89 protein-coding genes and 2 tRNA genes (2 of these 91 cut by a window edge) are annotated in these 115,343 nt (G+C 32.5%); 38 read left to right on the forward strand and 53 right to left on the reverse strand.

Annotated features, from left to right (window positions below; all coding sequences use genetic code 11):
- The 4 genes from D1816_RS06925 to D1816_RS25595 form a co-directional block, all read right to left on the reverse strand.
- Positions 1–10,004: the 5' portion of a choice-of-anchor L domain-containing protein gene (locus tag D1816_RS06925; protein WP_118501807.1), read on the reverse strand. Its footprint begins 2,197 nt before the window's first position; 10,004 of the gene's 12,201 nt are visible here — the first part of the coding sequence; its start codon is at positions 10,002–10,004; the stop codon falls past the left edge of the window.
- 1,260 nt (positions 10,005–11,264) lie between these two features.
- Complete coding sequence (locus D1816_RS06930; RefSeq protein ID WP_066318935.1) at positions 11,265–11,933, reverse strand: response regulator transcription factor; 669 nt, start codon at positions 11,931–11,933, stop codon at positions 11,265–11,267.
- Positions 11,934–11,949: 16 nt separating this feature from the next.
- Complete coding sequence (locus D1816_RS06935) at positions 11,950–13,905, reverse strand: tetratricopeptide repeat-containing sensor histidine kinase (RefSeq protein WP_066317856.1); 1,956 nt, start codon at positions 13,903–13,905, stop codon at positions 11,950–11,952.
- Between the two features lie 90 nt (positions 13,906–13,995).
- On the reverse strand, positions 13,996–14,157 hold the full coding sequence (locus D1816_RS25595) for a hypothetical protein (protein WP_157766188.1): 162 nt from the start codon (positions 14,155–14,157) through the stop codon (positions 13,996–13,998).
- A 344-nt stretch (positions 14,158–14,501) separates the two neighbouring features.
- On the opposite strand from D1816_RS25595, the gene D1816_RS06940 reads away from it, so the two are divergent.
- Positions 14,502–15,047 carry a hypothetical protein gene (locus D1816_RS06940; RefSeq protein WP_147405054.1) on the forward strand — a complete coding sequence of 182 codons (546 nt, stop codon included), beginning with the start codon at positions 14,502–14,504 and terminating at the stop codon, positions 15,045–15,047.
- A 335-nt stretch (positions 15,048–15,382) separates the two neighbouring features.
- Here D1816_RS06940 and ccsA read toward each other — a convergent pair whose 3' ends face one another.
- Positions 15,383–18,544, reverse strand: a complete 3,162-nt coding sequence (gene ccsA, locus D1816_RS06945) for a cytochrome c biogenesis protein (protein ID WP_118501809.1) — start codon at positions 18,542–18,544, stop codon at positions 15,383–15,385.
- A 311-nt stretch (positions 18,545–18,855) separates the two neighbouring features.
- Between ccsA and D1816_RS06950 the strand changes: the two genes are divergently transcribed.
- The 3 genes from D1816_RS06950 to D1816_RS06960 are packed head-to-tail and all read left to right on the forward strand — an operon-like array spanning position 18,856 to position 20,747.
- Entirely contained in the window at positions 18,856–19,620 is a 765-nt protein-coding gene (locus tag D1816_RS06950) for a Rossmann-like and DUF2520 domain-containing protein (protein WP_118501811.1), read from the forward strand.
- A complete protein-coding gene (locus D1816_RS06955; protein WP_118501813.1) occupies positions 19,604–20,128 on the forward strand; it encodes an HAD family hydrolase in 525 nt (174 codons plus the stop codon). The genes D1816_RS06950 and D1816_RS06955 overlap by 17 nt, the downstream gene beginning before the upstream one ends.
- 46 nt (positions 20,129–20,174) lie before the next feature.
- On the forward strand, positions 20,175–20,747 hold the full coding sequence (locus D1816_RS06960) for a non-canonical purine NTP diphosphatase (RefSeq protein ID WP_118501815.1): 573 nt from the start codon (positions 20,175–20,177) through the stop codon (positions 20,745–20,747).
- Here the strand turns inward: D1816_RS06960 and D1816_RS06965 are convergent.
- Entirely contained in the window at positions 20,744–21,376 is a 633-nt protein-coding gene (locus tag D1816_RS06965; RefSeq protein WP_118501817.1) for a CPBP family intramembrane glutamic endopeptidase, read from the reverse strand. The two genes, D1816_RS06960 and D1816_RS06965, sit on opposite strands and share 4 nt — an antisense overlap.
- A gap of 774 nt (positions 21,377–22,150) precedes the next feature.
- On the opposite strand from D1816_RS06965, the gene nhaC reads away from it, so the two are divergent.
- Positions 22,151–23,635, forward strand: coding sequence for a Na+/H+ antiporter NhaC (gene nhaC, locus D1816_RS06970; protein ID WP_066317872.1), 1,485 nt, complete (start codon positions 22,151–22,153; stop codon positions 23,633–23,635).
- 81 nt (positions 23,636–23,716) lie between these two features.
- On the opposite strand, the gene D1816_RS06975 is transcribed toward nhaC, so the two are convergent.
- Positions 23,717–24,112, reverse strand: coding sequence for an acyl-CoA thioesterase (locus D1816_RS06975; protein WP_066317874.1), 396 nt, complete (start codon positions 24,110–24,112; stop codon positions 23,717–23,719).
- 88 nt (positions 24,113–24,200) lie between these two features.
- On the opposite strand from D1816_RS06975, the gene D1816_RS06980 reads away from it, so the two are divergent.
- Both D1816_RS06980 and D1816_RS06985 read left to right on the forward strand, forming a co-directional pair.
- A complete protein-coding gene (locus tag D1816_RS06980) occupies positions 24,201–24,830 on the forward strand; it encodes an NAD(P)H-dependent oxidoreductase (RefSeq protein ID WP_066317875.1) in 630 nt (209 codons plus the stop codon).
- A 128-nt stretch (positions 24,831–24,958) separates the two neighbouring features.
- A complete protein-coding gene (locus D1816_RS06985; protein WP_118501820.1) occupies positions 24,959–26,149 on the forward strand; it encodes a DegT/DnrJ/EryC1/StrS aminotransferase family protein in 1,191 nt (396 codons plus the stop codon).
- A gap of 17 nt (positions 26,150–26,166) precedes the next feature.
- On the opposite strand, the gene ribB is transcribed toward D1816_RS06985, so the two are convergent.
- The 9 genes from ribB to D1816_RS07030 all read right to left on the reverse strand — a co-directional run bounded on the left by ribB (position 26,167) and on the right by D1816_RS07030 (position 34,428).
- A complete protein-coding gene (ribB, locus tag D1816_RS06990; RefSeq protein ID WP_066317882.1) occupies positions 26,167–27,318 on the reverse strand; it encodes a 3,4-dihydroxy-2-butanone-4-phosphate synthase in 1,152 nt (383 codons plus the stop codon).
- A gap of 48 nt (positions 27,319–27,366) precedes the next feature.
- The gene (locus D1816_RS06995; RefSeq protein WP_232517427.1) at positions 27,367–28,743 is read right to left on the reverse strand and encodes an LptF/LptG family permease; all 1,377 of its coding nucleotides are present in this window, start codon (positions 28,741–28,743) and stop codon (positions 27,367–27,369) included.
- Positions 28,744–28,905: 162 nt separating this feature from the next.
- Complete coding sequence (locus tag D1816_RS07000; protein WP_066317886.1) at positions 28,906–29,541, reverse strand: outer membrane lipoprotein carrier protein LolA; 636 nt, start codon at positions 29,539–29,541, stop codon at positions 28,906–28,908.
- A gap of 54 nt (positions 29,542–29,595) precedes the next feature.
- On the reverse strand, positions 29,596–32,109 hold the full coding sequence (locus tag D1816_RS07005; RefSeq protein ID WP_118501822.1) for a DNA translocase FtsK: 2,514 nt from the start codon (positions 32,107–32,109) through the stop codon (positions 29,596–29,598).
- A gap of 67 nt (positions 32,110–32,176) precedes the next feature.
- Entirely contained in the window at positions 32,177–32,545 is a 369-nt protein-coding gene (locus D1816_RS07010; protein ID WP_066317891.1) for a diacylglycerol kinase, read from the reverse strand.
- A gap of 6 nt (positions 32,546–32,551) precedes the next feature.
- Positions 32,552–33,052: a thiol peroxidase gene (tpx, locus tag D1816_RS07015; protein WP_118501824.1), complete on the reverse strand. Its 501-nt coding sequence runs from the start codon at positions 33,050–33,052 to the stop codon at positions 32,552–32,554.
- A 113-nt stretch (positions 33,053–33,165) separates the two neighbouring features.
- Entirely contained in the window at positions 33,166–33,423 is a 258-nt protein-coding gene (locus D1816_RS07020) for a hypothetical protein (RefSeq protein ID WP_066317901.1), read from the reverse strand.
- Positions 33,404–33,718 (reverse strand): co-chaperone YbbN, encoded by a 315-nt coding sequence (locus D1816_RS07025; protein ID WP_066317903.1) that lies wholly within the window; start codon positions 33,716–33,718, stop codon positions 33,404–33,406. Before D1816_RS07025 ends, D1816_RS07020 begins: the two co-directional genes overlap by 20 nt.
- Positions 33,719–33,789: 71 nt before the next feature.
- The gene (locus D1816_RS07030; RefSeq protein ID WP_066317906.1) at positions 33,790–34,428 is read right to left on the reverse strand and encodes a peroxiredoxin; all 639 of its coding nucleotides are present in this window, start codon (positions 34,426–34,428) and stop codon (positions 33,790–33,792) included.
- A 352-nt stretch (positions 34,429–34,780) separates the two neighbouring features.
- Here D1816_RS07030 and D1816_RS07035 point away from each other — a divergent pair, with 352 nt between their 5' ends.
- The 4 genes from D1816_RS07035 (at position 34,781) to D1816_RS07050 (ending at position 39,087) form a co-directional block, all read left to right on the forward strand.
- Positions 34,781–36,940 carry a response regulator gene (locus D1816_RS07035; RefSeq protein ID WP_082832546.1) on the forward strand — a complete coding sequence of 720 codons (2,160 nt, stop codon included), beginning with the start codon at positions 34,781–34,783 and terminating at the stop codon, positions 36,938–36,940.
- 118 nt (positions 36,941–37,058) lie between these two features.
- Positions 37,059–38,234: a PLP-dependent aspartate aminotransferase family protein gene (locus D1816_RS07040; RefSeq protein WP_118501826.1), complete on the forward strand. Its 1,176-nt coding sequence runs from the start codon at positions 37,059–37,061 to the stop codon at positions 38,232–38,234.
- Positions 38,231–38,953, forward strand: a complete 723-nt coding sequence (gene bshB1, locus D1816_RS07045) for a bacillithiol biosynthesis deacetylase BshB1 (protein ID WP_118501828.1) — start codon at positions 38,231–38,233, stop codon at positions 38,951–38,953. The genes D1816_RS07040 and bshB1 overlap by 4 nt, the downstream gene beginning before the upstream one ends.
- Before the next feature lie 58 nt (positions 38,954–39,011).
- Positions 39,012–39,087: transfer RNA gene (locus tag D1816_RS07050), tRNA-His, on the forward strand.
- 309 nt (positions 39,088–39,396) lie between these two features.
- Here D1816_RS07050 and D1816_RS07055 read toward each other — a convergent pair.
- Complete coding sequence (locus D1816_RS07055; RefSeq protein WP_118501830.1) at positions 39,397–40,440, reverse strand: M28 family metallopeptidase; 1,044 nt, start codon at positions 40,438–40,440, stop codon at positions 39,397–39,399.
- Between the two features lie 172 nt (positions 40,441–40,612).
- On the opposite strand from D1816_RS07055, the gene D1816_RS07060 reads away from it, so the two are divergent.
- The 5 genes from D1816_RS07060 to D1816_RS07080 all read left to right on the forward strand — a co-directional run bounded on the left by D1816_RS07060 (position 40,613) and on the right by D1816_RS07080 (position 44,373).
- A tRNA-Ser gene (locus D1816_RS07060) sits at positions 40,613–40,697 on the forward strand.
- A 274-nt stretch (positions 40,698–40,971) separates the two neighbouring features.
- Positions 40,972–41,739 carry an AraC family transcriptional regulator gene (locus D1816_RS07065; RefSeq protein WP_066317913.1) on the forward strand — a complete coding sequence of 256 codons (768 nt, stop codon included), beginning with the start codon at positions 40,972–40,974 and terminating at the stop codon, positions 41,737–41,739.
- A gap of 19 nt (positions 41,740–41,758) precedes the next feature.
- Positions 41,759–43,060, forward strand: a complete 1,302-nt coding sequence (locus D1816_RS07070; protein WP_118501832.1) for a ferric reductase-like transmembrane domain-containing protein — start codon at positions 41,759–41,761, stop codon at positions 43,058–43,060.
- An 18-nt stretch (positions 43,061–43,078) separates the two neighbouring features.
- Entirely contained in the window at positions 43,079–43,813 is a 735-nt protein-coding gene (locus D1816_RS07075; RefSeq protein WP_118501834.1) for a hypothetical protein, read from the forward strand.
- A gap of 23 nt (positions 43,814–43,836) precedes the next feature.
- Positions 43,837–44,373, forward strand: a complete 537-nt coding sequence (locus D1816_RS07080; protein WP_147405053.1) for a hypothetical protein — start codon at positions 43,837–43,839, stop codon at positions 44,371–44,373.
- A gap of 92 nt (positions 44,374–44,465) precedes the next feature.
- Here the strand turns inward: D1816_RS07080 and D1816_RS07085 are convergent, their stop codons facing one another.
- The gene (locus tag D1816_RS07085; protein WP_118501839.1) at positions 44,466–47,108 is read right to left on the reverse strand and encodes a TonB-dependent siderophore receptor; all 2,643 of its coding nucleotides are present in this window, start codon (positions 47,106–47,108) and stop codon (positions 44,466–44,468) included.
- A gap of 216 nt (positions 47,109–47,324) precedes the next feature.
- Positions 47,325–48,200: an AraC family transcriptional regulator gene (locus tag D1816_RS07090; protein WP_066317926.1), complete on the reverse strand. Its 876-nt coding sequence runs from the start codon at positions 48,198–48,200 to the stop codon at positions 47,325–47,327.
- A gap of 243 nt (positions 48,201–48,443) precedes the next feature.
- On the opposite strand from D1816_RS07090, the gene D1816_RS07095 reads away from it, so the two are divergent.
- Positions 48,444–48,836, forward strand: coding sequence for a DUF983 domain-containing protein (locus D1816_RS07095; protein ID WP_118501841.1), 393 nt, complete (start codon positions 48,444–48,446; stop codon positions 48,834–48,836).
- Positions 48,833–49,669, forward strand: coding sequence for an AraC family transcriptional regulator (locus tag D1816_RS07100; protein ID WP_118501843.1), 837 nt, complete (start codon positions 48,833–48,835; stop codon positions 49,667–49,669). The genes D1816_RS07095 and D1816_RS07100 overlap by 4 nt, the downstream gene beginning before the upstream one ends.
- Positions 49,670–49,709: 40 nt before the next feature.
- Here the strand turns inward: D1816_RS07100 and trxA are convergent, their stop codons facing one another.
- From trxA to D1816_RS07215, 23 genes are all read right to left on the reverse strand, one after another.
- Positions 49,710–50,027 carry a thioredoxin gene (trxA, locus tag D1816_RS07105; protein ID WP_118501845.1) on the reverse strand — a complete coding sequence of 106 codons (318 nt, stop codon included), beginning with the start codon at positions 50,025–50,027 and terminating at the stop codon, positions 49,710–49,712.
- A gap of 20 nt (positions 50,028–50,047) precedes the next feature.
- Positions 50,048–50,467 (reverse strand): OsmC family protein, encoded by a 420-nt coding sequence (locus D1816_RS07110; protein ID WP_118506223.1) that lies wholly within the window; start codon positions 50,465–50,467, stop codon positions 50,048–50,050.
- A 4-nt stretch (positions 50,468–50,471) separates the two neighbouring features.
- Positions 50,472–51,200: an isochorismatase family protein gene (locus D1816_RS07115; protein WP_118501847.1), complete on the reverse strand. Its 729-nt coding sequence runs from the start codon at positions 51,198–51,200 to the stop codon at positions 50,472–50,474.
- Between the two features lie 156 nt (positions 51,201–51,356).
- Entirely contained in the window at positions 51,357–51,989 is a 633-nt protein-coding gene (locus D1816_RS07120; RefSeq protein WP_233565253.1) for a copper homeostasis protein CutC, read from the reverse strand.
- 9 nt (positions 51,990–51,998) lie between these two features.
- Entirely contained in the window at positions 51,999–52,898 is a 900-nt protein-coding gene (locus D1816_RS07125; protein ID WP_118501851.1) for an ROK family protein, read from the reverse strand.
- Positions 52,899–52,923: 25 nt separating this feature from the next.
- Positions 52,924–54,330 (reverse strand): sugar MFS transporter, encoded by a 1,407-nt coding sequence (locus D1816_RS07130; RefSeq protein ID WP_118501853.1) that lies wholly within the window; start codon positions 54,328–54,330, stop codon positions 52,924–52,926.
- A gap of 19 nt (positions 54,331–54,349) precedes the next feature.
- Positions 54,350–57,688 (reverse strand): VCBS repeat-containing protein, encoded by a 3,339-nt coding sequence (locus tag D1816_RS07135; RefSeq protein WP_118501855.1) that lies wholly within the window; start codon positions 57,686–57,688, stop codon positions 54,350–54,352.
- A gap of 79 nt (positions 57,689–57,767) precedes the next feature.
- Positions 57,768–59,318, reverse strand: a complete 1,551-nt coding sequence (locus D1816_RS07140; protein ID WP_066317955.1) for a SusD/RagB family nutrient-binding outer membrane lipoprotein — start codon at positions 59,316–59,318, stop codon at positions 57,768–57,770.
- Between the two features lie 26 nt (positions 59,319–59,344).
- A complete protein-coding gene (locus D1816_RS07145) occupies positions 59,345–62,497 on the reverse strand; it encodes a SusC/RagA family TonB-linked outer membrane protein (protein ID WP_118501857.1) in 3,153 nt (1,050 codons plus the stop codon).
- Between the two features lie 250 nt (positions 62,498–62,747).
- The gene (locus tag D1816_RS07150) at positions 62,748–65,057 is read right to left on the reverse strand and encodes a GH92 family glycosyl hydrolase (protein ID WP_118501859.1); all 2,310 of its coding nucleotides are present in this window, start codon (positions 65,055–65,057) and stop codon (positions 62,748–62,750) included.
- A gap of 55 nt (positions 65,058–65,112) precedes the next feature.
- A complete protein-coding gene (locus D1816_RS07155; protein ID WP_118501861.1) occupies positions 65,113–67,449 on the reverse strand; it encodes a GH92 family glycosyl hydrolase in 2,337 nt (778 codons plus the stop codon).
- A 13-nt stretch (positions 67,450–67,462) separates the two neighbouring features.
- Entirely contained in the window at positions 67,463–69,574 is a 2,112-nt protein-coding gene (locus D1816_RS07160; RefSeq protein WP_118501863.1) for a c-type cytochrome domain-containing protein, read from the reverse strand.
- 2 nt (positions 69,575–69,576) lie between these two features.
- Positions 69,577–70,404 (reverse strand): chitobiase/beta-hexosaminidase C-terminal domain-containing protein, encoded by an 828-nt coding sequence (locus tag D1816_RS07165; RefSeq protein WP_158597736.1) that lies wholly within the window; start codon positions 70,402–70,404, stop codon positions 69,577–69,579.
- Complete coding sequence (locus tag D1816_RS07170) at positions 70,401–71,444, reverse strand: peptidylglycine monooxygenase (RefSeq protein ID WP_066317964.1); 1,044 nt, start codon at positions 71,442–71,444, stop codon at positions 70,401–70,403. Before D1816_RS07170 ends, D1816_RS07165 begins: the two co-directional genes overlap by 4 nt.
- Before the next feature lie 11 nt (positions 71,445–71,455).
- On the reverse strand, positions 71,456–72,928 hold the full coding sequence (locus D1816_RS07175) for a DUF1501 domain-containing protein (RefSeq protein ID WP_118501867.1): 1,473 nt from the start codon (positions 72,926–72,928) through the stop codon (positions 71,456–71,458).
- Between the two features lie 5 nt (positions 72,929–72,933).
- The gene (locus tag D1816_RS07180; protein WP_118501869.1) at positions 72,934–75,312 is read right to left on the reverse strand and encodes a PSD1 and planctomycete cytochrome C domain-containing protein; all 2,379 of its coding nucleotides are present in this window, start codon (positions 75,310–75,312) and stop codon (positions 72,934–72,936) included.
- Between the two features lie 33 nt (positions 75,313–75,345).
- Complete coding sequence (locus D1816_RS07185; protein WP_118501871.1) at positions 75,346–76,341, reverse strand: isoaspartyl peptidase/L-asparaginase family protein; 996 nt, start codon at positions 76,339–76,341, stop codon at positions 75,346–75,348.
- Positions 76,342–76,343: 2 nt separating this feature from the next.
- Positions 76,344–78,593: a GH92 family glycosyl hydrolase gene (locus tag D1816_RS07190; protein ID WP_118501873.1), complete on the reverse strand. Its 2,250-nt coding sequence runs from the start codon at positions 78,591–78,593 to the stop codon at positions 76,344–76,346.
- A 46-nt stretch (positions 78,594–78,639) separates the two neighbouring features.
- On the reverse strand, positions 78,640–79,752 hold the full coding sequence (locus D1816_RS07195; protein WP_118506224.1) for a family 10 glycosylhydrolase: 1,113 nt from the start codon (positions 79,750–79,752) through the stop codon (positions 78,640–78,642).
- Position 79,753: 1 nt separating this feature from the next.
- On the reverse strand, positions 79,754–80,866 hold the full coding sequence (locus tag D1816_RS07200; protein WP_118506225.1) for a carbohydrate-binding family 9-like protein: 1,113 nt from the start codon (positions 80,864–80,866) through the stop codon (positions 79,754–79,756).
- Between the two features lies 1 nt (position 80,867).
- Positions 80,868–81,836 (reverse strand): glycoside hydrolase family 130 protein, encoded by a 969-nt coding sequence (locus D1816_RS07205; protein WP_118501875.1) that lies wholly within the window; start codon positions 81,834–81,836, stop codon positions 80,868–80,870.
- 14 nt (positions 81,837–81,850) lie between these two features.
- On the reverse strand, positions 81,851–83,680 hold the full coding sequence (locus D1816_RS07210) for a sodium:solute symporter family protein (protein WP_118501877.1): 1,830 nt from the start codon (positions 83,678–83,680) through the stop codon (positions 81,851–81,853).
- 12 nt (positions 83,681–83,692) lie between these two features.
- Positions 83,693–85,963 (reverse strand): GH92 family glycosyl hydrolase, encoded by a 2,271-nt coding sequence (locus tag D1816_RS07215; RefSeq protein WP_118501879.1) that lies wholly within the window; start codon positions 85,961–85,963, stop codon positions 83,693–83,695.
- 457 nt (positions 85,964–86,420) lie between these two features.
- Between D1816_RS07215 and D1816_RS07220 the strand changes: the two genes are divergently transcribed.
- The 4 genes from D1816_RS07220 to D1816_RS07235 all read left to right on the forward strand — a co-directional run bounded on the left by D1816_RS07220 (position 86,421) and on the right by D1816_RS07235 (position 90,731).
- Positions 86,421–87,185: a sensor histidine kinase gene (locus D1816_RS07220; RefSeq protein ID WP_369887289.1), complete on the forward strand. Its 765-nt coding sequence runs from the start codon at positions 86,421–86,423 to the stop codon at positions 87,183–87,185.
- On the forward strand, positions 87,185–87,919 hold the full coding sequence (locus tag D1816_RS07225; RefSeq protein WP_066317985.1) for a LytTR family DNA-binding domain-containing protein: 735 nt from the start codon (positions 87,185–87,187) through the stop codon (positions 87,917–87,919). The genes D1816_RS07220 and D1816_RS07225 overlap by 1 nt, the downstream gene beginning before the upstream one ends.
- A gap of 236 nt (positions 87,920–88,155) precedes the next feature.
- Positions 88,156–90,360 (forward strand): PAS domain S-box protein, encoded by a 2,205-nt coding sequence (locus tag D1816_RS07230; RefSeq protein WP_066317993.1) that lies wholly within the window; start codon positions 88,156–88,158, stop codon positions 90,358–90,360.
- A complete protein-coding gene (locus D1816_RS07235; RefSeq protein WP_066317994.1) occupies positions 90,357–90,731 on the forward strand; it encodes a response regulator in 375 nt (124 codons plus the stop codon). Before D1816_RS07230 ends, D1816_RS07235 begins: the two co-directional genes overlap by 4 nt.
- Positions 90,732–90,773: 42 nt before the next feature.
- Here D1816_RS07235 and D1816_RS07240 read toward each other — a convergent pair whose 3' ends face one another.
- The 3 genes from D1816_RS07240 to D1816_RS07250 form a co-directional block, all read right to left on the reverse strand.
- Positions 90,774–91,883: a DEAD/DEAH box helicase gene (locus tag D1816_RS07240; RefSeq protein WP_066317996.1), complete on the reverse strand. Its 1,110-nt coding sequence runs from the start codon at positions 91,881–91,883 to the stop codon at positions 90,774–90,776.
- 78 nt (positions 91,884–91,961) lie between these two features.
- Positions 91,962–92,354 (reverse strand): hypothetical protein, encoded by a 393-nt coding sequence (locus D1816_RS07245; RefSeq protein WP_147405052.1) that lies wholly within the window; start codon positions 92,352–92,354, stop codon positions 91,962–91,964.
- 216 nt (positions 92,355–92,570) lie between these two features.
- Positions 92,571–93,461, reverse strand: a complete 891-nt coding sequence (locus D1816_RS07250; protein ID WP_118501883.1) for a DUF72 domain-containing protein — start codon at positions 93,459–93,461, stop codon at positions 92,571–92,573.
- Between the two features lie 272 nt (positions 93,462–93,733).
- On the opposite strand from D1816_RS07250, the gene D1816_RS07255 reads away from it, so the two are divergent.
- Positions 93,734–94,138 carry a glyoxalase gene (locus tag D1816_RS07255; RefSeq protein ID WP_066318008.1) on the forward strand — a complete coding sequence of 135 codons (405 nt, stop codon included), beginning with the start codon at positions 93,734–93,736 and terminating at the stop codon, positions 94,136–94,138.
- A gap of 62 nt (positions 94,139–94,200) precedes the next feature.
- On the opposite strand, the gene D1816_RS07260 is transcribed toward D1816_RS07255, so the two are convergent.
- Complete coding sequence (locus tag D1816_RS07260; RefSeq protein ID WP_118501885.1) at positions 94,201–95,151, reverse strand: phosphoribosylaminoimidazolesuccinocarboxamide synthase; 951 nt, start codon at positions 95,149–95,151, stop codon at positions 94,201–94,203.
- Between the two features lie 55 nt (positions 95,152–95,206).
- Positions 95,207–96,163: a PhoH family protein gene (locus D1816_RS07265; RefSeq protein ID WP_066318013.1), complete on the reverse strand. Its 957-nt coding sequence runs from the start codon at positions 96,161–96,163 to the stop codon at positions 95,207–95,209.
- Between the two features lie 267 nt (positions 96,164–96,430).
- On the opposite strand from D1816_RS07265, the gene D1816_RS07270 reads away from it, so the two are divergent.
- The 11 genes from D1816_RS07270 (at position 96,431) to D1816_RS07320 (ending at position 106,110) form a co-directional block, all read left to right on the forward strand.
- The gene (locus D1816_RS07270) at positions 96,431–97,261 is read left to right on the forward strand and encodes an S-adenosyl-l-methionine hydroxide adenosyltransferase family protein (RefSeq protein WP_066318016.1); all 831 of its coding nucleotides are present in this window, start codon (positions 96,431–96,433) and stop codon (positions 97,259–97,261) included.
- A gap of 68 nt (positions 97,262–97,329) precedes the next feature.
- Positions 97,330–97,614 carry a putative quinol monooxygenase gene (locus tag D1816_RS07275; protein WP_118501887.1) on the forward strand — a complete coding sequence of 95 codons (285 nt, stop codon included), beginning with the start codon at positions 97,330–97,332 and terminating at the stop codon, positions 97,612–97,614.
- Positions 97,615–97,694: 80 nt separating this feature from the next.
- The gene (gene gldG / locus D1816_RS07280) at positions 97,695–100,091 is read left to right on the forward strand and encodes a gliding motility-associated ABC transporter substrate-binding protein GldG (protein ID WP_066318021.1); all 2,397 of its coding nucleotides are present in this window, start codon (positions 97,695–97,697) and stop codon (positions 100,089–100,091) included.
- 183 nt (positions 100,092–100,274) lie between these two features.
- Entirely contained in the window at positions 100,275–100,937 is a 663-nt protein-coding gene (locus tag D1816_RS07285) for an ABC transporter ATP-binding protein (protein WP_369887290.1), read from the forward strand.
- A gap of 57 nt (positions 100,938–100,994) precedes the next feature.
- Positions 100,995–101,744, forward strand: coding sequence for a DUF2927 domain-containing protein (locus tag D1816_RS07290; RefSeq protein WP_118501891.1), 750 nt, complete (start codon positions 100,995–100,997; stop codon positions 101,742–101,744).
- A gap of 67 nt (positions 101,745–101,811) precedes the next feature.
- Complete coding sequence (gene rmuC / locus D1816_RS07295) at positions 101,812–103,215, forward strand: DNA recombination protein RmuC (RefSeq protein ID WP_118501893.1); 1,404 nt, start codon at positions 101,812–101,814, stop codon at positions 103,213–103,215.
- Between the two features lie 10 nt (positions 103,216–103,225).
- The gene (locus D1816_RS07300) at positions 103,226–103,564 is read left to right on the forward strand and encodes a hypothetical protein (RefSeq protein WP_118501895.1); all 339 of its coding nucleotides are present in this window, start codon (positions 103,226–103,228) and stop codon (positions 103,562–103,564) included.
- Between the two features lies 1 nt (position 103,565).
- On the forward strand, positions 103,566–104,711 hold the full coding sequence (locus tag D1816_RS07305; protein ID WP_118501897.1) for a serine hydrolase: 1,146 nt from the start codon (positions 103,566–103,568) through the stop codon (positions 104,709–104,711).
- A gap of 7 nt (positions 104,712–104,718) precedes the next feature.
- Positions 104,719–105,087, forward strand: a complete 369-nt coding sequence (locus D1816_RS07310) for a 6-phosphogluconate dehydrogenase (protein ID WP_118501899.1) — start codon at positions 104,719–104,721, stop codon at positions 105,085–105,087.
- Positions 105,088–105,630 carry an acyl-CoA thioesterase gene (locus tag D1816_RS07315; RefSeq protein WP_066318043.1) on the forward strand — a complete coding sequence of 181 codons (543 nt, stop codon included), beginning with the start codon at positions 105,088–105,090 and terminating at the stop codon, positions 105,628–105,630.
- 93 nt (positions 105,631–105,723) lie between these two features.
- Positions 105,724–106,110 carry a hypothetical protein gene (locus D1816_RS07320; RefSeq protein ID WP_066318046.1) on the forward strand — a complete coding sequence of 129 codons (387 nt, stop codon included), beginning with the start codon at positions 105,724–105,726 and terminating at the stop codon, positions 106,108–106,110.
- 66 nt (positions 106,111–106,176) lie between these two features.
- Here the strand turns inward: D1816_RS07320 and carB are convergent, their stop codons facing one another.
- Both carB and rpmH read right to left on the reverse strand, forming a co-directional pair.
- The gene (gene carB / locus D1816_RS07325) at positions 106,177–109,029 is read right to left on the reverse strand and encodes a carbamoyl-phosphate synthase large subunit (RefSeq protein ID WP_118501901.1); all 2,853 of its coding nucleotides are present in this window, start codon (positions 109,027–109,029) and stop codon (positions 106,177–106,179) included.
- Between the two features lie 101 nt (positions 109,030–109,130).
- Positions 109,131–109,289: a 50S ribosomal protein L34 gene (rpmH, locus tag D1816_RS07330; protein WP_066318051.1), complete on the reverse strand. Its 159-nt coding sequence runs from the start codon at positions 109,287–109,289 to the stop codon at positions 109,131–109,133.
- A 171-nt stretch (positions 109,290–109,460) separates the two neighbouring features.
- Between rpmH and D1816_RS07335 the strand changes: the two genes are divergently transcribed.
- Both D1816_RS07335 and D1816_RS07340 read left to right on the forward strand, forming a co-directional pair.
- Positions 109,461–109,976, forward strand: coding sequence for a hypothetical protein (locus D1816_RS07335; RefSeq protein ID WP_066318063.1), 516 nt, complete (start codon positions 109,461–109,463; stop codon positions 109,974–109,976).
- 148 nt (positions 109,977–110,124) lie between these two features.
- Entirely contained in the window at positions 110,125–110,997 is an 873-nt protein-coding gene (locus tag D1816_RS07340) for a redoxin domain-containing protein (RefSeq protein ID WP_118501903.1), read from the forward strand.
- A 24-nt stretch (positions 110,998–111,021) separates the two neighbouring features.
- On the opposite strand, the gene D1816_RS07345 is transcribed toward D1816_RS07340, so the two are convergent.
- From D1816_RS07345 to D1816_RS07355, 3 genes are all read right to left on the reverse strand, one after another.
- A complete protein-coding gene (locus D1816_RS07345; RefSeq protein ID WP_066318067.1) occupies positions 111,022–111,390 on the reverse strand; it encodes a sulfite exporter TauE/SafE family protein in 369 nt (122 codons plus the stop codon).
- Between the two features lie 61 nt (positions 111,391–111,451).
- Complete coding sequence (locus tag D1816_RS07350) at positions 111,452–112,399, reverse strand: lytic transglycosylase domain-containing protein (RefSeq protein ID WP_118501905.1); 948 nt, start codon at positions 112,397–112,399, stop codon at positions 111,452–111,454.
- Positions 112,400–112,463: 64 nt separating this feature from the next.
- Positions 112,464–113,135, reverse strand: a complete 672-nt coding sequence (locus tag D1816_RS07355; protein ID WP_118501907.1) for an alpha/beta fold hydrolase — start codon at positions 113,133–113,135, stop codon at positions 112,464–112,466.
- A 286-nt stretch (positions 113,136–113,421) separates the two neighbouring features.
- On the opposite strand from D1816_RS07355, the gene D1816_RS07360 reads away from it, so the two are divergent.
- Positions 113,422–113,724: a GNAT family N-acetyltransferase gene (locus D1816_RS07360; protein ID WP_066318073.1), complete on the forward strand. Its 303-nt coding sequence runs from the start codon at positions 113,422–113,424 to the stop codon at positions 113,722–113,724.
- A 56-nt stretch (positions 113,725–113,780) separates the two neighbouring features.
- Here D1816_RS07360 and mtaB read toward each other — a convergent pair whose 3' ends face one another.
- Positions 113,781–115,109, reverse strand: coding sequence for a tRNA (N(6)-L-threonylcarbamoyladenosine(37)-C(2))-methylthiotransferase MtaB (gene mtaB, locus D1816_RS07365; protein ID WP_118501910.1), 1,329 nt, complete (start codon positions 115,107–115,109; stop codon positions 113,781–113,783).
- 115 nt (positions 115,110–115,224) lie between these two features.
- Here mtaB and D1816_RS07370 point away from each other — a divergent pair, with 115 nt between their 5' ends.
- On the forward strand, positions 115,225–115,343 hold the 5' end (the start) of the coding sequence (locus D1816_RS07370) for an ABC transporter substrate-binding protein (RefSeq protein WP_233565252.1). Its footprint extends 1,513 nt past the window's final position; only the first 119 of its 1,632 coding nucleotides appear in the window; its start codon is at positions 115,225–115,227; its stop codon lies beyond the right edge, outside the window.

Here is a 115,343-nt window from a genome sequence, read left to right on the forward strand (position 1 = left end):
GTATCTGTAGTATCATTTGCAAGGTCAAACCCTGCTTCAATAGTATCATTTACACCATCTTGATCACTATCTAAATCAATATAATCTGGTGTATCAACTCCATCCGTATTTTCTGGAATTATTCCTACATCACCGCTTCCTTCATAAGCATCATTAAGACCATCATTATCTGCATCTGCTTCATTAATAAATGTTGAAGGGTCATCTACTAATGGTTGTATATACCCTGCTGTAGATTGTGCTTCTACATTGTCAGGTATTCCATCATTATCTGAATCAATATCTTGGAAGTTCGGAATACCGTCATTATCGCTATCATTTTCTCCTGGTGTTCCTTCTGTATATGGATTATTATCACCATCCAAATTCGGATCTTCGGCAGTATCTAATATTCCATCATTATCATCATCTAAATCTACGCTATCAGGAATACCATCATTATCTAGGTCATCAGCATCTCTATAATCTACATCTCCACCTGTTAATGCATCACCATCTGCATCAGGTGTGTCTAGTGACCCATTATCTAGGTCATCATTAGCATCATTATCGTTTATCGTTCCTCCTTCAAAACCATCATCTAATCCATCACCATCTGTATCTGTTCCTATTAAAGTTCCTTGATTGGCTTCTATTACATCTAAAACACCATCACCATCGGCATCAGTATCTATATAATCACCACCACCGGTACCATCGATATCAACAGCATCAGGATCTAATGCAGTACCGTTAGTATCATAAGCATCATTTACTCCATTACCATCAGTATCTGATTCATCAATTAATGGTGTGGCTGGATTATCTACAATAGGAGCGATATAACCAACCGTAGGTTGACCCTCAATATTATCAGGAATACCATCATCATCTGAATCAATATCCAAATAATTAGGACCATCATTTACATTACCATCAGTATCAGTAGGTGCACTACTTACTCCTGCTCCATCTACGCCCCCATCTTCTGCAGTATCAGGAATACCATTTGACCCTACACTACCGTTAATCTCTCCATCATTATCTGTGTCTAACGCACCATTACCCGTTTCGACAACATCATATAAACCATCATTATCACTATCTAAATCTAAATGGTTTGGAATACCATCGCCATCAAAATCATAAACATCCGGAACGCCATCACCATTACTATCCGTGTACACTGTAGTACTACCGTCTCCAATAGTATTACCAGGATCATTATCTGTATCATCCTGCCAGTTGGGAACACCATCACCATCTTCATCTCCATTTGGAGCATTACCACCACTCTCTACAATATCTGGAATACCATCATTATCATCATCTAAATCTACATTATCGGCAATATCATCGCCATCAGCATCTAAAGGATCTCGCCAGTCTCTATCACCACCTACATTATCATCATCTGGAAAATCTGTTGCTAACTCCCCTCCATCGGTAGCATTCGTTGCGGGGGTAGTACCTAAATCAATTGTATCATAATTATCATCTAAACCATCTCCATCACTATCAGCATTTGCAGGTAAGGTATCCGGAACATTATCACCATCGGTATCATAAGCCTCGGTAGCATCAGGAATACCATCGCCATCAGCATCGGTATCTATATAATCACCACCACCGGTACCATCGATATCAACAGCATCAGGATCTAATGCAGTACCGTTAGTATCATAAGCATCATTTACTCCATTACCGTCAGTATCTGATTCATCAATTAATGGTGTGGCTGGGTTATCTACAATAGGAGCGATATAACCAACCGTAGGTTGACCCTCAATATTATCAGGAATACCATCATCATCTGAATCAATATCCAAATAATTAGGACCATCATTTACATTACCATCAGTATCAGTAGGTGCACTACTTACTCCTGCTCCATCTACGCCCCCATCTTCTGCAGTATCAGGAATACCATTTGACCCTACACTACCGTTAATCTCTCCATCATTATCTGTGTCTAACGCACCATTACCCGTTTCGACAACATCATATAAACCATCATTATCACTATCTAAATCTAAATGGTTTGGAATACCATCGCCATCAAAATCATAAACATCCGGAACGCCATCACCATTACTATCCGTGTACACTGTAGTACTACCGTCTCCAATAGTATTACCAGGATCATTATCTGTATCATCCTGCCAGTTGGGAACACCATCACCATCTTCATCTCCATTTGGAGCATTACCACCACTCTCTACAATATCTGGAATACCATCATTATCATCATCTAAATCTACATTATCGGCAATATCATCGCCATCAGCATCTAAAGGATCTCGCCAGTCTCTATCACCACCTACATTATCATCATCTGGAAAATCTGTTGCTAACTCCCCTCCATCGGTAGCATTCGTTGCGGGGGTAGTACCTAAATCAATTGTATCATAATTATCATCTAAACCATCTCCATCACTATCAGCATTTGCAGGTAAGGTATCCGGAACATTATCACCATCGGTATCATAAGCCTCGGTAGCATCAGGAATACCATCGCCATCAGCATCGGTATCTATATAATCACCACCACCGGTACCATCGATATCAACAGCATCAGGATCTAATGCAGTACCGTTAGTATCATAAGCATCATTTACTCCATTACCGTCAGTATCTGATTCATCAATTAATGGTGTGGCTGGGTTATCTACAATAGGAGCGATATAACCAACCGTAGGTTGACCCTCAATATTATCAGGAATACCATCATCATCTGAATCAATATCCAAATAATTAGGACCATCATTTACATTACCATCAGTATCAGTAGGTGCACTACTTACTCCTGCTCCATCTACGCCCCCATCTTCTGCAGTATCAGGAATACCATTTGACCCTACACTACCGTTAATCTCTCCATCATTATCTGTGTCTAACGCACCATTACCCGTCTCAACAACATCGTATAAACCGTCATTATCACTATCTAAATCTAAATGGTTTGGAATACCATCGCCATCAAAATCATAAACATCCGGAACGCCATCACCATTACTATCCGTGTACACTGTAGTACTACCGTCTCCAATAGTATTACCAGGATCATTATCTGTATCATCCTGCCAGTTGGGAACACCATCACCATCTTCATCTCCATTTGGAGCATTACCACCACTCTCTACAATATCTGGAATACCATCATTATCATCATCTAAATCTACATTATCGGCAATATCATCGCCATCAGCATCTAAAGGATCTCGCCAGTCTCTATCACCGCCTACATTATCATCATCTGGAAAATCTGTTGCTAACTCCCCTCCATCGGTAGCATTCGTTGCGGGGGTAGTACCTAAATCAATTGTATCATAATTATCATCTAAACCATCTCCATCACTATCAGCATTTGCAGGTAAGGTATCCGGAACATTATCACCATCGGTATCATAAGCCTCGGTAGCATCAGGAATACCATCGCCATCAGCATCGGTATCTATATAATCACCACCACCGGTACCATCGATATCAACAGCATCAGGATCTAATGCAGTACCGTTAGTATCATAAGCATCATTTACTCCATTACCGTCAGTATCTGATTCATCAATTAATGGTGTGGCTGGGTTATCTACAATAGGAGCGATATAACCAACCGTAGGTTGACCCTCAATATTATCAGGAATACCATCATCATCTGAATCAATATCCAAATAATTAGGACCATCATTTACATTACCATCAGTATCAGTAGGTGCACTACTTACTCCTGCTCCATCTACGCCCCCATCTTCTGCAGTATCAGGAATACCATTTGACCCTACACTACCGTTAATCTCTCCATCATTATCTGTGTCTAACGCACCATTACCCGTTTCGACAACATCATATAAACCATCATTATCACTATCTAAATCTAAATGGTTTGGAATACCATCGCCATCAAAATCATAAACATCCGGAACGCCATCACCATTACTATCCGTGTACACTGTAGTACTACCGTCTCCAATAGTATTACCAGGATCATTATCTGTATCATCCTGCCAGTTGGGAACACCATCACCATCTTCATCTCCATTTGGAGCATTACCACCACTCTCTACAATATCTGGAATACCATCATTATCATCATCTAAATCTACATTATCGGCAATATCATCGCCATCAGCATCTAAAGGATCTCGCCAGTCTCTATCACCACCTACATTATCATCATCTGGAAAATCTGTTGCTAACTCCCCTCCATCGGTAGCATTCGTTGCGGGGGTAGTACCTAAATCAATTGTATCATAATTATCATCTAAACCATCTCCATCACTATCAGCATTTGCAGGTAAGGTATCCGGAACATTATCACCATCGGTATCATAAGCCTCGGTAGCATCAGGAATACCATCGCCATCAGCATCGGTATCTATATAATCACCACCACCGGTACCATCGATATCAACAGCATCAGGATCTAATGCAGTACCGTTAGTATCATAAGCATCATTTACTCCATTACCGTCAGTATCTGATTCATCAATTAATGGTGTGGCTGGGTTATCTACAATAGGAGCGATATAACCAACCGTAGGTTGACCCTCAATATTATCAGGAATACCATCATCATCTGAATCAATATCCAAATAATTAGGACCATCATTTACATTACCATCAGTATCAGTAGGTGCACTACTTACTCCTGCTCCATCTACGCCCCCATCTTCTGCAGTATCAGGAATACCATTTGACCCTACACTACCGTTAATCTCTCCATCATTATCTGTGTCTAACGCACCATTACCCGTCTCAACAACATCGTATAAACCGTCATTATCACTATCTAAATCTAAATGGTTTGGAATACCATCGCCATCAAAATCATAAACATCCGGAACGCCATCACCATTACTATCCGTGTACACTGTAGTACTACCGTCTCCAATAGTATTACCAGGATCATTATCTGTATCATCCTGCCAGTTGGGAACACCATCACCATCTTCATCTCCATTTGGAGCATTACCACCACTCTCTACAATATCTGGAATACCATCATTATCATCATCTAAATCTACATTATCGGCAATATCATCGCCATCAGCATCTAAAGGATCTCGCCAGTCTCTATCACCGCCTACATTATCATCATCTGGAAAATCTGTTGCTAACTCCCCTCCATCGGTAGCATTCGTTGCGGGGGTAGTACCTAAATCAATTGTATCATAATTATCATCTAAACCATCTCCATCACTATCAGCATTTGCAGGTAAGGTATCCGGAACATTATCACCATCGGTATCATAAGCCTCGGTAGCATCAGGAATACCATCGCCATCAGCATCGGTATCTATATAATCACCACCACCGGTACCATCGATATCAACAGCATCAGGATCTAATGCAGTACCGTTAGTATCATAAGCATCATTTACTCCATTACCGTCAGTATCTGATTCATCAATTAATGGTGTGGCTGGGTTATCTACAATAGGAGCGATATAACCAACCGTAGGTTGACCCTCAATATTATCAGGAATACCATCATCATCTGAATCAATATCCAAATAATTAGGACCATCATTTACATTACCATCAGTATCAGTAGGTGCACTACTTACTCCTGCTCCATCTACGCCCCCATCTTCTGCAGTATCAGGAATACCATTTGACCCTACACTACCGTTAATCTCTCCATCATTATCTGTGTCTAACGCACCATTACCCGTTTCGACAACATCATATAAACCATCATTATCACTATCTAAATCTAAATGGTTTGGAATACCATCGCCATCAAAATCATAAACATCCGGAACGCCATCACCATTACTATCCGTGTACACTGTAGTACTACCGTCTCCAATAGTATTACCAGGATCATTATCTGTATCATCCTGCCAGTTGGGAACACCATCACCATCTTCATCTCCATTTGGAGCATTACCACCACTCTCTACAATATCTGGAATACCATCATTATCATCATCTAAATCTACATTATCGGCAATATCATCGCCATCAGCATCTAAAGGATCTCGCCAGTCTCTATCACCACCTACATTATCATCATCTGGAAAATCTGTTGCTAACTCCCCTCCATCGGTAGCATTCGTTGCGGGGGTAGTACCTAAATCAATTGTATCATAATTATCATCTAAACCATCTCCATCACTATCAGCATTTGCAGGTAAGGTATCCGGAACATTATCACCATCGGTATCATAAGCCTCGGTAGCATCAGGAATACCATCGCCATCAGCATCGGTATCTATATAATCACCACCACCGGTACCATCGATATCAACAGCATCAGGATCTAATGCAGTACCGTTAGTATCATAAGCATCATTTACTCCATTACCGTCAGTATCTGATTCATCAATTAATGGTGTGGCTGGGTTATCTACAATAGGAGCGATATAACCAACCGTAGGTTGACCCTCAATATTATCAGGAATACCATCATCATCTGAATCAATATCCAAATAATTAGGACCATCATTTACATTACCATCGGTATCAGTAGGGCTGGCCGTAGTTGCTGTAAAAGTATCATCAGATTCTATTGAGTTTGCTAATCCGTTATTTCCAAAATTAACTGGTGTTCCATCAATAACACCATCACCATTAGCGTCTACCGCTCCATTATCGAATTGTCCTGATTCAACTAGATCATAAATACCATCATTATCACTATCTAAATCTAAGTGATTCGGAACTCCATCTCCATCCAAATCATAAACATCCGGAACGCCATCACCATTACTATCGGTATACACTGTAGTACTACTGTCTCCTATAGTATTACCAGGATCATTATCTGTATCATCCTGCCAGTTGGGAACACCATCACCATCCTCATCTCCATTTGGAGCATTACCGCCACTCTCTACTACATCGGTAATACCGTCATTATCATCATCTAAATCAAAAAAATCGACGACATCATCATTATCAGAATCAGTACCCAAAGTACTATCTCGATAATCCACTTCTGTTGATACTGGATCTTGTACATTTGGCAAATCTAAGGATCCTCCATTTTGATCATCGTCATAATCGATTGCTCCTGCAGCATCTGTGGGGCTCGCATCGTATTGATTTAATAGTCCATCCCCATCCGTATCAATCGTATTTGTTGCCGCGGTAAAACCAGCTTCTAATGTATCATTATCACCTTCATCATCGGAATTAAGATCTAGATAATCTGGTCCATCGGCAGTTCCATCTGTATTTTCAGGAGTAAATCCAATTGCCGGAAATCCATTAGGAATACCATTGGCAGCTACGCTAGTACCTACTACACCATTATTTGGTAAAGCTGTATATCCTACTGTTGGTTGTGCTTCTACAACATCAGGAATTCCATCATTATCACTATCTATATCTCTACAATTTGAAATACCATCTCCATCAAAATCTGCAAATAATTTGGCAAATGTGATATCATCCAGACGTATATCATTTCCAAAACAACCCGCTTGTGTATTTGCAATTTCTATGGTTACTGCACCAGATACAGCTACAGAATTCCAATTAAACTCTACTTCTTGCCATGTTCCTATTTGACCAGCCGAACCATCACCTACTGGACTATTAAATATTGTAGCTCCATTGATAATAAAAGCTAACTCCGGATTTTGCTCTACAATGTATATAAAGCACCTAAAAATATAGGTAGAGTTTGCTTCAATATTAGATACTGTTTGTTTCCAATAACTTTCTCCTACTACATCACTAGGATCGATATACAGGGTATTATTTGGATTTGCCAATGTACCCGGTGTACCATCTGTAAAGGGCACATAATTAGCATCGCAACCAGTATTATTTCCTCCTCCAGGGGGTACAGGTCCACCCGTATAATATACGTTTGCTCCTGTTTGATCGGCATCTACAATTAATACACTACCATCGGGTATCCCTGGTAGCGTATTTGGATAAGTATAATATGTATTACAAATACCATTTGTACTGTTGTAAGGAGAAACTGCTACCCAACCTTGATCTGCACAAGTACCTGATGTTCTTGGATAACCTGTACCTCCATCTTCGTTACCTCGTCCACGATTAAAATCTGATGTCCAAAATGCATAACCATCATCAAAATTAGAGTTTAACACTAGATTTGGGCCTTCAACCGATGTACCCGTGACTGCAGGACATTCTACGGTGTCTAAAATACCATCATTATCATCATCAAGATCTGTAGTATCTCCTACTCCATCTAAATCATAATCTCCATCTACTATTATTGTAATTAAAGACGTACTACAAGGCATGGCTGAGCCTGCTTCACAAATTTGATATCCTATGGTATAAATCCCTGCAGCAGTTCCTGGTGTAACATTCACTTCACCATTAGCTGTATTCAAAGTTACATTAGGATCAGATGATGAAACTACTGTAATATCAACTGTTCCTATAGTTGCAGTAGCCCCACCAAATGTATCATTAACCAGAACATTGGCTATAGCTAAACCCCCGGTACTACCAAGAACTTGTATAGAATTTACATCTGTATTCGCATCAATACAAGTACTGGCGTTACTGCTAAATGTTACTGCAGTATTGGTACCTAGAGTATAGTTTATTCCTGTTTCTGTGACTAATCCATCTCCATCTACTGTAGCTGGATCTGTTATTCCGTATTGGCCGCCATCACCTCCATCAGCATCTGGATCACTATATGCCTCATTGGCATCACTACATCCATCATTATCACTATCAAGGTTTAAGTGATCAGGAGTTCCTGCTGTGGTTTCTATTGGTATGAGTCCAGTTCCTGCTGTCGCAGGGATCCCAATAGTTCCTGCAGTATTACCAGGCACTCCATCAGCATCTCCATCATTATCATCATCTGTTCCTCCTGCTTCCACAACGTCATAAATACCATCATTATCACTATCAAGATCAAGATGATCTGAAACATTATCACCATCAAAATCAAAAACTGGATCTAATGTATCACAAATACCATCAAGGTCTGCATCAAGGCAAACTGGAGCTGTAGCTGTTCCATTATCATCAAAATCTTCATAATTTAGGATAAAATCCCCATCTGCATCTCCCGAAGGATCTACATTTAATGTATTTTCAGCAGTATCTAATATACCATCATTATCATCATCAAGATCTGCCTGATCTGAAGTACCATCACCATCGATATCATTTGTTCCTATAATTTGATTAATAAATACTGCAGAATCCAAAGACCTATCACCTGTATCCGCAATGGCAATCTTAAATCTATACGTAACTCCTGCAGTAAGCCCATTTATTGTTCCTGTAAATTGATTCGTAATACCATTATATTCTGTAAAGATGGGAAATGCACCAGAGTTCGTATTACAAGTCGCAGGAGGTCCAGGAGGAGTTGCTGTATCAAAACCATTGTTTATAAATAATGCAGATTGCGATAAATCTGCCGGTGCCGCTATTCCGGCATTAGCATTATTACATCCCAAAAAACCTCCATTAACAGAATTTACTGCTACGGGATTTGATGTACCGGGTACCAATGCTAGATTTTGTGAGCCCGTTATCCCTGGCCCTGAAACAAAAAAACCAAATACATCATTAAAAACAGTACCAACATAGTCAGGGTATTCATCTGAACCAAACTGATATACAATCTGCAATGCTGTTAATCTAGGATCCAATACCACATCAAATGAAAATACAACTACATCAAAATTAGCATTTGGGTCTATCGCAATGATATCTGGATCATTATACGTTGTTGGTTGTACTTGTTCAGTAGCAGCGACACCCGAGTTAGACGGAAACGCAGCTGTACCATTACTGCCAAATGCTTGTGTAGCAGTTCCCGTAGTCATCAATACCCCTGTATCTATCGAAAGACTAGCCCCTGCATTACCGTTAGAAAAAGTTGCTAATTGAAAAAACCTACTTCCATTTTCTAAAGTAGGGTTAGATATGGTTATACCTGTACCTCCAAGTTGTGTGGTCAATGCTACATCTGTGGGATTGGCAGTAAAAGTAGCTTGAGACAATACTTCCTTACCATTAAATAGCAATACTATAAAGAAAGTGATTAGCGTAATTTTTTTCATATACTATAAAATTTTGATGCTGTTTTATATTTTATTGATCTTTTACTACTATAAATAAGTAGTTTACAACCAATTAAATTAATGTGTATTGCACACTATGGTTTTTAATATCGTTGAATCAACCGATAGGAAAGGTGAATTGCCAAAATCTTAAGATAAATCAATATTATCTTCGCGCATTTTTCTTTCAAAAAAAAGTTATCTAAATGTTGTACAGTTTTTTTTATCTTGAAGAATCTATAAGATACCTGCTCAACAGTACTTAGTTTGTAAGTATTAATCATGATGGTTGATTTACAATTTATTGTTATTCAGATTCCCTGCATTCGCTGACTCGCCAAAGGTTACAATTGCAGTTCGTTTTATTTATAATACATTCTAATTCATATCTCTTGTTTAAAAATATAATAGATATGAACTTTATATTTCAAAAATTCAAACAACGGTTAAAAAAGATACGCATGACTTTTACATACTAAAATTCATACACAATCATCCAACTTCTACATGAACTCTTTTAAATAGTATTAATGATAATATATCATTATAAGATAATACATCATTTATACTATTACATTGGACGATAAGGAATAAAGGCAGTTTTTTTAGAAACATCTACAAAAATTATAGTTAAAAAGGGGTAATCATATGTTTTCTAACAACTTATCTTTATGACTAAAAATTGTATTTACTGTTAAAATATTTAACATAATAAATGTAGAGATAATACTTTGATTAGCGCTATTTGTTTTCCGCATTTTTTTTACGGTTTTTGTGTATTTTTACTTACTATAATTTAAAATGAAAACAAATTACCTGCCACATAAAAATTTGCTATTATTGCTTATAATAGTATATTCTATGCTAATTTTTATTGATTTAGAAGTGTAAATCATACAATTTTATTACTTATCATCGATTAATTATGGCTCATAACCAAACAAATTATTTATGGTTTCCCGTAAATAATTAAAAGCTTCTTAGTATATTGTGCAAGATAAAAGGTAAGAAAATTCTATTTAAAAATATTTTTATCTGGTTGTAAGGATAGTGTATTCAACCGTCAAAATGCATAGTATTTTGAATACATTAGTTTTCAAAAAACATCCAGTTAATGATTGGTTTAAATTAAATCGATCGTTATTCAGACCCTGCTTTTGTTGGCTCGCCAAAGTTTTACAATCGCAGGGTTGTTTCTGCGTATAACTGATCTATTAAACAACCATTAACTGGTGTACTTTTAAGTTAAAGTATACTTAGTTATAAAAGACCTAAATCTTTTGTCATAGCCACTAAATGAATTGCATTTTTAGCTTTAAAATTATACTTTAATTTATTTAATCTTTTTTCTATAGAACTAATGCTATTTGGGGATATATGGTTTCTTTTAAAGTACATTCTGATTTCTTCCTGAGTTAATCCATCTGATAAATGTTTTAATAGGAGTAAATCGTAATCTTTGAGTTCGAATACATTATTTTTATTCATCGCATTTGCAAGTAGCGGAGATATAAAAGTATTGTTATGATATACCTCACCTACCGATTGCACTAATTCATTTAGTCCATATCGACCTTTACATACATAACCATTTATACTTTGTTCTTTAAAAAATGATTTTACTTTCGCAGGTCTATCTTCCATAGAATAAATAATCACCTTAATGTCAGGTTGTATTAACCGTATTGCATCTATTAGTTGAAGTCCAGATACGAGTTCTCTTTGCCTATGACTTTCTTTAAAAGAAAGATCTGTTATTAACAAATCAAAAGGCTTATCATCTCTTAATGCACGTCTGAATTTTAGGTAGGCATCATCACAATATTGGGCTTGTTGCACCTCTTTTACTCCTGTTCTTTCATGAAGAATATTTGCTATACCATGATTAATACTACCAAGGTCCTCTGTTACTAAAACTTTCTCGAACATATGCTCAAATATTAAATTAATTCGGAAAACATATATTGGCTTTAAAGCCTTTTCCTTTTTCTGAATCAAAGATAAATGATCCACCAATTATTTTTATACGGTTTTCCGCATTCCTAAGTCCACTACTAAAAATAATTTCATTTTTATCTACTCCAATACCTGTGTCAGCATAAGTAATTTCAACATTTTTAGGAGTTTGTCTAAAACTTACAGCGACTAATGCCGCATGACTATGTTTTTTCATATTCACCATTAATTCCTGAATAATACGGTGAGTAATAATTTTTTTCTCGGGAGTAATCGATTGCCAATTGATAATATCAATATCCTTTATAATAATTTTTGTTTCGTTGGTACTATAACTACTTAGCATATTACCTAATTCTTCAGAATAATGTGTACCTGTATCAAAATTATTATTCTCTCTTGATATGTCTCTTGTACGATTATATATATTTTCTAACTTATCAAGTACATCATGACTATGTTGATTATTCTGTATTTGTGTCATTACATTATACACATCATTAGCTAACTCATCATGTATTCTTTTAGAGATACGAGTTTCTGCGTTAAAAACATCTCGTATTTTTTCTCTTTTATGCCGTTGCCTGAATAAATAAAATACAAGTCCACCAACCAATATAAGTATAAGGGTTCCTAACAGATTAATCACCTTTTGTCTTTCTTTCTTGGCAGTTTCTGCTTTTAGAATTAGGTTTTCGTTCGTGAGTTTGTCGTTTTCATACTTAGTTACTGCATAAATCTCACGGTTACTCTGATTAATATTTTGCAATTTTATATACACTTCATGAAAAACTTTTGCTTCTTCATTACTATCAGACTGTAGTTGAAAAATAAATCCTAATGATTCTAGAATTGATGTTAGACTATTTAATTCTTTTGCATTTTGATACGCAGCTTCGGCATATTGTAAAGCTTTTTCCTTATTTTTTGTCAAATAATACTTAGTAAGATGTATATTACTTGCTATAAGCCCATCAACATCTCTAATACTATCACGTATACTTCTGGCTTGTAACAATAATTTTTCAGAGGTAGTATTCTTGGGGTTCTGAAGCCACTTGACATAACCGAGATTACCAATTACCCTAGCATACTCTCTCATACTTTTTCTAACAACCACATCTGATTCTAATTGGGTAAGAATTGATACAGCCTCTTTATAATTACCTTGACTAGCTAGTATATTTGCTTTAGTATTCTTGAATACTAAGATATATCTTTGTCCAATTTTTTTAATCGATACACTATCTATCCCTAGATTTAAGGCTTTTTCATTATACTTTAACGCTTCTTCATAATTTTTTTGCTCTCTATTAGCTACCGAAATACCGTGATATAAACCTGAAAGACTTCGTAAATCTTTGTCTGTATTTTCTAAATATTTTACACCTTCTATTGCTGTAGTTTTATTTCCTGAGTAATCACCAAGACTTTTTTGAATATTGGTCATATTTAGCAAACTCTTTCCTGCCATAACACTATCTTTCATTGCCTTGTAAATTTTAAAGGCCTCGTTATGGTATTTAAATGCTTCGGTAAGTTGGTTGTTTTTATTATGATACACTCCTAATTTTATTAGTGAAATACCTAAATAAAAGCTATCTTGATTTTTAGCAGCTAAATCATATAATTTATGTGAGTATATAACGGCACTATCATAATTTTTCATCATACCGAGTAACATGGTCTTTTGCATCAATCCATTATAAATCAATGAATCTTGTTGATACAAATATGCAACTTCAAGGAAAGAAGAAACATATGCTAAACGTTTCGACAGAGGAAGTGTTTTTTGTTTACTTAATTCATATTGTTGAGCAATACTATTTAGTGCTTTTTGTCTAGAAATTCTATTAACATCCTGACTAAAGGCACTATTACTATTAAAAACAAACAAAATCCCAAATACAATAGGGATAAAAGAAATGACACGCCAAAGTTTCATTTCATAAAATTACTAAATTAAATTTGGTCTATATAGCAGCTTTTGCACTACATAGACCAAATTTAACACTTCTTTATTTTTTAAGGAATTTTAATTCCCACCTGGATCCTCTGTTTCTACACTTCCATCTTCACCTGTAGTTGCAACTTCATCTGTTGGGGTTTCTAAATTGTCAGCAATACTATCTGATGTACAAGAGGTAAAACTAACTGTCATTACTAAGGCTAATAGGATATAAGATATGGTTTTCATAATTGATTATTTTTTTTTCGATTTAACACAGGGGTTTCTAGCCGGAATTATTCCAGGAAACATGATCTCTAATTACTGTTACAATATTTGGGAGTACTCCTTTTTACTATGGAAAGTTGAAATCCGCTAATGTAGTATTTGGCAACTTTCCGATTGACCACTGACTACATAATTACGGTTTTCCGTAAAAACTAGGCGGATACATTTACTATGTTAGCAGTACGTAACCGGAACTAATTTCTTATGGTAAATTTATAAAGAGTGGTGACCTTTGTAAACGAAGAATTCCAAGGATTCCAAAGATTCCTAAGAAATCCTAAAGATTCCGAAAATCTGAAATAATTATGAAACGAAAAACAAGTGTTACTTACAGGGATGAGATCCTGCAGAAGTACAAAAGGGAAAAAGGTGGTGAAATGAGTTGCTACTTATTAGAGCCAACCCGCAAACAAATCAAAGAAGCGTGCATGTGGCTTCTAAGTCGAAGAAACGAAAAATACGATCAAGGTATTTTAAATCGTTTTTTTAAATTTAAAGAAGGTGAAAATAGATTGTTTGCAATTGAAAGAGTAAAAGGTGATAAGTTTAAACCTATCGTTAATTTTTTAACCGGAGAAACAAAGTCAACAACTCCAGCCAATTTAGAATTAATTGCTTGGCTTATCGATTTTAAACCTAGACCATTATCTATTTATCTAAGGTCTATACCTAAAATTGAAGAGGAAAATGTAATTTTAAATGTAGGAAGTGATTCTTTACGATCTCTTAAAGAAGAGTTTGAAATAGTAGAAACACCAGAGACAAAGGTTATCCAGAGAAATGAAAAAAGTATTACTATTATTTCTCAAATTAACCCGTCTCTAAAAATTACAACAATAGTATCCTTATGATACTATAATGAAAAACAAAAAAACGTGAACTAAACATTTACTACTTGGATACATAAACTAACCAAGAATAAGAAAGTTTTAATTAAGTTGATTTTAGTTTGAAAACAAATTAATTACATAAACATCTTAATTAAGGGGCATTAATTCTTTAACAGAATATACATCGTCGACATTGCTCTCTTCTTTTTTAAATATACACTTTGCTAATTTTTCTAAGTACTTAGTTTTTAGATAAAACATCTATTTGTGAATTGTAATAAGCCATAGCCCCCCTATCAATTACCGTTCACATCACATTAAACCATATTTTTTTAACACAAGATCTCTTGGAACTTTTATTTTTTTACCTTTTGATAGTGTACTTTATTCCTCCAATATGAAAGTGCGCCTAAAATAATAAGCACGGCTACAGAATAATAAATTGAATTTGGAGTGATTACCTTATCTCCACTTGCATAAGAATGTAAACCTTTAAGGTAAAAGTTTACTCCAAAATAAGTCATTAAAACACTGTAAATCGCTAATACTGAAGCTAGATTAAACCACCATCTACTACGTAGGCCAGGTACTAATCGCATATGTATTACAAATGCATACACCATAATACTAACTAAAGCCCATGTCTCCTTAGGATCCCAACCCCAATAGCGCCCCCAACTCTCGTTAGCCCACATACCACCAAGAAAATTTCCTATGGTAAGCATAACAAGTCCAATGGTAAGGGCCATTTCATTAATAACGGTAATTTCCTTAATATTAAGATCCATTCGTTTCTTATTTGACTCTGTAGTTAAAATCATCAACAATAACGAAAGAATTCCTAAAATAGCTCCTACAAAGAATGGTCCGTAACTTCCAACAATAATAGAAACATGAATAAGCACCCAATACGAATCTAGAACTGGTTGCAAATTAGCAATTGCAGGATCTGTCCAATTTTGATGTGCAAAAAATAAGATTATGGCAGCAACAAATGTAGTAGCGGCAATAGTAAGGTTACTGCGTCTACCAAAAGCAAAACCGATTGCTAATGTAGCCCATGCAACATAAATCATAGATTCATAAGCATCACTCCATGGAGCATGTCCAGAGACATACCAGCGAATAATTAATCCTGCCGTATGTAATATAAATAGCAATGTAACTATACCTATAGTACCATTAATTAAAACCTTAACTATTTTAGATTCTTTAAATATTCTAAGAATTACAAAAATCATTAGTAATAAGCCAAACATCCCATAGTACCTGTATAGTGTTCTAAAAATATCATACTTATTAAGTGCTATTTCAGCTTTAACTTTTTTATCTGTTGGCATTACTTCGCTACCAAACTTTTTTTGAAAACTTTTTATACTAGCAACATATTGGTCTGGTTTACTGTAGTCTCCAGTCTTGCGCGCTTCTTGCAAGGATTGTCTATAAATAGGAATAATCTGTCTTGTATACACAGAGTCCATACCAGTAAACTTAAATTCATTTAATTCAGGTACAGAAACCCATTTATTATCTTCATTTCCAGGAACAGGAAAAACTTTTAAAATTCCTCCCCCTAAAGCTTGATTTAATAAATAAAACTTTTCATGTGTTTTTAAGAATTCTTTTTCAAACTGACTAGGTGTATTTGTGCTACTTGCTTTCTCTAAATATGGATCCAACTTATAGGCCCCACTAGGTTCAAAAAGATCAATTAAAGATACTTTTTTAGCAGATTTAGGAACTCCTAAAATTTTACGAATACTATCATTTTTCCAATCAATTTCGATAATTGGAACACTGTACCATACAAGTGGATTTTCAACCATAGATACAAATACCTGATCTGCATTTAGCTTTTCATACGTATCCTTTTTGCTAATTTTACGCAATAATTCTGAAGAAAATGTATTAACAGGTTTCATTCTACCTCGCTCATCCTGAATTACAATACTTCCAAATTTAGCAGCATGTTCTTTAGGTACTATGTTAGCTTTAATAATAGAATCTAACTCTGCCTTACTAGGTAACGTTTGTAGATGATCATTATGACCTGGTAAGTCTTGTGCAAATGAAAATGTAGTTACTAGTAAGGTAATACTTATTGTTAAAGTTTTCTTTTTGGCTTTTATCTTACTTAACATTTTTTCTAAATCTTTAAATCGTGACCCTCTAGTAAAAAGAATCAGCATTAATCCTAAATACAACAACATATATCCTGCATATGTAATTAACGTTCCCCATCTATCATGATTTACAGAAAGTACCGTTCCTTTTTCATCTGGATCAAAAGAAGCTTGAAAAAATCTATAGCCTTTATGATCCAGAATATGATTCATATAAATATCATACGGCCGTGATGTATCGTTATCTATAATATCCACTTTACTCATATATGATTTATATACATTTTGCGTACCTGGATATTTTTCAGCGATAAAATCATTTAATTTTAATGAAAAGGGAAGTTCCATTCGTTTAGAACCATATGTAAAGTACATATCAAGACCTCCTAAAGAAATCTTATCCATATCATTTGAGTATCCTTTTCCTCCGAGTAGTTTTATTTCTTTGGTTTCTCCATTAGTTGAAACATCTAAAATTAACGCATCTTGTTGCCCTTTACCTTTAACCTCAATTGGTACGACATCATAACTACCTTTTATTACAGGATCAGGAATTACAAATTGCATTCCTGCAGTTTGATACAAGGAACGCAACATTAAAGGTTGTACACTATCTTTAAATACAAGCCCTTGTTGTTGATCAGCCATTCTAAGATAAGAACCTTCAAAAGGGGATTCTATAAAATAATCATCATTTTTATATGTAATATTGATTGCACCTTTGGTTGGTTTATTAAATGCGATTAGTACATTATGAATATTTGAAACTTCTCCTTCTTCAATAAAATGATCATGACGATCGCCATCACCAGCTTCAACAATTTTTAGATAATTGTTTCCTTCTTCAGATGGTACTAAGCCCATTTCGGCTCCTTGAATATAATTTTTATAAGCTATAGAAACTGGTTGTTTATTATAATCGGTATCTATAACAAAATCGTTACTAGTTGCCTCTGCCAACTCTACAGCCTCAGAAATAATTCTACGACGTGGTTCTCCATTAATTTCTCCATCTAAAAAAATTGTGATGTATGTTTTTTCTGAAAGAAAGGTCGCTGTAGTTTCACCTTCACGTATGGGCATCACTCCCTCATAACTAATATAACGTGTAATAAAAGCGCCTACAATAATTAAAATAAAGGATAAATGCAATAATAATGTTGCCCATTTCTCTTTTTTATACAATCTATATCTAAAAATATTTCCGCAAAAATTTATTGCAAAAAACACCATAATAGCTTCAAACCACCAAGTATTATATATCCATATTCTTGCTGCCGTAGTACCGTATGCATCTTCTAGAAATGTTCCAACCCCCATCGAAGCAGCAAAAACAATAAATAAAACCGCCATCAAACGTGTAGAGAACAAAAGACTTTTTAGCTTATCTAGCATAATGTTTTTTCTTTTTTTTAGCTCGGCAAATTTAATGTTTTTAACAAGATTATATTATATTATGACACTATGATTTAAAGGTTTTAACAGAAGTTTGCATATCGTATACCTAACCAGCCCCTTTTTATGCTTTTTATATGCTCATTAAAAAAAAGTTTCTGCTTTTTGCAAGAAATTTAATAGGATAAAAAAGATATGATCATATAAACCCTTTTGTCTTTGAATTATTAAAATACTATATCGTATTTTATATAATAAAAACCAATACTTTATTATTCTACTTTTTAAGAGAACTTCCTTACTTTTGTCTAATGATTAGGGTTATTTTACTTGGTGCAGGAAATGTTGCACAACATTTGTATAAGGCTTTTTATAAGCAACCAGCTATAACTATTGTACAATGCTATAATCGTAAAGGAGTTCGATTACATCCTGATCAAAATGAAAATAATGTTAGCAAAAACTTAGCATCCATAAAGGAAGCAGATATTTATATTATGGCTGTAAGTGACGATGCTATAAAAACACTTTCTAGTCAACTCCCTTTTACTAATCGATTAGTAGTACATACATCAGGAAGCGTTCCTATGATTGCTATTAATAATTCTAATAGACCAGGTGTTTTTTACCCCTTGCAAACCTTTACCGCTGATAAAGCTGTAGATTTTGCAAAAATTCCCATTTGCATAGAGGGAGATCAAGAAAAAGACCTTTTCTTGATCGAGAGACTTGCATTACTTTTATCAAAAAAAACGTATCAAATCTCATCTGCACAACGTAATATATTACATGTTTCTGCCGTGTTTGTAAATAACTTTACTAATCATTTATTCTCTATCGGAAATGATATATGTAAAGAAAATAATATCCCTTTTGAAATTTTACATCCTTTACTTCAGGAAACTGCTAAAAAAGCATTAGAAATAAACCCTAATAAAGCACAAACTGGTCCTGCTGTGAGAAATGATACTAAGACGATAGCTCGTCATCTTAAATTATTATCAGACCCTTCACAACAAGAAATATATCAAACTCTTACTAAAGCAATACAATCTAAATATGGAAAAAAGTTATAAAGAATACTTACAACACATTACTACTTTTATTTTTGATGTTGATGGTGTGTTAACCGATGGCACTGTTCTAGTACATACTGATGGCCAGCTATTGCGAACAATGAACATAAAAGATGGTTATGCTCTTAAAGCTGCCGTACAACAGGGATTTAACGTTTGTATCATTTCTGGCGGAAAAAACGAAGGGGTACGACAACGCTTAAAAAATCTTGGAATTAAAGACATATATCTAGGGGCGCATCAAAAGGTTGAACAACTAGAAGAATATCTTAAGCTTCATGATATAAAAACGCAAAATGTATTGTACATGGGCGATGATATACCTGATATTCCTGTAATGAAAATGATAGGTTTACCTAGTTGTCCTCAAGATGCTGTCGCAGAAGTTAAGGAAGTATCGAAATATGTTTCTTATAAAAAAGGAGGAAAAGGCTGTGTTAGAGATGTTATAGAACAAGTACTAAAAGTTCAAGAAAAATGGGTATCTAATTTTGATGCAGAAGCATAACTTTAGAACTGTAAAACAAAAAAACAATCTTACTACCTCTTGATAAATGAAAATTGTATTCGCGACCAATAATCAAAATAAAATAAAAGAAGTGAAGGCCTTAATTCCAAGTTCTATAGAATTATTAAGTCTTGAGGATATTAACTGTGTAGAAGACATTCCTGAAACTTCAGACACAATTGAAGGCAATGCAAAACAAAAAGTTTTATACATAAAAGAGAACTATGGATATGATTGTTTTGCTGATGATACTGGCTTAGAAGTAGAAACTCTAAATGGGGAGCCAGGGGTATATTCTGCTAGATATGCTGGCCCAGCAAAAGATGCTAATGCAAATATGGAAAAACTTTTGAATGCATTAGAAAATAAAGAAAACCGTAATGCCCAGTTTAAAACTGTTATCGCCTTAGAATTAAATGGAACGTTAAAAACATTCACCGGAATTTGTAAAGGTCGTATTATTGATCAAAAAAAAGGAGATAAAGGTTTTGGTTATGACCCCATTTTTTCGCCCGATGGATATACTCAAACTTTTGCAGAACTACCACTATCAGAAAAAAATAATATTGGTCACCGTGGTAAAGCCGTGCAGCAATTAATCAAATTCTTGAATTCTTAATCTGCTCCAGGAAATGCAAGCATCTCTCCCATTCCAACTGTAAACAACCAATTACCGTAAATAGCATGCTCTATAGATACTAAAGTGGTGGATTTTGTTTTTTGAAAAGTGTAGGCGAATAACAATCCCCCAACAAAAGTAAGTAACTGTACCAAAAAACTTCCTAAAAATAGGTGCGCCAAAGAAAAAAGAGTTGCATTAATAAAAATAAACAACCATTTATTTTTCACAAGTTCTTCATAGCGTTTATAAAAAAAAGTTCTGTAGATTATTTCCTGTGGCCAAACAGATAGAAAGGTATACACAAACAAAATCATAATCCATAATTGTGGTTTTTTAATTAAAACCGAAAACAACTTTTCTTGATCAACAAAGAATACATACATTCCTGTTACGATCATTATAATACATAACTTTATTAAAATATTCTTCCAAAAAGGTCGCCAAAACTGTTTATTCGGGAGTTTCAACTTAAGTACACCTTCTCTTTTTGATAAAATCAATATATAAATGAATCCAATAAGAGTTATAATAACCTTAATGATAATAGGGTATTCTATCAAAAAACTAACAGGAAGTAAAATGAAGAGAATGAACAACTCTAAACCTTTGTATAAATTAGTATGCATTGTTAGTCTATTTTTTTGACTAATTTCAATATAAAAAACGAACTAAAACCTATTTCCATAAAAAAAACCTCTTGGGGCAAGAGGTTTTTTTTCAATTAGGGGTAATTTTTGACGTTTTAGTTTAATTCAATCTAGGTAATCAAAATTTTTATATTTTATGCTTTTATTATCTTTCTTATACTCCAAAGATACCTTGCTTTTATTTATTTTTTAATTGGTATTAGCCAAAACACCTTTTTTGTATCGATGAAAAACAATATACTATCGACAAACCAACACTATTCCTATTAAAGTCGAAGATTTTTTTACTTACTTACATAATAAAATCTCTTTGGGGCAAGAGATTTTATTGGATCACTTTTAAAAAATAGGTAACCAGAATAATTAAAATTGTATTGCACTTTATCTCATTCTGACAACAACAATAAAATTGTTAAAAATAAAAGCCTCGAGGGGATGAGGCTTTATAGGTTAAGGGGCAAAAAAAAGTATACACACAATCAATTCCAATTTTTCTCTTACTTGTTTTTCTTTTACACTTCAAAAGTAGTCTATATTACACATCAATTCACAAAATCAGTTATGAAGAAAACACAATAAATCGACAAAATACATAAATCATCGACAAAACAACTTTTCATGTTAAAAAAGAACTAATTGTTTTAAGAAATTGTTTATCCTTTTGATTTCCTAAAAGCAATTAAACTAAATATAGCGTTGCATAAATTTTATTAATATCGTAACATTACATCCATAAAATTCTGAAAACAACAAATGGAAAGCACAAACATCACTCCTAAAGATCCCAAAAACGAAGAAATCATTGAAAACAAAGAACTAAGTATTTGGGAAGCCTTGCTACCTGTTATTATATTAGTAGGAATGTTATTTTATAATGTATCTTTTGCTTTTGGGGATGATGCATTAAGTGGTAGTAACCAGTTTATTTTATTACTAGGTGCTGCTGTAGCTGCAATTGTTGGTTTTTTCAACAAAGTGTCTTATAAACAAATGATGGAAGAGGTAGCTAATAATGTTAAATCAACAACAGGAGCGCTTCTTATTCTTTTAATGGTAGGGTCACTTGCAGGAACATGGTTAATTAGTGGTATTATACCCACTATGATCTATTATGGGCTACAGATTTTAAATCCTACTATTTTTCTGGCTGCTTGTGTCATTATTTGCGCGATTATATCAATTGCTACAGGTAGTTCCTGGACAACCTCTGCTACAGTAGGTATTGCTCTTATTGGAATTGGTGATACCCTTGGAATATCATTAGGTATGACTGCAGGAGCTGTAATATCAGGAGCATATTTTGGTGATAAAATGTCACCATTATCAGATACTACGAATTTGGCACCAGCAATGGCAGGAGGAGAATTATTTTCTCATATAAAGTACATGGCGTACACAACCGTACCTACCATTATTATTACTCTTATAGTTTTTATAATCATTGGTTTTACTATAGATACTTCTGGAACTCCTGAAATAGGCGAACAATTACAAGCAATTAGCAGCGCCTTTACCATTACTCCATGGCTTTTTATTGTTCCTGTGTTAGTAATCGTTTTAATTATTAGAAAAACACCACCCTTGATCGCTCTATTGGCAGGTACTTTACTTGGAGCAATAGCTGCTATCATAGCTCAACCAGGTATCGTAATGGGTATAGCCGGTAGTACTGAACTTACATTTAATTCTGCCTACATTGGTGTAATGAAAGCAATGACCGTGGATACTGCTGTAGAAACAACCAATGCACAATTAAATGACTTATTCTCTGCAGGAGGAATGTCAGGTATGTTAGGTACGATTTGGTTGATTGTATGTGCTATGGTATTTGGTGGCGTTATGGATGCTATTGGCGCCTTAGCCAGAATTAGTAAAGCTTTATTAAACTTATTTGATACTGTTTTTGGGTTGTTTGCCAGTACCGTAGTAAGCTGCTTAGCTTTAAATGTTACAGCTTCAGATCAGTATTTAGCAATTGTTGTACCTGGTAGAATGTATGCTAAGGCTTTTAAAGATAAAGGACTCGCTCCAGAAAATTTGAGTAGAACATTAGAGGATTCAGGAACTGTAACTTCTGTTTTAGTACCATGGAATACCTGTGGAGCTTATCAAAGTGGAGTTCTTGGTGTTCCTGTCGTAGATTATTTCTTTTTCGCCATATTTAATTGGTTAAGTCCGTTTATGACATTGTTATTTGCAGCATTTAGGATAAAAATCAAACAGCTTGCAAAAAGCTAATTGTATATAACAAACCCCACTCTACTTGGTTAGTGGGGTTTATTTTTTTATATTATGTATTACCTAAAACGGAAGCATTACTTATTTCCTATCAATTATAGGTATGGGCTTTTTATGATTATCTATCGCTACAAACTTAAAGTAACCAGAAACTGCAATCTCACGATCATAATTATACATTTCTTCTTTATAAATATCAACTTTTACAGTGCAACTTGTTCTCCCAACTTCAGAAACTTTTGCTACTAACTCTATAATAGTACCTTCAGGAATAGGTTTCTCAAAATCTATTTTATCCGTTGAAATTGTTACCACTTTTTTTCTAGAAAAACGAGTAGCACAAATAAAAGAAACCTCATCCATAAGTTGCAAAGCAGTCCCCCCAAACAAGGTTTCATAATGATTAGTAGTATTAGGAAAAACAGCCTTAAAAATTCTAGTTTCGGATGCTCTAATCAATTCTTCTATAGTTTTCATAAAGTAGGTATATAGTTTTTTCTTATAATTATTGGGATCAAAGGTAAATCATATCGTAGTATCTTTGCATTGGATTAAAAAAAATCTAATGAATATAATAGAACAATTACAGTGGCGTTATGCTACAAAAAAGTTTGATGACGAAAAGATGCTTCCGCAGGAAAAATTAAACACCTTAATAGAAGCTTTCAACCTTACTGCTACATCATATGGTTTACAACCTCTAAAACTAGTTGTAGTAAAAGATAAAAAGTTACAAAAAGAACTTACAAAACATTCTTGGAATCAACAACAAGTTGCAGATGCTTCACATGTGCTAGTGTTTTGTATTGAAAATACTATTGGCGAAGAATACATTAGTAAACATTTTGATAATGTACAAACGATAAGAAATACTTCTGAAGAAATACTAAATCCGTTTAAAAAACAGCTAATAGATTCTTTCAAAAACAAACCGAATGAAGAAATCTCTAGTTGGGCTACCAAACAAGCATATTTGGCTATGGGGAACTTATTAACCGTATGCGCCATTGAAAAAATTGACGCATGTCCTATGGAAGGTTTTATTCCTGAAAAGTATAATGAAATTCTTAATCTTACCGAATTAGGATTATCTTCTGTACTTGTGCTACCTGTTGGATATCGAGCTAAAGATGACATGTTTTCTGATTTCAAAAAAGTAAGACGATCAATAAAAGACACTGTTATTACTATATAACTCACTCCTAATCAGCACAAGAAAGCCATGTAAAATAGCTTGTTCAAAAATTAAAAAAACAGCTATTAAATCAAAACTCTTTTCGGTACTTTTGTCAAAATTAGTATTCAATTTAATAAAGTAAAGGTATGCCAGGATTTGAGATATTTGGTGACGAAGAAAAGAAAGAGGTTCAAGATGTTTTGGACAATGGTGTTTTAATGCGCTATGGTTTTGATCCAATGCGAAATGGTCACCATAAAGCTCTAGAACTTGAAAAAGATTTGGCTGATCGTATGCAAACCAAATATGCTCAAGTTGTGTCTAGTGGTACTGCTGCCTTGACTGTTGCTTTAGCTTGCGCTGAAATAGGTTCTGGAGATGAAGTTATTATGCCAACCTTTACATTTGTTGCTAGTTTTGAAGCTATCTTATCCGTTGGAGCCGTACCAGTTTTATGTGATATCGACGATACACTTACTCTTGACCCTAAGGCTGTAGAAGCTACTATCACTCCTAAAACTAAAGCTATAATGCCAGTTCATATGTGTGGTTCTATGGCAGATCTAAGCGCTCTTAAAGCCATTTGTGAAAAACATAATTTGATATTATTAGAAGATGCCTGTCAAGCAATTGGAGGAACTTATGATAATAAACCCCTTGGAAGTTATGGAGATCTTGGATGTTTTTCTTTTGATTTTGTAAAAACCGTAACCTGTGGAGAAGGTGGCGGTATAGTAACGAACTCGAAGAAATTTGCTGATAGAGCTCATAAATACCAAGATCATGGTCACGATCATGTGGGTAATGATAGAGGTGCCGAATCTCATCCTTTTTTGGGGTATAATTATAGGTTATCAGAATTAAATGCAGCAGTTGGTATTGCACAATTAAGAAAACTTGATCATACAATCTCTGTTCAGGAAAGAAACTATACAATACTTAGAAATGCATTAAAAACTATCCCTGAAGTAACGTTTAGAAGAGTACCAGTTGGTGGTGTTGAAAGTTATGCTTTTTTGACCCTCTTTTTACCCTCTGAAGACCTTGCTAGAAATACACATAAAGCCCTTGGTAATTATGGTGTAGATGCTTGTTTTTATTGGTATGATAATAACTGGCACTACTACAAAAAATGGGAACACCTGTTAGATCAAAAATCTTTAGGAAAATTTTCACAAGAAATACAGACAGGACTTCAAAAAAATAACAAAACCTTTGATGCCAGTGATGCATGGATGGGAAGATCAATATCTTGCCTTATCAAACTAGGTTGGTCAGAGACTGAAGTTAATGAAAGAGCTTCGAAAATGGTTGAAGCAATAAAAAGTGTATTATAATATAAAGTACTATTTATTTAGTAATTAACATATTCTACTATCTCTAGTCCGTAGCCAATCATTCCAACACGTTTTTGTTGTACCGTATTTGACACTAAGCGCAGTTTATGAATATTTAGGTCATGTAATATTTGAGCTCCTATTCCAAAATCTTTACTATCCATTACGATTTTTGGAGCTTTTACTACATCTTCATTATTTTGAATCTCTTTTAATGCTTTTAATCGTCCTAAAAGATTAAGAGACTGACTTTCTTGATTAATAAAAATTATAGCACCTTTACCCTCGCTATTAATACGCTTAAACATCGCATCTAATCGCTTATCGGCATTATTTGTTAATGTTCCTAAAATATCATTGTTAAACAAAGTAGAATTCACTCTAGTTAAAACGGGTTCGTTTTGGTTCCAATTACCTTGCGTCAAAGCTATATGAATCTGGTTATTCGTAGTTTGCTTATACGCTCTTAATCTATATTTTCCAAAACGCGTAACGATATCAAAATCTTCTTTTTTCTCAATAAGAGAATCGTGTTGCATACGATAAGCCACGAGATCTTCGATAGATACTAGTTTTAAATCAAACTTTTTAGCGACTTCTACCAATTGTGGTAATCGTGCCATAGTACCATCTTCATTCATTATCTCAACAATAACCCCTGCTGGTTTTAAACCTGCTAATCTTGCAAAATCTATTGCAGCTTCAGTATGACCTGTTCTTCTCAAAACACCTCCTTCTTTAGCTTTCAGAGGAAAAATATGACCTGGACGAGCCAATTCATAGGATTTAGTAGTATCATCTGTTAAAGCTAATACGGTTTGTGCTCGATCACTTGCCGAAATACCAGTAGTAACTCCTTTTCCTTTAAGATCTACAGAAATTGTAAATGCAGTCTCCATTGGATCGGTATTATTACCAACCATCATATTCAACTTTAAATCTTCACAGCGATTCTCTGTAAGCGGAGCACAAATAAGTCCTCTACCATGAGTTGCCATAAAATTAATCATCTCTGGAGTCACTTTTTCTGCTGCCGCTAGAAAATCCCCTTCATTCTCTCGATCTTCATCATCTACCACAATAATTACTTTACCCTGTCGAATATCTTCGATAGCTTCTTGAATGGTATTCAACTTAATTTTATTGTTGGATTCGGTCATTTGCGACATAGTACTATGATATAAAATAATTACCTGCAAAGATATTCAAAAAGAACTCTATTTTTTAGATTTAGATAGGCGTTTTGCAAAGAAATCTCGTATGGGCTGTATAACGGTATCAAAATTAGAAATCCCCCTATCCGAAGTGGCCCTACGTGTAAGGAATATACTTAACGGAAATATGATAAAAGTAGAAAGCCAAGACCCTACAAAAGGAGGTATACCACCTTCTTCCGCTCCATTTTTAGCAAAAATACCAATAAAATGATACGTTAAAAACAATACTACTCCAATCACTATTGGTAAACCTAAACCTCCTTTTCTAATAATGGCTCCTAATGGTGCACCAACGAAAAAAAGTAAGACACAAGCAACACCCAAAGCATATTTATCATGCAATGACATTTCATATTTATTTAAACCTCGTTTTCGAATAGCCAAACTTCTTTTTGTGGTACTTATTTTTCTGATCATACCATCTGCATTCGAAAAGGCTACACCATAAATTTGTATTTTTTGATTGGTATCAAAATGATCTTTAAAGTCTAATGAATCGTTCTCTTTAACATTTTCATCAACTTCTATTTTTAAATTTTTATTTAAATCTCTTACTCCATTTGATCTATCCACATCGCCCTGAAGAGAATTAATTTCTTTATTTACGGCATCAGATAAGGTATCAATCTCACTTCTTAATTCACTCACATTAAGCATATGATACCCTTTGTTATGCACTTGAGCATCCATATCAACATCGCCTAGAGCTGATAAATCCAAGTTGAGAACATATTTCTTGAAATGCGTTTTTGCAAATGGAAGTTTCTTTCTTCTTTGTGATGATCTTTGTTGAATTTCATCATAATAATTACCATCATTAAGCTCTAAAGTGATCAAATCCGAATCTACACTTCCTTTTAATTCTCCATTCACCGCTTTGATCACCGTAAAATTGCCAGGACGCGCAGCTTTTTTATGAATTATAATATCGTTAAGAAATTGATCATTATCACCAAATTTCTCGGCTACTTTAATATTAATATCTCCTAGATCATTAAATTGATTAGGAGCAATTACCATAGCGGGTTTGACTTTTACTATATTCTTACGCAGGTTTATAAATCGTTTTTCTGACCTAGGAATCACAGTATTAGAAAATAAAAATGCTCCTATACCTACAAAAAAGATAAATACCGATAATGTTCTCATTGCTCTCTGCAAAGAGATCCCTGAAGATTTCATCGCAGCGAACTCATAGTTTTCGGCAAAATTACCAAAAATCATAATAGAGGTAAGTAATATAGTAAGTGGCAAAACCATAGGAATAAGCCTTGGTGTTGCAAAGGTTAGAAACTTTACTATTACTGAAAAATCAAGATCTTTTCCTGCTAACTCTGAAATAAATAACCAGATAGTTTGCAGTAAAAGGATAAACATTATAATAATAAAGAGTGGAAAAAAAGTCTTTAAAAATGTAGTTAATATATATCTATCGAGAATCTTCACCTATTTTATTTTTGCCGAGTATCTGCCTGTAAAAGTAATTTAAAAATTAAAGAACATAAGCATGTTTAACTTATGTTCTTTAATTTTTTTGTTTTAATCTAATCGATTAATATAGTAGTTTGCATACTTTGACTCATTGAACTTAAATAACATTTCAGACAATGGCTGGTTTGTTTTAAAGTTATGAATTGTAATCGTAGCATTAGTACCATTATTTTGCTTTTCAATTACTTTATAAATATGTTTAGTTTCTTTATCAATACCAAGTAATATCTCTTTTAAATCACTTTTAGAATCTATGGGGATCAATTTAACATATTGTATTTTTCTTCCTTGAACATCCTGAACAATATCCATTTTATACGTATAACCTTCTTCATAAAAAGTTAACATTTTTGAGGGTGTGATACTACTATCATCATTTTCGTCTTGAGATGATATATTAATTTCCTCATCTTCAGGAATAATTACATGTAACTTTTTTCCGTCATACAACTGTTGTGTACCCATTAAATTAAGAAGATATTTATTTCCTTGTAAGGTAACATCTCCTCTAGTTTCTTGAGATACATTTTCTGCTGGATTATTTAAAGCATATTTAAAACCTATAACAATATTAGAATAGCTCTTTACCTTTTTAGATACTTCATCTAAAAGTTCTTTTGCGCTTTGTGCTTGTATAGTCGTTATGCTAAATACGAATACTAAAAGTATTATTTTCTTTATCATTTTGTTTGTTTGTTCTTATTATACTATTGTAAATTTGAAATACTGAATAATGATTTACTCATTATCCAATAACTGTTGAAGTGCCACTAAATCATTGACAAGCACTTGTCTAGCCTTACTTCCTTCAAAAGGACCAACAATACCTGCTGATTCTAATTGATCAATTAATCTACCTGCTCTATTGTAACCTAATTTTAATTTTCTCTGTAATAAAGACGCCGAACCTTGTTGTGCTGTGACAATTACTTCTGCCGCTTCTTTAAATAATTTATCCCTATCACTCTTATCTATATCAAGACTTGTGCCACTTTCCTCTCCAGAATACTCTGGTAACAAGTGTGCATCAGGATATGCTTTCTGGCTTCCGATATACTCGGTTATCCTTTCTACTTCGGGAGTATCGACAAAGGCACATTGTATTCTTATAAGCTCATTTCCTTGAGTAAACAACATATCTCCTCTACCGATTAACTGATCCGCTCCTCCAGTATCAAGTATCGTTCTAGAGTCTATCTTAGAGGTTACTCTAAATGCTATTCTAGCAGGGAAATTGGCTTTAATCATACCTGTAATCACATTTACCGAAGGTCGTTGCGTGGCTATGATTAAATGTATTCCGATTGCTCTAGCTAACTGCGCTAATCTGGCAATAGGCGTTTCTACTTCTTTACCTGCAGTCATAATAAGATCCGCAAATTCATCTACCACAAGTACAATATAAGGTAAAAACTTATGTCCGTTTTCTGGATTTAATTTTCTTGCTTTAAATTTGGCATTATACTCTTTTATATTACGTACCATGGCGTTTTTTAACAGGTCATAACGCGCATCCATTTCAATACACAAAGAGTTAAGTGTATTGATCACCTTGGTATTATCAGTAATGATAGCTTCGTCCGTATCTGGTAATTTTGCCAAATAATGACGTTCTATTTTATTAAATAAAGTTAGTTCAACTTTTTTTGGATCAACAAGTACAAATTTTACTTCGGCAGGATGTTTTTTATACAATAATGAAGTTAAAATTGCATTAAGTCCTACAGATTTACCTTGTCCTGTTGCTCCTGCCATTAGCAAGTGAGGCATTTTAGCTAAATCTACTACAAAGGTCTCGTTTGATATAGTTTTACCTAAAGACAGTGGTAGCTCCATTTCTGCATTTTGAAATTTTGAGGATGCTATTGCCGATCGCATAGATACTATGGTTGAGTTTTTATTAGGTACTTCTATTCCTATGGTACCTTTACCTGGTATAGGAGCTATAATACGAATACCTAATGCTGCTAATGATAGCGCAATATCATCTTCTAAGTTTTTTATTTTAGAAATACGAATCCCTGCTTCAGGTACAATCTCATACAATGTCACCGTAGGTCCTACTGTAGCTTTAATTTGGGCTATTTCAATCTTATAATTCTTTAACGTCTCTACAATTCGGTTCTTATTTTCTTCTAATTCGCCCTGATCAATAGTAATACCTCCCGATTGACTTGTATAATCTTTTAACAAGTTAATTGCCGGGAATTTATAATTACCCAATTCTAGTTTTGGATCAAACTCTCCAAAATCTTCTACTAATTTGGCGCTTAAATTTTTAACCTCCTCTTCTTCGATCGTAGTTTCAACTTCCATCGCGATATCTTCAGGATTATCTTCGGACTTAATGATTAATTTCTCAGGCACTTCATTATCCCTATTATTAGGGTTTCCATAAAAATCATTAACCGTTGGATTTAAGCTAATTTCATTTGTATCATCATCCTTAACAATCTCTTTTCCTTTATTGGAAGGCACTTTTTTATCTGTATTGTCACTTTCTTTTTTAGTAACATCTTTAGATTTAGCGATAAGAGCGTCAATTCGTTTTTTAATTGCTGAACTACTACTTGTATCTTCCTTTGATTCTGTAGACAATTGATGCCCATTCTTTACATCAGGAACAGTCTCATAATCCTGAACTATCTCTTTTTGTGTAGTTTTTAAAGATGCTGTGAGTTTTTCTGGTGTATAACGCAGACGAACAACAATATATACTATTGCAAAAAATGCTAATACTAATACAGTCCCTATAAATCCAACATAATCTTGTAAAAAGTCATTCGTTTCATAACCGATTACTCCAGCTAATAAACCACTTTCTTTTTCTACAAAACCTAAAATTACCGAAACCCATATCATTACCAGGGTACCCCAAAACCAGAATCCAGCTAATTTCTTTTTATTTAAATCAAAAAATAAATAAACCCCTGTTAGCGAAGTTAATATTGGCAACGCTAAAGAAGAAACTCCAAATCCTTTAAAAATAAAGAAGTGACTTACTGTTGCCCCAAATTTGCTTAACCAATTCTTTGGAGAAGCTGTTCTATTATAAAATTGAGAAATTTCGCTTTGATCAATTTTCCAATTGAAGAAAAACGAAATAAAAGCAAAAAATAACCCTATCCCTAAAAAGAACAAAAAACTACCCAGAACAACTTTTTGTTGTCTGGATAATTTAAATTTTTCTTTTAATGGTGTTTTAGGTTTTTTTGTTGTTTTCCTTTTTGTATTTACCTTTCTTTTAGCCATTCTTTGGATGTCTTATCGCAAAAATACGAATATCTATATTGGAACGTAAAAATGCCAGAAAAATTTTCTAAATGAAATAAGGGATATAAATTATAAAACCAATAATCATTGCAGTAATTGCAGCAATAAAAACAGCTCCTGCAGCTACATCTTTTATAAACCCTATTTTATCATGAAAATCCGGGTGTATAAAATCAGCTATAGCTTCTGCGGTTGTATTTACACCTTCGATACTCATAACGAGTCCTATTGCAAAAATTTGCAAAATCCACTCGGTAGATGTGATATCGAAATAAAACCCTAATATCGTCATTATAATTGCAATACCAGCTTGAACTTGTATACTAGCCTCTGTTTTTAATAACAACAATGCTCCTTTAAAAGCATAACCACAACCTCTTAGTCTACCTAAAACAAATTTGGAGATGTTACTCATTATATTTTATGACAATGTATTAAGTGCCGCAGTATAATCTGGTTCTTGCACAATTTCAGGTACCTGTTCTGTATATTTAACTACACCCTCTTCATCAAGTACAACAACTGCTCTTGAATGTAAACCTTGCATTGGCCCATTGGTTATTTCAACACCGTAGTCTTTTCCAAATTTACCTGTATTAAAATCAGAAAGGTTAATCACATTTTCTAATCCTTCTGCTCCACAAAAACGTCCTTGAGCAAATGGTAAATCTCTAGAAATACATAAAACTTTAGTATTTGAAAGATCACTCGCTTTTTTATTAAATTCTCTAACCGAAGCGGCACAAATTCCTGTATCTATAGATGGAAATATGTTTAACACGACTCTAGAGCCTTTATAGTTTTCTAAACTTATCGTCGATAAATCTGTATTTATCATTTCAAAATCTGGTGCTTTTTGTCCAACTTCTGGTAAAGCGCCATTAGTGTGTATCGTATTTCCTTTTAATGTAATTGAAGCCATAATAAATGATTGTTGTTTTGGAGCTTTAAAATTAATAAGATTATATCGTAAAATTGTTATAGTTTCCCGAAAATAAAAAAACCTTCTTATTTAGAAGGTTTAGTTTTTCTTTTTCAAGTATCTATTGATCCAAGGACTCGTTGCATAAAGCTATTTAAGGCTTCCTTTTTTGGAGTACCTTGTTTAATCATTTTATCTACTTCTATCGCTCCATATAAATTAGAGATTAATTCTCCCATAACATCTAGTTCTTCATCCTTCAATGAAGGAACCTCGGTTAATGATTCTAATGTTTCGATAGTTTCAACTAAAAAATCCTCATCATTTTCTTCAATAAAATTAACAAGGTGCTTAATTACTGGTAACTTCATCGACTAGTTCTTTAAGAATTTCAAATTTATTGGTCTGCACCTGATTTACAAAGCTTCCTTTAGTAAAAGCAGCAAAAGTAGGTAGGTTATCTACGGTTGCCATTTTTCTTGATTCAGGAAATTTCTCTGCATCAACAACCACAAAAGTAGCATCACTGTTTTCTGTTGCTAGTTTCTTAAATTTTGGTTTCATTATACGACAGTTACCACACCATGATGCCGAATACTGAACAATTACAGTACCATTATCTTCTACCAATTGAGAAAGGTTATCCTCTTTTAATTCTTGAATCATGCTTATTTTTTTAAACTGAAACAAAGTGTTTTCTATCGCAGAACAGAAAACACTTTGTTTCTAATTCTATATTAGTTTGCTGCCAAATAAGAAGCTACTCCTTCTCTATTTGCATTCATTGCTTCTTTTCCTTCTTCCCAGTTTGCAGGACAAACTTCTCCATTTTTTTGAACATGCGCATACGCATCAATTAATCTCAAAAATTCTGCTACGTTTCTTCCTACTGGCATGTGATTTATTCCTTCATGAAAAACTGTACCTTCTTCATCGATTAAATATGTTGCTCTGTAAGTAACATTATCTCCTTCTACAGTAACTACACCTGTTTCTTCATTATACGTTTCATTAGTAATATCAAGAATACCTAATGTGCTAGATAAATTACGATTAGAATCGGCAAGAATAGGATATGTAACTCCTTCGATACCTCCATCATCTTTAGAAGTATTCAACCATGCAAAATGAACCTCTGGTGTATCACAAGAAGCACCAATAACAATAGTGTCTCTTTTTTCAAATTCTTGCATTGCCTCTTGAAAAGCGTGTAACTCTGTTGGGCAAACAAAAGTAAAATCTTTTGGGTACCAAAAAAGTAGTACTTTCTTATTTTTGTTTTTAGCTTCTTCCAAAACATTAAGCTTAAAAGTATCCCCCATATCGTTCATCGCGTCAACGTCTAGATTCGGGAATTTTTTGCCTACAAATGCCATATTTTTCTGTTTAAAATTTATAATTGATTTTTTTGATGGCGCAAATATACATTTACTTAAACAACTATTATAAACAGCCAATTTTAATTCTCTATATCTTAATAGTTTTTACTAATCATACATCTTGTTTCTGATCATTCCTAAAAAATTCTTACAAAAAATAGATAAACCTTACAATAATTACGGATAAATTGTACTTTTTTTACGGTGAATAACACTGTCTTTAATCTATTTTTGTATTTTCGCTTACGGAAATAATTAAATTAATGAACAGAAGTTGAACAACTTTTCAAAACATATAATCCTTTTATTTATAATTGGTTGTACTCAAATAATACAATCACAGAACTCATTGACTTCTGATAGTATCCAAATTTATATAGAAAAAGCTGAAAAACTTCAGAAAGAATACAAGTATGAAAAATCTCTTGAGATAGCGCAAGCTGCTTTGCAGAATGCTAAATACAATAATGATGATAAAAGTCTTGGTCTTATCTATAATATAATAGCTAAGAATTATGAAATTAATGAAGACGATACTAAAGCAAGAGGTAACTATAGAAAAGCACTTACTTATGCTAAAAGCTCGAAGAGTAAAACTTTAGAGACCGATCTTTATAATAACTTAGCCCGAGTATTTACAAAACATAATCTTACAAGAAAGACTGGTGTTGATTATTATAAACAATCTTATCAATACGCAGTAAGCTTAAAAGATACTGCTAGAATGATACGCCCTTTACTAAACCTTGGGGAGTATTATATCTCAAGGAGTGATTTTGATAGTGCTTTCGAATATCTTGATCCTGCAAGAAAATTAATTCAAGATAAATCTTCTAATCTTGATAAAACAAAATTAAATGGACTTTTAGGAAAGTATTTTCTAAATATTAGAGAATATGAAACAGCCGAAGAGCATATTGATCAAGCCATCACCTATTCTTTAGGAGAAACAAAAAATAAAAAAAATGCTGATGAATTAGTTTCTACATATTTTGAATTATTAGCATCTAGCTATGAAACCAAATCAACTTTGTACAAAAAACAAAATGATTATCAAAAGGCATATAATTATCAAAAAAGACAATTTCAAAATATAATAAGAGCTAGAGATTTAAAAAAATTAAAAGAATTAAGAAGAGCCAATATAAAATACGAAGTGGACCTTCTAGAAAAAAGAGCTGAAAAAGCTGAATCTCAAAAAGAAGAAAGTGATGACGAAGTTGCCAAATGGCGAATTATTATCATTCTTGGTATTATATTAATTTTAATTTCTTTAGCATTTTTGATTAGTTCGTATAAAAACAATATTCAAAAGAAAAGATTGAACTCTGATTTAATTGAAAACAATAAAGAACTAATTAGCGCTAAAGAAACAGCAGAACAAGTTTCTACTTTAAAATCACAGTTCATTTCTACGGTAAGTCATGAACTTAGAACACCTCTTTATGGTGTTATAGGTCTTACTTCTCTTTTAATGGAAAATCCCGAAGGAAAGAAAAAGAATGAATACCTAGAATCTTTAAAATTTTCTGGAGATTATCTACTTGCACTTATTAATGATGTTCTTCAGTTAAGTAAAATAGAAACAAATGAAGTACGTCTAGAAAAAGTTTCTTTTGATATTAGAACACTTATAGAAGGTATTGTTAACTCGCTTCACACTAAACAAAAAAGCAATAATAATACAGTTCATATAGATATTGACAAAAAGATAAATACAACCTTGTTAGGTGATTCGGTTCGGTTATCCCAAATATTGATCAATTTAATCGGTAATTCTCTCAAATTCACAAAAGACGGGAACATTTGGGTATCGGTAAAACATCTAGACGGTGATAATGACAATTACCTATTGCGCTTTACAGTTAAAGATGACGGTATTGGGATTCCAAAAAACAAACAACAAACTATTTTTGACAATTTTGCTCAAGTCAAGAATGAGAACCAGGAATATGAAGGAACTGGTTTAGGACTAGCGATTGTTAAAAAACTTATCCATCTTCATAATAGTGAGATAAAAATTAAAAGTCAAGAAGGCAAAGGCTCTGAATTTTATTTTGATCTTTCCTATGAAAAGGCTGTCAAACAAGAAACTATCTCTCTACAAAAAGGAGAAAATATAAGTATTGGTACAAGCAATTTTAATGTTCTTATTGTAGACGATAATAAGATCAATCAGATAGTTACCAAAAACATCTTAAAAAAGAAGGGGTATACTTGTGATATAGCGAGTAATGGTATGGATGCTATTACTATGTTAAAAAACGAGAAATTCGATTTAGTGTTAATGGACATTAATATGCCCGAAATGAATGGTCTTGAAGCCACTAAGGTTATTAGAACATTTAATACGCATATACCTGTGATTGCTTTAACAGCTGTAGAGGAAGGTGAAATCAGAAATCAAGCCTTATCTGTAGGTATGAATGATGTAATCATAAAACCTTACGATACTCAGCAATTCTTCCAAACTATAATGAGAAACATATCTAAAGTCAAAATGGTATAATTCATCATTATAAAATATTAAATTCTTAATATTTAGACCTAATCTGTTAAATCCTATCTAAATTTCTATTGAATATCTTAATTTAGGTGCTTAATTTTTCAAAGTCATCGTTAGCATTATGAATTCAAAGAAACCAGGTTTTAATACCATTTGCACACATCTTGGTGAAATCAAAGATGAGCAGTTCAAAGGTGCTGTGTCACCCATATATCTATCTACGTCTTACGCTTTTGAGGATGTTGATGTAAAACGTTATCCTAGATATTTCAATACTCCAAACCAAGAAGCGCTTTGCAAAAAAATAGCAGCACTTGAAAAAGGAGAATCATCTTTAATTTTTGGAAGCGGAATGGCTGCTATTAGCACAACCTTATTTGCGTTTTTACAAAAAGGAGATCATATTGTATTACAACGAACACTTTACGGTGGTACAGCGAATTTGGTTAATGAAGAATTCGAAAAGTATGGAATAGAGTTTTCTTATGTAGACTCTCAAGGAATTGAAGGTTTTAAAGAAAAAATTAAACCCAACACCAAAGTTATCTATATAGAAACACCGTCTAATCCTTTACTCACTTTAACAGATATTAAGGCAGTTGCAGACATAGCTAAGCAGAATGATATTGTCACAATGATTGACAATACATTTGCTTCTCCTGTAAATCAAAACCCTATAACTTTAGGGATTGATATTGTTTTGCATTCTGCAACAAAATATTTAGGAGGCCACAGTGACATTTTAGCCGGAGCTGTAGTTGCGACTGAAGCTCATATCGATAAAATATTTCAAGTAGCTAAAAACTTTGGCGGTAGTTTAAGTGATTTTACTGTGTGGATGTTAGAACGTAGCATTAAAACTTTAGGAATACGAGTAAAACGTCAAAATAAAACTGCTTTAAAATTAGCAAAGTGGCTTAAAAAACATGATGATATTGCCGCTGTTTATTATCCTGGGCTATCTTCTCATCCAGATCATGAGTTAGCAAAAAAACAAATGAAAGGTTTTGGTGGAATGTTATCTTTTGAACTCAAAAATGGACTAGACGCTAGTACTTTTCAAAAAGAATTAAAATTGATTAAAAGCTCTATGAGTTTGGCTGGAGTAGAAAGTACCATACTATCTCCTCACCTCACCTCACATGCATTACTTTCAGAAGACGAAAGACAGTTACAAGGAATTAATGATGGATTATTAAGGTTTAGTGTTGGAATAGAAGAAAAAGAAGATTTAGTCTATGATATCTCACAAGCTTTAGAAAAAACAAAAATACTAGTATTAGAACATAATATATGAAATTAGATATCCTTGCAATAGGAGCTCACCCAGATGACGTAGAACTAAGTTGTTCTGGCACTATAGCCAAAGAAGTAAGCAGAGGTAAAAAAGTTGGGATTTTAGATTTAACTAGAGGCGAGTTAGGAACTAGAGGAAGCGCCGAAATTAGAGATCAAGAAGCAAAAAGAGCCGCCGAAATTTTAAATGTTCATGTACGAGAAAATTTAGCCTTTAGAGATGGTTTTTTTGTGAATGATGAAAAACATCAATTAGAAATTATTAAGATCATTCGTAAATACAAACCCGAAATAGTGCTTTGCAACGCTATAACCGATCGTCATATCGATCACGGAAAAGGGAGTAAATTAACAAGTGATGCTTGCTTTTTATCTGGATTAAGAAGAATCGAAACAACTTTAGACGGAATGCAGCAAGATGCATGGAGACCGAAACATGTCTACCACTATATCCAATGGAAAAATATAGAACCTGATTTTGTTGTTGACATTTCTGATTATATGGATATAAAAATGGATAGTGTTATGGCCTATAGTTCTCAATTCTATAATGAAAATGACAAAAACTCAGAACCGTCTACTCCTATTTCTAGCAAAAATTTTAAAGATAGTGTTAGGTACAGAGCATACGATTTAGGACGTATTATCGGTGTAGAATATGCAGAAGGGTATACTGTAGAACGCTATGTTGCAGTCGATTCTATTTTTAATTTAATTTAATGCAAAAAAAAGTTTGTAGAAATATAGAAATGCTTTATTTTTGCACCCGAAATTAAATGGTGGTTGTAGCTCAGTTGGTTAGAGCATTGGTTTGTGGTACCAAGGGTCGCGGGTTCGAATCCCGTCTTCCACCCATAATTAAAGGATTGTAAGGAAACTTATGATCCTTTTTTATTTTACTTCTTTATAAAAGGCATATTTACCCTACCAAAAATCAATACTACTTGCAATATATTAAGACACCAAACGCAAAAAGTTTAAAATTAAGTAAACGCTCTTAAACAAAAGAACTGTTATCTTTTTAAACAAGAATGGTGCGGTTGAAAACCCCACCATCTATATTTACGTCATAAATAATCCCCCTTATTTATGAATTTGACGTTCTACAAATTACGGTAAAACCGTAATATCTGCAAATATATTTTTAACAAGTATTAAATACATTATTGATCAACACCATCTACAACTATACGTCTTGCCCTATTAGCTAGTTCCCATGCTGTGTAAAATACTAATTTAGTTCGTGTAGCCATTAAATCATATTCGATTTTATCGGGTGTATCTGTGATTTTGTGATAATCTTCGTGAACTCCATTGAAATAAAATATAATCGGAATATTATGTTTAGCAAAGTTGTAATGGTCGCTTCTAAAATAAAACCTATTAGGGTCATTTCTTTCATTATAAGTGTAGTCTAATTCTAATTGTGTATATTTTTCATTGACCATCTCACTAATAGCATGCAATTCTGTACTAAGCCTATCACTTCCTATCAAATACAGATATTTATTTTTATCTTCTCCTTTATGTTTATCATCAATTCTACCTATCATATCAATATTAAGATCAGCTACTGTATTTTCTAATGGAAAAACTGGATTTTCTGTATAATATCTAGAGCCATATAAGCCTTTCTCTTCTCCTGTAACATGCAAGAACAGGATTGAACGTTTTGGACCTAATCCATCCTTCTTCGCCTTCATAAATGCCTCTGCAATTTCTAACAAAGCAACTGTACCTGACCCATCATCATCTGCGCCGTTAAAAATATTACCGTTCTCATCTTTCCCTACATGATCCAAATGTGCAGAAATCACTATAATTTCACTAGGTTTTTCACTACCCTCTATATATGCTAAAACATTTTCAGATGCTTTTATTCCTCCTCTAAAATAACTTTCAGGAATTTCTTGAAAATAGCTATTATTTTCTATTGGTGAAGGAATTCTCATTCTCTTATATTGTTGCTTTATATATTCTGCAGCTTTTTTTTGACCCGGCTCTCCGGTATCCCTACCTTCAAACTCATCACCCGCAAAAGTATACAAGTATTCTTTAAGTTCTTTTGCCGTGATACGATCGGCATACGCCTTTGCTTTAGGTGAATAATCTACAATGGCCTCAGTCTGAGAGGTACTGGAGTTATTTTTTGATGTTCCGCAACAAGAAACAACAAATAAGCTACAAAGTAATACTATATTTTTCATGCATTAAAGTCCTATATAAAACTACAATATACTGAATTCGTAGCAGATGCGTGTAAGCTTTATTTTATTTCAAAAAAATGCTTTAAAAAAAATTAAAATTATTCTTTTTAGAATTAAAAAAGGTTTTATATTTGCACCCGCATTCAAGGAATACTTGATGAGACTAAACACTGGAGAAATGGCAGAGTGGTCGAATGCACTGGTCTTGAAAACCAGCGAGGGTCACACCTCCGGGGGTTCGAATCCCTCTTTCTCCGCAAAAAGCCTTGTAAACATTTGATTTACAAGGTTTTTTTTTATTTAAACTCCCCCTTGTCCTATAAAAATACTTTTTACTGTCTTAAACTAAGTAAAACCTTTATACTAATTATCTAATATGTTTATTTAATTTGTAACTATACAATTATCATTACAAATGTGTTTTGTAATCCAAATCACAAAAAAGTATCAAACAGAATCAAAAACAATGACCATTTTATACAATCAAAATATATAAACACAACATATGTTTGGAAAAATTATATGTTATAAATGCCATCAAATATTATTAGAGAATATAACGAACTATATCCAAGAAAAGAATTAGAAGATTTTGTAGCTTCTTATTGGGAAAACAAAAATTTAACTGAATTCCCCCAAGAGGTTACTATCTGTCCAGATGGTTACATAAAACTTATAGTTCAATTGAAGGATCATAAAATTGTTGCCTATTTTTTAACCGGTATTTGGGCTAAAGAAATAGACATTATTGTTCCTCCTGGAATTATCACTTACGGAATACGTTTCAAAATAATAGCTCCAGAATATATACTACAACGCGAAGTAAGTTCTCTTTTAAATACTGTAGAACAGTTAAATACCTCTTTTTTTAATATTAGAAATGTAGAGTTCTCTACATTTTCTGAAATCGTAGATCAATTTGAGTATACAATTCTAGATAGATTACCAAATGCCGATGAGATAAAACCAAATAGATTAAGATTGAGTCAATTTTTATACAGTACTTATGGTGACATTCAAGCAAGCGAGGTAGCCATGCAAATATATTGGTCACAACGAACTATTAGTAGGTACTTAAACAAATACATAGGTATTTCACTTAAAAAATATCTTAACATTCAAAAATGTTACAGGGCATATTTTCAAATAAGAGATGGGGCATTTTTTCCAGAAAAAGGATTCTTTGACCAAGCTCATTTTATTCGTGAAGTGAAAAAGCATACTGGTCATACTCCTACACAACTTCATCAACTTCAAAATGACCAATTTATACAATTGAAGAATATGAAGAAGCCATAAGTTTGAAGAAAACTTATTTATGCGAATCTTAAAACAGGAAATCTATTTTCCAATAATAATTGGTATCCATTTTATCTTCTGGGCTATTGATCTATATTTTTACAATGGCAATTTTACAGAAGTATCATCAGACACCTTACTTTTTGGAGAACTCACCAATGAGTCTTGGCAAAATATACATCGTATTCTAGGAGAGGTTTTTTCTTCCTGGGTCGTCACTGTATTTGCTTTTAATTTTCTAATGGCGACTAGAGCACATTGGGTTGAGCATATCTTTGGAGGTTTAGATAAAATGTACTTGATTCACAGACGCTCTGGTGTTATTGCTGTATTTTTATTACTCGCACATTTTATTGTTGTTCCTAGGGATTTAGTAGAATTTAATGCAGGTAAGCCATTAGGGTTTTATGCCTTTATCCTAATCATAATAGGTGTTGTTCTTTCTGCAGCACCTATCTTCAAAAAGAAAATAACTTACCATAAATGGATCAACATTCATAAACTTATGGGCGTGTTTTATGTTATGGGAGTGGCACATGGAATTCTTGTCGATAGTTTAATTAAAGAACTTCCTATAACACGTATATATGTCTTTGGGATGTCATTTATAGGTATTGCAGCTTGGTTTTATAAAGCTTTTCTATTTAATATATTCAACAAACAATTAGAGTATACAATTCAATCAATTAAAGAATTAGGCAATGATACTGTTGAATTGACAATGCATGCTCAATCAAATCCATTACTATATAAAGCAGGACAGTTTGCCTTTTTCAAGTTTCCTTCTATTAGCAAAAGAGAGCAGCATCCATTCACTTTAAGCAGTCATCCTCACGATGAAAATTTGAGAATTACTATAAAAGGTTTAGGAGATTATACATCCGGCTTATCATCAAAATTATCTATTGGAGATATCGTAAAAGTCGAAGGACCATATGGAAAGTTTTCTAGTAGTTACTCAAAAGAAAAAGAGCAAATTTGGATAGCTGGTGGTATCGGAATAACACCATTTCTTTCTTTAATAAAAGATTACTACACTAACAAAGTGACTTTGTATTGGTGTGTAAATGACGAAAGTGAAGCACCTTATAAAAACGAACTAGAAAAACTAAGTAATGATAATCCCCTATTTGAATTTATTTTATGGGATTCTGCATCAAAAGGTCATATCACCGTTGATCATTTAAGCTTAAGAGATCCAGAAAAAAAATCATACCTCATCTGTGGTCCTGATACTTTAAAAGGAAGTATAGTAAAACAGCTCAAAGAAGAAAGAGTAAAACAAAAAAATATTTATGATGAGGAATTTGCCTTCAGATAAAAGCAATTAATAAATAGTATGGAAAAACAAAATTTCAATCCGCTTATAGAAGCAGTAATTTCTATAAGACACTTATCCATAGCATCTTCTAAAAAATGGACAACTATGAAAACAGTTGGTGCTGAAGTACAAAATAATTTAGATCAAATATCAAGTTTGGTAGAAAAACATGCTTCAGAAAGCACTAAAAGTAAATGGAAATCAGAATTGGCTAACTACACCAAAAATCTCGATTGTTTAAAGAAAATTATGGATTTAGCTATTTCTAAGATAAATGAGAAAAAAGCTGAAGGAATTTTTGCAGAATGGAATAATTACCTTCCGTACGCAAATAAATTAAAATCAAACCTTAGAAATCTTCAATCTATCGGAGTGGTTTCGTTACCAGAAAATAAATTTTTAGACTGGAATACTATTTGGTCTAAAATTAATACTGACCATATTAAAATTGAAAATGAAGCTGAGGCCTGTAGTATTCATCTTAAAATGATTGAAGAATATAGTCCAGAAGAAATTGATGATTTAACAGATACTATCCTCAAACATATACCAACAAAATATTCAAAAGACCAAGCCAATCTATATACAGAGGAATATATGAAAGCTTATCAGGATATTAAAAAAGAAGCTAATCAAAAAAAGAATCTGTGGGATAGGTTTTTAGATATTCTTGCAGGAGGGTTACAACAAACACCAGCTCAACGTGTAATGATGCAACGTTGGGTAGATGGTGAAAAAGGAGAATTACACTAAATAACAATTATAAAAACAAAATAATGAACAAAATCTTTTACATAGCTTTTAGTGGCTTAATAATGCTCGCTTCTGGTATATTCTTATTTTTATCAAGTAAAATAGGAGTTGAAATCATTAAGATTCTGGTACCTCTCTTACTTCTGTTATCAGGAATAAGCGCAATTGTTTTCTCTAAATATGAGAAAATACCAAGAATAGCACAACAATATCATATAATACAAGGGGTAGGACTAGTAGCATATGCCATAATATTATTTTTTTTAGCGAATTCACTACCTTCATTTCTTATGATAACTACCTATTTTGTTATTATGTATGGTCTGTTTGAAATAATTTTTATTTTTGGTGTCCTAAACGCAAAACATACAATTAATAAAAGCATTTTAATGAGCCGTGCTATTGCCGGAGGACTTAATTTAGTTGGAGGTTTTTTTCTACTTCTAGCATCTTTAAATGATGAAATACAAGGATTATCAATTGCTGCTCTTTTAATCTCTATCGGTGGGCTTTCTATAGCTATTTTTGCTCATAAATTAAGTGTTAAAGATATTTTATAACTTTCTTATATAATAAAACAATAAGAGTAATACACTTTAGCTACACCTTATATTTATCATTATTAAACGCAAATATTTTAATAGATGTACTACTAAAACGAAATTCTAAATACTAAATCGGCAGTAAAACCTAAGGTACGATTCGAAACTTCTTTGATGGTTCGGTTATTATTATCGTCTTGTACAATTGAATATGTTTGTTGTAAAAGTTGTTTCCTATTATAAAGATTACGTATAGAAAATCCTATTTTGCTATTCCATCGTCCCTCACTTTCAAAGTGATAGAGAGAAGATAAATCTAGTCTGTGATAATCTGGAAGTCTTTTTGAATAAAAAAGGTTATTTGCTTTAATATTATTAATTTCATTTATTGTACCACTGCTCAATTTATTTGATGGTAAACCACTACCATAGGTCCACCCCAACGCAAACTCAAAACGTTTGTATTTATAAGTTTGTGAAATATTAAACCGATGTCTTTGATCGAATACTTCAGGAAAGTATTCTGACTGTAAATCTTCATATTTTACATTATTTTTACCGAAACTATAACTCATCCAAACACGATAATCTAAAATTTGTTTTTTTACAAGAAGATCAATACCAAAACGCTTAGCTTTTCCAGTAGTTAATAGATCACGATTCTCAATAAAATAAATAGACGTTAAAAATGTATCGCTAATTGGGATAGTATTATTAATCCTTTTATAATAACTTTCTAGCTCAAAAGACCAACCATTTTTATCATATAGCGCTCCTAAAGTGAATTGATCACTTTTTTGAATAACCCATGGCGCAAAAAAATCCCCTGCAAAACTTTGATCAGACCAAAACCTATTAACCGTGGATAAAGAATTAAAAAATGATGATCCTTCTCCAGAAATTTCAGGGGTACTGATTTGACTAAAGGATTGATTTTTACGCTCTAATGAGCCTGTAAGCCTTAGATTATTATTTACTTTTACAGTACTATAAATTCTGGGTTCGGTTATCGCTTGCTCAGAAAGGTTGTTGTAATCTGTTCGCACTCCGGCACTAAAAAGAACATGTTCAGAATGAAATCTATACTCCCCATAAGCAATTAAACCTACTTTCGTTCCGAAATTCGATTCTCCAAATAGTGGATTAGAAATGGGTATTTCTTCTACCCCATTACTATCTCTTTGTATATTAGATACAAAATTATCTACTGCAGTAATTACTGTTTGATGCCCTAAAAGAACATGGTGTTTTTTTCCGAAAGGAATATCATAAAATAAATCATAGCCTAACTCTGTGACAATATTTTCGCGTTGAACTTCTTCAGAAGTATTTTCGGAAGTATTAGTATTAGTAATTTTATTATTAAAAGTATAATCAGATAAATAATTGGATAAATATAACTGAAATTGTTTTGTCGTAAATCCTTGCTTTTCTCGTCGCCATGTAAAACTCCCTCCCGGGTTTATTCTTTTTAATCTATCCTCTGCTTCCTCTTCGATCCCATTTTCTGATCTTTTACTTATATTTTTTAACTGATTTTCTACAGAAATAAAACTCCAAGAATAACTATGATCTTCTTTAGGTTTATAACTCAATTTAATATTATAATCAGAAAAAAAATAGTTTAATCCACTTTCTGCTCTACTTGATGAGGCATTTACTCTGGAGTTTTGAAATACTTTAGAAGAAAGACTATTAAAAGTAAACGATTCATAAAGATCTGTTAGAGATCTTCTTCCTGCGACTAGCAATCCTAATTTCTTTGATATTGGAATTTTTAAATACGCATCTCCTCCTAATAAATTAACTCCTAAACCCGCTTTAAAACCATTAAAAAGATCATCATCAGATTGCATATCAATAACCCCTGAAATTCTATCTCCGTAACGTACACTTGTTCCTCCCCTATAGACATTAACTTTTTTTGTGATATAGGGGTTAAAGCTGCTAATTTGATTAAAAAAATGACTATTTTGATACATCTTAATACCATCCCATAAAATAAGGTTTTGATCAGGTGTACCTCCTCTAATATGCAATGCCCCAGGATCTTCTTCTGGACTACTAATACCTGGAATAAGTTGTAAACTCTGAAAAATATCTGGTTCTACAAGTCCTGGAAGTATGGCCAAGGCCTTTGGTGATACCGTAAGGGATGAATTTTTGTTTTTTACTATACCCCTTGTCAAATAATTAGTAAGTACAATTTCGTCTAATTCTTGAACATTATTTTCTAATAAGAATAATTCACAATTTTCTTTTTGGGTTACAATAACATTTTGTGTTGTATAACCCGTATAGGAAAGGGTGATAAGAGCCCCTGGCATGATCTCAAGATTAATCTGTCCAGATATATCTGTAGTGCCTAAATAGTTATCTCCTTGCATAACCAGTACATCGGGGATTTCAAAACTTGTATTCTTATCCCTTAAAATCGCACAGTATGAAATCTCATTACTAGTTTGAATAAGTAAATAGTTATCAGAATCTTCTTCTTCTAAATCAACCTGAATGCTTTTTAAAAGTTCTTTAAAAGAACTGAAGGACAATGTTAACTCAGGAGTTAAAATATAAGATTTTTGCATCCGCTCAACATCATAAGAAAATTGTAAGTTATGCGTAACACTAAAGCTTTGAGCAAGTTCATGTATACTCGTGTATTTATTTGGGGTTGCAACAGTAACCTCTTGTGCACTAGTCACTAAAGAAATACATAGAAGAAGAGTAAAGATGGTTAATTTTAATAATTTCATGTATACTGTAAAAGTACTTTTTTACTTGCAATTTCAAAATCAAAAGTCATACTATTAAAACCAATACTAAGAGGTTTACCCTACCTTATTTTGGCAGTTTATTTAAAAACAACCAATAAACAACTAAAAATCAAAAAATTAACACCGTAATATATATAGAAAAAAACCGAAAAATCATTTTGGTAGAGGTTAATTTTATTTAACAATAGTAATACTTCAAAGATATTCTCTTTTAAACTCTAAAGGCGTTTTAGTAGTTTTTAGCTTAAAAACTTTAGAAAAATAAGCGTAATCCTCATAACCTAATATGTCTGCAATAGCAGATAAAGAATTATCAGAATGCACAATAAGACGTTTTGCTTCTAGCAAAACTCGCTCTGCTATAAGTGCCGATGTTGTTTTGTTTAAAGTATTCTTAGTAATTCTATTTAAATGCTTAGTACTAATATTTAACTGATTTGCATAAAACTTTGCCGATTTTTCAATTTTATAAAATCGCTCAATCTCATTTTCTAAAATCCTTATAGTTTGCAAATATGTAGATGATGAAGTTTGACCTAAGGACACCGAGGAAACATAGCACCGAGCCAAATCTATATATGCTAAATTAACAAGGCTAGCTAGTTTTTGTCTCTTATACGTCAGGTTTTCATGATACTCCAAGTTAATTTCTTCAAAACATCTTTGTAGTAAGGGGATTTCATGCTTGGTTAATAACAGATTAGGAGGGTTTTTATGAGAATAATAAAATGGAAACTGGGTCAGTTTTTTATTTGAAAAATAAAAATCATAAAAATCTTGAGTGTGAAAAAATATAAAACCTTCGGGATCTTCTGTGAATTTCCAATAATGTGTTTGTCCTGGCTTCAAAAAAAACACGCTTCCAGGTTGGATTGTGTAACTATTAAAATCAACTTCATGAATTCCTGACCCTTTAGAAAATATAACGCACAGAAAAAAATCATGCTTATGCGGTTTATGAAAAATTTTATCATTCTGTTTTAAGTGCTTTCTTAAATCATTACTATAAAAATCAGCCAAAAACTCTTCATGCTCAAATTGCTCTATATTTAGAATTGGGATTCCGCTCATAAAACTAGTTTATGTCTTAAAAGTACAAAAAATAGAGAATATTATATAAGTACTTAATTCTAATATATTATTAATTTTGTAATATAATTATTGTATTTACATGATTTTCAAGCTACTTCAGGTACAAAATGACTATACTAAGCTTATCGTTATGAATATAAAAAGGTCTAAAAAATACAAACTCAATACACTTGTCTAAATCATAATACAATACATCATTAATCTATAGTAAAAGATACCCGTATGAAATTCTTAAAAGGCACAAAATTATATAGTATTGTAAGTGGAAAATGTCCTGTTTGTCAAAATGAAAGTATGTATTCAGAAACCAATCCATACAAGTTAACTAAAACATTGAAGATGCAAGAAAGATGTAGTTCTTGTAATACCAAATATAAAATAGAACCCTCTTTTTTTTATGGTGCTATGTATGTGAGTTATCCTGTGGGAATAATGTTTGCAGCAACTGCGTTTATAGTAGCACACCTCATATTTAATCTAAATTTAATTGTTACCTATGGTGTTATTGTAATTGTAATGATTAGTATGTTACCCATTATCATAAGATTATCTCGAAATATTTGGATTAACTTTTTTATGCATTATGGAAAACCCAAAGTAAAGAATACATTATGAAGTTTACTGGGCACACCCAAGAATATATATATCTAAATACCATTACCAGTCAAAATTGTAGTGTTCTTCAAGAAAGTATCGAAAGTAGTTTAACAATTTTATGGTTTCAGTCTAATAAAAATATAATTAGTATCGATGGAAAGGAAGAAGTATTTACACAAAATCAGATAGTATTTCTCACTGAGTTTCATAAAGTAATTCCTAAAAAAATTGGTACGATTAGAGTTCTGCGATTTAACAGGCCTTTTTATTGTGTTTTAGATCATGATAGTGAAGTGGGATGCAAAGGAATTCTATTTTTTGGTGCTGCTCAACTTCCTGTTATACAAATCCCTGAAGCGGAACTTACTAAGTTTAACACTCTTTGGGAAATGTTTATGATTGAAATTCAATCTGATGACAAATTGCAAATAGACATGCTTCAAATAATGTTAAAACGCTACCTTATATTATGCGCCAGGTTATATAAGGCACAAAAAAAGTATCCTGAAAAAGAACAAGAAATTAATATTTTAAGAGAATACAACTTTTTAGTAGAGCAACATTTTAAAGATAAGCATAGTGTTGCCCAATATGCCGAGCTTTTGCATAAATCTCCCAAAACACTGTCTAATATTTTTTCAAGATTTGATTCTAAAACTCCGTTGCAATATATACAAGAACGCATCATGTTAGAAGCTCGAAGGTTGTTACATTACACTGAAAAACCGATAAAGGAGATTTCATACGATTTAGGTTACGATGACATACAGGCATTTAGTAGGTTTTTTAAGAAGCAAGAAGGAATTTCTCCTTCTGAATTTAAAAAATTATTGAATAATAAAGCCGTTTGAAATATATTTCAAACGGCTTTATTAATAGTATTACACCAAATCAATCTAGTAAAGCATCTAACTTTTCTCTTAATTGAAACTCTGGTGCTGCTCCAATTAACTGATCTACTATTTTTGAATCTTTAATAAAGAAAAGCGCAGGAATATTTCTTACTTTAAATCGTGCAGCTAATTCATTATTTTGATCAACATTTACTTTTCTAACCTCAACCTTACCATTATACTCGGTAGATAATTTTTCGACTATAGGTAAAAGTGTTTGACATGGACCACACCAATCTGCATAAAAATCTAATACGATAGGTTTACCTTCACCTAATACTGCTGTAAATTGTTGATTATTTTCTATTGCTTTCATTATATTAACCTTTAAGTGTATTATACAATAGATTCTAAAACATTAGAATCTACAAATTCCCAATCCCCTCGTACCATTCTGGTTACATAACAATTATCTGCTTCTTTTATAAGTAAAGCTCTTTGTTCTTCGGATATATTTCCTTCAATACTTATAGAAGATTCTACTCTTGTTTTTAATGTACCATTATCTTGTCGCGAGACTACTTGTGATAAATTGGCATCAACATTACCAATTTCCCAACCTTTTCTACGAGCCACGTTACGTATTGTAGCCACTTTACACATTGATATTCCCGCTAGTAAAAATTCTACTGGCGAAAATCCTAAATCTGTACCTTTTGCGGATATTGGTTCATCACCAATTACTGCATGTTTACCATTACTTATAACGGATTGATATCCTGTTGGAATATTTTTTATTTTTATCTCTGTTGCCATAATATTATTTTTTAAAATCATTAATTTCTTTTACAATTTCTTTTGTCGTAAAAACATGACTTGCAATCATTTGAAAATTAACTACAGAAGCTTCATAAGCGTTTAATCCTGGTAGAATCGCACCTGCAGTTGCGTCTTTTACAACTGAAACTCGAAAGCCTGACTCAACCAAATCTCTCATATGTGATTCTGTACATAAATTAGACGACATTCCTGCTAAAATTACGTTATCAAATCCGTGCTTACGAAGTTGCAATGCTAAATCATTAGACTCTGGACCATACACTTTATGTGGGTTTGTTACAATTACATTATCCTCCTCGATGTATTTTTTATAGCGATCTAACCAATCCGCTCCTGAACCTTCAAAACCATCGGTTTTTAAGACATGAGTTCGATCGAACATATTTATTTTATGCATTAATGCTTCTAAGGCCCCTTCTATTTTCCAGTTATGATCATGTTTAAAATAATAATGTGGAGAGACAAATACTGTTATATTCTTCTTTTTAGCTATTTTAAAAAGTTCTTCGAGGTTTTCTACTGTATTGTTTGCTGTTACACTTTCTCCTACTACTCCCCATGTTACACCATTAGGGCTTAAAAAATCGTTTTGCGGATCGGTTATTACTATTGCCGTTCGTGAATCTACTGTGAATCCTGGATCTGGTAATTGAGCAAATGTGCTTAGTCCTGATAATACTGCTATTACTACTGTTATTATTTTTTTCATTGTCTTATTTTTTAAAAGTTATACTTAATTTGACAATGCAAAGATGAGATAGAAACAGAGGTATCTGGTAGGTAACTATTCCTGAAGAGTTGGCAATTATTCCTTTAATAAATTGGTGGAGATACGAACTTATATTCGTATTGTTTAAAAATAATCTTAATCATAAAAATCACATACAATCCTTTTACCGTGATATGCTTTCGCATTTACAAATTCATGTAGTCTTGCAATATTAGCCGTAGTTATTGATCCTGCAGGCATTATTTCTAATTTTTCTTGAACCAATTCAATCATGCCTCTCAATGTTTTCTTTCCTTCTTCTGCTGTGGTTTTACCTCCCGAAGTTAATATTGTAGTCACAGAATCTATCATTAAGAGCTGTTCTAGTGCTTGCATTATATTGGGTGTCTTATCGATGGCTTTATGAATCGTTACTTTTATAGGAAATGCAACTTTTGCTAATTCAGAAATAGTTTTTACGTCTAAAGTATTATCTCGTTTTAATACCCCAAATACTACTCCTTCTATACTTTGGGTTTTGCAATATTTTATCTGCATTTTCATCTTTCTTATTTCTTCTTGAGAATATGTAAAATCACCACCTCGCGGACGTATCATTATACGAATGGGAATATTAACTCTTTCCTTTACTTCTCTAATAAGTTCAAATGAAGGTGTAATTCCACCTGCATCTAAATTAGCACACAATTCGATTCTATCTGCTCCAGCTTTTTCTGCCCGTATAGCCTGTTTTAACGTTTCTACACAAGCCTCTTTTATATAATTCATATTCATAAATTATAATCTAGAATAAAAACTATTATCAATTAATCTTGCTGCACCTAATAATGCAGCATTTTCTTGAAGTTTACTTTTAATAATTGGTATCCTAGTATTAGATGTACTCTTAGCTTTCTTTAATTGAGTTTCAAAAAAAGACCATGCATTACAAATATTACCTCCAACAACTACAGCTTCTGCTTTAAAATCGACTATCCATGGAGCTAAAAATAGTATTAAGTTTTCTGCGAATTCATTAAAAATTTGATTTTTAATTTGATCCATATTCTTCAACTTTACAAGATCTTTTACACCTTTAATTTCGTCTCCGGTAAGTTCATAATATCGCCTTTGAAACCATTGTGTTGAAAAATGAGTATCTGCAATATCATCTCCAAATGGCAAATGATATAACTCGCCATGTAACGGAACTCCTTCACCACTCGTTACAGGAATTCCTTTATCTATAAAAGTAGCCCCAAAACCGGTACCTAATGTTATTGCAATTGATTTTTTAAATGTTATTAATTCACCAGTCCATGCTTCTCCTATCCCAAAGCAAGCAGCGTCGTTATAAAAACGTATTGGAAAAGACGGATCTAATTTTAATTGTTCTCGAATTGTATTTTTAAGGTTTATATTGTATAATGTTTCAAACTTATGTTCTCCTTTATCGGGAAAAACACCATTCTTATAATCAAAAGGACCTGGTATTGCAATACCAATGCCTTTAAGTTTTTTTATATCCAGATGATCAATGGCTAAATCCATCGTAGAAATCCAACTCTCTAGTATAAGATTCTGATCATCTTTATGATCTATTTTCATAGTAAAAAGTTGTTGTATTTGATCTTTATGATTTTCCTGTATAATTGCCACTGTAATATGACTTCCTCCTATATCAACTCCTAATACCATTCGAAAACTACATTTAAATTATTTATTAGATTACATTTTTTACTTTATACCCGATCAATCCATAAAAAACCAAGTACGAGTAACAAATCACTGGTATAAAAAATGATAACTGGATACCTATACTATCGGCTATAGCACCTTGTAATAATGGTATTAAAGCGCCACCAACAATCATCATTACCAATAAAGAAGAGGCCTGACTAGTATATTTACCTAAATTTTTAATTGCTAGCGTAAATATATTGGACCATAAAATAGAATTAAATGCTCCTATAGCAATTGCGCTCCAAAAAGCAATTGCTCCATTAGTAATCATCATAATCAATAGAAGGACAATAACGATTCCTGCGAACAATGTTAATACATTTGATGGTTTTGTTCCTCCTACAAGAAATGCTAAATAGTTTATTAATAAGAAAACAATAAACAACCAGATTTTGGCAAAAGGTACTAGTTGCAATGAAAATATACCTTCTTCAATTTTTATAGCTGTTATAAAATATAATACAAAAAAGAAAACTACAGACAGACCAGCCATAATTATATATTTTCTTGTTGCATCTGTTATACTTCCCATTGAAACAGATCCCAAAAATCTACCTATCATAGCGCCACCCCAATAATACGATAAAAACACACCAGCTTCAGCTTCCTCCATCCCCATAATGTTTTCTAATCCAAAAAAGTTGATTAAGAAACTACCCACAGAAACTTCTCCTCCTACATAAAAAAAGATAGCAAACATCCCTAAAACCACATGTCTAAATTTTAATACTCCTAATCCCTTTTCTATTTTTTCGGTATTAACAAAAGAAGGTAATTTTATAAATTTGATAATAATGGCTAATGCAAAAAAAAGACATCCGTAAATAAGGTAAGGCATCTTTAAGGAATCTACCGTAATTTCTCCGTTTGAAAATACCTTATACAATAATACTGCTCCAATAATAGGAGCTAAAGTAGTACCAAAAGAATTAAATCCTTGTGCTAAATTAAGTCTACTAGAAGCTGTTTCTGGTTTACCCAGTATTGCTGCATAGGGATTTGCTGTTATCTGTAAAATTGTAACTCCAGAAGCTAGAATAAACAGAGCTCCTAAGAATATAATATATCGTTGATAACCTGCTGCAGGATAAAATAGGCAGCAACCAATACCACATAATATCAGGCCTATAATAATTCCATTTTTATATCCTATTTTGGCAATAGGATCCCCTTTGCTCACAGAAATAATAAAGTATATTAATGAAATTACGAAAAATGCTCCAAAAAACGCAAATTGTATTAATGCTGCTTGAAAATAGCTAAGTTCAAAGACGGCTTTTAAATGCGGAATCAGAACATCATTCATTACTGTAATAAACCCCCACATAAAGAATAAAAAAGTTATTGTAATAAATGGTTTTTTATAGTTTGTTTTTTCGTTATTCATAATATTACGTTTAAACTTTTTATTCGTTTTTATTTTCTTTTGTTAATGGAACATATTCAAAAAGCTGTACTTCATCATTATTATTAGCGACTAAAACAAGTTTCTTTTTACCATCTATCATTCTTATTTTCTTAGCATCTTTATCAGCAAAAAAACCACTTTCTTCGTTATCAATTGGGATAAAACTACCATTCCCATTTCCATAAAGTAATACTCCGGTACCAGCATCGTTTCGCATGGTTTCTATCTCTGAAGTATATAAATTACCAACTAATAATACATCCAAATGTTTATCATTGTTAAAGTCTTTTACAAGTATATCGTTTGTACTAGAGAATTGTGCGTTATTAGGTAAATTTGATAAAATAAACTTACCATTCCCTATATTTTCGAGATAAGAGGTTGCAAATGTTTGAGCTTCATAATGCAATGCATTATCGAGATTAGTATTTCCGTAAACTTTGTCTATTTCTAAAGATGCAAACAAGTCGTATTTACCTATTTTTTTTGTGAGTTCAGGAACTTGTTGCGCAGAACATGAAAACCCTCTTACTGGATAATGTTTTCCGTAATTATAATATCCCAATACGATATCTTCTTTACCGTTTTGATCAAAATCTTTATAATAAATATCAAAAGGTTTATCTACTGTCGTTTTATACTTATAATTAAGTCCTAAGTTTCCAACTATAAAATCTGTATCGCCATCATGATCAAAATCTCCTTTTTCAATACTAAACCACCATCCCCTAGAATTTTTAATCATAGTATTTTTGGGGTTAGTAAAATTACCTCTATCATTTTCAAAAATGGTAATGGGCATCCATTCTCCTACTATAATTAAATCTTGGTCCCCATCTTTATCAAAATCATCCCAGGAAGCGTCGGTTACCATTCCTAAGTTTTTCAATTTTGGTGCTATCTGCTGCGTTACATCTACTAATGTTCCTTTTTTATTTTCTAAAATAGTACTGGAAGCAGGAAGTGGGTATTCACTGGGCACTAATCGCCCACCTATAAATAAATCAATATCGCCATCATTATCAAAATCTTTGGGCACTACACATGCCCCACTACTTTTAGGTAAATCAGGGTTGTTTTCTTTACTAAAATTTCCTTGACCATCATTTATATACAATCTGTCTTTATACTGTTTTGATTCTAGAGGATATTCATTTCCTCCACTTACAACATATAAATCCTGATCACCATCATTGTCGACATCAAGAAAAACAGCATCTAAATCTTCTGACTCACTATCTTTTATGAATGAATCTTGTACTAATTCTGTAAAGGTTCCTAATGTATTCTGAATATAAAGTTTTCCTCTATCTCCTACAGAAGCACCTATATAAACATCGATAAGACCGTCATTATTAACATCTGCAACTGCTAATCCGGGACCCAACTGTGACAATTTATGCGGTAATAATATTTGGTTTTTATAATCATCAAAATCGTTTTCTTTATGTTTATGTACTAATTTTTGAAGTTGTGTAATCTCATTAAAAACAGATTTAGTTATGGCACTTTCTTGATCATGTTTAGACTGAGCATCATTCATGTAAAGTGAGAGCACTTGATTTACTTTTATATCTTTTATTATAGTTTGTTTATTATTTGGCCAATTCACAACTACTTTATCAATCTTATTTGTTTTTCCCAGACCAAAATGTACTGTTTGTTCACTGGTAGAATAGATACCTCGTACATTAGTAGTCTCTACAAACTGCTTTTTTTCTCCATAATAAATTGTAATCTTCGTCCCTAATGTATTTTTATACGTTTTATCACTAATCTTGAATCTCAAAAAATTATTTTGTAAAGTGCTGGTTGTATTATTTCTATAAATAAGTGCTTCTTCATTAATTGTATTTACTATAATTTCTAAATCTCCATCATTATCAAGATCTGCATAGGCTGCTCCATTTGAAAAGGTTTTTTGGTTTAGCCCCCAATCTTTCATGGTTTTTGTAAACGTATAATCACCGTTATTTTTAAAAGCATAATTGGTTAGTTTTTCTGAAGGAAGAATTTCAATAGTTTTTTCAAGATCTAAAATTTCCCAAATACTAACATCTCCAGCATTTGGATTATTTTTCACAAAAGTATTTGCGACATCAACTACATGATCCGCCATCTTTTTATTGGCATCTGTATTTCGTATATCTCTTAATAAACCATTTGTGACATAAATATCTTTTAATCCATCATTATCAAAATCTGCAATTAAATTTGCCCAACTCCAATCGGTAGAAGATACAGATGCCAACTCAGCAATTTCACTAAAAGTACCGTTTCCATTATTTAATTGAAGTGTGTTAAACATATATTGATAATGTCCGCCATTATTAACAACTGTCCAAAAATCCTTTGGATTCATTCCGCTCATATTTGATTTTAATCGAATATTATCTTCTGCTGCCATGTCTGCTACCATAATATCAAGTAATCCATCATTATCGATATCTGCAGCATCTACTCCCATACTGAAATATGACATGTGTTTTAACGCTTTATTTGCAATATTGGTAAATGTTCCATCACCATTATTGATATAAAAAAAATCTGGTAGATAAAAATCATTGGCGATATACAAATCGGTAAAACCATCATTATTGAAATCTGATGCAGAAACGCTATTTGCATTGCTGGTCCTTAACACTCCTGCTTCTGCACTCACATCAACAAAATGTGTATTGTCAACATTTTTATAAAGTTTTGAAGCATACTTCAAGTCATTCTTAAGATTGATCCCAAAAAATTTAGAGTAACTACCAGGGTTTGGAGGTTGATTAAGTAAAAAAAGATCCAGTAATCCATCATTATTATAATCTAGAAAAGTAGCATGTCTTGTTCGCTCATTATTTGCTATTCCAAACTTCTCTGCTTGTTCTGAAAACGTAAGGTTTCCATTATTTATGTATAATTTATTCTTTCTTAGGTTTTGATCATCATCATAAAGTTCTCTACATACATAAATATCTATATATCCGTCATTATTTACATCTGCTAGTGCTACTCCCGATGACCACCCTCCATTATCCTTAATACCAGCTTTTTGTGTTATATTCTCAAAAGTTAGATTACCTTTATTGATATAAAGTTCATCTCCTACTAAATTTCCACTAAAAAAAACATCTTGTAATCCATCGTTATTAAAATCTGCAACACCTACTCCTCCTCCTCCATAATAATTTGAATACAACAAGATATTTCTGTCTTTCTTATCGATTACATTGTTGGAAAAAGTAATTCCAGTTTGATCAGATGGCAATAGCGTAAATAGTGTATTTTCCTGTGCCTGAGCACTTATCAGAATTAAAATAAAAACTAAACTTATTGGTATTTTATTCATAACTATTACGATAAAAAAGAAGGGAAAATGGGAATCCCTTCTTTTTTGGTTAAATCAAAAACTATTATGAAAATAAAAATTATTCTACATCCCACCATATTCTGGTGGTAAATTGATCTGGCCCTTGTCTTGTTATGGCCTCTTGATAGTTCTGTGGATTCGCAGTTTGTTCTCTTTCGAAATATCGTAATCTTCTTGGTATTTGCCCGTTACTTTCATTTCCTGGAAAATTCACTGGGGTTAATACAGGAAACCCTGTTCTTCTCCAATTGGCATACGATTCAATATCATTTAAGAAAGTGCATACCCAATACTGCGTATTTATTTGTTCTAATCCTATTGCTGGGTTATAAGGGTTTGTTGTAAGATAATCTGCAATATCGCTATCGGGTATTATAGCGTTTTCACCATACAGTGCTAAGAATTTCATTGCTGCAGTGACACCGTTATTATAATGTGTAGCAGGATCTCCCCCGGCTATTCCCCATCTTAACGCTGCTTCTGCTAACATAAATTCTACTTCGGCATAAGTTTGAAAGAAATACGGAGCATCTTCTCCTGTTATAATTAACCGATTTGCTTCTGTATAGGCTTGGTCATTTGTTTCTCCTGTTAATGCTAATAATCCATCTGCATTTAGCCCATTAGGCAACCCTCTTTGCATAGTTGGATCCATTCGTTCTGCTTCTGTTCTTAAAATAGCGTTACCATCTGCATCAGTTTCTCCTGTATCTTCTGGCAATGAGCCATAAATTGTAAGCCTTGGATCACCATTTAATATATTTACAAAAGTATCACTAAGTCTAGAATCACCATCTGCACTAAAAACCTGTCCATTACCGTTTCTGTTTAGTCCATCAACTAACGTATGTTCTATATATGCTATATCATCATTAGATTGCATTACACCACCATCAATTGCTCTTTGCGCCCATTGTTGTGATGCAGCAGGATCTACTTTAATCAGACGTAATCCGAGTCGTAACATCAAAGAATATCCAAAACGTTTCCATTTTTCCTGACTACCCTGATAAAGTATATCTGCACTTCCTAATTGAGAAGCTCCAGTACCTAAACCAGCGGTAGCTTCTGCTAATTCATTAAGCATATCGGCATATATTTCACTTTGCGGATCGTATTTTGGTCTAAAAATACCACTTATAAATCCTTTCCCTGCTTCACTATATGGTACATCTCCGTATAAATCGGTAATCTTATGATAAATAAAAACTCGTAAAATTCTTACAATAGATACCATCTCTTCAGAAAATTCACCATCTGCATTAGTTTGCAATTGAGATAAAAGATCCTCTACTGCTTTAACCATATCTCCATACCCTCTTTCAAACCATGCACCGGACCATTGGGCATTATACAGATATTTATCTCCAGCCCAAACTCCTCCTGTAGCAGACATATGCTGGATCATAGTGGAGGAATAAATTAAATTTCCTCTCCAATTTTCGAAACGATCTCCTGCCGTTCTTAAAAGAGTATTTGTAAGTTTTGGTCCGGGATCTAATTGCAAAGCCGAATTAGGATCCTGATTTAGTTCTTCAAAGCCGTTATCACAATTGGTAATGGTCAATACTGTGATAGCTGTTAAAAAAATTTTCAATATTTTTTTCATAATATGACTATTATTATAGTATTCACTTAAAATTTTACATTCACACTCAATCCATAACTGCGAATTGGAGGTAGCCCAAAATACTCTAACCCCTGTGCGTTCCCTGCATTAAATCCTGCTTCAGGATCTATGTTATCTGCTTTTTTAGAGATAAAGAACAGATTTCTACCTATTAACGAAACACTCGCTGAATTGATAAATGTTCTTCCCAATATGTCTGAAGGAAAGGTATATCCTAAGCTAAACTGACGAAGTTTAATGAAATCGGCATCTTCTACAACCTCCTCTGCTATACCAGAAATACGGCCATAATATCCTTGTATTGTTGTAGGGTCATGGGTAAATGTAAAGGGATCTCCACTGGGGTTAGCATCTGTAACATTTGTGACTCCTGTAACTGTAAAGTTACCTTCTCTTCCTACTAATGTCTTTTTATGCAACCCTGTTGAAATAGCAGTTGCATTAGTTCCTGCATATACTTTACCTCCAAATTTTCCGTCGATAAGAAAATTTAATGTGAAATTTTTATAACTAACTGTATTTGAAAAACCAAGTGTTAATGGAGGAACACCTTCTCCTAGAACTCTCCTTTCTGGATCTATAACTGGGAGACCATCTGCATCGTATACCAATTGACCTGTATTGTTTCGCAAATATGCTGTTCCTAATATTACACCAAAAGGTTGTCCTACAACTTGACTAACGTTTGCGGCAAACGTACGAACATTACCAATAGTCAAATTACCATTATCTTCATCTGTTGCAATTACCTCACTTTCATTATAACCAATATTTACACTGGTATTCCATTTAAAATTATCATTTTGGAAAGGCGTTGCAGAAATTAAAAGCTCTATTCCTTTATTTTCTAATTCACCAATATTTGATAGTACATTAGAAAATCCTGAAGTATTAGAAATATTAACATTAACAATATCCCTTTTAGTTGTATTCGTATAATAAGCAAAATCTATCCCTAATCGGCTATTAAAAAATCGCATATCAAATCCAACTTCTATTTCTTCTTTAGAAAATGGTGTAATTGCAGAGTTAGGTACTGCACCTGTAGCAATCTGACCTAAAGGTTGGCCTTGATGTCCTTGCCCAAAAATTTGGAATGGTAAATTTAGACTATAAGGATTCGGTGCGCCACCCGCAACTTCAGAGTATCCTGCTCTTACTTTTCCAAAAGTAAACCATGAAGGCATTTCAAAAGCATCGGAAAATACAAAACTACCATTTATCGATGGATAAAATTCATTATTTGGACTGTCTTTACCCACTGCAGAAAGGGTAGAAAACCAGTCATTTCTTCCTGTAACAGTCAAGAATAAATAATCATTATATGATAAACCTATCGAGCCATAGATCCCCGATAATGCAATTTCTTCTAATCTTCTTTCACTTGCTCCAGGGTTTCGTACATTTCCTATAATTTCTAAGAAAGGAACTATAAAATTACTTCCCCTAAGATCTAATCTATCAGATCGTTGTGTATTTTTATTTGCTCCAAAAGTAGCATCAATCTTAAACTTATCGGTAATATCTTTATTAATATTTAAAAGCAAATCTGCATCAACTTGGGTAAGATTCACTTCTCGTTCTAGAATATCTCCACCTCCTGTTCCATCAGCTTGAATTTGGAAAGCCGTACCATATCCTGTAATAATTGTAGTTCTAGTAGTGTTATGATCAATACCTGCTCTTGCACTAATGTCTAACCAATCGAATATTTCATAATTAACGGTTGCAGCACTAATAATTCTGTTTCGTCTATCAAAAGTTCTAAACCTACTTGATGCCCAATATGGATTGGTTAAAAAAGGACTTCTGCTAATTCTTCTTTCGAAACCATCACTTTCTCTAGCTCCTCCTGTATCTGCACCCAGATCGGTTACATTTACATTTGCCGGTAATAGTGCTGTCCCAAAATTTGCATTTCCTGGAGCATCAGAAACTCTAGGTCTATTGGTTACTTTTTCAATAATATACCTGGCGCTCACATCTAAAGTTAATTTATTTGCTACTGTAGAACTAGAATTTAACGAAAATGTTTTTCTATTAATTTCTGAATTGGGAACAACATCTAAATTATCTAAATTGCTAATCCCAAATCTATAATTATATCCTTCTCCTGATTTGGATAAGGCAACTGTATTAATCAATGAGCTTCCTGTTCTATAGAATCTTTTTAAATTATCACCAACATTTACATATGGTCTTGAAACTCCATCAAATTGTACAGAACTTGGTATACTACCTAGTCTTGCTCCCCAAGATGTAAAAGCCGCATCAAGCGCTGCATCCTGAGTTGTAGGAGCGACTCCTTGAGTACCTTGACCATATTCTTTTTGAAAATCTCTAAAGCTAGTATCTATCTGATCAAAGTTAATTTGGTTAGAATATTCAACTCCCAATCCTTTTTGATTTTTTCCATTCTTGGTCGTAATAATTATTACTCCATTAGATGCTCTTGAACCATATAAAGCTCCTGCTGCTCCACCCTTAAGTACACTTACAGACGCTACGTCATCTGGATTAATACTAGAAATACCATCTCCTAAATCCGAACCTCCCCACTCACTTGCTGCACCTAATTGTGTGTTATCAATAGTCACACCATCGACAACATACAAAGGTTGATTTCTTCCTGCTAAACTTGAAGCTCCTCGAATAATAACCCTACTTGTACCTGCTGCCCCTGTAGAAGGTTGTGTGATATTAACTCCTGCAATTTTACCTTGTAAAGCGTTTATAGCATTTGTTGATTTTACTTCAGAAATAGACTCTCCCTCTAATTGAGTAACAGAATACCCCAGTGTCTTTTGTTCTTTTCTGATATTAAGTGCTGTGACGATCACTTCGTCAAGTTGTTCTTCTGATTCTGATAATGATACATCAATTCTTGTTTGCCCATTAACAGGAATTTCTTTTGTAGCAAACCCCAATGATGAAAAAACTAAAATCGCATCTGGTTTAGGCAAATTAACCGAATAGTTACCTTCAAAATCAGACAACACACCTACCGATGTACCTTTGACTATAACATTTACTCCTGGAATAGGCCTACCTACTTTCTCATCGGTTATCGTACCCGATACTGTCGAATCTTGTGCTTTTATTGTTTGAAAACCAACAAAAGACACAAACACTAGAAATACTAGTAACTTATTACACATATTAGATTGTTTAATTTACATTAAGTTAATTTCTGCTCTCCCAGGCTAAAAAAACCAATTATGGTTTCTTAATTAACCCAGTATAAATGTTATAATATCATTAACTTTTCGAAAAGTTTTTCGACCAATGACAATGCTGAAAAGTTAAAGGACAAGATTACGAAAACGTTTGAAGTCACTTCTTTTTATTTTATTTTAACATTTAGAACTACAGTTTCTTTAGTATTTATGTTAAAACTACTTAAAAGATCTATTTCAGGCTAAAATGCAACTTCCCTGAATTAGTGAGCTTTTTATGTGAAACAAAAAAGCTATTGTACGTTTCATCTCCAATTTTTATAGTATCTATATTTTTTTTACTGTTTACATTATGAGCTGTTATTACCAAAGTATCATTTTTGTAATACTCATTATCCAAGTGAATTATTACTTTATCAAATTTTGGTTTACAAAAGGTATATATTGGTGATGCCGGAGTAATAGGGTAGATTCCTATCATTGAAAATATTGCCCATGCAGACATTGTTCCTGTATCGTCATTTCCCGGTAAGCCATTTGGAGTGTTTTGATAGTGTTTATCTAATAATTCACTAACTTTTTTTTGTGTTCTCCATTCTTGATCTTTTACATAATTAAATAAAAATGGATAGGCTATATCGGGTTCGTTAGCCATATCGTACTGCTCATAATCAAAAACTTTTTGGAGTTGTTCTAAAAACATCTTATCACCTCCCATATTATTTTTTAGTCCCAAAATGTCATGTGAAACCATAAATGTATATTGCCACGCATTTCCTTCTATAAATCCTAAGTTTTTAATAAAATTTGCTCCTGTTTCAGGGTTATAGGGAGTTAACCAGCTACCATCATCATTTTTAGGTCGTAATAGATTAAACTCTTTATCAAATAGTTTTCTATATGATAGTGCGCGCTTCGAAAACCGTTCATGATTTGTTTTATCGCCTAATTCTTTGGCTAATTGCGCGATAGCAAAATCTGCAATATTATACTCTTGTGTAGTAGATACAGAACCACTACTTGTTGTTTTTGTTGTTAAATACCCTTTTTCGATATAGTCTCTAATACCTGGACGTAAAGGATTATCATCTAATTGATTTGCACTTTTCAACATAGCCGAATATGCTTTATTTATGTCAAAATCACGAATTCCTTTAAGGTACGTATCTGTTATTATAATACCTGCGGGATCTCCTACCATAGTAGTTGTTTCGGTACCATTTAATTCCCATTTAGGAAGCCAACCAGTTTCATCATAAATTTGCAACATACTTTTGACCATATCAGATTGCTGTTTAGGATACACTAAACTCATTAATTGATGTAGATTTCTATACGTATCCCATAATGAAAAAACGGTATATCTGGTATTCTTAGTTTCTAAAGTTTCTCTGGTTCTCATTTTAGGGTATTCGCCATTAACATCGTTTAGTGTATTAGGATGAATCAAAGTATGATATAATGCTGTATAAAAAACAGTCTTATCATCTTCTTTTCCTCCTTCTACTTCTATTTTTGACAAATACTCATTCCATTCTCTTTTAGTCTCATTTTTGATTTGATTAAACGTCTTATTTCGAGTTTCTTTTTCAAGATTTTCACGAGCATTTGCTATACTAACATAGGATATTCCTATTTTCATTTCTATCTGAGTAGGTTTTTCAAAATTATATCTCATATACCCACCAATACTATCTCCTGTAATTTCTTTGGTAAATCCTTTCTTAATTCTAGTATTACCATTATAATTACTCATCCAATCCGCTTCTATTCCTTTATACTTTAAAGGCTTTTTCCACACTCCAAATTCATTTGCAGGTTCAGAGAATTTTGCTACAAAATAAACAGGATATGCTTCTTCTGGTTTATAGTAACAAAATGAGCCTACGGTTCGAATACCTTCAATCTCTGTAGGGGAAACAATTTTCATGGTAGCGCCTTGCTCATTAGTTAACCCCAACCCTAAGTTTAATAAAATGTTTGCTTCACCTTTTGGAAAAGAATACTTATTTACTCCTACTCGAGTGGTTGCCGTTGTTTCTACTTTAACGTTGTATTTATCTAAAGTAGTCGTGTAGTATCCAACTTTTGAAATTTCATCAGAATATGTAGATCCGTATTTTGTATACTGTGTTTCCAGATCTCCTGTAGTTGGCATCGCTACAATTACACCCAAATCAGGACACCCTACTCCACTTAAATTTACGTGACTAAATCCCGTCAAAAAAGTATTTTCATGAACATAAGGTGTAGATAACCAGCGGCTATCCTTTTCTAACGGTAAATTTCTGCTACCCGCAACATTAAAAGGCGATACATTGACCATACCTCTTACTGCTATGGGGCCTGGGTTAGTAGTTCCAAAATTTGATGTCCCAATAAAAGGATTTACATATTGGGTAACGTCTATTCTATCTTCTTTGACAATTTCTTTTTTCTCTGATCGAAATTTTTCTTTTTCTTCTTGAGAACAAGAAGCTAGTAAAAAAATAAGTAGTAGGTGTATGAAACTATCAAATCTTCTTAAAATGTTAAATATCATTCTCATTTTTCTTTTATAATACCCCCTTAGAATTAAAACTAGAGTAGTTAATAAATTACTCTTTACTTAGTGAATATGGTACTGCATCAATTGTACTTGCCCAGTTTTTATTAGGTTTATTATAAAGTTTAAAATTTAATGTCCCACCTTTTTGAATATCTTCAAAATTTATAAAACTTTTATCATGAAGCACTCCATTTAAAGAGACAGAATTTATGTATACATTTTTTTTAGAATTATCTGGAGCATCTATGATAAATGAATTGCCATTTTCTAATTTTAAAGTAGCTTTCTTAAATAATGGGCTTCCTATTACATATTGGTTTACCCCTGGAGTAACTGGATAGAACCCCAATGCACTAAACACATACCAAGCAGAAGTCTGCCCGTTGTCTTCATCACCACAATATCCATCTGGTGTTGCAGCATATAACTTGGTAAGTACTTCTCTAATTTTTTCTTGTGTTTTATAGGCCGCATTGGCATAATTATATAAATAAATCATATGTTGAATCGGTTGATTTCCGTGTGCATAATTACCCATATTAACAATTTGCATTTCACGAATTTCATGAATTGTAAATCCATAATAAGACGCATCAAACTCTGGTGGCATAGAAAATACATGATCCAATTGTTTTTCAAACTCAGTTTTACCACCCATTAATTGTATTAAACCATCAACATCATGAAAAACTGACCATGTGTAATGTAGACTATTACCTTCAGTAAAAGCATCTCCCCATTTTAGTGGATTAAATGGAGTTTGAAAGCTACCATCTTTGTTTTTTCCTCGCATTAATTTTGTCGATGGATCAAATAGGTTCTTATAATTAAGTGAGCGTTTGTAAAATTTAGTAGCTAGCTCATTTTTACCTAATTTTTCAGCCATTTTCGCAATTGTAAAATCTGCATATGCATATTCTAATGTTCGTGCTGCATTTTCGTTGATCTTAACATCATACGGCACGTAACCCAGAGTATTATAATAATCTATTCCTTCTCGACCGACAGAACGAATGGGGTTTCCATCAGACAATGGTCTTCCTGTTGAAGTTGTAGCGTTTTTTAGGATTGCCTCAAATAAAATTTCTTTATCAATATCTGTCACTCCTTTTAAAAATGCATCTGCAATGATTGGAGCCGAATTTGATCCAATCATACAATCCCTATGACCTGGACTTGCCCATTCTGGTAACCATCCCGATTCTTTATATGTATTTGCCAACCCTTGCATAATATGACCATTTAATTCTGGATACATCATATTAAAGAAAGGGAAAACTGCTCTAAATGTATCCCAAAAACCATTATCGGTAAACATATAACCAGGTAATACTTTACCATTGTAAGGGCTATAATGAACTATTTCGTCTTTCTCATTGTATTCATAGAATTTTCTTGGAAACAACAGTACACGATACAGACAAGAATAAAAGGTCTTAATATGTTCTGTATTATCATCTTCGATTACAATTTTTCCTAATTCTTTTTCCCACTCATTTTTTGCTTTATTATAGGTTTCTTCAAAAGTATCTTTCCCTATTTCTCTATCTAAATTTAATTGTGCTTGTTCTAAACTTATAAAAGAAGAGGCAACTTTTACATGCACAGCTTCTCCTTTTTTAGTGCTAAACCCTATAATAGCTCCTACATGTTCTCCTTCATTTTCTTTAGAATTGTTTATTAATGTCCAGTCTTCTGTCCAAGTGTGATTAACTTCAAAATCTTTATCAAATTGAGCCACAAAATAATTATGAAAATTATTAGGCACACCACCACTATTATTTCTACAATATCCTATAATCTTTCTTTCTTCTGGAATAATTTTAACCATAGATCCTTTAAAAAAGGCATCTAACATGATATAAGATTGTTTTGCTTCTGGAAAAGTAAATTTAAAATGCGCAGCTCGTTCTGTAGGTGTAACCTCTGCAGTAACATCATAATCAGCTAAATACACCTTATAATAATGTGGTTTAACTGTTTCTGCTTTATGCGAGAACCAAGAAGCTCTTTCGTCTTCTTTATATTTAAGATCTCCTGTAATTGCCATTAAAGAAAATGCTGCATAATCGTTTATCCATGGGCTTGGCTGATGAGTTTGTTTTATGCCTCTAATTCTATTTTCATCATATTTATAGGTCCAGCCATCTCCCATTTTTGAAGTCATTGGTGTCCAAAAGTTCATAGCCCAAGGAGTTGCAATTGCCGGATATGTGTTTCCATTAGATAAATCAAAGGCAGAATCTGTTCCCATTAACGGATTTACATAATCTGTTAATGATACTTCCTCTTGTTTTTGAATCTCTTTTACTTTTTCATCTTTTTGTTTTGAATTACATGCCAAAATAAAAGGTACTAAAACGTGTATAACAAGTTTTATTCTCATTGATTATTTTATTTTATTGTATTACTATTTCATCAACAAAAAGCCATGGAGCTTTACCTGCTCCTTGATGCCATTTTGGAAGTTTTCCTGCGTTTTGAACTATTATTTTTAGGTATTTAGCTTCAACATCCTTTATTTTGATATTAAATCGTTTTTGATTTTTATCTCCTCCTTCTCTTTGATGTGTAGCATCATAATCCATCTCTCCTACTTTTTGAAAAGAAGTGTTTTCGTTTCTGGAATATACTTCTATCCTCTTTGGGAATAAAATCCATGAACCTGAATCTCTAAGGCAACTTACAGCAACACCATTAATACTTTTAGGTTCTTCAAAATTAATTGTGCTAATTAGATCTACCCCTTCATAACCGGTCCATTTTCCATCAGAAAAAAGAGTACTTCCTTCTATAAAATCAAAAATTTTATGTGCTCCGGGATATTTAGTAGATGGCTCATTTACAATTTCAAAATTTGTGACTTTATATTTTATTTTGAAAAAATCTTTTTCAAAGATTGGACTTGGTAACCATTCATCTTGATACATTTTTGCTTTTAACTTAGTAGATTTTACTATTTTAATGGGCTCATTATATCGAGTAGATGTACTGTCAGGATCCGAACCATCAAGACTATAAAATAGTTTTGCAGAACGGGCAGGATCATTAAAAACAATCAAAAGACTATCTGAAAAAAGAGATTGTTCTGTAATAAGTTTAGGAGGTTTTAATGGTTTGATTTCGGTAAATCCTTCAAAAATCCCTTCGTGGATTTTTGTTTTACTAGCTTTTTCTACTTGTCTAACAAATTCCTTATCAACATTAGTATTCCAAATAAATACATCGTTTAAAGCTATTTTTTCTAGAACTACCTTTAGGCCATCATTATCAACAGCTGTGTGATGAAGATTTAAAACCTTAAGTTTCTTTAAATCTATTAAATAATTGAGAGTTTTATTGGTGATTTTAGTATTATCAAGACGTAATTTTTCTAATCGCTTTAGGTATTTTAATCCTTTAGTCATATCATCTGTAAGCAATGTAGTATTCATATCCAATTCTACCAACTGCTCAGAGATTCCTGTTAATGTATTAACGGCTTCTTCTGAAATCGAGTCTTTGGTAAATTTAACTATCAATTGTGGTTGATTAATAGCAATCCTATGTACCGAAAAGCCAGCTTTCACTACTTTATTTAAGGCTCTAATAGAAGCTTCAGGAATATTTTCTATATCTTTTTCTATATAATTCTCTAATAGACTTATTAACGTATCGTTACTTTGATAAGCTAATGCTTTTTTCTTGAAATCTACACCATTATTTATCCAATGTTTTAATAACCATAATTCATCGGTAGTAATTTGATTTTTACCCGCAGGTGGCATATGTTCTTCATTGTCTAATGGCAATAAAATTCTTTTAATCATATGACTTTTTAAAGCATTTCCCTTTTGTACTAATGCCCCATTTTTTCCTCCTTTTTGTATCATCTCTTCAGAAATTAGAGATAATCCTCCTTTTTGTTTGGTTGCATTATGACATTGCACACATTTAGCATCAAGGATTGGATATATTACATCAGAGAAATAACGTAAACTATCTATGACTTGAGGTTTCTTCGTTTTTGTCTTTAATGGTGAATATTGTGTTATAAAATTATCCCCATGAGTTAATATACTACCAAAATGTCCTGTTATACTTATCAAAATAATAGTCATAACAAATAATGGGAAAAATAGTTTTTCTAAATCTTCTTTTGAAGATCTTTTAATTAGAAATAATACTAATGTCAAAATTGCTGTACCAATACCTGTCCACATATGAATATTTGTAGTACTTTCTTCGTAACCTCCTTCTAACGATAAAAAATAGCCTAAAACACATGCAATACTTGCAAAAAAAGTACTAAAACCTAATCCGTTCTTAATAAGTGTTTCTGGGTATTTTTTACGAATACGTCCAACAATATCGAAGTAAAACACTAATAGTAATCCCCCAATTGGTAAATGCAATATTAAAGGGTGAAAACGCCCTAAAAACAAAATAAACTCTGGTGTATTACTTTCTATTTGAACAAAGAACATTTGACTCAAAAATAAGTACCATATTTCGGGTATTATAAAATTCATGATTAGTTCTTTTTGGTATTAAAAATCCATTCATCCATAAATAGCCAGGCAGGGTTACCTTTTCCTTGATGCCATTTAGGAATGGCTGTAACATTAGATATTTTGATTTTCATTTTTTTAAGTCTCTTTGAAACTGAAATATTAATATTTTCTAATTTGGTACTATTACTCTCCTGCTTTTCTATTTTCTTTATTGGTCCTATCGGCATGTAATTAATCCCATCTTCAGAAAAATCTATAGAAATATCTTGAATAGGAAAAATCCATGAATCGGTATTTACTAAATATCCTATATCGATTGATTCTATATACAGGACATCATCAAATTCTACAATAGCTATAAATGGTTCTGTAACTCCTAGCCATTCACCATCTCTAAAATTTAACGTTCCTTTTTCACCATTTACTAAGGTATTTTGACCCTTACCTGGATATTGTTTATTCAAAGCGGTCTCTAAATCAATACTATGAACATCTACTCCTTTATTAAAGAATGATACATCTATTGCATCACTAGGTTTAAAATCTAAATGAAACGCCTTAAAAGTATATTTACCAGGTTTTGAAATCGAAATTGAGTTCGTATACTTATTTGATGTTTCATTTGGTTCACTTCCATCTGTTGTGTAATAAATTACTGCTTGATCCAAATCTAATAATGCTGTAATCGATGAAGATGAATCTATAATTACACTTTTTGTTTCAATTTTTGGATTTACTAATTGTACATCTTTGGTTTGTACAAAATGATCAGATAAATCACTTTTATTACTATTCTTTTTACAAGAATACATACATAGTAATACTGCTATCACAAATACACATCTCATACTCTGATTAATTTTATAGGATATGTCTGACCTGAGTTCCATTGCGCTACATACATATTATCGTCCTCATCAATACATACATCATGAGGATGTTGAAATAATTTTATAGTTTGATATAACTCTGCTAATGAATTATTTTTATACAAAGGTTTTGTAGCACCGGGACAAGAAATAACCTCGTTTTTATCATTCATGATTAAAAGAAACCCAGAATTATTTTGGGTTGCTCCTCTGGATTTGAGAACTGCAAAATAAATTTCATCCTTATGAATGACAGGTCGACAAATAAGTGCACCAGGAACTTCTATCGAAGACAAATACGTACCATCTAAGCTAAATCTTTTTAATTGATTTTGCTCTCTTGCTGTTACTAAAAGGACAGGAGATTCTTGATTTCTTGCATCTAAACAAATACCATGCGCATTTAAAAATTGATCATTTTCTATTCCCCTGCCCCCAAATATATTTAAGAGTTCCCCTTTATAATTATAATGTAATATAAATTGATTTCCGTAGCCATCGGCCACATAAAAATCTCCATTTTCTAAAATTGTTGTTTCAGTCGGTTTAAATTCTTCTTTGTTTTTATATTTTCCAGTATCTGCAGGATACTCTATAGTCATTACTTCTTTGCCATCTATGGTTGTTTTAATAACCTGATGACGTTCATAATCGGTAATAAATAAAAAATCTTCTCCGTTTTCTGTAGAAAGCGTTAATCCGTGACCTCCGGGATATGTCGTGCCCCAAGTTTCTATAAGTTTTCCAGATTTGTCATAGATTATGATATTATTCTTGACATGATTAGTAAGCAATATAATTCTTCCTTTAGAGTCTTGAATAATTTCATGACAGTCTTGAACCGGAACTTTGTTCGCATCTAATTTACCCCAATTCATATCAACTTTATATTGATGTGAATTATGGCCAATAATCAAATCTTTATGATAATCAAAGGAATACGCTCCAGAGTACATTGGTAACGTAAGTACCCCTGCAGAGGCGCATATTGACTTATGTAAAAACTTTCTTCTATTCATGATTTACAATATTATGCTATGAGATCTTTAACTACGTGACCATGAACATCTGTTAACCTAAACCTTCTTCCTTGATGTTTAAAAGTGAATTTGGTATGATCAATTCCCATAAGATGCATTAGTGTAGCCTGAAAATCATGAATATGCACTGGGTCTTTTATGACATTATATCCAAGTTCATCGGTTTCGCCATAAGTAAATCCAGGTTTTACTCCTCCACCAGCCATAAAAACTGTAAATGATCTAGGATGATGATCTCGTCCATAATTTGTGTCTGTTAGTGTTCCTTGGCTATAATTTGTTCTTCCAAACTCACCTCCCCAAATTACCAATGTATCTTCTAACAAGCCTCTTTGTTTTAGATCTAGAATCAAAGCAGCCGAAGCCTGATCCACATCTTTAGCTTGTTTTTCTATTTGTGTTGGAAGATTATCATGTTGATCCCATCCCATATGATATAATTGTACAAATCGTACATCTTTCTCTATTAATCTTCTAGCTAGTATGCAATTGGCAGCATAGGTTCCTGGTATCTGAGAATCTGGACCATACATTCTAAAAATGTGATCTGGTTCATCATCTATATTCATTGTATCCGGAACAGACGTTTGCATGCGATAAGCCATTTCATATTGTGCTATCCTACTATTAATTTCTGGATCTCCAAATTCTGTTTCCTGTTTGTAATTTAACTCACTTAAATAATCCAGCATTTTTCTTCTATCAGATCTAGACATTCCTTCTGGATCTTTAAGAAACAAAACAGGGTCCTTACCAGAACGAAATTGGACTCCTTGATGTAAAGAGCTTAAAAAACCATTACCCCATAACTTAGAATACAGCGGTTGCGCATTAGGTCGACCGGTACCTCTACTTAATAATACAGAAAAAGCAGGTAAATTATTATTCAGGCTTCCTAAACCATAACTCATCCATGACCCTATACTTGGTCTTCCTGATTGTTGAGATCCTGTTTGAAAAAATGTAATTGCAGGATCATGATTTATGGCATCTGTTTGCATAGATTTTACAAAGCACAATTCATCAACAACTTTTGAAACATAGGGCATTAGACTACTCACCCATGCTCTTGATTCTCCATATTGTTTGAATGTAAAATTACTATCGGTCAAAGGGAAACTAGATTGTCCAGACGTCATACCAGTTAATCGTTGGCCTTTTCTAACAGATTCTGGAAGATCTTGCCCTCTCATATCGGTTAGTTTTGGTTTGTAATCAAACAAATCTAATTGCGAAGGTCCCCCACTTTGAAAAAGATAAATCACTCGTTTTGCTTTTGGAGCAAAATGTGGAAGTTTTAAAGAACTAGCTCCTAAATTTAAATCTTTGGCAGTATTCGATGCATTAAACATACTTATTGGATCAATCAACGACCCTAAAGCAACTCCCCCAATACCTAATCCAACCTTCTTTAAAAAGTGTCTTCTATTATTATTATTAAAATGTTTAAATAACTCGCTCATGATCTTTAACTTTTAGTAATGGTTTCATCTAAGTTGAATAACAAACTAGCTAGAGCTGTGTACGCTCTTAGTTCTTTAGGCGGAATATTTTCGGGGATCGTTACGGTTACTCTTTGTTCTGTAACTTTACTTTCTAGTTTCTTGACAATTTCTGTCTGTCTTTGCTCATTTAAATAGGTAGATAGTTTATTAAGTTCAATTTCGTCTGGACTTCTAGACGTAATCTTCCTGAAAAGAGTTTTTATCTTTTGTTTTTCATCAAAACTATCATTTTCTAATACTTGAATTGCCATTATTGTAGCAGCTTCAATAAACTGAGGGTCATTCATAAGCACTAATGCTTGGAGCGGTGTGCTTGTCTTTTGTCGTTGTACAGTACAGAAATCTCTAGAAGCTGCATCAAAAGTTAACATAGAAGGTGGTGGCACTGTTCGTTTCCAGAAGGTATATAAGCTTCTCCTATACAAGCCTTCTCCTTTATCGGCAATATATTCTGTAAGTCCAACCCCAGAAGTTGTCTCTGCCCATAAACCTTTTGGTTGATAAGGTTTTACACTAGGACCACCAACTTTTTTAACCAATAGTCCACTTGCCAACAATGCATTATCTCTAATAGCTTCTGCAGGCAATTTATAGCGTGATCCTCTTGCTAATAATCGGTTTTCTGGATCTTTTTCTAATAACTCTGGAGTTATTTTAGAATCTTGTTGATACGTTGCGGATAAGGCTATTTTTTTTAATGTACTTTTGATATCCCATCCTTCTTCTTTAAAAGTTACCGCAAGCCAGTCTAATAACTCAGGATGTGTTGGCAAAGCCCCTTGGTTACCAAAATCATCGGCTGTTATAACAATACCTGCTCCAAACATTTGTTGCCATAACCGATTGACCATTACTCTTGCTGTTAATGGATTTTGATCATCAAAAAACCATTGAGACAGTCCTAGTCTATCTTCAGAATATTGATCAGAAAATGGTAGTACCTCATTTGGTAGTGCATATGATACTTCTTCACCTGGGGCATCATAAAGTCCACGTTTTAATAAATGGTTTTTACGTATCCCTTTTTCGTCTTTCATTACCATTAACTTTACTTCTGTAATTGAATCAGGTATATTCACAAATGGTAATTCAGTTTTAATAGTTTTCTGATCTAATGCTACATATGGTTCTGGTATTTCTCCATAGTCTATCTGTCCTTTTTCCTTTAATTGATTAAAAAAACTGTACATACCATAAAATTCCTTTTGCGATATGGGATCATATTTATGATCATGACAACGAGCACACTCCATAGTTAACCCCATAAATGCTTTAGCTGTTGTATTTGCTCGATCCATTACATATTCTACACGGTACTCTTCATCAATTACTCCTCCTTCCTGAGTGATTTTATGATTTCTATTGAAACCTGATGCTACTATTTGTTCTAAAGAAGCATTATCAATCTGATCTCCGGCCAGTTGCCATTTTACAAATTCATCATAAGGTAGATTTTTATTAAAGGCATGTATGACCCAGTCTCGCCAAGGCCACATTATACGTTCTAAGTCATCTTGATATCCATGTGTATCTGCATATCTTGCTACTTCCATCCAGTCTAATGCCATACGCTCTCCATAAGCATTAGAATTAAGTAATCTATCAACAACTTTCTCAAATGCTTTTTCAGAAGTATCTTTTATAAAGTTTTCAGTTTCTTCTATTGTTGGTGGCAAACCTGTAAGATCAAAAGATACGCGTCTTATTAACTTTTCTTTACTTGCTATTTCAGACGGTAAAAGTTCTTCATCCTCTAATCGTTTAAGAATAAATTTATCAATTTCATTATTTCCCCATGTTACGTTTTTCACAATAGGTAAAGCTCCTTTAACAGGTACTTTAAATGACCAATGAGAATCCCATTGAGCTCCACTTTCTATCCATTTTTTCAGTACCCCTTTTTCATACTCACTCAATGTCAAATTTGAATCTGGCGGAGGCATTAGTTTGTGATCGTCCTGAGTATATATTCTTTGAATCATTTCACTATTTTCAACGTCTCCTGGTTTGGCTGCAAATCGATCTTTATTTTCTCCTAAAGGTATATAAGCACCATCTTTAGTATCAAAACGAAGTCCTGCTTCGCGAGAACCTTCATCAGGACCATGACAAGCATAACATTTATCCGAAAGTATTGGTTTTACATGAAAGCTATAACTGATTACTTCTGGTATTTTAGGTATAGCTACTGTTTTAGTTCCTTTTTTACTTGAATTACTATGTTCACTTTTGTTTTCGGTCAACAGTATATATTCTTCATCTTGATTAGAGAACATCCATTTAACAAAAATGGCTGCTATAAAAAAAGCTAAAAAATATAGTGCGGCATCTTTCTTTTTCATTGGTTTACATCTTAAGGTTAAACAATTGACATCTTATTTTATCTTAAAATCAGCATTTGTTAATTCATTATTTACCATTGCATTTTTTACTGCAAAATTAAAACCAGGACGTAGGCAATAAGAACCATACTCCCCATTTTTATTTAATGCAATAAATCCTACTTGTAAATATTCTAGGTCTTTATGATTTTTATGTACTTTATAAATTCTCTCAACGACTTCTTTGCATGCTTCATAGGGTGATTTTCCTTGACGCATTAACTCTACAACCATAGCACTACCTGCAGTTCTAATTACAGCTTCTCCTAAACCCGTTGCTGCAGCTGCACCTACCTCATTATCCAAAAACAAACCCGCTCCGATAATTGGAGAATCTCCTACTCTACCATGCATTTTCCAAGCAGCACCACTTGTAGTACAAGCTCCAGAAAGATCTCCGTTTTCATCTAATGCCAGCATGCTAATCGTATCATGATTTTCGACATTGATTACAGGTTCATAGTTTGATTTTTGCAACCACTCTTTATATGCTTTTTTGGACTCTGGAGTCAGTAATTCTTCTTTTTCAAACCCTTGTTCTAGTGCAAATTGTAATGCCCCTTCTCCTGTCAACATAATATGAGGTGTTTCTTCCATTACTTTTCTAGCTACAGAAATAGGGTGTTTAATATGTTGTAAAAAAGAAACCGATCCACAATTACTATTATGATCCATAATACAAGCATCAAGAGTAACATTTCCTTCTCGATCAGGAAAACCTCCTAACCCTACAGTCTGCACTTGTGGATTTGCTTCGGCGGTTCGCACTCCTTGTTCTACTGCATCAAGTGCTGTACCTCCTTTAATTAAAATTCTCCAAGCTTCCTTGTTTGCTGGAATACCATGATTCCACGTAGAAATTACTACAGGTTTGATAATTTCTTTTGGTGTTGTATTCTCATTAATTTTGTTTACAGCGATATCCTTATTTTTACATGCTGTAAAACTTAATAGTAAAAGAATAAGGCCATATATACGATTGTGCGTCATGATCAATATATTTTATTACGTTTTGGTAATTCTCCATTTATAAATAGAGAATCGTTTGGAGTATTACTCATTTCAAATTCGAGAGTACCACCTTTCATTATTTCTTTGTGTTCTATATATATATTCTGAAGAGGTTTCCCATTTAATGTGATTTTTTTCACATACTTATTTTGATCTGAAATATTTTTTGCGATACAAGTAAAAGTCCTACCCTTAGACAATACAATTTCTGATTTTTCAAACAATGGCGTGCTTAAGTGATAAATACCTTGTACAGGATTTACTGGATAAAATCCTAATGCATTAAAAACGTACCAAGACGACATTTGTCCACAATCTTCATTACCACAATGTCCGTTTGGTTCATTTTTATATTGTTTTTCTAAAATTTCTCTTGTTAGTTCTTGTGTTTTAGAAGGTTGATTTATATAATTATAGAGATAAGCAACGTGATGACTAGGCTCATTTCCATGGGCATATTGACCTATCATTCCTGTACTAAATATTGGTAATTTGTCCTCTGGTAGAGGATTTAAAGAAAACATAGAATCCAATTTTTGAGAAAACCGTTCTTTTCCTCCTGTTTTTTTAATTAAACCTTCTATGTCATGAGGGACGAACCAATAATACTGCCAAGCATTACTTTCACAAAAATACGGTGTGTATTCTTTAGGAATAAAAGGTGTTATAAACTCTCCTTCTTTATTCTTTGGTTGTAACCATGATCTTTTTTCATTGTAGAGGTTTTTCCAATTTTCTGATCTTTTCAAAAAGTAATTGTAATCTTCTTCTTTTCCCAATTCTTTGGCAAACATTGCAATGCACCAATCGTCATAGGCATATTCCATAGTTTTTGACACTGACCAGTTTTCATGATGTTCGTCGACAGGGATATACCCTGTTTCTCTATACACCTTAATTTGTCTATCGTTAACCATAGCGCTTTTTTTACATGCATTATACGCTACATTTGTATTAAACTTAACCCCTTTAAAATAGGCATCTACAATAACCGGAACCGCATGATACCCAATCATCATATTTGTTTCATTTCCTTGCATGGACCATACTGGTAGTATTCCTGTTTCATTATAATGAGCTAATAATGAATGTATCATATCGGGAACTCGTTCTGGTTGAAGTAATGTATATAAGGGATGCGCTGCTCTAAAAGTATCCCAAAGTGAAAAAGTATCATATCTCTTGTACCCATTCGCTATCGCAATTGTATCATTTGCTCCTTTATATTCTCCCTTAGCATCACTTAATAACGTTGGCGCTAACATAGATTGATACATCATGGTATAAAAAATAGTCTTCTTATTTTCGTTAGAAGTAGTGATTTTGATTTTTTGCAGTTCTTTTTCCCAGGTACTCTGAGCTTTTTTTCTATAAAAATCAAAATTAAAATCACTTGTTTCTGTTAACAATGATGCTTCTGCTCCATCTAAACTAGACGTCGAGAGACCAGTTTTTACTATTATTTGTTCATCTTCTTCTGTATTATAATTAAGTATGATTTTTGTATTCTTACCTTTTACGGGAATAGTGGTAATACTATCATTCTTAAATACTGAATACTTTTCAAAAGGCTTTGAAAACTCCATAACAAAATAGATCCGTTGATCTTTTGCCCAACCTGTCGACATTCTATATCCTCGTATTTTGGAATTACTTACTTTTTCTATATACGTATCAGTTGGATTATCCCAATTAATGGCATACCCAAGGTCTACATGAATGGCCGTAAGTGAATCTTTTGGAAATGTATATCGGTGTATGCCTACGCGTTCTGTTGCCGTAAGCTCTACCTTAATATCATAATCTAACAAATGAACACCGTAATAACCTGGAGTAGCAAGTTCTTGATCATGACTGTACTTAGAAAAAGGTTTAAAGTTATTTTCTTTGATTTTTTTTGAAAAACGACTATTGGTAGGCATTACCAAAACATCGTATAAATCCCCTGCTCCTGTACCTGATAGATGCGTATGCGAAAAACCTGTTAGTATAGAATCTTGATAAAAGTATCCTGAAATTCGGTCCCATCCAGGAATTCCTATATCTGGACTTAATTGAACCATTCCAAAAGGAAGTGTAGCTCCGGGATATGTGTTTCCAGGGCCATCAGTACCAAGAAATGTATTGACATATGTTGTTAATGCCTTTTCTGATACGTCATACTCTTTTTGTTTATTTGTACAAGAACAAAAAACAAGTATTCCGGCAATATATACATATAATTTTTTCATCCTGTAACTTTCATCTTGTAAAGGATTTGATAGTTATCAATAAAACTCATTTTTTTGAATTTTTAATTGCTTCAAATTGTTCTTCGGTTATTGCATTACCATCAAAAAAAGAAATTCCTGAAGCTCCATTATTTTTTGCTAGCTCTATTGCTATAGAAACATCTTTTGCACTCATCGGAGGTAAATAAATACCGGTATGTAATTTGGTATTTTTTCCTTTAAGGTCTTCTACACCTTGTCGAGTAGCAAAACCTACCCAATCAACAGTTTCGTTATAAAAGTTATAATAAATCATTGGCAATACCTCATCTACGTTCCATTTATCCCAACGTTGTCTCACCATATGATCTGCCATTTCTGGATAAGGAAAAACCGCGGCTGTTAATTGTTTCCCATGTTTATGGGCTATATCATAGGCACCGTCTACTACCGATTTGATTTCATTTAACCTAAACTGTTTCCATTCAATGTCTATTGCCGGAACTTCAGCTTGCCTAATATCTTTACCATATTGTTGTTCAAACTTATCTACAGCAACTTGAGAGTAATCAAAATCAAAATCCGGTAATTCTTCATTTTGAATTAATTTGTATTTTGGTAATAATCCTATTGGTAAATAAATATCTGGATATCTGATATAATCTAAATGTACGCTTGCTACATCCTTAACTTTAGCTAAACTCTCAACCAAATCCCAGATATGTTGTCTAGCCTGTGGATGACTAGGCGATAACCATTGGTAATAATCTACATAGGGTCTATTATCAAAACAAGACTTACCACTTCTACTCACCATATACCATTCTGGGTGTTTTAATGCAATAGCATCATTTGGTCTATTCATTGTAAACATCCAGGCATGTACCTCTAACCCCTCTTTTACAGCCAATGGAGCTATTTTTTCTAAAATCTTGGCATTAGCTTCTGTGTTAATTAATACAGCATCGATTCCATTGTTTTTATATTTCTTAAATTCATCAATATACATTAAGTCTGTTTTTGATGGTTCTGCAGTAATCCAAACCCAATACTTGAATGGTAGCGTTGTATTTGATGTAGCTATCTTTTCTGCTACTACTTCTTTATCTTCTTTTTGTTTAGAGGTGCAACTTATAGCAATAAGTAGACTACATAGACAAATTACTTTAAAAGCTCTCATGTTAATCTTCTTTAGTGATGATTTTACCATCTTCTTTTATAATAAATAAACGTTCTGTAAATGGGCTCGCTATTGTAATATTAAAACCTGTTTGATGATTTTCTATAGTTCGTAAAACCTTTTTATCTTCGATTCGAACATCTTTTTGTCCTAGTTCATTAAATGAGATAGCCCAACGGTTATTATTTTTAAAAAATACTTTTTGTTTTCGGTATAACTGATATAATAATTGTTTTACTTTTTCATCTTTAGGTATTTCGAACACATCCAATTCTCCTGCTTTTTTTGAAGAAAAATAAACATATCCCCAGTCTTCTGGTCTATGCATATTTATCACTCCCATTGGAGACCACACCCAATTATATTCGGATTCAAATTTTCCTTTTTGGTCTTTTTTTCTGTAATACTTGTTATTATGAATCTCAAAATCCCAGTTTACTCTCGAAAAGTTCACCCTCCAAAAGATATCTTTAGGTATATTATTCTGGTAATAGGATGTTTTAAAAACTTTAAATGGAATAGCAATTTCTATAGCCCATCCTTTATCTATATCTTTTGCATTGTTTAGTGTTCCATTAATTTTAACCGCCGATTTAAAACCATTTGCATCCCAATCATTTAATACTGGTGTACCTTCTCTATATGGCTTGGTAATAAATAAGTCCCAAAGCGTATTCAATGCATTTACTTCGAACTCATAGTAATTATGAGTATCATTATCTGGATCGATAAAAATTTCGAAATCATTATTGTAAAAAACAATAGTATCTCTTTTCTTCAAATCACCCCATACATGAGGTTCTTTTATCGCTGCAAAAAAATACACAAATTCATGATCCCAAAGCATTTTTACAGAGGTTTCATATTTTGGTATTTTAGTTCCCTCAATATCGATAAAAAAATCTGTTGATTTTGATTTTTCCCAAGATTCCTCAGAAGCTACTCCATCAATAGTGATCTTCTCGCTTGTTTGATACGCTATATATGATTTGGGAGATAAATTTTTAATTGTATTTTGTGAATGACCAGGTATCCTTATAAAAAATAAGAATAGTACATAAAAACCTTTATGATTTATTATGTATTTTAAAATACTATTTCTTATCTCAATCATATCACAAGGTATTTTCTTTAGTAAACTTAATAATTTCACTAATCCTTCCAAAGGCCAACGCTACAACAGTATCTGCTGCTCCATAATAAATAGCCACTTTATCTTGTGCTATATCTTGTAAGGTTGCACAAGGAAATATTACATTTGATACATCTCCAATTTGCTCGTAATCCACAGAAGGCGTTAATAAATATGGTTTTGTTCTATATTTTACTTCATCTGGATTATTTTTATCAAGAATAGACGCTCCCATTGCATATCTAAAACCGTTGCAAGTATTAATAACACCATGATAAAACATCAACCAGCCATCTTCTGTTAAAAAAGGAACAGAACCAGCTCCTATTTTTGTGCATTGCCAAGCACTATCTTCAAAAGGAGCTACTTGCATAACATTTCTATGTTCGCCCCAGTATTTCATATCGGGACTATAACTAATAAAAATATCTCCAAAAGGAGTATGCCCATTATCACTTGGTCTACTTAACATGGCATACTTTCCGTTAATTTTTTCAGGAAACAACACTCCGTTTCTATTGAATGGTAAAAAAGCATTTTCGCATTGAAAAAATTCTTTAAAATCAAAAGTATAGGCTATGCCAATAGTGGGGCCAAAATACCCATTACACCATGTGATCCAATATCGATCCTCGATAAAAGTAACTCTAGGGTCATATTTATAATCTGAGGCAATCATTTTGGTATTTCCTTCTTGCATTTTTATTGGATAATGATCAATATCCCAATGAATCCCATCTATACTAAACCCAGCATAAATATTCATTTGTACTGCTTTATTATCGCATCTAAAAACACCTGCAAATCCATTTTTAAAAGGTACCACCGCACTATTAAAAATACTATTTGACATAGGGATAGCATCTCTGGATATAATTGGATTTTCTGAATATCTCCAAATAACATCACTACAACCTTTGGGTTTATCTTGCCACGGAATTGCTTTTTGCATATTTAAATAATCACTTAGTTCTTAATTTGTTTAATTTTATCGTACCATGTTCTTTTTAAAATTAAGGATGTTATTAGCATCAGGACTAAGACAATACTTAGATAATAATATTCCTTAATAATTAAATATATAGGCGCCAATACAAATGTCATTTGCCAAACAACTCCAATTATACAATTTAATACATCTTTTCTAAAATCCTCGTTTGGAGTAAATGTTGGGTCATCTTTTTGTAATTCTTTAATAACAGGTTTCCAAAAACCCCAAGGCTTTGTTGTCTTATAGAAGTTTTTTAATACTTTAATATCATCTGGTTTTCCTAAATAAACTCCTAAAATGCAGCCTAAAAAGGATATCACTAGTATAAGCGGAAACAAATAAATATCTGAAGTATCAGTAAAAAGAGTAGGCACAATAGTAGCAGCTATTAAACCAGCCAACATACCACCAAAATACCCATATGAATTAAATCTCCACCAAATCCATTTAAGCATGTTTGCAGCTGCATACCCGCCATACAAAGCCGAAGTTAACCACAATGTTAATGTATTTATAGATGATGCAAAAAAGCCAAACAGCAATCCTATTATAACAATCAGAATAGAAGATAAATAACTAAATCTAATATATGTCTTATTCGAGGCGTTTGGTTTGATATATTTTTTATAGATATCATTTACCAAATATGCGGGAGCAGCATTAATAAAAGCTGCAAATGTCCCCATAAAAGCTGCTAATAACCCTGCTAAAAGTAATCCTTTCAGTCCTACAGGAATAAAGCGTTGAATAGCCAAAGGTAATATAGTTTCAAAATCTATTCCTGAACCTGCTTCTTGCAATTCGGGGCCTAAATATACAAGTCCTAAAATAGCAAATCCTGTAATCATAAGATATCTAGGAATTGATAATACTATAATTGTTAGTCCGCTCATTTTAGAGGCTTCGACTTCATTTTTTGTCGATAAAATTCGTTGCATATCATAGCTTGGAACCGGACCTGCCAAACTTGCAAAAATTCCTTTAAAAATCATCATCATAAATAAAAAACCAAAAAGAGAAAAACCATCTTCTTCTATCTTGGCATTTACACTATCAATATACCCTGTCCAATCTAAATCCAGTTCCATTCCGAAAAATAAATTTTTCCAATTTCCTGGAACTGCATTTGTAATTTGTTCTGCAGAAACCGAAGTAAAAGCAATATAACCTATTACCAAACAAGATATTGTCATTAAAACAAATTGAATCACTTCTGTACCAACAACACTATACATTCCTCCTTTTAAGGTATATATAGTAGTAATAGCAATTATAATTAAGGCATAAGATTGTTCAGAAGAAATTAACACTCCACCTATTGCAAATGATAGATCCCATGGAAAAAATATAGTGGCAAATTTTCCTATTCCTTCAAAAAAGTATGCTATAAACCCAAGAGTGCTTATAATCGCAAAAACAGTTACAATAATATGAGATAGTCTTGCACCAAGATTTTTCCCAAATCTATACGTGATCCATTGTGCGCCGGTCATAACATTCGAACGTCTTAACCATGCAGCTAGAAAAACCATGATAAAAACTTGATTCCAAACGGGCCATAACCATGGTAACCAAGCACTTTTAAGTCCATAAACAAACATAGCTGTAACGGCCCACATTGTTCCAGAAATATCAAACATTCCAGAAGCATTGGACAATCCTAAATAATACCAAGGGATTTCATTTCCTGCAAGAAAATACGATTTGATATCCTTTGATGCTTTTTTAGAAACATAAAACCCAAAAAGAAGAGTAATAATTATATAACATATTATTATTACAGTATCAATGGTAGCTAGATTCATTTATTAAGTTTATTAGTTCTTTACACCCCAATTTTTATTAGGTGATGCTCCCATTACAAAATGTAACTTGCCTCCACTCATGATTTCTTGATGTGTAATATGTGATCGATTAAGTTTTTTTCCGTCTAGAGTTGCTGATTGTATGTATATGTTTTTATCTGATACGTTTTCTGCCTCTATTATAAAATCTATTTCTTCAGTAATTTTTAAAACTGCTCTATCAAAAATTGGACTACCTATTTCGTACTCTCCCGATGCAGGGTTCATTGGGTAAATACCTAATGCGCTAAATACGTACCATGCAGACATTTGCCCACAATCTTCATTTCCGCTTAACCCATTTGGAGTCGTATTATACTGTGTCTTTAAAATCTCATTTACCCAATATTGCGTTTTCCAAGGGGCATTGGCTTTATTAAACATATAGGCAATATGGTGACTAGGTTCATTTCCGTGGGCATATTGCCCGATTAGACCAGAAATATCTACAGAAACATTATCTCCTGTAATTTCAGAATCTTCTGTAAAAAGCTGTTCTAATTTTTTAACAAAAACTTCTTCACTTCCATAAAGTTGGATTAAACCATCTACATTATGTGGAACAAACCAACTATGCTGCCATGCATTACCTTCTGTATAATCTGCATGTACGCGATGCGCCGAAAATTTAGGATCAAATGGTTCATGCCAACTTTTACCATCTTTAGATTTCCCCCGCATAAAGCCTGTTTCTTTATCAAAAAGATAGGTATATGCCTCAGATCTTTTTAAGAAATAGATATAGTCTTCTTTTTTTCCTAGGGCCTTAGCTACTTGTGCTAAACACCAATCATTATAAGCATATTCTAAAGTTATTGTTACCGATTCGTCTAACAGTTTATACGGTATATATCCATATTCTTTATAAAAATTCAGCCCCCTATCATCTTGCATCATTGTTGTTTTCATTGCTTCATAAGCCTTATTAATATCAAAACCTTTAATTCCTTTCAAATAGGCTTCTGCAATTACTGAAACAGAATGATATCCTGTCATGGTATTGGTTTCGTTTGCGTATAAAGTCCAGACAGGTAGTACATTTTCATTTTCATAATATGCCAGCATAGAATTAATAATATCTGCAACCTTATGTGAATCTAAAAATATAAGTAATGGATGTTCTGCTCTAAATGTATCCCATAGGGATAACGTTGAATAGGCAGTATACCCCTTAGCAGAAACGATACTATCATTTTCTTTGCGAAAAGCTCCATCCACATCGCTATACACTACGGGAGCTATTTGAGAGTGATATAGAGCTGTGTAAAAAATCGCTTTAAGAGAATCAACTTTTGTATCTACTTCTATTTTTGATAGTGATTGTTCCCAACTATTATGCGCTTTTTCTTTTACTTCATCGAATTCAAACTTATTATTGTATCTCGATATGTTCTTTTTTGCATTAGCAATACTTACCGAAGAAATACCAACTTTTACATTTAATTGATTTTTTGTTACTTGGTTAAAAAACAATTGTGCAGTCACATCTTTTCCTTTTACCGAATTAATGTTTTCATGTTTAGTTTTATCTACATATAAATCATACTGATGTATTGATTTTGAAAATTCTATGACAAAAAATACTTTTTGATTTTTTGCCCATCCGGTACTATGTCTATATCCTGAAATTGTAAATTTATCTTCGATATTTATTTGTGAATCGACTGTCTTATCCCAGTTTGTCGTATACCCCAAATCCAAAACAAGTGATTGTTCATCTTCTTCTTTAAACGTATAACGATGAAAAGCTGTTCGAACATCGGCCGTTAATTCTGCTTTAATATTAAAATCTTCTAAAAACAAACTGTAATACCCGGGAGATGCTTTTTCGTTAGTATGAGAGTATCTAGATTTAAAAGGAATATCATCCCTTGTTTTTATAGATTTAGACAGATCTACCTTTTTATTAATAGGCATTACTCTTATATCCGTTAAATCTCCAATTCCTGTTCCGCTGAGATGTAAATGACTAAAACCGATTGTTATCGAATCTGAATGATGATATCCAGAACACCAATCCCATGCAGAAATGCCATTATCCGGGCTAACTTGAACCATACCAAATGGAACTGTTGCCCCTGGATAGGTATGGCCATGACCCCCAGTACCTATCAAAGGATCTACAAAATTGGTTAGGTTGTTTTCTTGCTGATGAACAGTATTATTAATGGTTTCTTTTTTATTACATGAAAAAACTAGTATTGATACTATCGCTAGTAGTTTAATATTGTAAAATATCTTCATCTGGTTATATTTAGTATTTTTATGATTACTAATAGGGGAAAACAACAATAATATAAATATTTACAAATCTTAACTTTAAAAGAATAATTTTAGACCAATAACAGCGTAAGTCTGTTAAACGTCTAAAAAAAACTCGGGGAATATGTTACAAAAAATTAGACGTCTTATAAATATTACTCCTGGTAACAACTATAGTATAACACTAAAGCATCATATCATCTTCTGGTTGGTTTATTTTCTGTTTACTACTTTTAGATGGGGTAGTTACTTTAACGATTATATATATTCTTTTAAGACAACTGCATTAGGTTTTGTTATACACATGACTCTTAGTTATTTTAACATTTATTACTTAATGCCAAAATTTATACATCGGCGCAAATACCTCTTGTATATAATATCTGTGATCATTTCACTTTTCCTAATGCTGTTAGCTAAATTCTACTTAACCTATTTCATGGTAAGTCATAATGTTTGGCCAGAAGGTCCAGAAGTTACTAATAATTTGACTCTAAATTATGCTATCGAAATGATGCTAGGAGAACTTTATGTCATGGCGTTTGTCGCTGCTATAAAAGTTACTTTAGATTGGTTAAGGGAGCATAAAAAATTAATTGATGTCGAAAAACTACAATTAGAAACTGAACTTAGGTTCTTAAGAACTCAAATATCACCTCATTTCTTTTTTAATACACTTAATAATATTTATGCTTTATCTGTAGAAAAATCTGACAAAACTCCAAAAACAATATTAAAACTTTCTGAGTTAATGAGGTATTTACTTCATGAAACCAATCAAAAAAGACAAAGTCTCTCTAAAGAAATTATTTGTTTGCAAAACTACCTGGATTTAGAAAGAATTCGATATGGAGATTTATTAAAAATAAATATTAATATTTCTGGTGAAATAGAAGATAAACAAATAGCTCCCATGCTACTCCTAGCATTTATAGAAAATTCTTTTAAACATGGCGCAAACAAAAATATTGGAGAAATAGAGATTAATATCGATTTTAATGTCATTGACGATTTTCTTTACTTCAAAATTTCTAACCCTATACCTACGAAAATGGATAATAATGAAATTATATCTTATCCAGGTGGCATTGGTATTGGCAATGTTAAAAAAAGATTAGAATTAGGGTATAAAGCAGAGGAATATAACCTTACTATAGGCGAAAATAATAGTCAGTATATTGTTGATTTAAAAATAAAAGTGTAATGGATTTAAAATGTGTAATAGTAGACGATGAGCCATTGGCAATTAATGTTATAAAAAATTATATTGATCAAACAAAAGGATTGCATCTATTATGTTCTTTTAGTGATGCTACCGAAAGTGTTGATTATATAAGAAGTAACAATGATGAAATCGATCTTCTTTTTTTAGATATTAATATGCCCTTATTAGACGGTCTAAATCTATTAAAAAGTATCCCCAAAAAACCATTAACTATTATTACAACAGCCCACGAAGAATTTGCTGTAGCCAGTTATGAATTAGAAGTGGTTGATTATTTGGTGAAACCTATTTCTTTTCACAGATTTATCATGGCCATTAATAAAGCTTTTAAAATAAGAGAATATCAACAAAAAGAGGATATTCCTTTATCTAATGAAAGAGCATATATCTTTATAAAAATTGATAAGAAAAAAATGAAAAAGATATATCTCGATGAAATATTATCTGTTGAGAGCCTAGGAGATTACATCAAAATCAATACAATAGTTAACAAGTATATAATTCATCAAACACTAAGTAGTTTCACTGATGAATTACCTTCAGAAAAATTTATAAGAATTCATAGATCATATACCATTTCTATAGAAAAAGTAGAAACAGTTGAAGGAAATAGTATCGAAATAGCCGATATAAGATATCCCATCGGAAGAAGTTATTTAAACGAAGTTAAAAATGTAATTTTTAAAGAAAATAACACTAATCCTTCTTCATAATCGAAAAAATGGTCAATACAATTATAGTAATGTTTGATTAATGTATTGAATCATACTAATATATTTTGAGTAACAAAGTCAATTTACAGATCATTTTTATCACAAAGTATGCTATTATCTTACAATTGAATTTCGTTAAATAGGCATATAATATTTAACTAATTACTTTAAAATCCCTTGTTCAGGAGTTTTTTTCTGAATCATTTCGTAACTTTAAGAGAATTTAATCTCAAATTATGCCTTTCACCGCAGAACAATTTGGAGTTTTAGCTGAAAAAACGTTACACTTTCTTCTAGTTTTAAAAAAAAATGGGAGAATAGTAGCTTGCAACAATAGATGCCATGTCTTATTCCCATTCACTAATTCTGAAATTAAAGGAAAACGTATTACTGATTTTATCATTGATGATGATGTTCAAGTCTTTAATAATTCTATTTCAAGTTTAAGCGTTGAAAATTCAATAATTAGTGAATCCTTTAGTTTTGCCACCGAAAGAGACGGAGTATTAGCTCTAAAATTTGATTTAACATATCATAATGATCTAATTTATGCTGCTGGTATTGATACTACCGAGGAGTACAAAGAGCATAGAGCTTTACAAACACTTTCTAAATTAACCAAAACTGGAGCATGGTATTTTAATCCCAGAAATAAAGAAATGTTCTGGTCTAAAGGATGTTATTTGGTTAAAGATTTAGATCCTGATACCCCTATGACACGTGATTTAGGTGCTAGTTTTTATCCCGAAGCTTCTCGCCCGAGAGTAGAAAGTTATCTAGATAATCTTATAAAAAGTAAGAAACCATATACTTATACTGAAAAAATTATTACAGCAAAAGGAAATCTAAAATGGGTTAAAGTAGTAGCACAGCCTATAATTTATAGAAATGAAGTTGTATATGTTAATGGTACTATTGCAGATGTAACTGATCGCTATAATTATATCGAAAAACTGAAATATAGTGAGGAAACAAAAAACTTAGCATTAAAAGGAATTCAATCTGGGCTCTTTGACTACCTTATTGATAGAAATGAAGTATTTTATAGTCTGGATTTCAAAAACATGTTAGGGTTACCATTAGATCAAGATGTTGTGTCCGAGGAGGATTTTCAGGATATGATACATCCCGATGATAGAGAAAAAGCCCATCAGAGGCATATTGACAACCTTCTTGAAGAAAGTAATCATTACTATAACCACTACCGTCTTATAAACAACGCCGGTGAATATCGCTATTATGAAGTACATGGATACCAGAGAAAAAATGAAAAAGGAGAGACCATTCGAATGATCGGAAACCTTATAGATGTACATCAAAAAAAGATAAATATAAAAACAATAGCAGAAAGTAAAAACAGATTACAAGCCATTGTAAACAACGGTTTTGCTTATACCGTTTTATTAGATACTAAAGGCAAAATTTTAATGACCGATAAAAAGTTATTAAAAATCATTAAAAGAGATTTTAATATCGACCCAAATATTACACCGTCTCTTTTTTATGATGTAGTTCCTTTAAACTTCAGAACATCATTTAAACACGCTTTTAATGAGGCTGTAAAAGGCAACACGACTATAAAGGAATTTGAGCGTATAACACACAAAGGTAACGTGCAATGGTTAGAATCAAAATATACACCTGTTTTTGATAATGAGTATAAAATAAATTCTATTCTAATTAGTTTTTTAGATATTACTGAACAAAAACTTGCAGAACAGACCATAAAAGAAGCACATATTAAAGAACAAGAATTAAGTAATTTAAAATCAAATATTCTTTCGAATTTTAGTCATGAGATACGCACACCCTTAAATGGTATTATGACAATCGCTAAATTATTGCTTCAAGGAAATGATCTTGATGATAAAGATAAGCTACTTGAATATCTAGAAGAAAGCAAAGATCGATTATTAGACACCATGGATAAATTATCCAATTTTAGTGAAATTGATGCCATAAATGATAATTTAATTTTCGAAGAACTCGATATAAATTATATTGTAGAAACCTCTTTTAGAGAATATAAACATATGGCGGAGGCTAAGAAGTTGAAGTATGAACTCGAACTAGATGAAAGCTGCCCTCAATCTAATATTGATAAAAATTTATTCAGACCTGCTCTTAATAATATCATACACAATGCCATAAAGTATACCGAAAAAGGTACTGTTACGGTAAAAATAAAATCTGATAATTCCGAAAAAAAAATATATATTTATATAAAAGATACTGGAATCGGTATCGACAAAACAAGTTTTGAAAAAATATTTGACCCCTTAACACAAGAAAGTATAGGGCTAAGTCGAAAATACGAAGGAACTGGTATTGGGCTTAGTTTATCAAAAAGATACATTACTATGTTAGGAGGAGAAATAAAGTTAAAAAGTACACTAGGTAAAGGTACAAAGTTCAAAATTATAATTCCTAGATGCCTATGAATATTCTTTACGTTGAAGATAACAAGATAAATGCAATGGTTATGGATAAAATGTTATCCAGAAATGACTCTAATGTGATTATTGCTGAAAATGGATCACAAGCACTTAAAGTAGTAAAAGAAAAAGAAAAGGAACTTGATCTAATTCTTGTAGATATTAATTTAGGTTTAAACCAAATGGATGGTTGTGAACTACTTCAACGATTTAGGAAATTAGAAATGTTAAAAGGTATACCAGTATTTGCAGTTACAGCATATGCCATGCCAGGAGATAAGCAACGTTTTATCAATATTGGTTTTGACAATTACTTCTCTAAACCTGTGAATTTTGAAGAATTAATATCGGTAATTTCTACAATAGGAGTTAGCTAAAAACAAATGATTTCTTAAAATTCAATACATAGTTATTAGCAATTATCTAATCTGAAGAAACTTTATACCCAATTGTTTCTCTAATTCTCTAATCACTTTAATTTCTGGTTTGGTAATAAGCGCCAGTGATATACCGGTTTTTCCTGCCCTAGCTGTTCTACCACTTCTGTGTGTATAATATTCAATTTGATCAGGAAGTTGATAATGAATAACAAAACTAAGATTAGCGACATCGATACCTCTAGCGGCAACATCTGTTGATACTAATAATTGTAAGGTTTTGTTTCTGAATGCTCTCATTACCTTATCTCGTTCTTTTTGAGTCATTTCTCCTTCCAAAAGCCCAACATCATAATTTTTTGCTTTCAATTGCTTAGAAAGTGTTCTGGCTGCGGCCTTTGTTTTGGTAAAAACAATCCCTCTACCCCCTTTTTCACTCTTTAGAAAATAAGTTAATGTATCTAGTTTATTTACTTCTTCTCCAACTACAAACTGATGATTGATACCTTTATTTACAGCGTCGCTTTTATCTATGCTAACCCGAAGTGCATGTTGATTTACATATGTATTTATAATTTCATCTAAAGAAGAAGGTATTGTTGCCGAGAAAAGCCAAACGTTTCTGCGACCTTTTGTTTTACTTAGAATAGTCGTTAGATCTTTTTTAAAACCCATACTTAGCATTTCATCTGCTTCGTCAAGTACAATTGTCTTTATATTAGAGATATCAACAACTTTTCTTTCAATAAGATCAATTAATCTACCTGGAGTAGCTACGATAATTTGAGTAGGTCGACTTAATCTAGAAATTTGTTTCTCTATTTTTTCACCTCCATAAACAGATTCTGTAAAGATTTTATCTGTATACTTTGTAAATTTAAATAGTTGTTTAGCTATTTGTTGACCAAGTTCTCTCGTAGGTGCTAAAATTAAAGCTTGTGTATGGTTTTTTTGAGCGTCTATCTGGGACAATAAAGGAATTCCAAAAGCTGCAGTTTTTCCTGTGCCCGTTTGTGCTTTACCTACAAAATCTGTTTGGTTTTTTAAAAGCAGTGGTATAGCTTGTTCCTGTATTTTTGTTGGAACAGCAATTCCCATTTCCAAAAGTCCTTTGTTAAGTTCATCGGATACTCCTAACTCCTTAAATGTCATAGCCTCTTAATTTAGGCTGCAAAAATAATCGAATATATTTACAACTCAAGAGAAATGATGAATTACTAAAAATAATTCTTAACAGGAAATACTCATGAAATATCCAAAAAATTGCTTTTTTGAAGTTAATCCTTTTTTATGAAAATGTAGATCGTTCATACAAAATCCTCCAGAACAATTAAAATCTGTACTTTCTTCTGATGATATAATATCTATTAAGGTAACACCTTCTATATGATCAGAATGATCATGATCAAGTTTATATTTTACATCAAGAAACTCAGTCATGTAAGAAAAAACTTTCTTGTATGATGCTGTATCATTTCCCAACATAATAGTCTGAATGTCTACAATACTTTCATTAACAGTTATGGGGTCTAAATCATTAACAATGATTGTTGATTGAGCATTACCAAAATTGGCTATCAAAATGGTAAATAGTAAGATGGAGCAGTGTAATAGTTTAGTCATTTAGTTCAATTTTTAGGATTATGGGGGTTAATCTTAATTTGATTTCAAAGTACTACATTTATGTGCATTTAAACCGTATATAAAAATGTAATAATTCTAAATTCATCGGCAAAATACATAAATTGACGTTAAAAATCAATTTTATATCGTTTTTTAACACTTACACTATGTAAAACTGTTTTTTTTATACGTGAAAACCATAAAAACTCCAGAAATCTAAAACAATGTAGGGTCATCTGTGGTATGATTAGGTAAGCTAAGTCTTGTATTTAAATTTTTATTTAATTGTTTTATAAAATATTTAGATAATAATGGTGATTCTTTTTCGATATTCTGATGAACAAAAAAATGTATTTCGTTAATTCCTGCTTCTCTCCATGATTTCAATCTAATAATCCAATCATCAAGTCGTGTATAATCTGTTGGATGATTTGCTCCAACATATCTAACAAATGCCTCTCCATTAGTTAATCGCATATGCAGTAAATCTCTTCTTCCTGCTGTGTCTGTAATTATATTAGCAACATTATGATTTTCTAAAAGACTATACAGTTCGTTTGCAACTACACTATCATTAAACCAATCGGTATGCCTAAATTCAACCGAAAGGCGAATTTCTTTTGGCCATTTTTCAATAAACCTAACTACCCTATCAAAATTTTTAGGCCCAAAATTGCCATGCATCTGTAAAAAAATGGTTCCAAGCTTTTCTTTAAGATGTATCGCACTTGCAAGATATTGATCCACATAAGGCTGGACATCCTCATTTAATCTCTTTAAATGAGAAATATTTTGAACAAGTTTAGGAAAAAACTTAAATCCCTCTGGAGTCTTATCATACCATTTTTTAAACTGGTCCTCGGGAAAAATTCTATAAAAAGTAGCATTAAGCTCAATACTATTAAATTGTCGAGAATAATATTCTAGTTCGTCTTTTGTACCTCTGGGATAAAACCCTTTTAGATCCTGACGATTCCATTTGGCACAACCTACTGATACTGATAGATTATCTTTAGAATTACTTTTTATTACGTCTAATGTGTCTTTATGATCTTTTGGTAACAAAAAATCTATAGTCTCTGGATGTTCTACTTTGCCAAATTGCATATATTAATATGAATTAATTTAGGATGAGTAACAAAAATATCATTTGATTAGTAATAAGTAAAAAAAGCAAAAACTTTTTATTTCCTTATTTTTTTCATCGTTCTTTTAGAACTAACTTATTATTTACTTAATCTTAAACGAAAACAAAACGAATATATTTATTTAAAATGTAACCTTGCAACATTCATATTGTTTATAAGTCGTTTAAAACTCTAAGACACAAGGTCAATTTTGCGCTTAACTATTAGTTAATTTTAGTAAACCTCTTTATTATGGAAAACAGGGAATCAAATTTATTGGCAATACGTCCAAAGTTATTAAATGCAAGAGTTTCTGAAAACATGTCAAATGATGAACAATTTCAGAATAAAACAATCAGACCAATAGTTAAACTTCAAGGTGATCTTTTTATTGAAGTATTTAAAAATTATATCAAGAAAAGAAAGAATACTTTTTACGAATTATCTCTTGAAAAAAGAATGAATTTTATTGAAAATGCCGTTCAAAAGGACATGAAATTTAGAAATAGTCTTAAAGGGATGATCATTGGCCAATTTACGGTAGAAGAATACCTGCAGTATACGCAAAACTCTTCTGCATTAAATAAGCGTATGATGAGTATCGTAAAAGAGCGATTACAGGATAACGTACAACTATTGGAATATAAAGTTGCCTAATAAACTAAAAAAGGAGCTGTTGTTTACAGCTCCTTTTTTAGTTTATTTACTATCGTTTTTAATTATTCAGCTTCTAAATAATTTAAAACGTTTTTTTCTATTCGTTTTTCTACGTTAGAAACATCTGCTTTTACAAAAGTAGTTCCTGCAATGTTCTCGTAAAGTTCTATATATCGTTCAGAAACTGAATTTATATATTCGTCTGTCATTTCTGGAATTTTTTGTCCTTCTTTTCCTTGAAAATCATTACTAATAAGCCATTGTCTCACAAATTCTTTAGATAATTGTTTTTGAGCTACTTTTTGTTGTTGTCGTTCTTCATAACCTTCTATATAAAAATAACGAGAAGAGTCAGGAGTATGAATTTCATCTATCAAAACAATTTTTCCTTCTTTTGTTTTTCCAAATTCGTACTTGGTATCTACCAAAATAAGACCTTGTTTTTCAGCAATTTCTGTTCCTCTTTGAAACAATTTTCTAGTATACTCTTCAAGTACTACATAATCCTCTTTTGACACGATATTTTGAGATAATATTTCTTCTCTAGAAATATCCTCGTCATGTTCTCCATTCTCGGCTTTGGTAGATGGCGTGATTATAGGTTCGGGAAATTTGTCATTCTCGATCAGGCCTTCTGCCATTGGCACACCACATAAAACTCGTTTTCCTGCTTTATACTCTCTAGCTGCATGACCAGAAAGGTAACCTCGAATAACCATTTCTACTTTAAATGGCTCGCAAAGATGTCCAACAGCTACATTAGGGTCTGGAGTGGCAATCAACCAATTTGGCACCAAATCTTCTGTAGCCTTCATCATTTTGGTTGCTATTTGATTTAAAATTTGACCTTTAAAAGGAATTCCTCTGGGCATTACAACATCAAATGCAGATAAACGATCTGTCGCAATCATCACCAAAAGTTCATCATCTATATTATATACCTCTCTAACTTTTCCTTTGTATACCGATTTTTGTTTAGGAAAATTATAGTTTGTATCTACTATTGTATTCATTACTTAATTTCTAAGTGTATTTAAAATCTCTTGTATTAGCTAATACCAGGATAGGTTATCCATTTCTATTTTCAATTTCTTTGTAGGCAGCAATTACTTTTTTAACCAATTTATGGCGAATTACATCTTTATCATCCAAATAAATAATACCTATACCTTGTATATTTTTAAGTACCAACAATGCTTCTTTTAATCCAGATGTTACTCTTCTGGGTAAATCTATTTGTCCAGGATCACCAGTAATGATAAACTTTGCATTTTTACCCATTCTTGTTAAAAACATTTTCATTTGGGCATGAGTAGTATTCTGTGCTTCATCAAGAATTACAAAAGCGTTATCTAGAGTTCTACCTCTCATAAAAGCCATTGGGGCGATCTGAATAACCCCTTTTTCTATAAAACTGTCTAATTTTTCATTAGGAATCATATCTCTTAATGCATCGTACAATGGTTGCATATACGGATCCAATTTTTCTTTTAAATCCCCCGGTAAAAACCCAAGATTTTCTCCTGCTTCTACTGCAGGTCTTGTAAGAATAATACGTCTAACTTGTTTTTCTTTTAGCGCTTTTACTGCTAGAGCAACTCCTGTATAGGTTTTCCCTGTACCGGCAGGACCAATCGCAAAAACCATATCATTTTTATTCGAAGACTCTACCAGTTTTCTCTGATTTGCAGTTTGTGCTTTAATCAGCTTGCCTCCTACTCCATGTAATAAAGTTTCTCCGCTTACTGCAGATGTTTCATAATCTGCTTTGCTCTCACTAGTAAGTACTCGTTCGATGACATTTTCGTCTAATTTATTATACTTCGCAAAATGTTCAAGAAGCATATTAAGACGAAGATCAAACTCCTCGAGCATGTCTTCATCTCCATAAACTTTCATTTTACTACCTCGTGCTACTATTTTAAGCTTCGGAAAGTATTTCTTTAATAATTGAATATTGCTATTCTGAAGTCCGAAAAACTCTCTCGGATTAATCTCTGTAAGTTCAATAATGAGTTCGTTCAAAAGCTATACGAATTTTAGTATGAATTGTTTTTTGGATTGATTAAGTTTGCTAAAGTTATTTTAGATTTTTTCTAAGGGAAAACAAAATGAAAATTTAAAATAGATCAAACAAATATTGATGATCGTAATACGGTGTATATCAAAACATGTGAAATACTAAAGTATTATACTTCATTTTGAAGTCAAAAGAAAAACTCGAAATAACCTCATAACAAATTTACATATTTTTAAGCGCTTACAATCAAAAGATATTAACAATTATTGTACATGCCAATAATCACATTAACTACAGATTTTGGAATCAAAGATCATTTTGTGTCTGCGGTTAAAGGAGCTATATATACAGAGCTACCAGAAGCAAAGGTTGTTGACATATCGCATGAAGTCTCTCCTTTTCATATAACAGAGGCTGCATATATTATACAAAACGCTTACAAAAGCTTTCCTAAAGGTAGTATTCATATTGTTGGCATCGACAGTGAACTTAATCCTGAAAACAAACATATTGCCGTAAAATTAGATGATCATTATTTTATTTGCGCAAATAATGGATTAATATGTCTAATTACATCAGAGTTTAATCCTGAAAAAATTGTAGAAATTAATATTCATGATGCTATTGTATCTAATTTTCCTGTAATGGATGTTTTTGTCGCTGTAGCATGCCATATTGCTCGCGGAGGCACGTTAGAAGTGATTGGTAAAACTATATCAGAGATAAAAACTATCAAAGGCATGACTCCTATCGTTAATGTCGGTGATAAACAAATAGTAGGCAGCATTATTTATATTGATAACTATGGAAACTTGGTTACCAATATCACTCAAAAATTATTTGACGAAGTTGGTAAAGGACGTAAATTTAAAATAACTGCACGAACCGCTGTTTTTCAAAATGTTTATAAAAGATATAGTGATGCTATTAATTTTGATATCGAAAAAAGTAAACGAGAAGAAGATGGTAAAAAATTAGCCATTTTTAATTCATCTGGCTATTTAGAATTAGCGATTTATAAAAGTAATCCTAAAACTGTTGGAGGTGCGTCTAGCCTTTTTGGATTATACTATAGAGATACGGTAAGTGTTAATTTTGAATAAATACCCATTGTTGTTTATCTATATAAAATCCTAAAACTTTGTAGCTTTGTTATTTTGAAATCTACCATATGATTATACGAATTGTAAAAATGGGATTTGTTCCTGAAGAAATAGATAATTTCTTAGAAATTTTCAAAGAAAATAAAAATAAAATCAGAAATTTTGATGGTTGTCATCATGTCGAATTAATACGAGATGTAGAACAATCCAATCAATTTTTTACATATAGTCATTGGGAATCGAAAGAACACCTCAATAACTACAGAAACTCTACGTTATTTAAAGGTGTTTGGGCAAATACTAAAAATAAGTTTAATCAAAAACCCGAAGCTTGGAGTACAAAAAAGGTTTAGGTTTACATGTCTATAATTTTAATAGTGCCATTAGATTTTGATCATTGCTTAAAAAACGAATTATAATACCTTAAAAATACATGTTTGCATTAATACGAAAAGAGTTTAATACTTTCTTTGCTTCTGCGGTGGGATATTTAGTCATTGCTATATTCTTAATACTTAATGGACTCTTTTTATGGGTTTTCAAAGGGCAATACAATATACTAGACAGTGGCTTTGCAGATCTTTCTCCTTTTTTCCAGATCGCACCATGGATACTACTTTTTCTTATTCCAGCAGTTACTATGCGCAGTTTTGCTGAAGAAAAAAAACAAGGTACTCTAGAATTACTACTTACAAAACCAATACAAAATTGGCAATTGGTATTAGGTAAATACTTGGGAAGTCTTTCTTTAATCATCATCGCATTATTACCAAGTCTATTATATTGTTTTACGATCTATATTTTAGGTAACCCAAGTGGTAATTTTGATGTAGGAAGTACATTTGGCTCTTATATTGCTTTACTATTATTAGCTTCTCTATATACCGCGATAGGGATTTTCTCATCTACAATTACTAACAATCAAATAATTGCTTTTTTGATTTCTCTATTTTTTTGTTTTTTATTTTATTTTGGCTTTAGTAGTATTTCAGATTATGGGCTTTCTGAAACTATTAGTCATTTTTTTGAACAACTAGGTATTCGTCTTCATTACGAACGTATGAGTCAAGGTATCTTAGACACACGAGATATTTGTTACTTTTTAAGTATCATTTTATTTTTTGGAGTTTTAACCAAAATCATACTTCAAAAATCTGTAAATAAATCCAAAATTAAACCTATTCTTATTGCACTTACTCTTGTATTTATTCTTAATAGTATAGGTAATCGTGTTTATAGTCGGTTTGATCTAACTCAGGATAATCGATTTACGCTATCCGATGCCACTAAAAGTTTAATTTTAGAAACACCTGCTCCTGTTGTTATCGATGTTTTATTGAAAGGAGATTTTCCATCTGAGTTTAGAAAACTTCAATCCGAAACCAAGCAGTTACTTGAAGAGTTTAATGCTTTAAATTCCAACATTCAATATATTTTCACAAATCCTTTAGAAGAAGAAGCTTTAAGAACAGAAACGATAAATCAATTACAACAATTCGGTCTTACTCCGATGGAGGTTAGTGTGCAGGAAAGTGGCAAGACAGAAATTGAAACCATTGTTCCTTGGGCGATTTTAAGTTATCAAAATAAAAGCGTAAAAATACCATTAGTCAAAAATAATATTGGAGCCACCTCAGAAGAAAGAGTAAACAGTTCTATTCAACAATTAGAATACGCATTTGCAGATGGCTTAACAAAAATATTACATCCTAAAAAGCATAAAATTGCAGTGCTCAAAGGAAACGGACAGTTACCTGATTTAAAGATTGCAGATTTCATAAAAACACTACAAGAATACTATTTTGTAGGTGCTTTCACATTAGATTCAGTATCCAGCAACGCTACTAAAACCTTAGAAGATTTACAAAAATTCGATCTTATAATTAATGCAAAACCTACTCAAACATTTTCTGAAAAAGAGAAGTACGTACTTGATCAATTTATAATGAATGGAGGGAAGTCTTTATGGCTTCTAGAATCTGTAGCAATAGAAATCGATAGTCTAATGAATCCCGAGGGCTCTACCGTTGCGTTAATGAGAGATCTTAGACTTAATGATGCTTTATTTTCTTATGGCGTTAGAGTTAATCCCGTTTTAGTGAATGATCTTCAGTCAGCACCACTTGTATTAGCCTCTGGACAAGGTAATGATACCCAATTTACTCCTTATCCTTGGTTTTATGAATCGCTAACAAAAAGCACTAGTAATCATCCTATTGTTAAGAATATCGAATCTGTAAAGTTTGAATTCGCTAACCAAATAGATACAATAAAAAATAATATCAAAAAGACTATTTTACTTACAAGTTCTGAAAAAGTAAAATTAGAGGGAGTTCCTAAAGAAATTAGATTAGATATTATAAGAGAAAAACCAGATTTTAGCACCTACATCGAAGGAAAACAAAATCTTGCCGTTTTATTAGAAGGAGAATTTAAATCTAACTATAAAGATCGAATCAAACCCATCAAAATAAAATCCCCAAAAGACAATAGCAGTCATACAAAAATGATTGTTGTAAGTGATGGTGATATTATCAAAAATAAAACTAGAAAAGGACAACCATTAGCTCTTGGATTTGATCCCTATCTTAATTTAAAATATGGTAATAAAGAGTTTTTACTTAATGCCATTAATTATCTCTTAGATGACTCAGGGCTTATCGAGGTTCGTAGTAAAGAAATTAATATCCCTTTTTTAAATGTAGAAAAGGTAGTTGCTCAAAAAACTAAATGGCAAATTATTAATATTATTGTGCCTTTAGTACTCCTTGGGATCTTTGGATTCCTATTCTCTTTTATCCGAAAGAAAAAGTATAAAAAGGTATTATAAAGGCTAATTGAACGAGTTTATCTATATTTGAAATAGAAAAGCCCTAGAATTATTAATACTGAAAACCCAAATATTGTTCTTAAAACGGAAGACCTCTCTATTGGTTATCACATCAAAAAGAAGTTAAATGTCGTTGCTGCTGACATCAACCTCAAATTATATGAAGGTGAGTTAGTTGGGCTTGTGGGTGCTAATGGTATCGGCAAATCGACCTTACTAAGAACACTATCACGCGTACAACCTGCTCTTCACGGTAGTGTATATTTGTCAGATAAAAAGCTTAATACGTATAAGCCTGTCGAACTTGCTGCACAATTAAGCATTGTTTTGACCGAACAAATTGCTTCAAAAAATATTACAGTGCAAGAACTAGTAGCACTCGGCAGACAACCATATACAAATTGGGTAGGTAAAATGGCCGAAGAAGATGTTGAAAAAGTTCGCAAAGCTATAGAAGTTACTCATATAGAAGAATTAATATCCCGAAGATGTTTTGAACTTAGCGATGGTCAATTACAAAAAGTTCTTATAGCCAGAGCTATAGCCCAAGATACACCTTTTATTATGCTTGATGAACCTACTACTCATCTAGATGTGTACCATAAAGCATATATCTTAAAACTTTTAAAACGTCTTGCTTTTGAAACCAAAAAAACTATTTTGTTTTCTACCCATGAAATTGATTTTGCTATACAATTATGTGATAAAATGATTGTGATGAATGAAGATGGGTTTGAGTTTGGTCGCCCTAAAGAGTTAGTACAATGTCGTGCTTTTTCTTCTTTATTTCCTGAAGATTTAATTTTATTCGACTCTAAATCTGGCAGATACAAAGTAAGAAATTAAGCTTTTTAGTATATTTATATTTATCAAATCTTGTCGATTAAATTCCAAAATGTTGCTATGAAAAAGCATTCCTATATTTTTTTCTCATTTTTATGCATTACTGTTCTTTTTGTTTCTTCCTGTTCTAATGACGATACTGCGATACCAGAAGATCCCGAAGTCATAAATAATCCTGTCGAGCATGATCTAACAGAAGAGCAATTAAGGATTGCTGATTACTTTAAAGAAGTAGCACTAGGATTTGAATTTGGTAGTGCTTCTAGAGTAACAAGAAAATGGAAATCCCAGATGAAAATATTTGTAGATGGTGATCCAAGTCCTGCACTCAAAACAGAATTAGATAATATCATTTCTGAAATAAACGCTTTAACCACTGATGGATTCAAAATACAGATTGTAGATAGTTTCGATCAGTCAAATTATCATCTTTTCTTTGGTACCGGTACCGCATATGCTTCTATATATTCTGATCAAAGAGATTTTGTAGAAAATAATTGGGGGTTATTTTATCTTCTATGGAATTCTTCAAATGAGCTTACAAGTGGTCATATGTATGTCGACACAAGACGCGCAAATGATATGGCACAAAAACATCTTTTAAGAGAAGAACTAACACAATCTTTGGGTTTAGCTAGAGATTCAAAAAAATACCCTGAAAGTATATTTCAATCAGACTGGACTACTACAAATCAATATGCGCAGATAGATAAAGAATTAATCCAACTTTTATATCATTCTGATATGGCTACTGGATTAAATAGATTTGATATCGATCCTATTTTAATTCAATTATTAAAAGAAGAATAAAAACTTCTAAACACATCCTTCTCAATTTTCAATGCTTATATTTATCTTTGAGTAAATATAAGATTACATGTCAGGATACACACCGATCATTATTGCTATAGGAGCAATTATTATATCTATTTTTATTGGTTTTTTTATTGGTAAATATGTCACTTCTTTAAAGAATAAAAGTGAAAAAAGTACAGATATAGAAAGATCCAATCAACTAAAATTACAATTAGACGAGTCTAAAAAAAATGCAGAACACCAATTAGAATTTGCAAAACAACAACATACAGAATATAAAAATAGTATAGAAAAACAACTTATAGATTTAAAAAAAGAACGTGAAGATATTCGTAGAGAAAAAGACTTTTTAAACACCGAACTTACACGTAGAAATTCTGAATTTGAGAATCTTCAACTCAAAAATCAAGAGCAAAAAAATGAAGTAGAGAAGCTTCAGGAAAAGTTCTCTAAAGAATTTGAAAACCTTGCTAATAAAATCTTGGACGAAAAATCCAACAAATTCACAGAACAAAATAAAGAGAATATTAAAAACATTCTCACACCTTTACAAGAAAAAATAAATACATTCGAAAAGAAAGTAGAACAAACACATAAAGAAAGTATAGACTATCACGCTGCGCTTCGACAACAGATTTTAGGGCTTAAAGACCTTAACGAACAAATGAGTAAAGAAGCTACCAATTTAACTAAAGCGTTAAAAGGAGATAGCAAAATGCAAGGAAACTGGGGAGAACTAGTACTAGAAAGGGTACTAGAAAAATCCGGCCTAGAAAAAGATCGTGAATATTTCGTACAACAAAGTTTTACTACAGAAGATGGTAGTCGCGTATTGCCAGATGTAGTAATTTATCTTCCGGATCACAAAAAGATGGTTATAGATTCTAAAGTAACATTAACGGCATATGAGCGTTTTGTTAATGAAGATGACAATGACCTAAAAGCTAACTATCTTAAAGAACATATAGCTGCATTAAAACGGCATGTAGATCAGCTTTCAGAAAAAAATTATCAGGACCTCTACGATATAGAATCCCCAGACTTTGTATTACTTTTTGTACCTATAGAACCTGCTTTTGCAATCGCTATTAATGAGGATAGTAAACTATATAATCAAGCTTTTGAAAAAAATATTGTCATCGTGACCCCTTCCACCCTACTTGCCACTTTACGTACTATCGATACCATGTGGAATAATGAAAAACAACAGCGTAACGCTATCGAAATTGCAAGACAAGCAGGAGCCTTATATGATAAATTTGAAGGATTGGTCAAAGATCTTACAGGAGTTGGTAAAAAAATCGATGATGCTAAAAAAGATTATTCTGCCGCTATGAATAAATTAGTAGATGGACGTGGAAATCTAATTACAAGTGTAGAAAAACTTAAAAAAATGGGAGCTAAAGCAAAAAAATCTCTGCCTGAAGCTATTATCAAGCGTGCTTCTGATGAAGATGATTTATAAAACTTAATCTATGAACGCAGATACGTCACAAATTCTTATCCAAGCTTTAACTGGTCTTTTTTATGCTATTCCGACACTTCTTTTTATTGGTATCGGCATTCATTATCTTATAAAAAAAGGAAGAACGACAGATGGAGTTCTTATCCTAATAGGAAACATAATAATACTACTTTCTATAGTAATCGGAAAAATCTTGTTTATTCAATTTGTTGTATACCAAAAATGGGATAGCACTGTATATACTTATATAATTTCCGCCATTAACATTGTCTCTTTTATAGGATCAATTCTCTTTGTAATTGGCCTCTTTTTATTAACTAAGAAAGTCATTAAAGTAAATAATTCTTAATATGAAATTTAAACACATTTTTATACTCTTATTTTTAATTGGGTCCATTGCACAGGCCCAACAATCCTATTTTCCTGAACGTGGAAATTGGGAAGAAAAAACCCCCTCAGAATTTAAAATCGACACTCAAAAATTACAAGAAGCCGTTCAATTTGCAAAAGACAATGAATATTCTGGTTCTAAGGATTTACGCATAGCTATTGTTAAAGGTTTTGAACGAGAACCATATCACAAAATTTTAGGACCAACCAAAAAACGAGGAGGCCCTGCTGGTTTAATTATTAAAGATGGCTATATCATTGCTAAATGGGGGGATGTTGAGCGTGTTGACATGACTTTTAGCGTTACAAAAAGTTACTTATCTACCATGGCCGGACTTGCAGTAGATAAAAAACTAATACGCTCTGTAGATGATTTTTCTTATACTTATATATGGGACAATACATTTAACGGAAATCACAATAAAAAAATTACTTGGAGACACTTGCTTACACAATCCTCAGATTGGTCTGGACAATTATGGGGTGGATATGATTGGGCAGATCGTCCCCCACGCGAGGGAAATATAGATGATTGGAAATTAAGAAAACTAAATCAACCAGGCTCAGTTTTTGAATATAATGACGTTCGAGTTAATGTTCTAGCCTATTCATTATTAAATATTTGGAGAAAACCTTTACCACAGGTTTTAAAAGAAAACATAATGGATCCTATCGACGCTTCAACAACATGGAGATGGTTTGGCTATGACAACTCATGGGTTACTGTAGATGGTGCTAAAATGCAATCAGTTAGCGGTGGTGGTCATTCTGGAGGCGGGCTCTTTATAAATTCATTAGATCATGCTCGATTTGGGCTTTTGTTTCTAAACGACGGTAACTGGAACGGAAAACAACTTGTTTCTAAAGAATGGATCAAAGAAGCCATTACACCTTCAAAAGCAAACTCTAATTATGGTTTTATGTGGTGGTTAAACCAAAAAGGGACAAGACATTGGGAAAACCTACCAGAACATATATACTATGCTGCTGGTTTTGGAGGTAATTTTATTGTAATTGATCAAAAACAAGATTTACTAATAGTAACAAGATGGTTAGAACCTAGTCAAATTGATGAGTTTGTAACCAAAGTATATAGAGCTTTATAAAATAAATATGAAAAAAGTACTTACGATAATCATAACCGTTCTAGTACTGCTATTTGCAGCGTGGTATGCTTTTATATACTATGCATCCTATAGTGAAGGAACAAGAAGTGGGGAACTTATTAAATTTAGTAACAAAGGTGTATTAGTAAAAACTTGGGAAGGTGAAATTAGTCAAGGAATTTCTGGAGCACAAATATTTAGTTTTTCTGTAGAAGATAAAAACAAGAAAATTATTGAAAAGCTTGAAAAGTTTCAAGGTCGATATGTGAAACTGAAATATAAAGAGCGATTTGCTAAAATTTCATGGCTTGGAGATACGAAGTATTTTGTAATAGATGTCGTAGAAGAAGTATCACCACATTTTAGAAATAAATAGATGAAAAAACATAAATCAAACAAAGAGTCCCGAGTAATCATTTCAGAATTAATGCTCCCATCTCATTCAAATTTTAGTGGAAAAATCCATGGAGGTTACATTTTATCTTTGATGGATCAAATTGCTTTTGCATGTGCTTCTAAACATTCTGAGACCTATTGTGTTACTGCCAGTGTTGATAAAGTAGATTTCTTAAAACCGATTGAGGTCGGAGAATTAGTTACCATGAAAGCCTCTGTTAATCATGTAGGAACAACATCTATGGTGGTTGGAGTACGAGTTGAATCTGAGAATATACAAACTGGAGCAATTAAACATTGTAACTCTAGTTATTTTACAATGGTCGCAAAAAATGATACTGGAAAAAGTGTCCCAATTCCTGGTTTAATTTTACAAAACAAAACTGATATACGACGATTTGTTCGTAGTATAATTCGTAAGGAAGATGCAAAAGCCAGACGTGATCGTTTTAAAGCCTCTGAATTCAAACTTGAAGAGCATCTTGAAGTCTTAAAACAATACAATGTAAAAATTACGTTATAATATTATATTATAAATAAAAATTGACCTGAATATGTAATGATCCCCTATGTCTTTACGTCAAAAATTGTATATTGACTAAAAAAATCCCCTTTTATGAAAAAGATTGCTAAGTTTTCAATTTTAATTCTGACCGCTGTTATTTGCTTTAATTGTAGCAGTAGTGATGATGGCGGCGACACTAACGGAGGTGATCCAGAGCCAAACCCTAATCCTAATAAAATAACTACGTATGATGCAGATGTGAAAGCTATTATTGATGGGCAATGTATTCGATGCCATACGACACCTCTTCAGAATGGAGCTACGTTTCCAATGGATAATTTTAATGAAACTAGAAACGGTATCAATCGCGGTATGATTGAAAGAATTCAATCTACAAGCTCAAGAAGAGTTATGCCTCCTCCTCCTGCGGCAATGCTTACTCAAGAAGTTATCGATATTATTCGTGACTGGGAAGCCGATGGTTTATTAGAAAACTAATTCTTAAATATAGAATTATATTATATATAAAAAATCCCGCAAGTTGCGGGATTTTTTACTTTATCTTTATTTACTTAGATACATTTTACGTCTAGAATATAAATCGTAAAATTGGTCATCTTTTAAATCATCGATAAACAAAATACTTTCACCAGTACTTTTCATTTCTGGTCCTAGTTTCTTATTTACATTAGGGAATTTATTAAACGAGAAAACTGGTTGTTTAATCGCATAACCTTCTAAATGTGGTTTAAAATCAAAGTCTGTAACTTTCTTATCGCCCAGCATTACTTTTGTTGCATAATTTACATACGGCTCGCCATACGCTTTAGCAATAAAAGGCACAGTTCTAGAAGCTCTTGGATTGGCTTCAATGATATACACCATATCATCTTTAATAGCAAACTGAATATTAAGAAGTCCTACTGTATTAAGTGCTAACGCAATTTTATGAGTATGATCCTTAATCTGTTGCATAACAAACTCTCCTAAGTTAAAAGGAGGTAATGTAGCATTAGAATCTCCAGAGTGAATTCCACAAGGTTCTATATGCTCCATAATACCAATAATATAAACATTTTCACCGTCACAAATGGCATCAGCTTCAGCCTCGATAGCACCATCTAAGTAATGATCTAACAGTAATTTATTATTTGGTATTTTTCTAAGAAGATCCACAACATGCTCTTCTAGCTCTTGTTTATTAATTACAATTTTCATTCCCTGCCCACCAAGTACATATGAAGGTCTTACCAGAATTGGGAAATCTAATCGATCCGCTACTTCAAGAGCTTGATCTGCAGTCTCGGCAGTATCAAACTCTGGATAAGGAATATTATTTTCTTGTAATAATTTAGAAAAACTTCCTCTATCTTCTGCTAAATCTAAAGATTGAAAGCTAGTTCCTATAATTTTAATGCCGTATCGATCTAATTTTTCTGCTAGTTTTAAAGCCGTCTGACCACCCAATTGTACAATAACACCTTCGGGTTTTTCATGCCTTATGATATCGTAGATATGCTCCCAAAATACTGGCTCAAAATACAATTTATCGGCAGTGTCAAAATCTGTAGAAACCGTTTCTGGATTACAATTTATCATGATAGTTTCATATCCACATTCTGCAGAAGCTAAAACTCCGTGTACACAACAATAATCAAATTCAATCCCTTGTCCGATTCTGTTAGGTCCAGAACCTAAAACAACAATCTTTTTCTTATCGGTAACTTTACTTTCATTTTCAATATAAACTTCACCTTCTGGAGTTTCTATTTCTGCTTCAAAAGTAGAGTAGAAATATGGTGTTTTTGCTTTAAATTCGGCAGCACAGGTATCAACCAATTTATAAACTCTATTGATTCCTAAATCGCTTCTCTTATTATAAACTTCACTCTCGTAACATCCAACCATATGAGCTATTTGTCTATCTGCAAATCCTTTTTGTTTTGCTTCTAGTATTAGCTCTTTGGTTAATGATTGTATGGTGTACGTAGAAATTTCTTTTTCAAGATTATAAAGGTCTTCATATTGTCTTAAGAACCACATGTCGATCTTAGTAATTTCATGAATTCTACTTAATGGAATTCCCATTTGAATAGCGTCATAAATTACAAATACTCTATCCCAACTGGCATAGGTTAGCTTATCAATAATTCGATCATAATCCTTGAGTCCTTTTCCGTCTGCTCCTAAACCATTTCTTTTAATCTCAAGAGATTGTGTGGCTTTATGCAACGCTTCTTGAAACGATCTACCAATACCCATTACCTCTCCTACAGATTTCATCTGTAGACCTAGAGTACGATCTGATCCTTCGAATTTATCAAAATTCCATCTTGGAATTTTCACGATTACATAATCCAAAGTAGGCTCAAATAATGCCGATGTTGATTTTGTTATTTGATTATCTAATTCATCTAATGTATACCCTATTGCTAATTTTGCCGCTATTTTTGCAATTGGATACCCTGTCGCTTTTGAAGCTAAGGCTGAGGAACGAGAAACTCTTGGATTAATTTCTATAGCTATAATTTCTTCTCTGTCATCAGGGCTTACAGCAAATTGTACATTACAACCTCCCGCAAAATCCCCTATACTACGCATCATATGAATTGCCATATCACGCATACGCTGAAACGTTTTATCACTAAGTGTCATTGCAGGAGCAACAGTAATAGAATCTCCTGTATGAATCCCCATCGGATCCATATTTTCTATGGTACAAATAATAACTACATTATCATTATTATCCCTAAGAAGTTCTAATTCATACTCTTTCCAACCTATCAATGCTTTATCAATCATTACCTCATGAATAGGCGAAACCTCTAATCCACGCGTAAGTAACTCATCAAAATCTTCTTCTTTATATACAAAAGAGGCTCCAGCTCCACCAAGAGTATAAGAGGCTCTAATTACTAACGGAAAACCAAATTCTTGAGCAATTTCTTTACCTTTCAAATATGAATTAGCAGTTGCCTGAGGTGCCATACCAATACCTATTTTAAGCATTAGCTCTCTAAACTGTTCTCTATCCTCTGTTATATTAATAGCATCGATATCAACTCCGATGATATCTACATCAAAATCTTTCCAAATACCTTTTTCATCAGCTTCGATACAAAGATTTAATGCGGTTTGCCCCCCCATTGTTGGTAATACAGCATCAATTTGGGGATGCTCCTTTAATATACCAATAATAGACTTTGTAGTTAGCGGCTTTAGATATACATGATCCGCCATAGAGGGATCAGTCATTATAGTCGCTGGATTCGAGTTAATTAAAATAGTTTCAATTCCATCTTCGCGAAGAGATCGTAGTGCTTGAGTTCCAGAATAATCAAATTCACACGCTTGACCGATTACTATTGGACCAGATCCTATGATCAATATACTTTTGAGTTTTTCGTTTTTAGGCATGTAATAAAAAATGTTGCTGTTTTGATAAATTTATTTAATAGATATAAAAAAAGGCGTTACCTATAAAAGTAACACCTTAATATTTTAGAAACACTTAATCATTAGTGCTTATGTCTTAACTCTGAAGAAACAGATATCTTTTTTCTTCCTTTAGCTCTTCTACGAGCAAGGACTTTTCTTCCATTTACTGAAGCCATACGCTCTCTAAAGCCGTGTTTATTTTTTCTCTTTCTTTTCGATGGTTGAAATGTTCTCTTCATTGCTATATATCTTTATAAATCTTCTTGAAATATCTAATTTGATCTATTTTGGACATCTTCCCCAAAACTGCGGGCAAATATACGAAGAGTTTTTACTTTGACAAACCTAAATATCAATTTATTTTTAATTGTTTTTATTACCTTTGCCGCGACTTAAAAAACATACCTTTCATGTATAACAAAAATATAAAATTAGTAATTGCTGCTCTAATTGTTGGTGTAGCTGTTTGGCAAATGATCGAAGGATATATAGGCAATGGGATAATGCTTATCTTATTAGCAGCAATTTTTGTCTTTTTGTATTTTAAAAATGAATTAATTCTTTTAGCATTTCTAAGATTACGTAAACAAGATTTTGAAGGTGCTAAGAGATGGCTTGATAAGATAAAAAACCCTGAAAGCGCCCTTACAACTAAGCAACAGGGGTATTATAACTATCTTTTAGGGATTATGCTTTCTCAAACAAACATAACGCAAGCAGAAAAATATTTAAAAAAGGCTATAAAATTAGGATTATCTATGAATCAAGATTTAGCTGTCGCTAAATTAAATCTTGCAGGAATAGCAATGACTAAAAGAAGAAAACGAGAAGCTCAAAATCTTCTTACTGAGGCCAAGAAATTAGATAAACACAATATGCTGAAAGATCAAATTACGATGATGAAACAGCAAATGAAGAAAATTTAGGCACACTAATTGTTCTATATAATACGTTATCTAATAGAATATCGTACCAAATAGTACTCAAAAAAGACTTTATTAAACCTAAGTTTAATACTAATTACTGTTTTTTTTAAGACTTAAACAGTACATTAGCTATTGTAATTGTGATATAATGAAAAAATTATTAATTCTAGGAATACTATTTTCTTTTTCTAGCAATTTATTTGCTCAACCAGAAGTGAAAATCCCTTTTTCGACTGCAATCTCGGCACATATTGTTAAATACAATCAAAAAATCGATGATGCATATAAAGACAAAGACCTTGAACGTGCTGGTTTTTTGTTTGATTCATTAGTAAGAAACCATCTTAATGGTACTTATATGGATAATTTTAGTCTAAACACCTTGAAAGGTGATCCTATACTATTAAGAGATTACGAAAAACCAATGTTTCTTATCACATATGCTGCATGGTGTGTTCCGGGTATTGGCGAGATCCCTGCGTTAAACGACTTAGCAGATAAATTTCACGATCAGTTGGACTTTGTTGTATTATTTTGGGACACAAAAGAAAATTTAAAGTCAAAAGAAAAAGAATATACTCAGAATATCCAATTAGTATATGTTAATGAAAAAACTAATCAAGATTCGTATATCATTAATAAATTAAAACATGCTCTTGGCTTTCCTATGATGTACTTTATGGATCAAGATAAAAAAGTGTTGGATATCCGTAAAATTGAAACACATCATTCTAGTGAAACCTTAACCAATTCTTACAATATCCATTTCAATTCCTTATCTAAAGGTGTATCATTATTAATTGCTGATCTTGATGCAAAGGGTCTTTTAGAAGGTGATGAAAATGATGAAAGCGACCAAGAAGGTAGTGACAAAAGAAGAGGCAAAAAATCTAAAAAGTCTAAAGAAGAACTTGATGAAGAAGGAAGAACTGCCGAAGAAAGAAAAATTGATGAAGAATATGAGCGCTATAAGCGAGAAAAAGATTCACTAAAAAATAATCGCAGAAATAACAACAGATAAGAATCTGTTTAAAAACTACGACGTTTATTTACCAAATATCATTTTTAAAGCAACTAATAAAAGGATACCTCCAAATATCTTTTTAAGCTGTTGTTGATTTACAGAGATTGCTAATTTACTTCCTAGGTACCCACCAATTATAAAGGTAAGAGCAATAATCACAGCGTATTTCCAGTTAACATACCCTTCTTGATAATAATTATAGGCAGCCAGAAAAGTAACTGGAACTGCTAAAACCGCCAAGCTAGTTCCCTGAGCTTCATGTTGAGAAAAATTAAGCCACAAGATCATCAAAGGAATCATAACTACACTTCCTCCAATACCAAGTGTCCCACTAAAAAAACCCGCTAATAAACCTATTAGAACTAAAGAAATAAGTACAGATACATTCATGCCGCTTAAAATAAGCAGCTAACTTAAACAAAAAAACTAATAAATGTCTGTAAAAAAATTACTATTGACCCGTTCCGGTTTTATAATATCCTTCTCTTGGAATTTGGATATAATATTCTTTTCCTGAAGTATTATTTAAATGAGCTTCTCGTAACCAAGGGTTATGCAACTTTAAGATTTTATAATTTATATTATGCTTTTTTGCAAACTCATTAAAGTCAGTAATTTGTTCCTCAACCAACACTTTAAAAGTTGGGATATGCTTATAAAGGTCTTCGTTTGTAAAGTTAAACCCGTATTTCTTTGGGTTACTTAATATCTCTTTAACAGCTACAATTCTAAACACATATCTTCCAGTTTCTTCACCTAATAATAAATCATAATACGAAACAGCATTCTGTCTTTCTAATTGTCTATTTACACCTGCTCTTCCAGCATTGTATGCTGCAGCGGCAAGGGTCCATGATCCAAACTTTTTCTTTGCACTTTTAAGGTATTTACAAGCAACTCTTGTAGATTTCTCTATATGGTATCTCTCATCTACATTCTGATTAACCTCTAATCCATACTCCTTAGCTGTTCCTTTTAATATTTGCCAAAATCCAGTAGCTCTAGCAGGAGAAACTGCTTGGGTAAGACTACTTTCTATAACTGCTAAATATTTAAAATCATCTGGAACACCTTCTTCTTTAAGTATAGGTTCTATAATTGGAAAATACTTGTTTGCCCTTTTAAAAAGAAGCAAACCATTCGATTGCCAATACGTGTTTACCAAAAGTTCTCTATCCATTCTTTCTCTAATATCTGGATTTTCAATAGGAACTAACTCTCCTGAAAAGTTCAGGTTATCAGGCATAGGAATTGCGTAGACATTATAGTCATTAATCAATTTATCTTCAAGAACTTCTTGAGCTAAGGGCTTTTGCGGAGCATCTTGGGTAGCATTCACCAAAATACTGAAGGTAAATAATATACCTAGAAAAACTAAAATCTTCTTTATCATCTTCATTGTTATAAGTAGGTTTTATTGGGGAAATAATATATTCTATCACAATATAACGTAAAAACTTAGACTATTGCAAGTTATCATTAATAATTTCGGGTAAATACTTATTAAACCATCTTGCTCGATTAACAATCATTACATGTGTTCCTTTTTCAACAGTAATACAATTTTTAATATTCACTATCGGAAAAACGACATCTTTATCCCCGTGTATATGAATAAGATCATCTGAAGGTTTCTCCTGATCCCAACATACCATATTTTTGATAGCCCAATCCAAATATCTTTTATCATTTACAGAAAGATATCTTTGATACATTGCAGCTCTTTTTTTTGCAAAATCACCAAAAGCAAGTTTTTCCCAGTTTTCAATTTTAGAAATTAAAGATGTAGGTAATAATTTGTAAAACCCTGTTTTACGGGCTATTTTCATGCGTTTTGGCAATTCAAACTTACTCTTAACACTAGAAATGATAATCACTTTTCTAAACTTCATGCGTTTACTCATTTCCTGAACAATTATCCCTCCAAAGGAAACTCCAATCAAAACAGCATTATCATGTTTTACCGCTTTACACATTCTTTTTGCATACTCAGAGATCGATTCTTCTTTATCTGGAATCTTCCATGGTATCGTATATATACTAAATTGATTGGTCGGTAATTTTATGTTTTCAAAAATAGAAACATCCGCTGCCATTCCGGGAACAAAATAAATATGGCTAACTTCCTGCGACATAGGTATTTTAACAGAGGTTTTAAGGTTTAAAGCTCTAATTTTCTTATATTTGCACGTCAAAATTATGGTATTACCCTTTTAGAAAAAAGCAATACTTGATTAAATTTTGGTAAAAGGGAATTTTCAACTAACAAATCTTAGTTAGCCCATATAGTAGAAAAATTAGATTTTATGTATCAAATCAGCAAAAATCTGTTTTTTTATTGGCTAATAAAGATTAGATATTACAGGGGATTTGCCCTATTTATGATTTAATTACCTCATAATTTAAAAAAATATGGAGAACATGAGTGATGTTGAATTAGAAATTACTGATAATGAATTTCTAAGACAATTCGAAACTACAATTGATGGTCAAAAGGCAAAGATCGAGTACGCTCAACAAGAAAGAAAGATTTTCTTAACAAAACTTATCATGAGTGAAGAACAGATTGAAAAAGGGTATGAACAGGATTTTATTATTGCAGTTTTTAATATTATCCAAGATCGTAACATAAGATTAGTTCCTACAAGCCCAATAATTGCTAAGTTTATGAGAAAAAACAGACGCAAATACAAAGACTTATTGCCTGTAGGTATCAATATCTAGTCAAAATGATCTTTTAGAAAACAAAAAAATCTGTCATGTGGCAGATTTTTTTGTTTTTAGGCTATAATTTCTTTTGAAGTAAAATCGAACCTGACCATTCCATCCTCATCAATATCTTTTAATTTTATTTGATGTACTGTATTTATATACTCAGGATTCCAGGGCATTTTTACTTTTACATAATTCTCTGTAAAGCCATGTATATATCCTTCCTTATTTTCAGATTCAAAAAGTACTGTTCTTGTCGATCCTAATTGACTTTCATAAAATGCTCTTCTTTTTTTAGCAGACAAACCACGTAACATTTTACTTCTTTTCTTACGAACATTCATCGGGACTACTCCATTCAGATTTGCAGCCACTGTATTATCTCTTTCTGAATATGTAAATACATGTAAATATGAGATATCCAAATCTGATAAAAATTTATATGTGTCTAGGAAATGATCTTCTGTTTCTCCAGGAAAACCAACAATGACATCAACACCAATACATGCATGCGGCATTACTTCTTTGATTTTCTGAACACGATCAACATATAAATCACTAAGATATCGTCTTCTCATTAATTTAAGAATTTCATCATTTCCTGATTGTAAGGGAATATGAAAATGAGGAACAAAAGTTCTTGAATTAGCAACAAAATCGATAGTTTTATTCTTTAATAAATTAGGCTCTATTGAAGAAATTCGTAAGCGCTCAATACCATCTACCGTATCAAGAGCTTCAACCAATTCATAAAAGGTATGTTCATGCTTTTTATTACCAAACTCACCTTTTCCGTAATCTCCTATGTTAACTCCTGTTAGTACTATTTCCTTAATTCCTTTTTCAGAAATCTCTTTTGCATTTTTTAATACATTCTCTAAAGTATCGCTTCTAGAAATCCCTCTAGCTAATGGTATTGTACAATATGTACATTTATAATCACAACCATCTTGAACTTTTAAAAATGCCCTTGTCCTATCACCAATAGAATAACTTCCTACATAAAAATCAGCCTCTTCTATCTCGCAAGAGTGTACCTCTCCAAATTCATTTTTAGACAGATCATTAATATAATCTGTAATTTTAAACTTCTCTGTTGCGCCTAAAACCAAATCAACACCATCTACTGCCGCCAACTCTTCAGGTTTTAATTGGGCATAACAACCCACAGCTGCTACAAATGCATCGGGATTACTTTTTTGTGCCTGTTTTACAATAGTTTTAAATCGCTTATCAGCATTTTCAGTAACAGAACACGTATTAATTACATAGATATCCGCATTATCAGAAAAATCAACACGATCAAAACCTTCATCAGTAAAATTCCTCGCTATTGTGGAAGTTTCTGAAAAATTTAGCTTACATCCTAATGTATAAAAAGCAACTTTTTTCCTCATAAAACAATTTCATATTTCGACATAGGTAGAAATCTCATTATATTTACCCCGCAACTTAATTTTAAGATTAAATTTTAAGCGTGCAAATATACCAACAATAATTCGTTTACTAAAATTGAAAACAAAGCATTTTACTTTTATAATTCGTTATTTAACAATAACTTATATACTGTTTTCTTTAGTTTCTTGCAAAAAATCCTCTCAAAATAATAAAGATTATCTTGTATTTAGATA

The organism is Aquimarina sp. AD10 (genome assembly GCF_003443715.1).
In the GTDB taxonomy this organism is placed as follows: Bacteria; Bacteroidota; Bacteroidia; order Flavobacteriales; family Flavobacteriaceae; genus Aquimarina; species Aquimarina aggregata.

Bases quoted from the DNA above. Each gene is read 5' to 3' on its own strand.
- D1816_RS06930 (WP_066318935.1), bottom strand. From the start codon at position 11,933: ATGTTCGAGAAAGTTTTAGTAACAGAGGACCTTGGTAGTATTAATCAT.
- D1816_RS06935 (WP_066317856.1), bottom strand. From the start codon at position 13,905: ATGAAACTTTGGCGTGTCATTTCTTTTATCCCTATTGTATTTGGGATT.
- D1816_RS25595 (WP_157766188.1), bottom strand. From the start codon at position 14,157: ATGAAAACCATATCTTATATCCTATTAGCCTTAGTAATGACAGTTAGT.
- D1816_RS06940 (WP_147405054.1), top strand. From the start codon at position 14,502: ATGAAACGAAAAACAAGTGTTACTTACAGGGATGAGATCCTGCAGAAG.
- ccsA (WP_118501809.1), bottom strand. From the start codon at position 18,544: ATGCTAGATAAGCTAAAAAGTCTTTTGTTCTCTACACGTTTGATGGCG.
- D1816_RS06950 (WP_118501811.1), top strand. From the start codon at position 18,856: ATGATTAGGGTTATTTTACTTGGTGCAGGAAATGTTGCACAACATTTG.
- D1816_RS06955 (WP_118501813.1), top strand. From the start codon at position 19,604: ATGGAAAAAAGTTATAAAGAATACTTACAACACATTACTACTTTTATT.
- D1816_RS06960 (WP_118501815.1), top strand. From the start codon at position 20,175: ATGAAAATTGTATTCGCGACCAATAATCAAAATAAAATAAAAGAAGTG.
- D1816_RS06965 (WP_118501817.1), bottom strand. From the start codon at position 21,376: ATGCATACTAATTTATACAAAGGTTTAGAGTTGTTCATTCTCTTCATT.
- nhaC (WP_066317872.1), top strand. From the start codon at position 22,151: ATGGAAAGCACAAACATCACTCCTAAAGATCCCAAAAACGAAGAAATC.
- D1816_RS06975 (WP_066317874.1), bottom strand. From the start codon at position 24,112: ATGAAAACTATAGAAGAATTGATTAGAGCATCCGAAACTAGAATTTTT.
- D1816_RS06980 (WP_066317875.1), top strand. From the start codon at position 24,201: ATGAATATAATAGAACAATTACAGTGGCGTTATGCTACAAAAAAGTTT.
- D1816_RS06985 (WP_118501820.1), top strand. From the start codon at position 24,959: ATGCCAGGATTTGAGATATTTGGTGACGAAGAAAAGAAAGAGGTTCAA.
- ribB (WP_066317882.1), bottom strand. From the start codon at position 27,318: ATGTCGCAAATGACCGAATCCAACAATAAAATTAAGTTGAATACCATT.
- D1816_RS06995 (WP_232517427.1), bottom strand. From the start codon at position 28,743: ATGTTTATCCTTTTACTGCAAACTATCTGGTTATTTATTTCAGAGTTA.
- D1816_RS07000 (WP_066317886.1), bottom strand. From the start codon at position 29,541: ATGATAAAGAAAATAATACTTTTAGTATTCGTATTTAGCATAACGACT.
- D1816_RS07005 (WP_118501822.1), bottom strand. From the start codon at position 32,109: ATGGCTAAAAGAAAGGTAAATACAAAAAGGAAAACAACAAAAAAACCT.
- D1816_RS07010 (WP_066317891.1), bottom strand. From the start codon at position 32,545: ATGAGTAACATCTCCAAATTTGTTTTAGGTAGACTAAGAGGTTGTGGT.
- tpx (WP_118501824.1), bottom strand. From the start codon at position 33,052: ATGGCTTCAATTACATTAAAAGGAAATACGATACACACTAATGGCGCT.
- D1816_RS07020 (WP_066317901.1), bottom strand. From the start codon at position 33,423: ATGAAGTTACCAGTAATTAAGCACCTTGTTAATTTTATTGAAGAAAAT.
- D1816_RS07025 (WP_066317903.1), bottom strand. From the start codon at position 33,718: ATGATTCAAGAATTAAAAGAGGATAACCTTTCTCAATTGGTAGAAGAT.
- D1816_RS07030 (WP_066317906.1), bottom strand. From the start codon at position 34,428: ATGGCATTTGTAGGCAAAAAATTCCCGAATCTAGACGTTGACGCGATG.
- D1816_RS07040 (WP_118501826.1), top strand. From the start codon at position 37,059: ATGAATTCAAAGAAACCAGGTTTTAATACCATTTGCACACATCTTGGT.
- bshB1 (WP_118501828.1), top strand. From the start codon at position 38,231: ATGAAATTAGATATCCTTGCAATAGGAGCTCACCCAGATGACGTAGAA.
- D1816_RS07055 (WP_118501830.1), bottom strand. From the start codon at position 40,440: ATGAAAAATATAGTATTACTTTGTAGCTTATTTGTTGTTTCTTGTTGC.
- D1816_RS07065 (WP_066317913.1), top strand. From the start codon at position 40,972: ATGCCATCAAATATTATTAGAGAATATAACGAACTATATCCAAGAAAA.
- D1816_RS07070 (WP_118501832.1), top strand. From the start codon at position 41,759: ATGCGAATCTTAAAACAGGAAATCTATTTTCCAATAATAATTGGTATC.
- D1816_RS07075 (WP_118501834.1), top strand. From the start codon at position 43,079: ATGGAAAAACAAAATTTCAATCCGCTTATAGAAGCAGTAATTTCTATA.
- D1816_RS07080 (WP_147405053.1), top strand. From the start codon at position 43,837: ATGAACAAAATCTTTTACATAGCTTTTAGTGGCTTAATAATGCTCGCT.
- D1816_RS07085 (WP_118501839.1), bottom strand. From the start codon at position 47,108: ATGAAATTATTAAAATTAACCATCTTTACTCTTCTTCTATGTATTTCT.
- D1816_RS07090 (WP_066317926.1), bottom strand. From the start codon at position 48,200: ATGAGCGGAATCCCAATTCTAAATATAGAGCAATTTGAGCATGAAGAG.
- D1816_RS07095 (WP_118501841.1), top strand. From the start codon at position 48,444: ATGAAATTCTTAAAAGGCACAAAATTATATAGTATTGTAAGTGGAAAA.
- D1816_RS07100 (WP_118501843.1), top strand. From the start codon at position 48,833: ATGAAGTTTACTGGGCACACCCAAGAATATATATATCTAAATACCATT.
- trxA (WP_118501845.1), bottom strand. From the start codon at position 50,027: ATGAAAGCAATAGAAAATAATCAACAATTTACAGCAGTATTAGGTGAA.
- D1816_RS07110 (WP_118506223.1), bottom strand. From the start codon at position 50,467: ATGGCAACAGAGATAAAAATAAAAAATATTCCAACAGGATATCAATCC.
- D1816_RS07115 (WP_118501847.1), bottom strand. From the start codon at position 51,200: ATGAAAAAAATAATAACAGTAGTAATAGCAGTATTATCAGGACTAAGC.
- D1816_RS07120 (WP_233565253.1), bottom strand. From the start codon at position 51,989: ATGAATTATATAAAAGAGGCTTGTGTAGAAACGTTAAAACAGGCTATA.
- D1816_RS07125 (WP_118501851.1), bottom strand. From the start codon at position 52,898: ATGGTATTAGGAGTTGATATAGGAGGAAGTCATATTACAGTGGCAATT.
- D1816_RS07130 (WP_118501853.1), bottom strand. From the start codon at position 54,330: ATGAATAACGAAAAAACAAACTATAAAAAACCATTTATTACAATAACT.
- D1816_RS07135 (WP_118501855.1), bottom strand. From the start codon at position 57,688: ATGAATAAAATACCAATAAGTTTAGTTTTTATTTTAATTCTGATAAGT.
- D1816_RS07140 (WP_066317955.1), bottom strand. From the start codon at position 59,318: ATGAAAAAAATATTGAAAATTTTTTTAACAGCTATCACAGTATTGACC.
- D1816_RS07145 (WP_118501857.1), bottom strand. From the start codon at position 62,497: ATGTGTAATAAGTTACTAGTATTTCTAGTGTTTGTGTCTTTTGTTGGT.
- D1816_RS07150 (WP_118501859.1), bottom strand. From the start codon at position 65,057: ATGATATTTAACATTTTAAGAAGATTTGATAGTTTCATACACCTACTA.
- D1816_RS07155 (WP_118501861.1), bottom strand. From the start codon at position 67,449: ATGAGAATAAAACTTGTTATACACGTTTTAGTACCTTTTATTTTGGCA.
- D1816_RS07160 (WP_118501863.1), bottom strand. From the start codon at position 69,574: ATGAATTTTATAATACCCGAAATATGGTACTTATTTTTGAGTCAAATG.
- D1816_RS07165 (WP_158597736.1), bottom strand. From the start codon at position 70,404: ATGAGATGTGTATTTGTGATAGCAGTATTACTATGTATGTATTCTTGT.
- D1816_RS07170 (WP_066317964.1), bottom strand. From the start codon at position 71,444: ATGAATAGAAGAAAGTTTTTACATAAGTCAATATGCGCCTCTGCAGGG.
- D1816_RS07175 (WP_118501867.1), bottom strand. From the start codon at position 72,928: ATGAGCGAGTTATTTAAACATTTTAATAATAATAATAGAAGACACTTT.
- D1816_RS07180 (WP_118501869.1), bottom strand. From the start codon at position 75,312: ATGAAAAAGAAAGATGCCGCACTATATTTTTTAGCTTTTTTTATAGCA.
- D1816_RS07185 (WP_118501871.1), bottom strand. From the start codon at position 76,341: ATGACGCACAATCGTATATATGGCCTTATTCTTTTACTATTAAGTTTT.
- D1816_RS07190 (WP_118501873.1), bottom strand. From the start codon at position 78,593: ATGAAAAAATTATATGTATATATTGCCGGAATACTTGTTTTTTGTTCT.
- D1816_RS07195 (WP_118506224.1), bottom strand. From the start codon at position 79,752: ATGAGAGCTTTTAAAGTAATTTGTCTATGTAGTCTACTTATTGCTATA.
- D1816_RS07200 (WP_118506225.1), bottom strand. From the start codon at position 80,866: ATGATTGAGATAAGAAATAGTATTTTAAAATACATAATAAATCATAAA.
- D1816_RS07205 (WP_118501875.1), bottom strand. From the start codon at position 81,836: ATGCAAAAAGCAATTCCGTGGCAAGATAAACCCAAAGGTTGTAGTGAT.
- D1816_RS07210 (WP_118501877.1), bottom strand. From the start codon at position 83,680: ATGAATCTAGCTACCATTGATACTGTAATAATAATATGTTATATAATT.
- D1816_RS07215 (WP_118501879.1), bottom strand. From the start codon at position 85,963: ATGAAGATATTTTACAATATTAAACTACTAGCGATAGTATCAATACTA.
- D1816_RS07220 (WP_369887289.1), top strand. From the start codon at position 86,421: ATGGTAAGTCATAATGTTTGGCCAGAAGGTCCAGAAGTTACTAATAAT.
- D1816_RS07225 (WP_066317985.1), top strand. From the start codon at position 87,185: ATGGATTTAAAATGTGTAATAGTAGACGATGAGCCATTGGCAATTAAT.
- D1816_RS07230 (WP_066317993.1), top strand. From the start codon at position 88,156: ATGCCTTTCACCGCAGAACAATTTGGAGTTTTAGCTGAAAAAACGTTA.
- D1816_RS07235 (WP_066317994.1), top strand. From the start codon at position 90,357: ATGAATATTCTTTACGTTGAAGATAACAAGATAAATGCAATGGTTATG.
- D1816_RS07240 (WP_066317996.1), bottom strand. From the start codon at position 91,883: ATGACATTTAAGGAGTTAGGAGTATCCGATGAACTTAACAAAGGACTT.
- D1816_RS07245 (WP_147405052.1), bottom strand. From the start codon at position 92,354: ATGACTAAACTATTACACTGCTCCATCTTACTATTTACCATTTTGATA.
- D1816_RS07250 (WP_118501883.1), bottom strand. From the start codon at position 93,461: ATGCAATTTGGCAAAGTAGAACATCCAGAGACTATAGATTTTTTGTTA.
- D1816_RS07255 (WP_066318008.1), top strand. From the start codon at position 93,734: ATGGAAAACAGGGAATCAAATTTATTGGCAATACGTCCAAAGTTATTA.
- D1816_RS07260 (WP_118501885.1), bottom strand. From the start codon at position 95,151: ATGAATACAATAGTAGATACAAACTATAATTTTCCTAAACAAAAATCG.
- D1816_RS07270 (WP_066318016.1), top strand. From the start codon at position 96,431: ATGCCAATAATCACATTAACTACAGATTTTGGAATCAAAGATCATTTT.
- D1816_RS07275 (WP_118501887.1), top strand. From the start codon at position 97,330: ATGATTATACGAATTGTAAAAATGGGATTTGTTCCTGAAGAAATAGAT.
- gldG (WP_066318021.1), top strand. From the start codon at position 97,695: ATGTTTGCATTAATACGAAAAGAGTTTAATACTTTCTTTGCTTCTGCG.
- D1816_RS07290 (WP_118501891.1), top strand. From the start codon at position 100,995: ATGAAAAAGCATTCCTATATTTTTTTCTCATTTTTATGCATTACTGTT.
- rmuC (WP_118501893.1), top strand. From the start codon at position 101,812: ATGTCAGGATACACACCGATCATTATTGCTATAGGAGCAATTATTATA.
- D1816_RS07300 (WP_118501895.1), top strand. From the start codon at position 103,226: ATGAACGCAGATACGTCACAAATTCTTATCCAAGCTTTAACTGGTCTT.
- D1816_RS07305 (WP_118501897.1), top strand. From the start codon at position 103,566: ATGAAATTTAAACACATTTTTATACTCTTATTTTTAATTGGGTCCATT.
- D1816_RS07310 (WP_118501899.1), top strand. From the start codon at position 104,719: ATGAAAAAAGTACTTACGATAATCATAACCGTTCTAGTACTGCTATTT.
- D1816_RS07315 (WP_066318043.1), top strand. From the start codon at position 105,088: ATGAAAAAACATAAATCAAACAAAGAGTCCCGAGTAATCATTTCAGAA.
- D1816_RS07320 (WP_066318046.1), top strand. From the start codon at position 105,724: ATGAAAAAGATTGCTAAGTTTTCAATTTTAATTCTGACCGCTGTTATT.
- carB (WP_118501901.1), bottom strand. From the start codon at position 109,029: ATGCCTAAAAACGAAAAACTCAAAAGTATATTGATCATAGGATCTGGT.
- rpmH (WP_066318051.1), bottom strand. From the start codon at position 109,289: ATGAAGAGAACATTTCAACCATCGAAAAGAAAGAGAAAAAATAAACAC.
- D1816_RS07335 (WP_066318063.1), top strand. From the start codon at position 109,461: ATGTATAACAAAAATATAAAATTAGTAATTGCTGCTCTAATTGTTGGT.
- D1816_RS07340 (WP_118501903.1), top strand. From the start codon at position 110,125: ATGAAAAAATTATTAATTCTAGGAATACTATTTTCTTTTTCTAGCAAT.
- D1816_RS07345 (WP_066318067.1), bottom strand. From the start codon at position 111,390: ATGAATGTATCTGTACTTATTTCTTTAGTTCTAATAGGTTTATTAGCG.
- D1816_RS07350 (WP_118501905.1), bottom strand. From the start codon at position 112,399: ATGAAGATGATAAAGAAGATTTTAGTTTTTCTAGGTATATTATTTACC.
- D1816_RS07355 (WP_118501907.1), bottom strand. From the start codon at position 113,135: ATGTCGCAGGAAGTTAGCCATATTTATTTTGTTCCCGGAATGGCAGCG.
- D1816_RS07360 (WP_066318073.1), top strand. From the start codon at position 113,422: ATGAGTGATGTTGAATTAGAAATTACTGATAATGAATTTCTAAGACAA.
- mtaB (WP_118501910.1), bottom strand. From the start codon at position 115,109: ATGAGGAAAAAAGTTGCTTTTTATACATTAGGATGTAAGCTAAATTTT.